The following is a 113698-nucleotide window of genomic DNA, read 5'->3' as shown; positions in this document are numbered from 1 at the left end:
CCAATTTTTCCAGCAGGTGCACCGAACGGGTATTTTCGGACGAGACGACGGCCCGGAGGTCTGGCTGGGCCGGCCTCAAATAGTCCAGCATTCCGCCTGCCGCCTCCGCCGCGTATCCTTTACCCTCATGAGCGGGCAGAAAGGCATAGCCGAGGTCGGGCACGGGGAGGTAGGTCCGCTGGAACAACCCGCAAATGCCGATGGGCTCCCCGCTTTCCTTCAGCGTCACCACGGCCGCGCCAAAACCGTTGTCCCGGTAGCTTTTCAGGTAGACGTCCGTGATATAGTCCCTGGCGGCTTCCACGGTCCGTACATGCCGGTCCGGCAAAAATTGCAGCCAATTGGGGGCATTGAAAAGCTGAAGGACAAAAGGGGCGTCTTCCGGGGTCATCATCCGGACGCGAAGACGGGCGGTATCAAAAAGAAAGGACATGACGGTCATCCAAATCTATTGTATATTTCGTTCCTATGAACATTCTGACCCTCCTACTCACTGCATTTTGCCTGACGGCGCCACTCCAGGAAAATGGTTACTTACTGCAGACCGACCACTACTCCATTCTTTTTCCTCAAAAACCAACGCCCCAGGACCAAACGGTCGATTCAAAGATTGGCCCCCTGCACATACACATGCAGATCTACGACGCCTCCAATGCGGTGGGCGACGGCAATGTCGCTTATTCCGTCGCCGAGACCCAATACCCCGACACCTCGATCAGTTCGGATAGAACGGACAAGCTGGACAAGTTTTTTGAAGCTACGGTCAATGGCGCTGTCAACAACGTAAAAGGGAAGCTGCTCTCGGTGGCTCCGATTCAACTAAACGGATACCCAGGCAGATTTTTGCGGATAGACTACCAGGACGGGGTTGCCGTGATCACGATGCGCGCCTTTCTTGTCAAAAGCACCCTGTACATGATGCAAACCATTGCCTATACGAAGAACGATCATAACGCGGCCAGCGAAGCGTTTATGAAGTCGTTCCGGCTGAAAACCGGCAAATGAGTACATTTAAGGCATGAAACTGATCCGGCTTTTCTGGCCGCTCCTCTTCGCCTGCGGGGCCTGCGCCGGCAAGAACAAGGTCGCAGATATGCTCCCCCGCGGAAAGGTGATCGACACCGTCCTCTGTACGGCAGATACGAGCCAGTCTTATGCTTTGTACGTCCCCGTGCGCGACGGGCGGTTGCCGGTGGTTTATCTTTTTGATTCGCACGGCAAGGGCGTCTTCCCCATATCGAAATACAAGGCGCTGGCCGACACGTTTGGGTTTATCCTGGTCGGCAGCAACAATTCCAAAAACGGCAACGACTACGATCAGAGCGACCGGATCTGGGGAACACTCACACAGGATACAAGAGACCGGCTGCCCATCGACAGCAACCGGGTGTATGCGTGTGGTTTTTCCGGCGGCGCCAAGGTCGCCAGCTATTTATCCATCATGCACCCGGGGATCAAAGGGGTGATCCTGAACGGAGCGGGGTTCCCCGACGGTGTCAACGCCAGCAATGTCGACTTCACAGTGACCCTCATCGCCGGAGAGGGCGATATGAATATGACCGACCTCGCCGCCTTCGACAAGGACCTGGAAGGCACCACGACGCGGCACCGCCTCCTTTTTTTCGACGGCAAACACGAGTGGGCGCCGGCACAGACCATGGCGCTGGCTTTTGCGGGCTGGCAGTTTGACGCCATGCTGCAACAATGGATCCCCACGGACACACCGTTTATCCAACGGTATATCGCTTCCAGCCATACCCGGTTAACCGGTTTTCTGAAAGCCGGGCACGTAATCGCAGCGGAACGGGAATGCAACCTCACGACGGCTTTCCTGGGCAAGCTCTACCCCGGTGCGGGTGTCTTCCAACAGGTGGGCGACTCCCTGGCCCGCAGCCCGGCCTACCGCAAAGAGGAGGAGGCCCAATCGGCGCTTTTTGCCCGCGAACAGGCCGCCAAACAGGTGTTTGCGGATCACTTCGAACAAGCCGCCAAACCCTATTGGACACACGTCATCGATTCTTTGCAACGGGATCCCTCCGCCATGTCCCAGCGGCTCCAGGCTTTTCTCTCCCTTGAATTCTATATGTACAGCACCCGCCTGCTCGGCACCGCGGAGAACCAGTGGGCCCGTTATTTTATCAACCTCTACCAGCAGGTCGACCCGACCAACAGCGAAGCCTGGTACCTGTCTGCGGTTTGCGATGTCCGCGAAGGCCAGGCGGCCCAGGTGGCACCAGATCTTCGAAAGGCGGTGGCGTTAGGGTTTACCGATGTAGAGCGGTTTAAGAAACAAACGGAGTTTCAGGGGATGTCCTTTAGCGAGTTTCAGCACTAGCGCCGCGACGACAGATACAAATGCCAAAGCAACATGGTAGCCACCGTCCTATAAGGCTGCCAGGCAGCGGCAATGTGTAAAAGGTGCTCTTTTGTCGTATCCTTTGGCAGCTTCTTTATCCTTTTCAGCGCGTTCATGGCGGCCAGGTCACCGGTGGGAAAGACGTCGGTGCGTTGCAGGACGAACATCAGGTAGACGTCGATGGTCCAGTGACCGATCCCCTTCAGAAGAATCAGCCGTGCCCTTACTTCATCGTCCGGGAGCGACTCCAGCGCTTCCAGGTCCAGTTGACCTTCGAGCAAGGCCGTCGCCAGGCCACGGGTATACATGGCTTTCTGGCGGCTGACGTAGCACGCCTTCATTTCCTCGTCGGTCAGGACCAACAGCCCGGCCGGGGTGAGTTCGCCGAGTTTGCCCCTCAGTTTGTGGAGCGCGGCCAGGGCCGAGGCCAGCGACACCTGTTGCTCCAGGATGATATGGACCAGGGTGTCGAAGGTATTCGGCCGGGTCCACATCGGCGGATAACGGTGCGTGTCGATGATGGCTCCTAAGTCAGGGTCAGCTGTTGCAAGCTGGTCGCAGATCTTGTGGAAGTTCCGCTTGTTGAATCTCCGGATCATGGGGGATAAAGGTAAATTTGATCATGAAAAATGCGAAAAAAGCGGCGCCGCATGGCGCGGCAGCGCCTGGGCGGCGAAGCGCCTCAGCGCCCAAGGAGCGGCTCATCGCCGTAAAACCCTCCGGTCAAAAAGACGAATCCCTGTCCGGCCTCATCCACGACCTCGTCCGGCAAATCCCACCGGGACGGGTCACCTCCTACGGAGCCATTGCGGCGGTACTCAGTCTCCCCAACCCGCGGATGGTGGGCAGGGCCATGCGCACAGCCGGTAAAGACGTGCCTGCCCAACGCGTCGTCAACAGTGCCGGGCGTCTGACGGGTGAGCATACTCAACCACGTAAACTTTTACTTGAAAAGGAAGGGGTCACCGTAAAAGGGGACAAGGTCGTCAACTTCAAGGTGGTTTTCTGGGATCCATGTAAAGAATTATAAATATGATATAAATCATGTTTTCAATAATAATTTTATGCCTATATTGCCATAAATTATTATATAGATGAATAAACTAATCTTCACCATTTCGCTGCTCCTGAGTACATTATGCCTTTTTGCCCAAACCGATTCGACTACAAAACCTGAGGTCCCTCAGTACCACCTGACCAAAGCCTACCTCAGCTTTATCATCCCCTGGGTAACCATCAACAACAAAACCACCACCACCGAATTCCAGTCCAATACAACGATCGGCTTCCCCGTAGGCATAAACGTCTACTATAGCAAACACTTTGGCTTTAGCTACGAAATCACGCCATCGGTTGTCTGGCAAAAAAGTGACGGCAAACAGGGAACCAGCAAGACGAGCAACGTGCTGTTCGACCCGGGCCCCATTTTCCGGTTTGGTCATGGCTTCAACATCATTACCCGGCTTGCCTTCGAAACCCAGGGACGCTACGGTGTTACCCCCGTCTTTAACAAAGTATACCTGCGCACCAAGGACCTGGACTACTGGTTTTCAGTATCGCTTCCCGCCCGTTTTGGGAACAGCCTGCCCGCATCGATCGGCGCCAATTTGCAGATTGGTTTTACCTTCAACTAATCCAACAGGGGGCACCCTAAAGGTGCCCCCTACTTCAGAATATCAACAAAATTGGTGGGTACCTTTACCCCAGTTGTGTTGAAAAAGCTCCAGCCATATTTGCCCCCGCTCATTGCCCTGGGTTGCGCGTTGTTCTTTTTGGTATACCGCGTCATCCGCCAGGTCCTCCTGCCCACCTTTGTGCGGAAGGGGAATTTGTTGTCGAGCCTTTTTCTCTTGTTCACCGGTCTGACCGAACACCTGATCGGTTTTGGGGAAGCCGTTGGCCGTGTCCCCCGGACCATCCGGAAACCTTTCGCCGGCCAGGAAACGTTGCTAAAAGCCTGGACGTTTAGCCGGAAGTACCTTCGCCAGGGGTTGCTGATCGCGACTTGGGCGCTGTTTGTGTTGTCTTCGCTTGAATGGAGTGGACGCACGACGACCGTTGACACGGCCGCATCGACCAGCAGCGGCACGGTCGCCGCGACCGGAACAGCCGCTTCCGGGCAGCAAGCCATCCGGCAAACCGAAACACGGGTCGTTGCGGATACGCATGCCCGGCCTGAACGGGTAACACCATCCCGGTGTGCCCTACCCTCTCTTCACGCAGACGCTACGCCACTCTGGTTGCGGTGGTGCACCCTTCGTCTTTGATGCCGCCCTGTCTTCTCTTGTAGCGGTCATCAAATTTTTTTCAAAAAATCAAATTCATGAAACAGTTCTTAGGACTGCTGCTGCTCCTGTGCAGCAAACCGGTCCTGGCCCAGCATCATACGACCTTGCATTTTATCAATGACGATACGCATCAATCCATACCGGGGGTCACCGTTCAGGTGCGGCCGACAGGCACGTCTGCAGCCGCCGATTCCAACGGTGTAGCCGTCCTGCCCGGGCTAAAACCCGGGAAGTATGCCTTTCAATGTACTTCCGAGGGCTTTCGGGAAAAAGAATTCTCCCTCTCCGTTGGCGAGCGGGACACCACGCTGACGGTCATCCTCGATCCGATGGTCGAGACCATGCAGGACGTGGTCATCGCCTCCACGAGGACAAACCGTCTTTTGAAGAATACCCCCACGACGATCCAGGTGGTCGACCGGGAGGACATCGAGGAAGGGACGGCGCAGTCGCCGGCCAATATCCGGGAACTGCTCACGGAGCTGTCGGGGACACAGGTGCAACAAACGTCACCGGTGTCGGGTAACGTCTCGATCCGTCTCCAGGGGCTCGACGGGCGGTACACCCAGCTCCTGAAGGACGGCTTTCCTTTGTACGGCGGTCTTTCAGGGAGCCTGAGCATCCTCCAGGTGCCGCCGCTGGACCTCCGGCAGGTGGAGGTCATCAAGGGGGCGGGCTCTGCGTTGTACGGGGGGGATGCCATCGCCGGGATAATCAACCTTATTTCGCGGACACCCGATACTACCCTGCACCTGGACGCGGTGTTGAACCAGACGGACAAGGGCGGCACCGACCTGGGGGGCTTTTTTAGCCATAGGGGAAAACACACCGGGCTGACGGTCATGGGTTCGGCCAGCCGGCAAAACCCGGTGGACGTCAACAACGACGGCTTTACCGACCTGCCCAGGGTCCGGCAGGGCACGGTGGCGCCTACCTTCTTCTGGTACCCGGATGACAGCACCACCCTTCGCCTGGGCGTCAACATCTCGACCGAGGACCGCAATGGCGGGGACCTTCAGGCGGTGGAGCATGGAGCGGATAGTCTGCATCCGTTCCTTCAGCGGAACCACAGCGACAGGGACTACTATCAGCTTTCTATGACGCGAAAGTTGCGCGGGCAGCAAAGCTTCACACTCAAGAATACCGTGGGGTACTTTTATCGCTCCATTGAGCAGACGACGGGGGGCGCGGGCGGCCTCGCGACCACCGGCTTCTCCGGCGCCGAAGTCTCGTCATTCACCGAAGCCAGCTATAACCTGACGGCGGGCGCTCACGACGTCGTCACCGGTATCGGCCTCACCACGGACCAGTTCAAGCCAGGCGGCTCGCAAGGGAACCTGGGCTATACCCACAACACCGCAGGACTCTTTGCACAGGACGACTGGACGCTGGACAAAAAGACCGTTCTCGAAGCCGGTGCCCGCGCGGATGTGGAGCATACGCTTTATTTCCTGCCCCGTCTCGCGTTGTTGTACCGGCCGGTGCGCCCGTTGTCCATCCGTCTCGGCGGCGGGCTGGCCTATAAGCTGCCGACGATCTTTAACGCCACGGACGAAGAGGAGGGTTATCAGCAGGTCTACCCTATCGCGTCCAGTGTGCAGGCGGAACGTTCGGAGAGCGCCAACCTTTCTGTGAACTACCAGGGGCATATCGGCGATGACATCGGGTTTACGATCGACCAGAATTTGTATTATACCCGGCTCATGCACGCGCTTATACCGCAGGAGGACAGCCTGCAACGGGGCTGGCTGTATTACCTCAACGCGCCGGGGCCGGTCCTTAGCCGCGGATCGGAGACCGACGCGCGGTTTACGCTGGAGCGCTTTTCCCTTTACATAGGGTACACCTATACAGATGCGCGGCGGGTATACCTCTCCGGCGATCCGCAGCTTCCGCTGACGCCGCACCATCGGTTTGTGAGCACCCTCACGTATGAGGCGGAACCGCATTGGAAGGCAGGCATAGAAGGGTTTTACACGGGGACGCAGGTCCTCGACGACGGGCAGACAGTTCGCGATTTCTGGACCAACGACCTGATGGTGCAACACACCTGGGGCCATTGCTCCCTGATGCTGAACGTGGAAAATTTCCTGGATACCCGCCAGAGTAAGTTCGGACCCCTGTTCACGGGCACGATGCAAAACCCGGTGTTTCAGGAAGTATATGCGCCGATCGACGGCAGGGTCATCAGCGTTGCGTTCCGGTATACCCGGTAGAACGCTACAACAGCGCCAGGACATAGCCTAAAAGGGCCCCGCCCGCTATGATCCAGGCGCTGTTGACTTTTGGGAGGCCAAACACTACGGCAGCGGCGGCGACCGCGATCACGGCCGTACGCCAGTCTGTGAGTGTGGACCGGCCAAACGTCCAGCACACCACCAGGATGATGGCGACCGACGCGACATTGACCCCGTCGAGAAAGGTGGAAAAAGAGGCGGAGCGGCGCATGCGGGGCACGAACGGGTTGAGCAGCCCCACGAACACAAAGGACGGCAGGAAGATCGCCAGTGTGGCGAGCGCTGCGCCCTTCCATCCACCCATCTGCCACCCGATAAAGGTGACCGACGAGAAGACCGGTCCGGGGGTGAACTGTCCCACGGCGATGGCGTCGATGAGCACGGGCCGGGTCAACAAGCCTTTGGCCACCAGTTCCCGGTCCAGAAAAGCAAACAACACGTAGCCGCTCCCGTAGAGGATAGCGCCGATTTTCAAAAAGATGAGAAACACCCTGAGGTTGACGGCTTGCGCCTGGAGCAATAAAGGCGCAAGGCTGTTCAACCGGCGCTTCGACAGGTATAGCCCCAGCGTCACCGCCCCCGCGCCAAACATCGCATACACCTCATCCAACCCCAGAAGACAGGCCCCCAGGACCAGCAACCCGATGACCCCCAGCGTCACGGTCCGTACGGCCCTTTTGGCCAGGGGGTGCACGGCGCCTAAGATGACGGGGATGATCGCCGGTTTGATGCCGTATACCCATGCTTCCGCGCCCGGCAAGTGACCGTACTTCTGGTACAGCCAGGCCAGGGTTGCGGTGATCAACACCGCGGGCAGGATAAAACAGGCACCCGCGACCAGCAGTCCCTTCCAACCCCCGCGTTCATACCCGATATGGATAGCCATTTCGGTACTGTTGGGTCCGGGGATCAGGTTGGTTGCCCCGATCAGGTCCAGGAAATGGCGGTGGTCCATCCAGCCTTTTTTGTCCACCACTTCTTTTTGCATCATGGCAATATGAGCAGCAGGACCGCCAAAGGCGGTTAGTCCTAACCGTCCGAATAAAGAGGCGAGTTCACGAAGGGAGGATTTGCGCATGCCTGGAAGGTAGCGCTATTTTCTTTCCAGGAAACCAAATATTCCATCCGATCCATTGGGGCCGGCGGTGAAAAAAAGTTGTGCTGTCGTAGTACCGGGAACGTCGTTTTCAAGGTCCCACAGACCGCCGATCACGATGGGCCGGTTGTGGTCCATCAGAGGGCCGAGAAAGATCCCCTGGTCGGTGTACATATTGATACGGCCGTCGCCAAAGTTGCCCACCAGGATGACGTTTACGCTGTCTGCCTGTTTGACAAAGCCCTCTTTTGCCGGGACAATGCCCCAGGGTGAGTTCAGGGGGCCGCGGGTGGCAAACCGGGACACCAGGGCGCCGCCGGGTGTAAAAATGTCGATAAACCCATTCCCGGGCCCTGCTTCGTCGTAATGGTCTGCGGGCGCCAGTTGTTTGGCATAAGTGACCCATAACCAGCCACCGATGCTCCGGATGTTGAAAGGCGCAAAGCCATGGGGGATGCCGGGGTCATGAAAGGTGGTTCCGCTGACATAGTTGAAGTCCTTGTCGAAAACGTCGATCGTCCCGGCGTGGAAATTGGTGGCGTACAAAAAATGCTGCCCGCCGGTACTGTCCAAGGCAATCCCTTTGTACACAGCGCCCCACTCTGAGCGATCCGCGACGATCGTCCCTTTGGTACCGCCCCCCCAGGCGATGATGGTGCCGTCTTCGGTAGCAAAAATAAACCTGCTCGCCACGGGTGGTTTGGCCGGGATCATGAAGTCGGCAGTGGGGTTGAACAGAACGCCCGTGGGTTTTCCTTCCTTCGCGCTATCCGGGGAGGGAATGGTGACGACCAGCGGGATCTTTTTGCCCGTATGGTCATACAGCGTGCTGAGTCCGGTCCCATTGTCAGAAATCCAGACGGGACTGGTCGGCGTAAACGCCATGCCCCAGGGGTTGACCAGTTGCGAGTCGACCAGTACGGGGCTGTAGCTCGCGTTGCTCGCCACCAGGTTGGTTTGCTGGTAGCCGTCCAGGAAAGCACGCAACACTACTTTCCGGCAATTTGTTGTCCCTAAAAGGCAAACAAAAAGGCCGCCCACGACGGACAGCCGCATAAGGTGTTTTGGAGTAGCCATTTTTTTATTGGTGTAGCCACAAAAAGTCAGCCACTCCAAAACAATTTGTACATTAAATTTACTAGTGCAGCGCCTGCAGCACCTCGTGCATCAGGCTGTCCGGATGCGGTTTTCCGCGATCCAGCGCCAGGCGGACGACCACAAGGTCACGCGAGGGGACTACTAAAACATATTGTCCCTCATACCCTTCGGCGGCATACGCGTCGGTGGGAACGTGCGGCCAGCGGCCACCGTTGAGCCACCAAAGCGCACCATAGATACCCGCTCCGGTCGTGGCCTCGTGTACCCAGCCTTCGGGTAAGATCCGCTGACCGTTCCAGACACCATCATGAAGATACAATAGCCCCAGGCGGGCCCAGTCGCGGGCAGTGGCGTAACAATAAGATGAACCGACAAAGGTTCCACCGGCGTCGGGTTCCAGCACCGTATGTATCATCCCGATCTTATAAAACAATTGTTCGTAGGGCCAGCGGTAGTAGTCATTCGAATCGACACAGCCGCGGATGATGGAAGAAAGGATGTTGGCATTTCCGCTGGAGTAGTTAAAGACCGTGCCGGAAGGGTGTCTGAGGGAGCTGCGCGCCGCCGCTTCCCCCATGTCCCGTTCTTTGAAGAGCATATCGGTGCAGGGGCAGGGGCCGATGTACCATTCCCACCAGCGAAGCCCGCTGCGCATCTGCATGAGGTCTATGGTCCGGATGGTGCGCCGGTTATCGTCTTTCCAGGCGGCGACGGGTGCGGGGGCCCGGACGTCGAGCCGTTTTTCGCGGACGAGAATACCGAGGAGTGCGCTGACGATACCTTTGGTCATGGACCAGCCGGCCAGGGGGGTGTTTTGATCAAAACCGGGGGCGTACCCCTCCCCGATGACCTTGTCTTTGTAAAGGACGATCAAGCCGCGGGTGCCGTTGCGGCCTACTTCCTTCTTTATCATCCCGGCCAGTGCGGCCGTGTCACCGTTGTCGAGCGGCAGCGTGTCTTTTGGTGGGACCGCTGTTTGGATGTTCCGCCACGATTGCCTTAGTGCCGCTTCCGTGGTCCCATTGACCAGGACGGCGCCCAGCCCGGTATGATAAATAGCCTTTTTCACCGCCATGCCCCATACGGTGGCACGCACGGAACTGTCCTTCCCATCGACCTGATAGTTGGCTAAGTTGAAAGGGAAACGACCCAGGTCGTTTGCGATGACACTATCGGGATCCCGGTGGGATATAAAGACCCCGGAGCAGCAAACCTTTGCACCATAGCCGCTGAGCAGGGGAAACGTTTCCCACAGGAAGAGGCCAAGGGAGAGGAGAAGGGTTAGGAGGAAAAAATAGGGGAATTTCTTCGGCGGATTCATGGTTGAGTGTAAAATTACAAAGCTATATTTGGAATCAATGAAAAGTGTTTTCCTTCTCTCCTTTTTCACTTTATCTGTAACCCTCTCGTACGGCCAAAAAGAAAGCGAGCCTCCCATTGCAGAACTGGGCGCGGCCATCAACAAAGGTCTGAAAGACGGCTCCTTTTCTTATGGACCCAACCTGGGCATAGAATTCACGCCCATCGATGAATGGCTGGAAATCGAAATGGATCTGACTCCACTGACCGACGGCCACTCCACCGAATGGACGTTTGACGTACTATTCAAAAAGCCGTTCACCCTGTCGGAGAAATTTGAATTTATGGCGGGTATCGGCCCGGAGTTTTCTTACTCAAAAGCGGACAACACCACCATCGGGTTGGAAATAGCGGGAGATTTTATGTACTGGCCATTCAAAACAAAAAAATGGGGGCTTTACCTCGAACCCGACTATGACATTGATTTTGCGAAAGGGAACAATCAGTCCATCGGGTTAAGCGGCGGGGTACTGATTCCCTTCAGATAAAGATCACCCGTTTTCCTGTTCAAACTCACCCCTACCCCTAATCACCGTCATGCCCGGGGCATAGGGCCCGGGATACTTTTGTGTAAAACCACGCATCATGTATCCCCGCCTATCCCTTTTCCTTGTGCTCCTGCTCCCGGGCATCTTTGCCAGTGCGCAAAGCCGGTACACCGGCACGGCAACGGAGCTGGTCATCAGCGGCACCTCGACCCTGCATGACTGGACCATGAAGTCCATACAGTCGAGCTGTTTTGCCACGCTCAACGTGGATCCGGCCGGCCAGGTGTCCGCCCTGAACACCCTTAGTTTTTCCACGCCGGCCACCGCGCTCAAAAGCGACCACAGCGGTATGGACAACAATGCCTACAAAGCCCTGAAGACGGACCAGAACCCCACGATTACCTATACCCTCAGTTCGGTCAGCGTGGCCGGGGGAAAAGGTGGCAGCACCGTCACCTGCAAAGGGAAGCTGACGATCGCCGGTTCCACCCGGGATGAGGACGTCGTTGCTTTTTGCAAGACCAACCCCGACAATACCATTACGGTGACCGGGACCAAAAAAATCAGCATGCGGGACTTCCAGATCGACCCGCCCACTTTCGCCTTCGGTACCGTCAGGACCGGAAACGACATCGTCTTAACCTTTCACCTAACACTAAAAAAAGCTTAACATGAAACGCTATTTCTTCTGCTCATGCCTGCTGGCTTTGCTGGGAACCTCCGCGTCAGCACAGTTGCTTCAGGGGCAAATCCCGAACATGCGCCCTTATGACCAGCACGGGATCAACCAGTTCGAAACCAGGAAAGATACCCTGGCGTACACCGGTCCGACCTTACGCATCGGTGCCGGGTTCACCCAGGAATTCCAAAACCTGAAAGACCAGAACAGCTCCGGAGAGAACGGGAAATTCCCCCTGTATAAGATAAGCCCCGGTTTTAACCAGGCCGAAGCCAACCTGTACACGGACTTCCTCCTGGCCGACGGGATCCACCTAAACGTGAGTCTTTATCTTTCCACACGCCACCACAATGAAACCTGGGTGCGCGGCGGCTACCTGCAGTTCGACAAACTGCCGTTCAAGGGGCAGATCTGGTCGGATATCATGAAGTACACGACGATCAAGCTGGGGCAAATGGAGATCAACTACGGCGACCAGCACTTCCGCCGCACGGACGGGGGACACGCTATGTACAACCCCTTTATCGAAAACTACATCGTGGACGCGTTTGCCACCGAAATCGGGGGTGAGGTCATGGTCCAGAAGAACGGCCTCTTTGGCATGGTCGGCCTGACCAACGGGATGCTCAAAGCCAGCATCGACTCCGTGGCCGTCACCACCCAAAACGGCAACATCCGGAAAAACCCGGCCGTCTATGGAAAGATCGGGTATGATCCCACGCTTCCCGGCCGCGTCCGGCTGCGGGTGAGCGCCTCTTACTACCATGATGGAAGCTCGTCCAGCAATGACCTGTATTTCGGGGACCGTGCGGGCTCGTCCTATTGGATGGTCATGGAGCAACCCTATACCGTCCCCCCCAGCGGTACCAGCGCCTACGAAGCCGACGCCTTCTCGGGCCGGCTGAACCCGGGTTTTAGCTATAAGGTCGACGCGATGATGCTGAACGGCTTTGCCAAAGTAGCCGGGTTCGAATTCTTCGGCACCTACGAACACGGCCAGGGACGCACCGGCACCGAAGTGTCCAACCGCCAGTTCAACCAGTATGCCGTGGACGGCATCTACCGTTTCGGTCCCAAAGAGAACCTGTTTGTCGGGGTCCGCTACAACGGGGTGACCGCAGAGCTGAAAGGCCTGCCCTCTCCCGTGACCATCAACCGTTTTGCAGCGGCGGGCGGCTGGTTCCTGACAAAGAACATCTTGCTGAAGGGCGAATACGTCACCCAGAACTACCTGGACTTCCCTGCGTCCGATTACCGGAGCGGTGGTAAGTTCAATGGGTACGTCATCGCCGCCACCGTAGGATTCTAAAACGCATTGTATGCAACTCCTCATTCTTCTGATGATCCTCCTGGGCAGCCGGTGGGTCGTCCAGAAAAGCAGCAGCCTTTGCATCGCAGGCCATACCAACATCAACCATTTCACCTGCGGTGTTCCGCAGTGCGCCGAGCCGGATACGTTGTATTTCCTGCCGGAGGGAAGCCGGGGATCCGTCCCCGGCATTCCCCTCTGCGGGACCGTCCGGCTCAACATCGACGACTTCGATTGTCACAACAAGGTGATGACGGACGATTTCAAAACAACGGTCCGGGCCAACCGCTTTCCCCAGTTGAAAATCAGTTTTATCAACCTGGAAAGAATGCCCTCCGCCCGCTGCTGTCCTGAGGCCGTAAAAGGTTGGGTGGAGATCGAGCTGGCGGGTACCTGCCGGCTTTTCGAGATCGACTATACCATCCTCCGGTCGGAGCCGGGCGTCCTGGAACTCGACGGCAAACGGACACTGGCCTTTCACGACTTTGCCCTGGACCCTCCACGGAAAATGGGTGGGTTGATCAAGGTCAACGACACGCTGGATGTCCATTTTTCCCTTTATCTAAAACAAATCAATTGATATGAAAACCATGAAGGCGGCTGTCGTCCGTGATTTCGGCCAGCCCTTGCACATAGAAGAACGCCCCATTCCCGTTCCCGGTCTCCACCAGGCGCTCGTTAAAGTGATCGCCAGCGGTGTCTGTCATACCGACCTCCACGCCGTTTCCGGCGACTGGCCGGTAAAACCCAAAATGCCGCTGGTTCCCGGGCACGAAGCTATTGGTTTCGTGGTGGCCGTGGGCCCGGAAGCAGGCAATGTCAAGGAGGGCGATATCGTCGGCGTCCCCTGGCTGTACAGCGCCTGCGGCTGTTGCGAATACTGTATCACCGGCTGGGAAACGCTTTGCGAACACCAGCAGAACGGCGGCTACAGCGTGGATGGCGGATACGCAGAATACGTCCTGGCTGATGCGCGATACGTGGGGCATTTCCCCGCGGGCATCGACTTCGTCCAGATGGCGCCGATCATCTGCGCCGGCGTGACGGTCTACAAGGGTCTCAAGGAAACCGATACCCGTCCCGGCCAATGGGTAGCCATCTCCGGGATAGGTGGGTTGGGTCACCTGGCCGTGCAATACGCCAAGGCGATGGGCCTCCAGGTGGCCGCCATTGACGTGTCCGACGACAAACTCGAACTGGCCAAAAAATTAGGCGCCAGCCTCGTCGTCAATGCCAAGAAACAGGACCCCGGGGCCTTCCTGAAAAAGGAAGTGGGCGGCATGCACGGTGTCCTCGTGACTGCCGTGTCCCCCATCGCCTTTAAACAAGGACTGTCCGCTCTGAGGCGTAAGGGGACAATTTCGCTCAACGGTCTGCCCCCCGGCGGTTTTGACCTTCCCATTTTCGACACCGTGCTCAACCGGTATACCGTCCGCGGGTCCATCGTAGGGACCCGGCAGGACCTCCAGGAGGCCATCGATTTCGCGGTCGACGGACGGGTAAAGGCCACCGTGCATACCGCCCGGCTCGAAGACATCAACGATGTCTTTGACACGATGCGTAAAGGGGAGATCGAGGGGCGGATCGTTTTGAAAATTGCATAAAACCTCGTGACCATGGATACGATACGGCAGCGCCTTTTTGCCGAAATACAACGCCAGTTCAACGAAGCTTATCCTTACCTGTGCATCCAGTGGGTAAAGCGGGCCGGCGTTGTGGTCGTCAGCGGGTCGGACACCACCGGGCGGCAACAAGCGGCGGATCTCCTGATCCGGGTTATCGGCATGAGCGACGACATGACAGTCGCCGACCTGGAAGTAGCGCTCGAACAATGGTTCGGGTACCCCATCCAGGTGTTGAGACGGGCGGGTAATTCCTGGATGGAAACCCGGATGACCCGGAATTGGACACTCTATCAACAAAATCAAATCGGTTATGAAACAGGTACTTTTTGTCAGCGCCAGCCATGAGCTTCCGCAAGGGGCTTTCCACCTTCTTCGCGCGCTTCAGCTTCAGGAGCGGGTTCACGCCCGTGGGCTGTTTTTCCGGCCGACCGGCTGCGACGCCCCGGCGGTCGCAGGACAAAAAGCGCTGTTCGCCAGCGAGTGCGCGCAACACTACATTCGATATGATATTGCAGACAACGACCAGCCGTGGAACAAGGACTTGCTGGCCCGGGAAAGCCGTTTTGCGGACGTAATGCTCGCCAGCGCGGAGTTGTTTTGCGAGGGGAACAATGAAGCCCTGCGCGCCGCTGAATGTCCTGTCATGATCATACCCGAGGGCTTCAAAAAGATCGGGCATGTCTATATTGCCTACGACGGCAGCAAGGAAAGTATGTTCGCCCTCCGGCAATTCTGCTATCTTTTCCCCGACCTGGCCGACCTGCCCACGGAGATCATGTACGCCAGGGACGAAGGCAACTTGGACATGCCCGACCAGGAGCAACTCAAGCGGTTCGCCCAGCTCAAGTTCGATAATATGAGCTACAGCAAATTACACTTCAAGGCCGCCGATTTCTTCTCCACCTGGATCAGCGGGAAAAAGGACGCCCTCCTGGTGAGCGGGTCGTTCGGCCGTTCGGGGCTTTCCTACGTGGGGAAACCCAGTTTTATCGAAGATGTTATCCGAAGACACACGCTGCCCATATTCATTGCGCATGCGTGATGTCAACGATGGGCCACGAATACCGGGATCCTGTGCTCCCGTATGACCTCCGAAGAAAAACTTTTGGACAGCATTTCCGACAGGAAGGAACGCCCGTAGCTGCCGGTGATCAACCAGGGGTGGGTCATCATGCCGATCCAGGTATGGTAGAATTCGACCGGTTTCATGGTCAACCTTAACATCCGGAAGCGCTTGTAATGCGTCACGCAAAACTCCCGGACGCCTGCCGCGTGAGGGATCTGTGCCTCGGGGTTGTTGCTGATAAAGACGAGCGTGGCGTGAACGCCCATCAATTCCGGGAACAGGTAGGCAAACTGCCGGATCGCGTACATCGAATCCGCCGACCCGTCATAGGCCAGGATCAGTTCCCCCGGCAGTGGAGCGTTATCCGGCAGCAACAGCACCGGGCATTCTGCGTCCCGGAGCATCTCCCGCATCCAGGCATTCGGCTGTTCGGAAGCCTGCGTCTCAAAAAAATGGCGGGCACTCAGCAACATCAGGTCGGCATATCTGGACTCGCTTTGCAGGCAAGGCAATTCGAAGTCGTGATAATCCGAATGTATGCCCAGCCGGATACCCCGGTCGGTGCAAAAATCACCCAACTTTTGTCTGTGGTGAGGCAGGTCCGGTGTTGCCGCCGCCACCCCGGCGTAGTCCGATTCCGGTAGGAAAGCCGCTGTCAGGGCAATGTGGCCCAACGGGTCCATCTTGCCGACGAAATCCAGCAATTCCTGCGGATAATGTCCCTTTTCAATGTGAACGAGCACCTTTTTCATACGAACCTTTTTTGACCCAAAGGAACAATACAGTTGCTTTCCCGTCAATGACAGGGTGTCGGACAGGTCATGAGTAAAGTCAACCCGGCCCCTGACGCTGCTCAGGGAACACCGGGCCCGGTCCGCGTATTTTACCGGATGTTTAAAGAGCGAGCCCAGCACATCCTACTGAGCTGTACCGTGGTCACCCTTGGTTCGGCGCTGCTTCAATATCTCTACCCCTCTTACACCCTGTTCGACGGCGGTCTCATCGTCGCCATCCTGCTGACGGTTTTCCTGAAAAGCGACCACTATACACGGGTTTTCGGCTGGACAGGCGTCGCCCTTGTCATCCTGGCTTCTTTTTACAGCACGGAGAACGCCGACCGGAAACAGCTTATATTCCAGCACCTTTTTTCCCTGATCATCATCATCCTGACAACGGTTTTTATTCTCTATGTAAAAAAACTGTACCGCTCGATCGAAGCCGATCAACACCAGTTCCGGGCCCTCTTCGAGCACGCCACCGAAGGCATCATCCTGACCGACGACCGGGGGGTCATCGTGTTGTTGAATCCCGCCGGGGCGGCCATGTTTGGCTACGCCAGCAAAGAATTGACCGGGGCGAACATCGACAAGCTGGTCCCGGATCGTTTTCACCCAGCTCATGCCGGGCATCGCGACCGGTACTACCAACAACCCGGGAACCGGGCCATGGGCCACGGACGGGATCTTTTTGCACGGGCGAAGGACGGTACCGAATTCCCGGTGGAAGTCAGTCTAAGCCACTACCGGCAATACGGCCGGATGTTCGTCATCGCTTTTATCGTCGACATCAGCCAGCGCAAACAATCCGAAAGGGAGCTGCTGCAGTTAAATACCGGTCTGGAGGTCAAGGTCGAACAACGCACCGCCATCCTGCGCGAGGCGCTCCAGGAACTGGAACGGTCCCAGGAGGAATTGAACGCCGCCCTGAGCAAGGAGAAAGAACTGGGGGAGATCAAGTCCCGTTTCGTGTCGATGGCGTCTCATGAATTCCGGACACCTCTAAGCACCATCCTGTCTTCCGCCAATTTACTGGCCCGGTACACACAAACCGAAGACCAGGACAAACGGGATAAACACATCAAGCGCACCCGGGACGCCGTCAAGCACCTCAATAACCTGTTGGATGACTTCCTGTCCCTCGGCCGGCTCGAAGAGGGTAAGGTCAGGGCCGAACCGGCGTGGATGTCCCTTGCCCCCCTGCTGGAGGAGGTCACCGAAGAAATGCAGGCGCTCGCCAAACCCGGTCAGGTCATCCACTGCAACTGCCCGGACGACCAGCTCCTCTATTCCGACAAACGGCTTTTGAAAAACATCCTGGTGAACCTCCTGAACAATGCCTCAAAATTCAGCCCGGAAGGGGCACCCATCCACCTGGAGGGACGCCGCCACCCGGATCGGCACATCACGGTCACCGTCCGGGACAACGGCATCGGCATTTCCACGGAAGACAAACAACACTTGTTCACCAGCTTTTTCCGGGGCGGAAACGCGCTCAACATCGAAGGAACCGGGCTGGGGTTGCACATTGTCCGCCGGTACCTGGACCTGCTCGATGGGGATATATGGCTTGACAGCAAAGAAGGAGAAGGAACAAGTGTCACGATCGAGCTGCCGGAGCGCATCGGCTAATGGCACCGGATCGCCTGGGGCGGTCTTCCCGCCAGTACCGGGCTTACAAACGGTATACCCAGATTCAGCCCTCGCAGGATCAATAAAACGGCCATGAGTGCCGTCAGGTAAGGCAAGGCCCTTCTCAAATTTTGCCGGGTGGTCATGCCCACCATCCTGCCTGTGACCTGTAGCCCTAACAGCATGGGCAGGGTGCCCAGGCCGAAAAATGCCATAAAGGCCGTGGCCTTTACGGGGCCGTCGCTGGTAAGGGCGGCGGCAATGGCGATATAGACCATCCCGCAGGGTAAGAGGCCGTTGGCGGCGCCCATCCAGAAGTATTTGCCGCGGGAGGGGGAAGTCCATAGCCATGTGATGGTTTTTTGGAGGTGCAGCCCGCCCGGCTTGAACCGTGGCCCCCGGAGGACGAGCTTGCACAAAAGTCCCGCGCCCAGCGCGATCGACAACCCCTGCTGCCACCCGGCCAACACGAACTGGTGCCCTACCAATCCAAAAAGAAGCCCGCCCAATGCGTACACCCCGATCCGGCCGGCATGGTACAAGCCGGATGCGCGCCATCGCGCTGCCTCCGGCAGGTGCCGCACAGGCATGGATAAGACGAGCGGCCCACACATACCCACACAATGGGCGCTACCCGCGAACCCCAGGAGGAAGGCTGCAAAAAGAGAAGCGACCATAAGAATCAATGTATATAGACCGGCTGTTCCGCGTAGTACAGTTTCCCACCTGAACGCCAGCTCACCTTTGCAGTATAGTTGCCGGCAGGGAGTAACTGTATCCATTGCCGGCCATCCGCATCCGGCTGCAACGATACCCGCCTGTCCCTTTCCATGTCCGAAGGGCAGTAGAATACAATCGACCCTTCCAGAGACCGGCCGCGCATCTCCGAGGGCATACAAAGCTCGATACGTTCCCCGTTTTCCGACAGGCGGGGCAAAGCAGACAGGGCGTTGGCGGCCTTCGTGCCGTCGATCACCTCCTGGTAGGCCAGCTCCTCTTTATAATAATCCGCCGTGACCAGGTCGACGGGCATTTTCATACAACGGTATACCATGTAGGAGATCATGGCCCCGAACAAAATAAATACCACCGTTAATTTGTTACCCCAACTCATAATAAAGATGTTTTAGTCCCCGTCACCGGGGATGGGTCCAAGAAAATTTGTTCCGATCTCGCCAATTTTATGATCGCCTTCATACAAGGCAAGCCGGATGCGCGTCTTCCGTTCTTTTACGGCATGCTTCGGCAACACGACGAAAAAGGTGCCGCTACCCTCTTCCTCCGCTTTTAAAGGAATGACGCTTCCCCCGATGACCTGTACCCTGCCGTCCAGGTCTACCAGCCGCACGTCCAGGGGCACTTTCCGGATCGTTTTGTTGGCAACCTTGATCGTATACAAATTGGATACGCTGTCGGCGCCCCGTTCCTGGAAGAGCATGCCGGGGGTGCGCATGACCGTTGCATCGACGTCTTTACGGCTGAGCAACAAACCCGCAAGAATCAGCAACAGGAAAGACAGCAAGGCCGTATACAGCTTCATCCGCAGGGTGTACCGGAGCGGCTCATGTCCGGATATGCCGTTTTCGGAGGCGTAGCGGATGAGGTTGGGTGTCCGGCCGGCCTTCTCCATCATGTGGTTGCAGGCGTCGATGCAGGCGGTACACCCGACACACTCCATTTGGGTGCCGTTGCGGATATCGATACCCGTCGGGCACACTTTTACACACTGGAAGCAATCGATGCAATCGCCCAAACCGGTATCCGTTTTTTTGCTGAATTTCCCCCGGGGTTCTCCCCGTTTATAATCGTAGGCGACGATCATCGAATTCCGGTCCAGCAATACCCCTTGCAGACGGCCATAGGGACAGACCACCGTACAGGCTTGTTCCCGGAAAAAGGCATACACCGCATAAAACACGCCGGAGAACACCAGCATCGCGAACAGACCGGGGATGTGTTCGGTGACCGGTCCCGTGATGATTGCCCATAGTCCTTTGGCACTGATGATATAGGCCAGGAAGGTATTGGCGATGATAAAGGAGAGCAGGTAGAAAACCACGTGTTTCGCGGACTTCCGGAGGATTTTCTCCGTGGTCCAGGGAGACTTCTGCAAAATTTTTTGCCGGGCGGCGTCCCCCTCGATCAGGTACTCCAATTTCCGGAAAAGCATTTCCATAAAGATTGTCTGGGGGCAAACCCAGCCGCAAAACAACCGTCCGAAGGCCGCGGTGAACAGGATCACGAAGATGATAAAGGTCACCGTCGCCAGCCCGAAGATGAAAAAATCCTGCGGCCAGAAGATCTTCCCGAAGATGATGAACCGGGCTTCGGGGATATTGAATTGTAAAAAGGGCTGGCCGTGGACGTATACAAAGGGCAGGGCAAAAAAAAGGACAAAAAAGAACCAGCTGATATAGGTTCGTGCGCTATACCATTTGCCGTGCGGTTTTTGCGCAAATATCCATTTGCGATGCCCTTTGGCGTCCACGGTCGCCAGTTGGTCCCGGAAGGAGTTGTCCATACGATTTATTTCATGAGTGTTCCTTGTGGCGCTTTTGCATTCGGTGGGTTTGTCCCCGCCAGGGACTTCACATAAGAGGCAATCTGCGCAATCTGGCCGGGCGAAAAATCATCCTTCCAGCTTTTCATCCCCTTGTCCGGCCAGCCGTACTTGATCGTCTTGAAAACGTCCTGTATGGTCCCCCCGTGCAGCCAATACGCATCGGTCAGGTTGGGCCCGACGCCCCCTTCCCCGTTTTTCCCGTGGCAGGCAAAACAAGTGCCTTGAAAGATGGCCTTCCCGGCCTCCAGGTCGGCGGGTGATGTCAAGAGTTTGACCGTATTCTCATCCACGCTGTTGGCGGCATTCTTCAGGTATTCCTGCTTTTTGATCTCGGCCTGCTCGACCGCGATCCGGTATTCTTCCGCGGGCAGGGGCGCCGAATGCGCGACGTGGTAGCGCCAGAGGTATACGCAGGCGAAAATGATGGTGGCATAAAATCCATACAGCCACCAGGGTGGTAATTTATTGTCCAGTTCCCGGATGCCGTCATAGTCGTGACCGACGTCTATGGCTGACTCCTCTGTGGCTGGGCGGAATCGGTTCATTTTCGTCCAAATGGCCCGGTAGTCAATAGACTTCCGCTCTTTGGGAGCGCTGTGCTCTGTCAACAGCACGCGAAGGTTGTATAACAGGTACAGGATCACCAACACCTCCAGGGCCACAATCGACACCAGCATATAAAAGGTAGTGTCTGAAATCCCGCTGATCATCGGTGCGGCGGCCAGTACCCCGGCCCTGGCCCTCTGCTCTTCCTTCCAGGAGCGTTTGGCCGCCGCCAACAGGAGCGAGGCCAGCGATTTGATCACCAGGAGGAGCACCACCATGATGCCGGTCATCACCAGTACAAAAGGATTTTCCAAAGTAGACATATCAATCATTTTATTTTTCTTCCAATGGCATCTTCCTGATTTCCTCGATCATCCCCTTGTCCGCCCTGAGCGCCCACACCAGCATGATCGTGAAGATGGTACCGAACAACAGCAGGGAGGTCATGCCGTAGATGCTTACCCCGCTGATTTTTTCCAGGTAGTTGATAAATTTCATTGTGCGTGTTTTAATTGCCCATCACGTTACTGCCGTCCGCTGAGGCCTCCTCTTTCGGCGCGGCCTTGATATCTTTCCCCAGGCGTTGCAGGTAGGCGATCAAGGCGACGATTTCCTTGTTCTGGCCCGTACTGATCTTGTCGGCTTTTAGTGACGCCTTGATCGACGCCTCCTGTTTCACCAGGTCTTCGTTGGCTTTTTCGGCATAACCCTCCGGATAAGGGACGCCCAGCGTTTGCATGGCGCGGATCTTTTTATAGGTATCGACGGTATCGATTTCGTGGTCGAAGAGCCATACGTAGGAAGGCATGATCGAGCCCGGCGACATCGACGACGGGTCCAGCAGGTGATTGTAGTGCCAGCTGTCCGGGTATTTGCCACCGACGCGGGCGAGGTCCGGACCGGTTCTTTTGGAGCCCCATTGGAAGGGATGGTCGTATACGAATTCCCCGGCCTTGGAATACTCACCATATCGCGCGACTTCGTCCCGGAAGGGCCGGACCATTTGCGAGTGGCACAGGTAGCAACCCTCGCGCACATAAATGTCGCGCCCCTGTAGCTCCAGCGGCGTGTAGGGTTTTACGCTGCTGATGGTCGGTATGTTCGATTTCACCAGGAAGGTCGGGACCAGCTCGATCAATCCCCCGATCGCCACGGCAATAAGGCTGAATACCAGCATTTGCATGGGGCGGCGCTCGATCCACCGGTGCCAGTAGGCCCGGCCGTGCGTGGTCGCCGTTTCGGGCAGAGCCGCGGCTTCTGCTGCTTCGTTGGCGACAAAATGTCCCTGGGCAGCGGTCTTTGCCAGGTTATAGATCATGATGAACACACCGGAGATGTATAGGGCACCACCGATACTCCTGGCGATGTACATCGGCAGGATGTGGGTGACTGTTTCCAGAAACTGGAACTTTAGCTGGCCCTCGTCTGTAAAGCTCTTCCACATCATGCTTTGGGTGAAACCGGCCCAGTAAAGGGGGACCGCATACAATACAATTCCCAGCGTGCCGATCCAAAAATGGGCACCGGCCAGTTTTTTGGAATAGAGGGTGGTGTTCCACATACGGGGTACCAGCCAGTACAACACGCCGAAGGTCAAAAAGCCGTTCCAGCCCAACGCCCCTATGTGTACGTGAGCGATCGTCCAGTCGGTGAAGTGGGAAATGGCGTTGACGTTTTTCAGGCTGAGCATCGGCCCCTCAAACGTCGCCATACCATAACAGGTGATCGCCACGACCAGGAACTTCAATACAGGGTCCTCGCGTACCTTGTCCCAGGCACCCCTCAGCGTAAACAAGCCGTTGAGCATCCCGCCCCAGCTCGGGGCGATCAGCATCACCGAGAACACCACCCCGAGCGACTGCGCCCAATCGGGAAGGGCCGTGTACAACAGGTGGTGGGGGCCCGCCCAGATATAGATAAAGATCAGGGCCCAGAAGTGTATGATGGACAGCCGGTAGGAATAGATCGGCCGGTTGGCGGCCTTTGGCAGGAAATAATACATCAGGCCCAGGTAGGGTGTCGTCAGGAAAAACGCGACCGCGTTGTGCCCGTACCACCATTGTACCAGGGCATCCTGTACGCCGGCGTACCAGCTGTAACTTTTCCAAAGGGTCACGGGCAGTTCCACGGAATTGACGATGTGGAGCATGGCCACGGTAACCCAGGTGGCGATGTAAAACCAGATGGCAACATAAATGTGTCGCTCCCTGCGTTTGAGCAACGTGCCAAACATATTGATGCCGAAAATGATCCACACCACCGCGATGGCGATGTCGATCGGCCATTCCAGTTCCGCGTATTCCTTCCCGCTGGTCTTACCCATCCAAAGCGTGATCGCCCCTGTCGCAATGATGGCCTGCCAGCCCCAGAAGTGCAGCTTGCTCAATACGTCACTAAACATCCGGGCCTTGCACAAGCGTTGCAAGGAATAATACACTCCCATAAAAATGCCGTTCCCCACAAAAGCAAAAATGACCGCGTTGGTGTGAACAGGTCGCATCCGGCCGAAGGTGGTGGCCGGCAAGCCAAGGTTCATGGCGGGATAATACAAAGAGATTGCCGCCCAGAGCCCCGCCAGCATCCCGACGACGCCCCAAAACAAAACGGCGTAGGCAAACCATTTGACCGTCCGGTTGTCGTAATAGAATTTTTCTACCTGCATATTATGTATTTGATGGTTTGGTTTCCTTCTCGTGTGGGTCCGGCAACTCGTCGTCGAACAGCATACGCAACGGGGGCGCATAACCGTCGTCGAACTGTTTCGTCCTTACGCCCCAGATAAAAGCGCCAAGAAAAAGAAGTGCCACGGAAAGACTGGCGATCAGTAACAAAATGATGACACTCATAGCGATGTTTTATAAAGTTTCAACACCTTGGCGGTAAGACTGCTGGATCCATACGTAACGAGCAGGATCGTCAGGGAACTGGAGGGCATCAGGATGGCCGCGACCATAGGAGACAGTGCCCCGCTAACGGCAAAAGACAAACCGGCCAGGTTATACAGGACGGACAGGATAAAACTCGCCAGGATGATGTGCTTCCCCGAGCGGCAAAGCCGGATAAAAGCCGGGAGTTTCTGTATCTGGTCTGACCTTAATATGGCGTCGCTGGCGGGGGTGAAGTTGTTGCAGTCGTCCGTGAGGGCGATGCCGGCGTCGCTTCGTTCCAGCGCACCCGCGTCATTGAGACCGTCACCGATCATCATGACCCGGTCGCCTTCGGCCTGTAGGCGGCGGATGTAGTTTACCTTTCCTTTCGGTGTCTGGTGGAAGTGAAGACGGGCGGCGGGGCCCAACAGGGCTGCCAGGCGTTCTTTCTCCCGATCGTTGTCTCCGGAGAGGACGGAGAGGGTGTAATTGTGTTGCAGAGTGGCCACCAGATCGTGCAGGCCTGCCCTGTAGGGGCTGGTCCACTCGAAAAAACCAGCGACGCGGCTGTTGATGGAAACATAGACACGCGAGCCCTGAGCGGAGACTGGGGCCGCGGTTGTGCCCACAAATTCTGCGGACCCAAGCAATAGGTGTTCTCCATCAACGAACCCCTTGATGCCCGCTCCCGGGTGCTCCTCGAACCCCAATACCGAACAAGCCACTCCTGCCTGTAATTCCCGGGCCAGCGCCCGGCTCAACGGGTGGGCAGACTGGGCCGCCAGGGTAGCTACCCGGCGCCGGTCGTCCTCGCTCAACGCCTCGCCGGTCCAGGTCATGGCCTGGCCACCCGGCGCTGTCAGCGTTCCCGTTTTGTCGAAAACGATATGGTCGACGCCCGCTATGCGCTCGATCACTTCGGCATTTCGGAGGTAAAAGTGGTTCCGTCCCAGGATGCGCAACAGGTTCCCGTTTGTAAAAGTGCTGGAGAGCAGGAGCGCACAGGGACAGGCGACGATCAGCACCGCCGTCACGGTGTTCCAGATCCGTGACGGGTCGTGTCCCATCCAGTACAACGCTGCCCCGGCGGCAATTGACAGGACGATATAGGTAAAATAACGGGCCAGCGGGTGGACAAAGGACACCTTACTGCCGGCGCGCCCTTTCCGGTTCCACAACTGCGTGAGGTAGCTTTGCGCCACCTCCCGCACGACCAACAACTCGATCGCCCCACCTTCCTGGCGGCCACCGGCGTATAACAATTCGCCCACGCTTTTGTCGACCGGCGTGGATTCTCCCGTCACAAAACTATAGTCAATCGACGCCCGGCCCCGGGTGAGGATACCGTCGGCCGGGATCAATTCTCCGCTGTGGATCTTTAGGGTATCCCCCGCCCGGATAGCGGGCATGGTTTTTACCGTGGCCGCCCCATCCACCAGGACTGTGACCGCCACGGGGAAATAGGATGTATAGTCCCGGTCAAAGGAAAGCTGGCGGTAGGTCTTGTCCTGCAACACCCTCCCCAGCAACATAAAAAAGACGATGCCCGTCAGGCTGTCGAAATAGCCGGAACCATGGCCCGTCCACACTTCCCAAAGGCTCCGGCCGAAGGTCACGGCAATCGCGAGCACGATGGGGGCGTCGATGTTGAGAAAACGATGCCGGAGTCCTTTCCACGCGGATATATAAAACGGTTGTGCGGCGTACAACACCACCGGCAGCGAAACCAGCAGGTTAAGAAAACGGAAAACCGACCGGATGGCCGGTTCTGTATGGTCCAGCCCCAGGTATTCCGGGAAACTGATGAGCATGATGTTGGCAAAACAAAAACCGGCGACACCCAATTGATAGATCAGGCCCTTCGACACCGGTGCCTTTTTCCCACCCCAATCCTTCAGGCTGATATAGGGCTCGTACCCTAAGGAAGTCAGCAATTCTGCCAGTTTCCTCAGGGACATCCGTTTTGGATCGAACACCACCGACACCTCCCTGGCGGCAAAATCCACCCGGGAAAGGCTGATCCCCTCCTCCAGCTTATGCAGGTGTTCCAGCAGGTAAAGACAGCTGCTGCAATGGATGGCCGGCAGGTAAAACCGGACATGCGTTTCGGTGTCGCTGGAAAAATCGACCAATCCGCCGGCAACTCCGGCGTCGTCGAGAAAGGCGAATTTATCCTCCCGTACCGGTATCCGCCGGTTGACCCCAGGCCGCTCGTTTAAATTATAATAGGTACAAAGCCCGTTTCGATCCAGCAACTGGTACACCATCCGGCAACCTTCGCAACAAAAGGCGAGGTCCCCCACCCTCACGGGTTCGGGGGGACAATCTTCGCCGCAGTGCATGCAGCTTATTAAAGTAGTCTTCATCCGAACCGTTTTGCAAATGCCTTGTCCAGCCACTCCCGGTGATCCGGGTGCGCCAGCTCTATGAGGGAAAGCGCCCTTTGCTTCAGGTTTTTTCCAAAAAGGTCTACTTTCCCGTATTCCGTGACGATCCAATGCACGTGGCCCCGGGTCGTGACCACACCGGCGCCTTGCTGAAGAAAGGGCACGATCCTTGAAATCCCCTTTGAGGTTACGGAGGGTAGCGCGATGATCGGCAGTCCCCCTTCGGACAAGGAAGCGCCACGGATAAAGTCCATCTGGCCGCCGATGCCCGAGTATTGGTAGGTACCCATACTGTCCGCGCACACCTGTCCGGTGAGGTCGATCTCTATGGCGCTGTTGATCGCGGTCACTTTCGGGTTTTGCCGGATCACGCTCGTATCGTTCACATACCCGATGTCCATGACCCGTATCTCGGGGTTGTCGTCGACAAAATCGAACAAGGCCCGGGTACCGTTCATAAAGGCCGTCACGTTCCGCCCGGGGTTGAGCTTTTTCCGGCGGTTGTTGATGACGCCCGACCGGATCAGCGGAATGACCCCGTCCGACATCATTTCGGTATGTAAACCCAGGTCTTTGTGACCTGTGAGGTTCTTCAACACCTGGTCGGGGATATTCCCGATCCCCAACTGAAGGGTAGCCCCGTCCTCGATCAACCCGGCAATGTGGGCGCCGATCTTCTCGACGATCTCCCCTCCCCCGTCGTATCTCATTTCCGGTAGTTCCTCCTCGTGGGTGACCAGGGCGTCGATATCCCGGACGTGGACAAAACCATCGCCGTGCGTTCTGGGCATCCGCGGGTTGACCTGCGCGATCACGCAAGAGGCGTGATCGACCGCGGAGCGCGCGATGTCCACTGAGGTGCCCAGGCTGCAGAAGCCATGGGCGTCCGGGGGGGACACCTGTATTAAGGCAACGTCCAGGGGCAGTATCCCGCGTTTGAACAACTGGGGGATCTCGCTCAGGAACACTGGGACGTAGTCCCCGCCCAGGCTGTTGGCTACTTTCCTGGTGCTGGCGGAAACAAACAGCGAATTGAAGAAAAAGCTTTCTCTATAAAGCGGATTGTCGAAGTCCAGGTCACCCATCGTGGTGATGCTGACCAATTCGACTTCCCGGAGTTCCTGGTATCTATCCAACAAGGCTTTTACCAGGTGCGTGGGGGTCGCGGCGCTGCCGTGTATAAACACCCGGTCACCGCTTTGCACTATCGCCAGCGCATCTTTCGCCGGCATATATGTACCCTTTTCCATATTATATAGCGTTGCTAAAGGTTTTTCCATACTGCGCCGCTTTTCCGCAAGCCAGGATCCCCCGGAACTTCTCGTCGTATAAAAGGTGAAGGTCGAAGGCCTTGCAGGCGTGCCGGAGGAAGGGGCGCCCTTTTTCCGTAAGACAGACTTCGTTGTCACTCAGCGTTATCAACCCGTCGGTCTCCATCCCGCGTAAAATCGGGATCGTCCATTCTTCATAGACGGCTGCCCATGCGGGGTCGAAGACCGTCCTTCCCTTACAGGCCATATCCAGGATGTGCCTCCGGAAAACCCGGTCTCCTTCGCTAAGGAAATAGCCCTTGCGCACCGCGGAACTTTTGGCGCGCACCGACCGGTAGTAGCCCTCCAGGGCTTTGTCGTTTTGCGCAAAGGCGGTACCCGTATCGCTGATCGCCGAAACGCCCAGCCCCAGCAGCATGCCTGTGGCCTGGGTGGTATACCCCATAAAATTCCGGTGAAGGCGCCCGGCCTTCCAGGCAAGAAAAAGCGCATCGGATGCTTTGGCGAAATGGTCCATCCCGATATTGGTGTACCCCAGGGCTTCCAGCCAGTGCGTGCCCTGTTCATACAAAGCCAGCTTGTCGGCGGGAGTGGGGAGTTCCTTCTCGTCGATCAACCGTTGCGAACAATTCAGCCAGGGCGTGTGGGCATAGCTGTACAATGCGAGCCGGTCCGGCGACAATGCCACGGACCATTCGATCGTGTGTGCCAGGCGCTGGAGCGTCTGGAGCGGCAACCCGTAGATCAGGTCGAAATTGACCGCGTCAAAACCTGCGCAACGCGCATCTCCGTTGGCGCGCACCAGGTTTTCGAAGGGTTGCAGGCGGTGGATGCGCTCCTGGACTTCACGGTTCAGGTCTTGCACGCCAAAACTGATCCGGCGGAAACCCAAACCATACAGACGGTCCAGGTGTGCCCTGGTGGTATTGTTCGGGTGGCCTTCCAGGCTAAAGCTATGGTCGGGGTGCACGACGGCCCTCGACAGTATCCCATTGATCAGCCGTTCCAGGTTGTCCGGGCTGAAAAAGGTCGGCGTTCCCCCGCCCAAATGGAGTTCCCGGATCACCGGGACCTTCCCGGACAGGTCCAGGTATTGCGCCCATTCGGCCAGGACCGCGTCGATGTATTCCTCCTCGACTTTGTGATTGGTCGTGATCTTTTTGTTGCACCCGCAATAGATGCATAAAGATTCACAGAAGGGCAGGTGTATGTACAAACTGATCCCCTTAGATGCACCCAACCCCTCCGCGACATTAGCCCTCCAGGCGTCCGTATCCAGGCCTTCTTTCCAGAAAGGAACGGTGGGATAACTTGTATACCGGGGCACCGGGAGGTTGTACTTTTCGGCCAGGGACAGGTCCATATCGGAAATTTTCATCAAAACTATTCGGGAAGCCGGCTGTACACCCTGACGACAGTCAACCCATCCTATGATTCCCGTCATTGCCCCCGTTTTTTTAAGGATGTTATTTCGAGGTATAAAATTGCCCGTCATGAAAAAGTTCGATATAACGAAATTGCTTCTGATCGCAGGCACCTTCTGGCTTGCCCTGGGCATCTTCGCCTCGATCAGCCCCTCGGTCACCTATGTGGTGATCGTCCAATATTCCGGGATCGCCCTCTTCCTGGACGGCATCCTGTGGCTCTCCCTCTGTTTCGCGTCCGACAGCAGCCGGAGGGAAAGGAACTGGCGGATGGCGGAAAGCGTGGTGGATAAATGATCGCCTCGCTGGCGCTGGCCAAAAACATCCGGGGGTTAAGCGGGGATTTCATCGCGGGGTTGTTGCTGCTCGCCTTCGCCATTTTCTTACCCAATGACCCGATTGGAAAACCGCTGGGAATCAGCGGATTTATAAGCGTCGTTGGTTGGACCCTCGGGTTGCTTTACTTCTATGATTTCTTCCGGACCCCGGCCCATCGTCACCTTCCTTATTAATATCATGATATATGAAGACCCTCAGTCAACCGGCACCTTGCCTGGGCATCCCGGAACGTGCCCCCTCTGTTGTTGTCGTCCTTCCGTTCGAACCGGCCATGACCCCCAAAAGCCTCTTGGAAGCCTCCGTCAAGGCAGCCCTTGCACAGGCCGAAAAGCAGGTCCTGGCCACCCACTCCGGTCAAACGGCGTTACCCGTCCTCCAGCAACTGCGCCGGCTGGCAGGCGACCTCAACTACGCCACCCATAGGAAAAGCCTGGCGCTGTTTGCCTCCGCCGACTTTGGCAAGGCCTTATACCTGGACATGGACACAGACACCAGGGTTCTCGTGGATAGCGGGTTCCGTATGCGGGACCTGGCGGAAACACGGAATACGAAAGTCCCTTACCTGGTCTTGTTGCTGAGTGGGCGGCTTTCCAAAATGTTTCATTGCGACGGCACCCGGTGGACACTGATCAAGGACAATATTTGCCATTCCTTACCACACGAAGCCCTGGACAATGAGTGTCCCCCTGTCCCCAAGGACCAACTGCTCGACAAATTCCTCCGGCAGATGGACCAGGGGCTTTCCATGATGCTGGACGCATGGCCGTTACCCGTTTTTGTCATCGGTACGGATAAAGTGGTGGGGCACTTTGCTGCGCTCACCCGCAACAACAGGCAGATCGCCGCCTGCATCCATAAAAACGGTATCGGGTTAACAGCAACCGAACTGGCCGGTCTCCTTCAACCCTACCTGGACAACTGGCAAACGGTCCGTCAGCAAATGGCCATGAAACACCTGGAACTGGCCTTGGAAATGGGCAAACTGACCACCGGCATCGAGGCTATCCGGAAGAACATAGGCGCCCGCAACGGCCGCCTGTTGATCGTTGAAAAAAATTATACCGGCGCCGGTCAGGGTCAGGGTCAGGTCGCTCGTCTCCATGGTCCTTTTTACATAGCCGATCCCATCGACGACATCATCGAAAAGGTCCTGGCCTGCGGGGGAAGGGTGGAATGGGTAGAAGACGGGCAGTTGAAGGACTTTGGGGGTGTTGCGCTCGTTCGTTATTACTAACGTCAATCGATTATATTTGCACGGTACACAAAAACGGTACCGTGGAAACCGATCAGCAACAGTTCAAAGCCGTTTTCGAGCACGCGACCGAGGGGATCATCCTGACGGATGAGCAAGGGCGGATCGTACTGCTCAACCCGGCTGCCATCAAAATGTTCGGGTATGAGCCCGAAGAACTGCCCGGGCAATCCATCGACGTGCTTATCCCCCACCGGTTCCATCCCAGGCACGCCACGGATCGTCAACACTTCTACCACCATCCCGGCAACCGGGTCATGGGCAGCGGGCGTGATCTTTACGCCATGAAAAAAGACGATACGGAATTCCCTGTGGAGGTTAGTCTTAGTTATTACAAGGAAAAAGGGGCGCTGTATGTCATTGCCTTTATCGTCGACATCACCTCCCGTAAAGCGCTGCAGGAGCTGGAAAAGTCGCAGGCCGAGTTGAAGGTCGCCCTGGACAAGGAGAAAGAAATCAACGAGATCAAATCGAGGTTTGTCTCGATGGCTTCCCACGAATTCAGGACCCCTTTGAGTACCATTCTTTCTTCGGCCAACCTCCTCTCGCGGTATACGAAAACCGAAGACCAGGATAAAAGGGACAGGCATATTAAAAAACAAACGGACGCCGTCAAACACCTCAACAACCTATTGGAGGATTTTTTGTCCCTGGGCCGTCTGGAGGAAGGCAAGGTCAAACCGGAGTCAGCCGGATTCCTGCTCCGGGACTTCCTCGAAGAGGTCACCGAGGAAATGCAGTCGTTCGCCAAACCGGGTCAGACGATCCATTGCCGCTGCAACGGTGACCTGCAGCTCTTCACGGACAAGCGTCTTTTGAAAAACATCCTGATCAACCTTTTGAGCAACGCGGTGAAGTTCAGCCCCGAAAATTCATCCATTTACCTGGACGCGGAAGACAAAGGAGCGGGGCAGCTTTGTATCGCCGTGCGCGACACCGGTATCGGTATATCCGAAGCCGACCAGCAACACCTCTTCAGCAGCTTTTTCCGTGGGGCCAACGCACTGAACATTGCAGGAACAGGTCTTGGCCTGCACATCGTACGGAGATATGCCGACCTCCTGGGCGGCAGCATCCGGATCGAAAGCACGCTGGGTAAGGGGACGTCGGTCCTGGTCCAGTTGCCCCTTGGTAAACCTATATAAATTCTGTAGTTTGACGCAAAATCAGCAACATAACATGAGGCGGCTGCTCGTTATCGATGACCACGACGACATCCGGGAAAACACGGCAGAAATCCTGATGCTGGGAGGATATCACGTCGTCACGGCGCCCAATGGCAAAAAAGGGGTGGAGCTGGCCCTGCAACAGCCGCCGGAACTGGTCATCTGCGATATCATGATGCCCGAGCTCGACGGCTATGGCGTCCTGCACCTGCTTCGCAAAAACGAAGCCACCCGGGATATTCCCTTTATTTTCCTGACGGCAAAAACCGAGCGTGCGGACTTCCGGAAGGGCATGGAAATGGGCGCCGATGATTATATCACCAAACCGTTCGACGACATCGAGCTCCTCAACGCCATCGACATCCGCCTTAAAAAGTACGACATCCTGCACGGCAAATATGCCGGGGACGAAAAAGGCGGCAGCGAGATGATCGCCGACCTCAGCGCCTCCGGTGTCATCCACCTGGACGCCTCCACCTCTGAAACCCTGGAGCTCTCCAGGAAGATGTCGCTGTACCAGGAAGGGAAGCGCCCCAAATACCTCTACCTCCTGAAAAGCGGGAAAGTAAAGGCTTTCCGCATCAATGAAGACGGGAAGGAATACATCACCAATCTATACGTTCCCGGCGACTACATCGGTTACCTGCCGCTCCTGGAGAACAAATCCTATGAGGACAACGCCATTGTCCTCGAAGACGCCGAACTGGCCCTTTTCCCCCGGGAAGAATTCCTGGAGGCCATTTACCGCGACATGCAGGTGTCGGCCCGGTTCATCCAACTCATCGCCCGGAACGTCCGGGAGAAGGAAGAAAGGTTGCTCAGCCTTGCCTACGGATCCTTGCGCAAACGCATTGCCCGGGGCCTCCTGGATATACACCACAAATTCGCGGGAGAACCCGGCAAGTCCCTCTCCATGTCGCGGGAAGACATCGCCCAATACGTCGGTACGGCCACGGAGTCCCTTATCCGTACCCTGAGCGACTTCAAGTCGGAAAAACTCATCGACATCACGGATGGGAAGATCCGGATCACGGATGTATCAAAGCTCGAAAACCTGTTGTACTGACGATTGTCATCCCGCCCGCCCACTGCTGTCATAAGCAGCACGGGCGAAGCCTGGTAGCTTCGTAAAAACAACATGTTATGAAGCCCATCGTCGTCCCCGTCAACTTTTCCGGCTGTGCCGCCTGTGCCGCCCATTACGCGGCAGAACTCGCCCTGTTGACCGACGGGGAAATCCACCTGATCCACGTGGTCACCCCGCCCTTTACCACACCGGAAATGACGCAGTATGCCTACGATATGATGGTGGACTCCGCCAACACCTTTATCAAGGCCATACAAATCGATCTTATCCGGCGCACCCATAACAAAATTCCGATCCATACACACGTCGAGACCGGTACCGTATACGGACAGGTCGAAACGCTCTGCAACCGGTTATGTCCTTATGCCGTTATCCTCGGGGCATCGGGCCCCTCGTTCGAAAAGGCCATCGGCGGCAGCCCGGTGGGCTCCTTATTACACTTGCCGTTTCCCGTCCTCGTGGTGCCCGAGCAGGTGCCCTTCCACCGTTTCCAGGACATCGTGCTGGCGTGCGATACCGGCGACCTAACCTCCGGCCTCCCCCACTCCCTGCCGCTGCTGAAAGAATGGCAAAAGCGTTTTGACGCCCATATCCATATCGTTACCATAGAGAACGGCGGGACCGCGCCCGTGGAACTGAACAAGGCACTGCAAGCACTCCACCCGGAACTGCACCTCGTCCATCACACCCGCGTGGAAGAAGGGCTTTTCGAATACTTAGGCAATCACCCCGCCGACCTGGTTATCGTTTTTCCCAAAAAACACCGTTTTATCGAATTCCACAGCAGCCAGTCGCGGAAACTGGCCAGGCACAGTCCTGTCCCCATATTGAGCCTGCACGAGGCATAAAAAAACCCCGGGGGCTCCCCAGGGTTTCTATTATGCTTAGTCGTCACCGCGGTCGTGCTTATAATGACCCCAGGCGTGTCCATGCGGGTGATCGTCTCCTTCCCAATGGTGATCGTATTCATCCTCTCGTCCTTCTTCATGATGATGGTCGCGGATGACGACCTGCTGGCCGTAACAACCCCGGTAACGCCGGTACCGCTCGCGGTATTCGTCACAGTGCCGGTAAGGTTCGGGATCGTTGATGACTACCTTGTATCCCCTGTATACGTCATAGCCACCAAAACGGCGGGGCAAAGCGGGCGCAAATACCCATTGTCCCCCATCCATGTACACATACTGGTGTCTTGGGACGCAATAGTAGGCATCGATGTCCGGCATGTAATAATATTCCACGTGGCTATACCCCACGGGCCCCCAGGAGGGCTGAAGACCGATATTGACCGAAAACTGCACCTGGGCGTGTGCGGTGAAGAAGCCCCCTGTAAGCAAGGCGGCGACAAAAATTCCCTTCATAGTAGTGAGTGTTTACACCCTCGCTTTAGCAACATCCATGCCACTAATGGATTTTCTGCATACTCCTCGCTACGATCCACGCCCCGTCTACAATAGCGCCGGCCGCACAGCCGTAGGCGATCAATGCACTGCCGCCCTCATCGGGTAGGTAGCCTGTGACTTCGAGCACGTACACGGCCACGGCCAGCACACAGATCCAGGCACCCAATAAATAGTAACTGTTCAACCGGATGACCCGCGCGAGCGGAAAGAAGTGCAACCCGGCCACCAGTGCAAACCCCGGTACCAGCCAATCACGGCGCCCCAAATGGACAACGACCATCCAGGTAATCATAATCGCTATGCCCTCCGCGATGAGCAGAAGGGCATAAAGACGGGTGCGTCTTTTCTGCTTTCGCTCCAAGGGGTCCACCCCCACTTCGGCATCCGGGAGCCTGTCTTCAAGGGTATACAACCGGATCGAGTGCAGGGCCAGGATCACCACGGCGACGATGACCAGCACGGCGGCGGCCGCATAGTCCTTAAAATCCAGGGCGTATTCCCCGATCATCACCCAGGCCATGGCGAACAGGATCATGTGGAAGATTTCGCCCCTGGCCGCCTCGACGTCGAGCCTCGTGGGTTGGTTGGTTGTCATATCCCCCTGAAATTAAGAAGACATCGGCAACCACAGACGGGGGCGGGATTAAAAACGGATTAAAATACACCTCTTATTTCAGGAAATTCGTTTTTACAGTATCCACCACTTCCCCGATATTCCCGTCGAGGATCTGCCGGTACATATAGAGACTGAATCCTTTTGCCTGCTCCAACTTAACGGTGGGGGGCATGCTCAATTCCGAAGGGTTTACATATACGTCCAGCAAAACCGGTCCGGGATGGGCAAGCGCCTCTGCAATGGCCGGTGTCACGCGGTCCGGTGTTTTTACTGACATCCCTCTGATTCCGATGGCTTCCGCCATGGCCGCGAAATCCGGATTATCCAGGTCTGTGCCAAAGGGCGGATAGCCCTGCACTTTCATCTCCAGCGCGACAAAACCCAACTGGCCATTATTGAACACGACGATCTTTACCGGGAGCTGGTATTGCCGGATCGTGAGCAGGTCTCCCATCAGCATGCTAAACCCTCCGTCACCGGACAGGGAAATCACCTGTCTTTCCGGATAACAGAACTGGGCACCGATGGCCTGGGGCATAGCACCGGCCATACTTCCATGGTTGAAGGACCCCAACAGGTTCCGGCCTTTCTTCATCTGCAGGTAGCGTGCCGCCCATACAGTGGGTGTACCTACGTCACAGGTGAAAATGGCGTTATCCGCCGCCGTGCGGCTCAGCTCGGCCACGAGGTATTCGGGATAGACGATCGTATCGCTCCGCCCGGGATCGGCTTTTTTATCAAGCTGCCCGCGTATCCGGCTGTACTCTTTTGTGCAATGCTCCAGGTGCGCAGTGTCCTTTTTATCCTCTACCAACGGCAGCAATGCGCTCAGTGTTTCCCGTATATCCCCGACCAGGCCGGTCCGGATCGCCGCGCGCCTCCCTAAGTTCTCCGCCCGGCAGTCGATCTGGACGATGGCCGCATCGGACGGATAAAAATCCTTATAGGGGAAATCCGTTCCCAGCATCAGCAGTACTTCGCACCTTTCCATTGCCTCATAACCGCTGCGATAACCGATCAGGCCTGTAAGACCTACGTCATAGGGATTATCGTATTCTACATATTGCTTGCCCCTCAACGCAGTGACCACCGGAGATTGGAGCTTCCCGCAAAGGGCCAGCACTTCGTCGTGCGCATCCCGGCAACCCGCGCCGCACAAAAGCGTGACCCGGTCATGTCCGTTCAGCAATCCGGCAAGCGCCGACAATTCCCGGTCGGAAGGACGGATCACGGGTTGTTGCAGGAGCAACGGATGGCGCAGCTTCGGAAATTCCACCTCTTCAAGCGCGACATCACCCGAGAGAACGATGACCGCTACGCCTCCGCGCCCGACTGCATGCTGCATCGCCGTTTGCAAAATGCGGGGCATTTGTGCGCCAGAGGACACCAGCTCGCAATAGTGACTGCAACCATTAAAGAGGGCCTTGGGATCGGTTTCCTGGAAATAGCCGGTGCCGATTTCCGTGCTGGGAATGTGGGTGGCGATCGCCAGCACCGGGGCATAGCTGCGGTGTGCGTCATAAAGACCGTTGATCAGGTGCATATTTCCGGGACCGCAGCTGCCGATGCACACCGCCAGCCGGCCGGTCAGCTGCGCTTCCGCCCCGGCGGCGAAGGCCGCGGCTTCCTCGTGACGGTAGTGCAGCCAGCGGAGGCGCTTGCTTTCCCTGATCTCGTTGGCGATGGCGTTGGCGGAGTCGCCGACCAGCCCGTGCAACCGGGTCACCCCCGCGTCTGCCAGGGTGTCCACGATCATTTTTGCGATCTTCATGGTTAGTGGTGTTTGGTCCGCCTAATTTACGGCTAATCCGGACATCCGCAGCGGCCGCACACCGGCCTTTGCCAGCAACGCCACCACATACGCGGCGAGGGCTTTGCCTTCCACCTGCCCGTTGACAATGGAGTCCAGGTAGTGGATGCCCCCATAAAACCGGGATATGGCGGCTTCCGCGGCGGCATCCCGGAAGGAATGAAAACGGCGGGGTTGAATGTCGAAAAGCCGCTCCGCGTCATCGGTGTAGTCGAGTTGCTGTCCCAACAGATAGGTGAGTACTTCCGCCGCTGCCGTGGAAACGACGCTGTGACCGCTGGTATATTCCGGGAAAGGCGGGGTTTGCAAAAGGGGGTGCCATTGGACGTCGATGTACCGGTTGATGTATGTCTCCGGCCGGATCCGGTTGGTCCGGTATTTCTCATCCCAGCAACTGATGAAAGCATCCATCATCGTGGCCGCTACCAGGGTTTGTACCTGTATGGTATGATCGAAATCCAATCCGGCGGCGCTGGACGCGATACCGGCGATCTCCATCCAGTGTCCGCCGGGGCTTATTTTTTTGAGCCCGATCATCATGTGCCCGGAGGTCGCTATGGCGAAGGGATTGCAGTCCCAGAAGCTGGCGATCGTCCGCTCCCGGAGCGACAACGCGCCGGTGTCCTTGCTGACGTCGTATACTGCCCTTGCCAAATGGTAGAACGTACTGGCGCTGTCCTTGCTAAACGAAACGGGAGGAGGCGGAATAAATTGATCCGCCGAATCGATAAACACCGGCCGGATGATGCGCCAATTGGGTTCCACGGCCTCCATGTATGCCGGGGGGGTCGGATACCACGTCGAATCCGTCCGCTTCGGTGTGTACCGCAATTTCGCACTCAACAGATTGTAGTGATCGCCCTTGGACCAGGCAACGACCCTGGCGCTGGCCTTACGGCCGGCTTCCAGCGACCGGTCGATGATGTCCTGCGGCCATTTTTGTTTCTTCAGCAGTTCTACGAACTTCTGCTCTTCGTCTTCCAACCGGTAGCCGGAGGGCAGCATCAGGCGTCCGGTTTCCAGGATGGAAAAGGCCGCGGCGACTTTATAATCGTACCCCGCATCCGGCTCCCCTTTGGGGAAACCCTGGATAAACCCGGACGGACGGGCGATGGCCGTATCGTGGGCCGACACCAGGTCGTAGGCACCCAGCATGGCGTAGGTATAGTACCTGCAGGCAGCCGGTGGATTGACAACATCGTGCACCATCACCATCGTCAGGGAGAAAACGGCCGGGCGGAGATAATCCGTCAATACTTTTTCCTTCCCATTCTGCGCCTGGCAAAGATGCCCCACCGCCAGGAACAACAACCCTATATTTTTCCTCATCATAATATCGTATAAAATTGTAACGCACCGTCGGCGATCCCGATCAGCAGCAGGTTCTTCCCGCCGATCATCATCTGCTCCGCCGACTTTACATCTCCCTTGACCGAAAGCCCCGAGGCGGGCTGTGGCACATACCGGAAACCGCCCCGGCCGTCGCCTTCCAGCAGGATACCGTAGTTGGCATCGATGCTGCCCAATTTCAGACGGTTGTCGGAATGATTGCCCAGCAGCAAGAGGTCGGTGTGCCCGTCGCCGTTGAAGTCTCCCTGGATGATCCGGGTGACCGGTGCGAACTGTGCCTGGACCGGTAATGCCACCGGCGTAAAATGATCCCCCTTGTTCAGCCAGCATAGGGTCCGGTTCTCGGTCGCCGTCCATTTTCCAGCCTTGGCAAGTTCTTCGGGGCTGAAAATATCCTTCATTGTGGCGTTGGAATAGTCTTTATAGGACGCAAACTTTTTGCGCATGGGATAGATCTGTTCATTGAGTTCATCCCGGCTGACGAAAGGGTAACTGACACCCTGGATATAGAAATTGAAAAAAGGATCGATCGATCCGTTGTGGTCGAAGTCTGCATAATATAACTCGGCCGGTTCCTGGGGGGAGATCTTGATACAGCTGTTCAGACCGAGGTTGCCCGCGATGAGGTCGGGTTTGCCGTCCCCATCGACATCGGCTAAGGTGAGGGTGTTCCAAAACCCGGGCTGCGGTTTCCCGAAGTAATCGGCCGTTTTGTCGACAAACCCGGAGGGTGTATTCATAAAAACCATGACCGGCATGAATTCGCCACAGAGGATCAGGTCCTTTCGTCCGTCTCCGTCCAGATCGATCCATTGCGCGTCGGTGACCATGCCGACGTGATCGAACGGGGTTGGGGTCACGGTAAAATGGCCCTTGCCGTCGTTGGTCAGCAGGTAACTGGTGGGACACAACGGGTATTGCCCGGGAATAACCCGGCCACCGACAAAGAGGTCCATATCCCCATCCCCGTCATAGTCGCAGGGACGGACGCAGGACTTGCTACAGGCACTAAGGTCGGGCAAAGCGCCGTCCGCGCTATAAAAACCACCCTTGCCGTCGTTCAGCCATAACACGTCCTGGAGAGCGGGTGTGTGGGGGTCCCAAAGAGAATAGCCGCCCATACCAACATACAGATCCGGCCACCCATCGCCGTTGGCGTCGAAAAATGCCGCCGCGGACACGGTGGAAGAATCCTCATACGAGATGGGCTGTCCGGCCTTGAACTTTCCGCCCGGTTGTTGCAGGTAGAGCATGCCGGGGCGGTCTTTGCCCCCGCTGATAAAAAGGTCTTCCAGTCCATCCTTATTGACATCCGCTTTGGCGAGCACGGGGCCCGTGCGGGAGTACATGAACAGCATCAGGAGCTGTCGCTTGAAGTCGTTGTCGCCGAAACCTGATTGGGTATAGTCGATCGGCGCGGGGACGGCAGTAAACACGGGCTTCCCCTTTGCCGGGACCGGCGTTGCCGTGGCGACTGCAACCGCTGGCGGCTCCTCCTTAAGGCTGAGGCTCCGGTCCAACGCCACCTGCGTCAACGTCTGCCGGTTCCCATCCGGCCAGACGATGACCACGGAATCGGCAGTCGTCACCTTCCCAAATCCGAAATGCGCCTCCGCAGGCACACAACCCAGATAGCCCCGCGCGGGATTCACTTCGACATATTGTACCGTGCCACCTGCATAGGCGAAGACCTTGGCGCCGATCGCGGCGGTATTCCCACCCGTCCCGTTCAGCCGCACCCCCAGCCAGTGACCGCGCCCCTGCTCGCTGGCCAGGTTCTTATACACGAACGCGTCGTTGTTCACATTATTGACAACGAGGTCCAGGTCGCCGTCGCCGTCGAGGTCGGCATACACCGCGCCCGAAGATACCGCGGCCTGGGTGATCCCCCAGGGTCCTTGCATATTCGTAAAGGTGAGGTCGCCGTTGTTCCGGAAAATGTATTTCTTCAGGGTCGAGGAGGGCATGGCTTGTATAAGGTCCATCAGCTTTTCCGGCTCCCGGTCGATCGCCTTCCGGATCTTGTAGTCCCCCCAGTACCGGAGAAAGTCCTTATTGGTATAGTCCCGCAGATACCCGTTGGTGATAAAAATATCCTTGAAGCCGTCGTTGTCGAAATCCGCGATCAGGGGACACCAGCTCCAGTCGGTGGCCGCGATCCCGGCGAGTTGACCGATTTCGCTAAAGGTGCCGTCGCCGTTGTTGAGTTGCAGCATGTTCCGCATATATTGCGGTTGCAGCCCCTGGTTGATCATCAGTTGAAAGGACTCGTAGTTCTCTTGCAGCTGTAAAAGTTTCTGCCGCCGGTTATCTTCCGGCAACATGTCGAGGTTGAGCACGTCCGGAAGGGCATCGTTATTGATGTCGGCCACGTCCACGCCCATCGAAAACTGCGCCAGGTGGCGGAAGGAAGAAGCCGCGGCATCGGTGAAGGTACCGTCGTGGTTGTTCAGGTAGAGATAGTCGGGTTCATTGTAATCGTTGGTGACATAGACATCCGGCCATCCGTCCATATTGACGTCGGCGATTGCGATCCCCAGGCCATACGTGAGCGGGCTTTGACGCAAACCGGCCTTTTGCGACACGTCCACAAAATGTCCACCCCTGTTCTCATACAGCTTGTCCCCCGCGAGCGGATCGATTTCGCCCCGGTGGGTGGCCAGCTCCATATTGTCGATCTTCTTTACGCTATGCCGCAACAGGAAGAGGTCAAGGTAGCCGTCGTGGTTATAGTCAAAAAAAGCCGCCTGGGTGCAGTACCCCGAATCATTCAACCCATAGGCCGCGGCCTGTTCGGTAAAATGAAGGTTACCCTGGTTGATGAAAAGCTGGTTGCCCCTTTTGCTCGAATCTTTACCCGAATAACATATATAGATGTCCAGCAACCCGTCTCCGTTGACGTCCGCCATGGTCACACCCGTTTTCCAACCGCCCGGCCGGCCCTCCACGCCCGCTTCGCGGGTGATGTCCTTGAATTTCATCCCGCCCAGGTTGAGGAACAGCTTGCAGGGTTTGCTGTTGGCCGTAAAAAACAGGTCCGGCAGCCCGTCGTTGTTGATGTCACCTACGGCTACCCCGCCTCCATTATAGAAGTACTCGTAAGACAACACATTCAGGTCTTCGGTTTCCTTGATGTCGTTGCTGAAATGAATGCCGGTTTCTTTGGGCGGGAGCAGTTGGAATAAAGGTGCCTGCGCCCTGGCGTGGACGGTAATCAGCAGCCATAAATAGATCGTTCGTTTCATCATAGCAGAGGCGACAAGGCTATCCATGATAGCCCTGTCGCCTAAAGTTATCCAGAAATCTTCAATATAATAACCTATTTATCCCACCATACGCGGCTGGTAAATACATCCCCGCCTGTCAGGTTGGTAACGGCTGTTTTGTAATTATTTGGATTGGTAGCGGCCTCCGTCGTCGGATATTCTTGTCTTCTTGGGATGGTGCCGTTCGAAAAGTTACCGGTATAGTTGACTGGCGTCAAGGTGGGTACACCGCTCCGCCTCCAATTGATCCAGGTTTCGTAAAAATCAAACAGCGTGCCTTCCAATATCCAGTACTGCATGTTGATCTGGGTAAGGGCGGTTGCGGATGTCGCGCTGAGCGGATTGGCGGTGGCATACGCGGTGGCGGTAGCGGCGCTGATCGGCGTCGTTCCGTTAAATGTACCATACGTTTGGAGCGCGGCCGCCAGCGCATTGGCGTAGTGGGTCGAAGCGCTGCCCACATTCCAGCCCCGGACACCTGCTTCTGCCAGCAACAGTTCGGATTGAGCGTAGGTCAGGACAAAACCGGGGGTATTGAGCGCGAGATACACGCCGATAGCCGGACGGGAATACTTCCCGGTCGGGTTGACGTCGCTGCCGGTACCGGAAGAACCCGGATAACCCGTTGCCGTGCTTATATCGGTCGAACCACCGTTCTGGTCGTACCCATTGGGCATCCCCTGTTGGTTGGCTGCGGTATTGTCGCCGGCCAGGCTTTCGTTGGCGGCGTTCTTCAGACCGGCCTGCGGGACTTCCGCGATGACGCTAAGACGGGGATCGGCCGTCGTCTTCAGGTAGTCGATCAGCACTTTACCCCATTTTACCTCGTTGAAGTCTTCGGGCACCTGGTAGGCACTGGAATTGTTGTTTGAATAGCCGTCGGCGTGGTCGAAGTTCATATAGGCGTTGTCGGCATTGCTCGCCAGCGTTCCTCCCGCGTAGGCCATTTCCGCATACTTTTGGGCCGTGGTGGCGTCCGCCTTGGTCAGCCGCATAGCCATCCGCAACATCAGCGTATACCCAAACTTCTTCCACTGGGTCACACTCCCCGCATAGGAGAAGGCGTCGTTGGTGGGTGCGGGTTGGGAGGCGTCCAGGGTACCCAATACCGAATCCAGCTTGGCCAGCATGGAGGTATAGATCGACTGCTGGCTGTCGTATACCGGCAGGTTGACCCCGGAACTGGCTTGCAGGGCCTGCGAAAAGGGCACATCCCCGTACGTGTCCGTAATCACCTGAATGTTCAGGAGTTCGAGAATAAGGGCGATACCCCTCAGGTTTACCTTGGTGGCGTCTCCCTTTGTCAGGGTTTGTATCTGGTAACAATCGCTGGCCGAGGTGTAGCCGGTATTCCAAAGCCGCTGGTCATAGTCGAGCAGGTTACCCGAGGCCACATACTTGTCCCCATTGCTGTAATAGCTGGGATACGCCGCAGAAGCGAACGTCTGGGCCCACATGCTCTCGAAAAGGATGGCCCCGTTGTAGCCCTGGGTGGCACTGAAATAATTGATTTCAGCGGTCGGCAGGAGCAGGTTGGCGTCGAACTGAGCCGAACTGGCCTGGGTGGGGTCCGTGTTAAGCGTATTGAAGTTCTTCGTGCAACTCACTGCGAGCAGCGCGATGAGCAATATATTGATACGTGCTTTCATTCTTTAAGATTTTATTTGAACCTACAGTTGATATTGAAACCAAAAGTCCTCGTCGCGGGAAGGCTGGTGCCTTCGATACCGGCGTACCTGACGCTGGTGGCGAAGTTGGATTCGGGATCGATATTGTCCGAGTGCTTCATGATGGTCCACAGGTTGCGACCGACCAGCGACAACTGGATCTGGCTGAACAGCGGAATATTGCCCAGCACCTTCCGCGACAACGTATAGCCGACGGTTACCTGGCGCAGCTTGATAAAGTCGCCGTTAAGGACGTCCACCCTGGAGATGCTCGCCAGCCGCTGGTAATAATCCTGTGCGGTTGCGGTGACGGTATTCGAAGACCCGCCGGAGGTAACCCCGGTGGTGATCCCGGTTTCGCGTCCTGCGAGTGTCATTTTGTTCAGCCCGCGGTAGATCGTGTAGTATTGCGTTGCGGAGAGGATCTTGTTCCCATAGTTGTAATCAACCAGGAAATCCAGGCTCCAGCTTTTGTAGGTGAAATTGTTCCTTACCCCGCCGTAATCGGTGGGCAGCACGCTCCCGAAAGGAATCTGTTTGCCGTTAGAGACGGGTAAACCGCTGCCGTCCACGATGATATTCCCCTTGGCGTCGCGGGAGTAATCGTAGGCCATCACCTGCGGTCCTGCTTTGCCGACCACAAAAGCCGTGGTGGCGTTCAAGGGACGATACGTTCCCTGGGTCACATTGTTGTTTAATTCATCCGTGTGCAGGATCTTGTTCATCACGTGTGTGTAGTTCACCGTGATATTCCAGGCAAAGTCATTCGTCTCGAAGGGCCTGGCGGTCAACAGGACCTCTACACCATCGTTCTGAATCGACCCGGAACCGACCACCGAACTGGAGTACCCAGTGGCGTTGCTGACCGTGGCGTTCATGATCTCATGGTGGGTAACCTGGTGATAGTAGGCAAGGTCCGCCCCCAGCCGGTTGTTCAGGAATTTCAATTCGGTGCCGATTTCCGTCTCCGTCTTCGTGAATGGCTTCAGGAGAAGGTTGGGCAGCGTGGAACTGAAGTTGCCCGTGGAAACACCGTTGATCCCGTTTCCGACGCTGTAGTAGATCGAGGTCTGATAGGCGCCATAGTTAAAGTTGCCGCCGAAGGGCTCGCCGCTGGTCTGGGCATAAGACGCACGCAGCTTTCCGTAGCTGAGGGTCTTGCTGTGTAGCAGGCTGGAGAACAGGAAGCTACCCGACACCGAAGGCGTAAAGATCGTCCGGTTGTTGCTCGGTAGCGTCGAATAAGCGTCATACCGGCCGGTCGTTCCCAGGGAGAGGAAATCCTTGTAGGAGAAGTCCAGGCTGTAAAAACCGGAGTGGACTTCCTTTTTGGCAAACTCGTAGCTCCGGCCAAAGCTCACGACGTTGGAAGGGGTGTACAGAAAAGGAATGACAAACTGGCTGCCGCTGATCCCTACCTGCTCGCCCTGGTTGGTGCGGAAGTTGGCCCCCAGGGTTGCGTCAAAATTGAGGCCGTCGACGATCTTGTGGTTGACACCCAAGAGTGCGTCTTCGTTCAGCTCATAGATCGTGGCGGTATTCAGGTTGTTGAACTGACCCGACTGACCAGCACTATTAAAAGAATAGTTCGTGCCGGTAGGCGTGACCGTAAAATACCTGTCGTTTTCCAGGTCATAGCCGATCCGGCCCATCAGGTACAACCAGCTCGTGAAACTGTATTTGGCCGAGACTGCGGAAATGAGCCTCCGGCGGCCTACGTCGTTGATCCATTTGCTGACCACGAACCAGGGGTTGGTGACGTAGTTGTCGTCGCTAAACACCACCTCGTATCCCCTGGAGTCATAGCCCGGCTCGAAGATCCGTTCGTCCACGTTGGCCGCGAGGAACTGGAAGTTGTTCGGGTTCCCGGGCCCATCGCTCAGGTTCGGCCGGTTACGGTCTTGCTGGTCGATATAGTTGGCCATTAGCGATACGCTCAGTTTATCCGATACTTTCCCATCCAGGTTCAGGTTGACCGTCTTCCGGTTGACCCCGCTGTTGCGGACGATACCGGCGTTGTCCATGTTGGACAGCGACACGCGATAGGTCACCTTATCGCTCCCTCCGCTGACCGACAACGAATTGGTCAGGGTCGGCCCGGTGCGGTAAAAATCCTTCAGGTTGTTTTTGAAGGGGGAATAGGCGTACGTCTTCCCGTTGTATTGGGTAATGGACGACCCATCCATCTTTGCCCCCCAGCTGAACCGGTTGCTGTTTTGGGCACCGGTAGCGGTCGTGGGCTTGGCGCCTTCCAGACCCTGTCCATATTCATACTGGTAGTCCGTATTGTTGATGGCCTTGTCCCAAACGCTGTTGACGTTGTATTCCACGGTGGCTTCACCCTTTCTGCCTTTTTTGGTGGTGATCAGGATGACACCGTTTGAGGCACGGGCACCGTACAGTGCGGAAGCAGCCTGCCCCTTCAGTACCGTCATGGACTCGACGTCGTCGGGATTGACGTTGCTGATGCCGTCCCCGTTATCGCTGCCGCCCCATTCGCCGGCGGCGCCGCGCTGGCTGTTGTCGATCGGAACACCATTGATGACGAACAGGGGAGAACCGCCGGAGTTCATGCTGGGCATACCCCTCAAAAGGATACGGGCGGAACTGGCGGGACCGCCGTTGGCGCCGTGGACGTTTAACCCCGCTACCTGGCCGGCGAGCGACAAGGCCACGTTTGTCTCGCGCGCCTTGGTCATCTGGTCCCCGGAAACCGTCGATACGGAATAACCGACTTTGCTGGCCTCCTTCGAAATGCCCAGGGCCGTCACCACGATTTCATTCACGGTTGCCGATTTTGATTTCAGGCGGATGGTGAAGGAGGTCCGTCCCGAGACCTTATACTCCACCCGCTCATAGCCGACAGAGCTGATCACCAGGGTGGTCCCGGCGTCGATGCCTTCGAGCTCGAACTCGCCGTTGTCGTTGGTTACAGTACCCTTATTGCTACCCTTTATCATGATGGAGACCCCCGGTATTGGATCTCCGGTATCCGTGGTAATCTTTCCTTTGATCTTGACCGGCGGAGGCAGAGAGGCTACCTGCTGGGTTTCGGCCGTTTTCTTTGGCTCGATGATGATCGTCTTGTCCACGATCTCATAGCTCAGCGGCTGGTCCTTCAGGCACGCCGTCATCACTTCCTGTATCGAGGCATCCCGTACATCAAGGTTCACCCGCCTGGCTTCCTTGATCAGGCTGTAATCGCAAAAGACGAAATACCCCGACTGTTTGTGAATGATGGAAAATACTTTTTCCAGGGTCACATTTCTCCCGGAAAAAGAAATGTTCTGCGAAAAGACGCCGGCGCTCGCCTGTAAGCCGGTGCCCAGAACAATGATCCCGATTAGTTTTACGATTCTCATAGCAGCTGACGATAGCTTCCGCCCCTGGGGCAGCAGTCTACGAATGGCAATTGGACGCATGTTTAGAAGGTTTGTTATAAATCGACGACGACCTTCCGGCCGTCGATGGTGAACTTGACGCCGCTCCGCTCCAGAATGCTGAATACGGAGGAAAGGGGCAGGTTCCTTTGTATCCCGCCAAAGAAAATCTTATCGCTCATGGCATCGCCCCTGAAGCTGACCTCCACGTCGTACCAACGGGACAGTTGCCGCATGACGGTTTGTATGTCGGCTTTATTAAAGTTGAAATAGCCGTTCTTCCAGGCGACGGCGGCTTCCACGTCCGCGTCCGTGACCACTTGTACGCCACTTGCATGGCCCCATTGTGCCTGCTCGCCGGGCTTTAACAGGTGATTGTCGATGCGCACCGCGCCGTCCACCAGCGTTGTCTTCAACAAGGGCTCATCGGCATAAGCCATGACATTGAACGCCGTTCCCAGTACCTTGATATTCTGAAGCGTATCACCCTGACCCGGAACACGGGAGAAAACGCTAATGACAAAGGGTTGGTGCGGATGAGGGGCAACCTCGAAGTAGGCTTCCCCGGTCAGTTGCACAGCCCGGCTGTTCCCCGGGAATGCGGTGGGGAAACGGAGCGACGAACCGGCGTCCAGCCAGACCTTTGTGCCATCCGGCAATTCCAGCTCGTATTGTCCACCCCTGGGTGTTGAAATAGTATTGAAAACCGGGGCAGTATCAACGCCCCCGCGGGACAACCGGTAGGCAAGCCGGCCGTTGGTCAGTTTGATGACACGGGATGTGCCTTGTTGGGACAGTGTGCCATTACCGGCGCTGTCCAATATAATCGAAGAGCCGTCGGCCAGCGTCAACCGTGCTTTGTTGCCCCCGGGCTTAACGTCATTGTGTTTGACTGCTGCCTCGACAGGCTTTTTCGCGGTGGGCCGTTTTAGGATAATGGCCGCTCCTCCGAGCAGCAAGAACAAACAAACAGCAGCGGCCTGCTGGCGCCTGCGGTTCCTTATCCTTTTCCATCGCGGCAACACCTCCTGCACCCCCGTGGCTGATCCCGGCTCGCGCAAACGATCCATGAGCAGCCTGAACCGGCGGTCCAGGTCCTGGCTGGGTGTACCTTCACCCGCTTGCTCCCACTGCTTGCGGAGTTCCCGGAAAAGTTCCCGTTTGTCCTGGTGCCGGACCGTCTGGAACAGTTCTTCCATTTCGGCCCGGGTACAGGTATTTGTTCGGTACTTCTCCAGCAAATCATGCAGTGAAGAAGCCGTTGTAGATCTTCTCATGTCTATTACAATCCCTTTGAAGAAAGTTATCAAGTAATAGACGATGGAAAAGGAAGGAACAACTAGTCTCCGTTAACTTTTTTTTAAGATTTTTTTCCCCCGGCCTTAGAGGCTTTCCGCTGCGCAAATGGCAAGAAGGACGGTAATGTCCAGGTGATGGGTCAGATAGGCCCTTATAAATCTTTGAGATTCAACAACATGATTACTTACCGTGTGCTTGGAAAGCTGGAGTTGCCGGGCAATGTCCAGGTGGGAAAACCCCTTTTCCCGGCTCAATTGATACACCAGCCGGCGCTGGGGCGGGAGGAGCCCGATGGCTTCCCGCAGTTTATTCTCGTATTCCCTGGTCAGCAGTTGGTCGTCTGCCTTTGAACCGCTGGCGATCTGCACTTCCTCCCACACCATATCCCTGAACTTGAGATCCCGGGAGACCCCGCGCAAAAAATCGATGGACTTGTTATACGCCACCCGGAAGAGAAAGGCATCGAAGTTCTTGATCCGGTCCACGATGTCTTTTCCCAGCCAGATCTTCATGAATACGTCCATGACGATCTCCTCGGAGATCTCTTTCGACTTAACGATACCATATATATAATGTAGAAGCCGGTCATTATAACGATCGAACAATTGCTGGAACGCATTTTCATCGCCTTTCGAGATTTGCTCGACCAGCCGGCGGTCACTATAGATCTTTTCAGCAGACATCAAAAGCAGCCTATTAACCAGAGCGTCTACTCCAGTAATACGTAAAGAAGGTTAAGTAAATATATTGCTAAATGCTTTAAATGCAAAAAAAACGCTAGTGTGATTTTATCAACTCAATATCAAAGTTCAGGGCGATGGTATCTCCGAGGACCAATCCGCCGCCTTCCGCCAACACATTAAAGGTAAGCCCGAAGTCCTTCCGGTCTATCTTGCCCCGTACCTCGAAGCCCGCACGGGTATCGCCGAACCGCCCGATACCCACACCGGCAGGCTCCACGTCAAGGCTGACACTCCGTCCTACGTCTTTTATGGACAGTTCCCCCGTAAGCTTTTCTGCATACAATTGGCCAACGAAAACGATTTCGGGAAAGAGGACCGCATCCAGGAAGTCGGGGGATGCCAGGTGTCCGTCCCGCTGAGGATTGTTCGTATCGATGCTGGCCGCTTCGAGTGTTACATGTACCGCTGCGCCGTCAAAGCCCTCCTCCGGGCAGCGAACCTCACCCTTAAATACCCTGAACCTTCCGGTAACGTTGGCGATGGCGAGGTGTTTTACTTTGAATTGTAGTTCCGAATGTCCGGGGTCAATGATCCATGTTGTCATACTTATTTTTTTTGCAAAGTAGGCCCTTCCGGCTCCCCCGGTGGTAAAGCAGGTTAAGAAATACCCTTTTTGACATTGAACTAGATTAAGACGCCAGCCTCTTCCGGATTTTGCTGAGGAATTCCGGCGTAATGCCGAGGTAAGACGCGATATATTTCTGTGGCACGGTTTGAGCGATCGAAGGATACGCCTGTATAAAAGACTGGTACCGTTCCTCGGCCGAGGTGGAATGGCCTTCGATGTAACGCAGTTGCTGCCGCATGAATCCCTTTTGGAAAATGATCCGGAAGTACCGCTCGAACTTTGTGTAGTTGCTCAATAGCTGCTCCAGCGCCAGCTTGGGGAGCAACAACACCTCTCCCCCGCTCATGCCCCTGGAGGAATACCGGGTAGTGGTGTATTCGCTCAGGCAATGAATGTCACCGGCCCACCAGCCCTCTCCCGAAAACTGAATGACGTGATCCTCCCCGTTCGTGTCCGTGTAATAGGTCATCAGGTAGCCGGTGTCGACAAACATCAGGTGGCGGGCGGGGTCGCCGGCCCTCACGATGAGTTCACCCTGTTTGAAGGGGCGGGGTATGAGGACGGAGAGGAGGAATTCGGATTCGGCCTCATCCAAGGGGATGTGTTGGCGGATGTTGGAGAGGAGGAGATCGGGGGTCATGGGGCAAAATTAACAGATCCGTTCAATCCAGCTCGATGATGTCGGTATCTGATGATACCAGGACATTCACGGCGTCCAGAATAACGGGACGGAGGAAGTCCCATAATGTTCTGTTATCGCAGTTGCCAATTTTTACGGTAATCAATTTCGGAGGAGCACCCAAGCGGCTGATCAATTCGGGGAAGTCGGCGTCTTTGGAGAGCAGTATCACCTTCCCGTGGTCACGTGCACGCTGATAAATTGAAAGGTCTGTTTCGTAGTGAAGGGACTAGGTATAAGACGACCTGACAGTGATGCCGGTGTGTTCGCTCATCCATTTGGCGATCGCCGGCGAAATGTTGGTGTCGAGCTATATCTCCCAGTCAGGCGGCATGAATGACCAGCGTATTTTTCATTTTTAGGGAGGCATAAAGCAACGCCGCCTGTATGTCCTCTTTTTCTAGTAAGGGATGCTGTTCAAGAATCTCCACTTCGCTGAGACCGCTTGCCAGGAGCTCCAATACATCCCCGGCCGGAAACCGCAATCCGCGGATGGTGGGCTTTCCGCTCATGAGGCCAGGAACGATGGTGATACGCTCAAGCAATATTTTTTGCTGCGGTGTCATTGTCAACAAATATACAAAAATTGGCTGGAATCGGCGTCATTTCGCAAATTAGCGCATCCTTTCTGCTCATTAGTCCTGCAACCGCACATCCGCGCAATCGGTTATCCGGAAAGGCGCCCCCTTGGCCTCTCCCCGCACAACGACTTTGTTCCGCAGGAACGTCAACCCGTCTACGCTTTTGGCCGTCAGTAGCAGCCCGTCGACGGTATCGAACTCGTTGTCCTCGATGCGTATATTGTGGTGGACAAAGGACCCGGTCACGATTTTCTTGTTCTCCGGGGCGACGGAGATGACGTAGTCGTCGGGCGCATCGTTGTACCCGCAACCGATGAACCGGTTGCGACGGATCGTGACGTCCCGGACGGCGCCGGATTCGAACCAGGAGAGGGCGTCGTCCGCGATAAGGATCGCGTGCATGCCTGTCCGGTAAAACGTGTTGTCTTCGATAAGCACCTTGCGGCGGGTAGTCACCAATACGCCCCGTGTGTCCGTCCGTTCGAAGCGGCAGTGCCGGATGGTGACGTCGGGGGTCCAGGTGATGTTTTCGATACAGTCGCCCGTGCGTACGGGGGACTGAGGCTTTGTCTGAAGCCTCAATTCGATCTCGCGCCGGTTGATCAGCCGCGCGCTGCGCACGATCCCACACCCGATGGGCAACAACGTTTGGGGATCGATGTAGGCGATGCTGTCGCCGGGGTAAAAGGCCTCGAAACCCCAGGTCTGCGGGTGCATGAAGCGAACCCTTACCGTTGCCGTGTTGGCCGCGGACACGATGCGCAGGTGCGTGCCATGAACATTCACCGCGTCGTCATGAGAACCCTTGGTGCAACAACTGTCCAGCAGAATGCTGCCTTTGCAACCGGAAAAATGGAAACAGTCCGCGAAGGCGCTTACGACCCGGCCGTGGCTCGGGGTGACGTGGACGCCCTTGAAACAAAGATTCTCCGAATATTGGGAAACAATTCCCAGTCCGTGCATATAATACATATCCACGCCCGCGAGCGTCACGTTGCGGCTGCGGTCGATAAAGACGCCGGCGTTGTCCCGGTAGGGGTCTCGGACTGTCAGCACCTCACCCGCATGAAGACCGGCCTTGCTGAAATCGCCCTGGAAAAGCACGCGGGAAGACCCGGCGCTGGACGCCCGGCTTTCAAAGTCGGACGCCCGGCTTTCCCGGAAGGGCTGAAACGACGAATACCGCATCGTTTCTCCTGCCGGGTCATACACGATGGTATGGAAATCCCGGGTCTCCCAGCCGTCACCGTAAAAGTGAATCCGGCCGGCGGAGTCGATCCGGTAACGGGAATCCGGGTGGATGAGGACATCGGCCTGATCCGGGCGGATGGACTGGATCGTCATTTCCGACATGGTCGGCCGGTCATAATCTACACGAAGGTCTTTAATGGTGATGTCCGAACAGTGCAGCAGCGCAAAGGATACCATTTTGCCGTGCAGCACCAGCAGGGTATGATGCCCTTCCACCACCAGGTGATGCACATTTTCCAGGCAAAGTGCGATGTGTTTTATTTTCGGCAGGGTATCGTCTTCGGTCGCGTTGGATATATACAGCTCCTTTTGAACGGAACCTTCCGGCCAGAGGTCGATCCGGCCACCGGGTAAGGACAAGACGCGTGCTCCTTTGCAGGCTTCCGCTGCTTTCTTTAATGCCGGACTCCCGTTTTTCAACGGGTCCGTCACCACCGATACCAAGCCTACCTGGCTGACTTGCACCGAGGCTTGCTGCCCGGCGTCCAGTGGCACGTCCACGTAGGATATGTCCCTGCCCCACTTATCCGTAAACCGCTGCGCGGGGAGCATTTTAGCGCCCACCCTCGCGCTCGTGTACAAGCCGGAGAACTGGGCCCGCCAGATCACTCGCTTTTTGCCCGTGTTGGTGACACTGCTTTCCCGGGGCGATAGATGCCGAATGGTCAGGGTGGTACCTAAGACGGGAAGATCTTCCAGCCAGGCGCTGCCGGGGCCGCGGTGACGGTACAATGTCGTTACGGTGCGGGTGCCCGGTATGGGAGACACGCCCATCAGGCCCAGGACGACGGCCTGCACGACGCCGAAAGATACCTCGGGGTATTCACGGCGCGCGGTGCCGGGATCGGCAAGGTACAGGATCGTATTCCTCCCGGTATCCCAGAACCCCTCCCGGTAAAACAGGTAAGGCAGATATGAGGTGTTTTCTACATTCCAGCGCACAGAGGCCAGGTGGTCGACGGTGCGGCGGATACGTGCCGTGTCCTGTAACGCGTCAAACCACAAAAGGAAGGTTTCTCCCTCCCCTATGCCAAATTGGTTCCCGGTGCTGTACCAGGTACGGTAGCGGCCCAAGGAGTCGCTCCACCAGTCGCTTTCCAGCCGGGTGCGGTATTGCTGCGCGCGTTGTGTGAAGCCGCCGGCCGGTTCTCCCCGTTGTTTCAGGATCTCCGAATAGGTCTCCAAACCGCGGTACAGCGCGGCCACCAGGTCGACCCCCATCTTCATGTCGGGGATCCCCTCTGAATAGGAGGGTAGGCCGCGACAGCGATCGAACGCATCTTCCTCATGAAAAGGCGTGGGCGCATTCGGATGGGCGGGTCGTGTCAGCAACGAGTCCGGCTGCAAGACCCAGCTGTTAATGTAGGCATCGGCGGTCTGCTCCTGGAAGTTTCGGAAGACCGGAGCCGTGTAATAGCTGCTGTCACCGGTCCAGGCGGCCAGCCGCCACGTCGCCCACAACACGTCGAAATTGGCATCCAGGTTGTACCAGAATTCTTTGTCGCTGCGATAGTCTTCCGGGGCGGGTACGCCATGCTTATTCATTTCCCAATAGGAACACCAGTTTTTCTCCGCGGACATATTTTGGGCGAACAGCGTCAGCATATTCTTATTCGCTGCGTCCAGTCCAAGGATGGCGGCGCCGACCGACTGGTGGGAGACGTCCCGCATACAGAACGCGTCCCTCGGCGGGAGCGCGGATTCATACCAGGGGCCTACCGGATCGCCGGGCTTTCCCTTGTAGTGCAGGGCTTGGGTTTTTGCCCAGGCAAAGGCGCGCACCAGGGCGGTGTCGGAGCCGCAGAAGCGGACGCCCTGGGCGGCGGCGGTGCCGCAAACCGCGACCACACTGGCGAGCCAAAACCATTTCTTCATACGCTTAATTTATAACAATGGGCGTAACCCCATCCCAACTAACGTTTTTCACTTTCACTCCATTCCGGTACACCGTCACCTCCCTGCCGCGTACCGCAATACGCCAGTCGGCGCCAAAGGCAGCGATATGATCGAGGGACATCGACGACCAGCCGGCCGGCAACTTAGGCGTGATCGAAAAACTGCCCAGCCCCAGCGGATCTATCCCAAAAAGTCCCTCGGTGATGACCCGGCAGTACAACGCGCTTTCCGCCGAGAGCTGGCGCTGGTTTCCCTCCGGCCAGGCCTCCACGGGGTAAGGTACGTGTTCTCCAAGCAAACGGGTGCGCGAATAGTATGCAAAATAACGGTAACAGGTATCCGTAGCGCCTGCGGAGAAAAGCCCCCGGAACGCGTACAAAGTCGCCCGGTCCCAAAACGTGGTATCCCCTTCTTCGGTGAGGATACCGTTTTTCGTCCAGAGATGGGGAGACAACAAAGCCCGTACCGTTTGAGACGCCCGGTCGTCGATACCCATCACGAGCGGTAGACATATCCAGGACCGGAGCACCGTATTTCCGTCATAGTAGCGATAGGTATCAAAGCCGCTGACCCTTGCGCCAAAGTATTTACCCAGGTCTTCCCTAAGCCGGCCGGCTTCCGACCGCAGGCGGGCGGCCGTCACACCGTCTCCCAGGGAGGCCGCCAGGCGCGACGCATACAGAAACCCGCCGTAAGCCAATACGTTGGTGGATAAATTGACTTTCCCCGCGGGAAACCGACCCTCCAGTTCATCCGCGTCGCTGGCGATCACCCCCTCGGAAGTGCGCTTCCGGCGAAGGTATTCCAGACACCAGGAGATCAGCGGCCAAAGACGCCTGGCCTCCATGGTATCTCCATAGGCCAGGGCAAAACGCGCCGCGCCATACCCAATCATGGCCTGGTCACCCCGGTCACCCGCACCCGCCCAAATGGTATCTCCTTCAGCAACGATGGAACTGGGCAGGGGACGGTACCCCGTGTTCATGTAGGAGGCAAACAGCCGGAACGTATTTCCGGCCGCTTCATTCCCGGAAGCGTTGCCAAGGAACGGGAAAAACGGACTGGCATACTCTGCCTGGTCGTTCGCCCAGATCGCGGCGTAGTACTCTCCCCCACCCGGGCCGTGCATCAAACCCGCTTTTGTATCATAAATGCTTTCGGTCGTCCGCAGTTTTGCAAAATCAAAAAGCCGGTTGATCGTATCGTTGGGCGTTGTCAATACCAGTGACCCGAAAATGTCATCGACCAGGTTAACCCTTCGCTTTTGTTCATAGTCCGCTGAAAATACATACGAATACTCCGATGCCCGCCGCACGGAGACGACATAGCTGAAGGCCACGCTGGATCCGGGTCTCAGCGTCACATCCCCGCCGCCGTACGTCCTGCGCGTAAGGACAAACGGACCTTGTATTTCGCCGGCGGATGCCGTCACGCTGTCCCTGTTCACCACCGGGAGGTGCAGTGTCATCGCTTTGCTTCCCTTGTTGGTCAGAACATACCGCTCTACGTATGCCCGCTTGTCCACCGAAGGGAAAACCGTTCTTTGCAACACCAATGGCGTCTGCGTGCCGCTCACCATTTTTAGTATCCCTTTAATATAGAAGACGCGGGGGCGTTCGACGACCGGCCGGCCGTCGATCTGCAGGGAGTCCATCACCCGTTCCACAAGACGAAGCGCATAGCTGCCGCGGGTATCATTGGGGATGGTCCGGAGTCCCGGGAAAACGAGGTGTTGTGTCAATACCAAACCGCCCTCTTTGTCCACACCGTAGGTGATGATGGCTGCCATACTTTTCCCCGCCATTTCGATATGGTCGTCATGGGCGCTGCCCGGTGTCACCGTCCAGCGGATCCCTTTGTCCCGGCAAAGCTGCCACCTTGGAGACTGGGCAAACACCGCGGGTCCCCACCACATAAGTCCCCAAAACAGTAAATGTTTCATAATAACTAGTCTGGTCTAGTCTGCAAACATAAGTCTATTTCGCCAGTCCCAGGGGCGAAAACAGCATAAATATGGCGACCATCACCGCCAGCAATGCGACCGCATAATAGTACCGGTTCTTCCAGGGTGTCAGTTCGACCTTTGCATTTGCTACGGATTGATACGGTTCAGCCATCGGCCGGATACGGCCCACGATCAGCATCAACCCGGCCGTCAATACAAACAACAGGGCCAGCACGTGGAGGAAATGAAGCGGAACCGGGAAAACGGTTTGTGTAAGTCCATAGCAAAGTATAAAGAACAAGAGCCCCGCCTTTGCCGCCAGCGCCGGCACCCGCTTTGTCAGCATGCCGACGAAAATGATGGTGAAGATCGGTACGTTAAAAAAGCCATTGACCGTTTGTATATAGGTATAAAACCCGTGCCGGGCAAACACCAGGAAAGGGGCGATCGTCATTGCCAAAAAACAAACGCCCAGTTCGAAACGCTTTGCGGCGCGCACCATGGACCGCTCCTCCACATGTACCCCTTTCGACAACCGCCAGGGCCGGTAAATGTTGAGGATAAAAAGGGTGCTGCTGCTGTTCAAACCCGCATTGAACGTGCTCAACCCGGCGCCGAAGATGATCGCAGCGATGTACCCCGAGATAAAAGGGGGAGACACCAGTGCCGCCAATGCGGGAAAGACCTCGGCCGTATTGCGCAGGCGGCTGAATACATGCACGGCGATCAAACCCGGGATATTCAGCAGCAGCGGCGAAAACAGCTTCCCCAGGCAGGCCACCGCAATGCCCTGCTGGCAGGTTTTCAGGTCCCGGGAGGCCAGCACCTGCTGGACGATGTATTGCTCGGTCCCCCAGTAATACAGATTAACCAACAACATACCCGTGAACAGGGCCGGGAACGGGATCGGGTCACCGGTACGACCGATGCTGTTGAAATGTTCCCGGTGACTCCCCAGGACCGTGCGAAGACCGGCGCCCAGGTCGCCATGCCCCAGGTACCGTAGGGCGAAAAAGGGCAGCAAAATGCCTCCGGCAAAAAGGCCCATGCCCAGCAACGTATCCGACACCGCTATCGCCCGGAGGCCGCCGAGTATACTGTACAGACAACCGATGGCACCCATGAGCCAAACCAGTATCCAGACCGAGGGCCAATAACCGATGTGCAAAAGGCCGGATACATCAAACAGGGCATTGAAGGCGACAGCGCCTCCGTACAATACCGTCGGCAGCAGGTTGACGATATAACTCACCAGGAAAATAACCGATACCAACGTCCCCGTCGACCGGTCATACCGCCTGGACAGGTATTCAGGAGTTGTCGCAATGCCCGTCCGCAGGTAGATCGGCATGATAAATTCGGACACCAGCAGCATGGCAAACACCGACGTTACGCCCCAGGCGATCACCGTCATATTGTTGGTATACACCAACTCGTTTTCCCCGATAATCGTTGCGGTATTGATATTGGCAAACAGCAAACCGCCCCCTACGACCAGGAACCCGAGACTCCTTCCGGCGAGGAAGAGGCCGCTCAGGGTATTGACTTCGGTCTTCCTGGTCTGCCGCCAGGCGACAAAGGCAATGATGGACGTAAAAAGAAGAAAGCTCGCAATCATCTATAGTGTGGCTCTTCGCCATAATACCATCGGCATCGTTTCCATCACCGCCTCGCGGCGCATCACGAATTCCCCGGCTTTCTTTCCCATTAAGGAGAAATCCGCCGAATAAGTCGTGATCCCGATCAGCTCCTTGGCAGGCTCGTCGTTATGGGAAAGTATCCCCAGGTCCCGGCCCGGTTTGAGTTTTCTGGCTTTACACTCCTTCAGCATCGCAAATACGGCATAGTTATCCAGGGTGAAATAGACCTTCCCTTTTTCCAGCGTACCGGGTTTGAATTCCGGGAGCACCCGGCCCTTAATACCGGCATCCTTCAGGAACTTTTTGAAAGCGCCGACGATTTCCTTGGGGTCCAGCGAGTCGGCCGAATGGTAAAAGATGATCTCGTCGAACTTCCGGATCACCGGCGCGAGCTCCATGAATATCATGTAGGACGACAGCGCAAACTCCTGGGTGATATGATTGAACTCCCCATCGACCGGCTCATACCTGTCCACCATCAGGAAGCGGTGCCTGGGGATGGTTTCCAGCAGTGCTTTCGTCCGGGGGTGCGGGATCGGGGCAATCACGTACATGCCATACTTGCCCTTTACCTGCGTCAGGATGGTTTCAAAGACCTCTATATTGCCGTGGTGGAAAAAGACGTTCAGGTGTACGTTGGGCCCCAGCTCCGCCCTGAAGTTCCGGTAGAACTGCTCCTCGAAGGTGTCCATATTATACATCAACAGGGCCACCTGCAGCGTCTGATCCGTGTTGCCGTTCGTTACATAATAGCCCCTTCCGCGGGTAGAACCGATCAGACCGCGATTGATCAGCTCCTGATAACCCTTTACAACCGTATCCCTGGAAAACCGCAGCGTGCGGATCATTTCGTTGAGTGACGGCAGCAAGTCATCGGTCATCAGGAGCTTTTCATCGATCGCGTTGATGATCCCGTTCACCAGGCGGTCGTGCTTTGAAAACGACGGTACCGCCTCCAGCTTCTTTATTTCGTCAAAAACCGTCTTCATGCTTCAATATACGTCAAAGCTCAATTATACCCGGTGTTCTGTGTAAGATTGGGATTGGCCTGTATCTCCGACCTCGGGATCGGGTAGTAATAAAAGCTCGGCAACCACACCCTGGTTTGCACGGTATCGACCCGGTACGAGAACGTCGTATTCTGCGCATTGGTTGGTGTGATGATGATGCCAAGCGCGTCGCCGGCGCCCTGGTCGGCCATGCCCCAGCGGCGGAGGTCGAAGAAACGGTGTCCTTCAAAACAAAGCTCGATCCGGCGTTCCTGTTGGATCTTCTGGATCAGGTCGCTTCCGCCGCCGGAAGCTACATCCGGCATACCGGCCCGCTCCCGGATCTTATTCAGGTAGGTGAGCGCCGTCGCCGTCTGTCCAAGCTCCGCTTCCGCCTCCGCATAGTTGAGATAGATCTCCGACAACCGGAAAACGATCCACTGGGCCGCACTGTAGGGCTCTACATTAAAGTTATACGTGGAATCGACCATCTTCAGGATCGTATATCCCGTTTTGGAGGCATTCCAGGGGGAGAGGGAGCTGAGTTTCGAGTCCAGCCCACCCAGCCAGAACTGGGCAGCCCGTCCCTGGAACGAAGCGCCGTTGAAAAGGATATCGGCATAAAAACGGGGATCGCGGTTCTGGTAGGGGTTCGCCGCCTCCGTGGCATTGCTCCAGCTAAATGCAGAGCCATCGTTCATCTGGAATGCTTCCACCATTTGCTCCAGCACATTGTAGGCGCTGTAACCGTTGTAGCCGTTCGGGCTAAGGTCTCTATAGACCGTATTATAACGGTCCTCGTAGACGTCTCCGTACACCCGGGCAAAGATCACCTCGGGGTTGAAGAAGTCTGTAAATATTTTGCCGTAGGAAGCCGAACTGCCGTAGAGAGAATACTGGTTCAGGTTAATGACCGCCAGCGCTGCATCGGCGGCTGCCTGCCACCTGGTCATATCGTTGGTCGTGTTGAAATAAGGACTGGCCGCATACAGGAGCAATCTGGACTTCAGGGCGAGCGCGGCACCTGTGGTGGCGGTCCCTTCCTGACCCGAAGGCGCAGCGGGCTGCAACCCGGGCAGGGCCGCGCTGATATCCGACAGGATAAATGCCTCCGTTGAATCCCAGGTGGCCCGTGTTTCGGTAAACTTCGTATCGTTGGTCGTGTATACCTTGGTGATCAGGGGCACACCGCCGAAACGTTTTAACAGCTCGAAATAGCACAACGCCCGGAGAAAATGTACCTGGCCCGTCATCGACACGATTTGGGCCTGGTTGCCCACGGTGTCCAGCATGCCGATGTTCTGAAAATAGGTATTGCACTTCTGTATGGTGCTGTAGAGCGTCGGCCAGAAATTCAGCGTTCTGCTATAGTTCAGCGGGAAAGAACTGCCCTGGTTGTCCGGCGTCGCCTGGCCCTGTACATACTGGTTTTCGTTGCACCAGTTGAAGTTGCTGTATAGTTCATCGGTCTGGGAGCCCCAGCCGAATCCGCCGTCCTTGAAGGCAAAAACAGACTCCGCATAAATTTCGTTCACAAACACCTGGACCAGCGCCGGGCTCGTCCAGACGGCATCTGTCGTAAAGGAACTGGTCGGTTGTATATCCAGGACCTTTTTACAGGCACACAGGGTTGTTATTATTAGTATAATTCCAAATGACTTTTTCATGATCTGTTGCTTTTAGAAGGTGACGTTCAATCCGACATTCAGGACCCTTTGCTGGGGATAATACCGCCCGTTGGTGGACGAGCCGCTAGGCGCCTCGGGGTCGAAGGACGGTCCCCATTTGTCGATCGAAAAAAGGTTGTTCCCGCTGACGTAAAACCTGGCCGAGGCGATTTTTGCTTTCGACAGCAAACCGTTCCGGGGAAGGTTGTACCCGATCTCCACGTTTTTCATGCGCAGGAAGGCGTCATTGAGCAACCAGAACGTCGACGCGTAGGTGTTGGACCCATACGTGGCATTGGTCGGACCGTTAAACGTCCGGGGATACTTGTCGTCCCCGGGTTTCAGCCACCGCCCGTCATAAAACTGCTGTGCCATGTTCAGTCCTCCCGGTTGCAGCATGGCCTTGGCCGCCGCCTGTCCCTGGAAAAAGATGGATACGTCGAAGTTGCGGTAACGGCCCCCGAAATTAAGACCATACATGATCTCCGGTGTAGCGGAGCGGTTGGTCCGCACTTCGTCGAGCGCGTTGATCACCCCGTCGCCGTTGACGTCCTTGTACCGGATGTCCCCGGGGCCCGATCCCAGGGGATGGGGCGTATGGCTCACCGTGGCGGTGTCCTGGTAGAGCCCCATGGCCTGGTAAAGCAGGAAGGAGCCCGTCGGGTGCCCCGTCAACCGCTGGTAAGCCGGAACCGACGCGGGCTCCGCTTCGTAGACGACCTTATTGACGGCAAACGTAAAGTTCCCGTTGACGAAATAGGAAAATTCCCTGCTTTGGCTTTTGTGCCACCCGAGCTGGAATTCGATCCCATGGTTCAATACCTTACCCAGATTCTCATCCGGCAGGGTTAGCCCCGTATATTGAGGCACGGTTTCGTTCGGTGGCACCAGGATGTGTGTCCGCATGCTCCGGAATACGTCCATGTCAAAGGTCAGGTTCTTGATCAACCGCATGTCCAGTCCCAGGTCGGTCGTCGTCGCCGTTTCCCAGGTGATGTTCACATTCGGTGTGGGGCCCAGCACAAAGCCCGGGACCTGTGTAGGCGTGGCCCCATAGAAATAGCCCGCCGCCAGGTATTGAGACACCTGCCCCGCCTGCAATTGGTAGGTCTGTATGTATTGGTACGGGTTGACGGCGTCGTTCCCCGTCTGTCCCCAACTGCCCCGCACCTTTAGCTCGTCGATGACACCCGATTTAAAGAACGATTCATTGGACACCCTCCAGGCCGCCGATACCGCAGGGAAAAAACCATATTGTTTGCCCTGGGGGAAATTGGGCGACCCGTCTTCCCGCATGTTGACATCCACCAGGTACCGGTCGTCATAGTTATAGGATACACGGCCGATATAGTTTTGCCGGGCCGTCATGGTCGTCACCGAATTGTTCGTCTGACCGATGGTGCTGCCCGCAAAAAGGTCTTGTACGCTGTTGCTCAGGAAACCCGTACGATACGCATCCAGCTCCGTATAGGTCTCGCGGGACATCTCATAGGCCGCGAACGCCTCTACCGCGCTTTTCCCAAACTTCCGTTCATACCCGAGCTTGAGGTTCACCAACTGGTCCTCCGTCTTCGAATCCGTGATCGACAGGTTCGGCGGGATCGAGCTTTGTACCTCAGTGTAGGTATTGGTCGTCTCGTCATAGCTGTAGGCGGGCGGCGGCTGCGCGTTGAAGCCTTTGTAGTTATAGTAAAAAAGGTCGTAGCTATAATAACCGTCCAGGTGCAAACCGGGCGTGATCTTATCCCAGTTCCAGCCAAAGGACGTCTTGGTTTGCAAAAAATCATAATTGTTGGTCGTATTGCCCAGGTCCCCGTTCAGGACATAGACCATACTGTTTTGCGGTCCCCCACCGATGCCCACGCCAACTTTGCCATCGGGATACCGCGCGACCAGGTAAGGATAAGCGCTCCAGAGTTCCTGGAAAATATCGCCTGCCGAACCATATTGGGGGCCTTCGGTCAGCTTGTATTCGTTCCGGTACATGGCGTCCAGTCCCATCCGGAAGCTGGGCGTCGCCTGGATGTCTATGTTGGCGCGTACATTTTTATTCGTATAATAATCCGATCCGCCCTTGTACATGCTGTTCTGCCGCAGGTATTGTCCCGACAGGTAATACCGCACCTTGTCCGAACCGCCCCGCAGAGAAATCACATCGTTGTTTTGATACGCCCATGTGTTCATGACGGTTTTCCACCAGTTCGTATTCGGATACCCCAACGGATCCGAGCCATCTGCGTACTTCTGCAATTGTGCCGCTGTATAGGTTGGCTGCTGGCCGACCAGCGCATCATATTCATTCACCGATTCCGCATAGTCGTGCGAATTCAGCATTTTCGGAACCCGCGTGGGTTGCGTCCAGGCATTATTGGAGGTAAACGAGAGGATGGGCTTCCCCGAGATCCCCCGCTTGGTCGTGATCAGCACGACACCGTTGGCCGCCCTGGCGCCATAGATGGCCCCCGTCGCGTCCTTCAGCACGGTAAACGATTCGATGTCGTTTGGATCAAGCCGGTTAAAACCGCCCTGCCGGTCGGGTACGCCGTCGATCACGATCAATGGCGCCGTGTTGCCCAGCGTCCCGATACCCCGGATATAAAAGGTGGCGTCGTCTGCGCCCGGTTCGCCGCTGCGCGTGTTCACGATCAGACCCGGCATCGACCCCGCCAGTGCGTTCGAGATGTTGGCCACCGGCGATTTGGCAATCTCCCCTCCGCTGATGTCGCTCACGGCCCCCGTGAGGTTTACTTTTTTCCGGGTGCCATAGCCGATGACGACGACATCCCCCAGGTCCTTCCGGCCGCCCAGCAAGGCCACCGTGACCGAGGTCCGGCCGTTCAGCGCCACCTGCTGGTCCCGGAAACCCACCATGGAGAAGGTCAGCACCGCATTTCCTGGCGCTGACAATGTGAAATAACCCGTGGAATCGGTGGTCGCTCCCCGTTTCGATCCCTTGACGCCAACGGTGACCCCGCCCAGGGAAGTTCCCGCCGAATCCGTGACCCGGCCTGTGATCTGAGGGTTGGACTGAGCCGAATTATTGGATTGGGCCGACGCGGCGAGGGTCAGCATAAGAAAGCCCCCAACGGCAAGGCCGAGGAGGCACCTCTTTTTTAAAAGCAATTGCGCAAGCATATCTGTTAGTTTTTGGCTTCATACCACTAGTCTGGTCTAGTCTGGTAATGTGAAGATAAAATGGTTTTTAATATTTTACAATAGTTGGGGGGAAAAAAAGGAGGGTGAGTTACGAAACCGTTTGCGTAGTCCGCTGTATTTGCAAGAAACCCTTTGATTTATACAATTCGCCCTTGGGTTTATTCGAGACATTTACGGGGCTAATAGAAACCTTCCATGAATTTGCCAAATATTGGTTCCGTAAATACAACGTTGATTGATGGCCTGCTGATCCGTTATGCTTCTTCTTCCGGCCCGGAAAGCCTGCCCATCGTTCTTACAGCGCCCTGGCCGGAAAGCATCTATTCATTCTATCATCTGGCTCCGCCGCTTGCCGCCCGGCATCCGGTCCTGTTGGTTGACTTGCCCGGTTTCGGTTTGTCACAAAGCCGTCCCGACGTCATGGCGCCGGAAGCGATGGGTGTTTTTTTTATCAAACTGCTCGATCATTTTGGTCTTACCCGTGTGCACGTGATCGCCCCCGACGTCGGCACACCCGCGGTTCTTTTTGCCGCGTCAAAGCAACCTGAGCGCTTTGAGAGCCTTGTTATCGGGGGCGCTGCCATGCAGCCCAACCTTGCGGCCGGCTCCTTGAAGGACCTCATCTATTCCCCACCGGGCTCACTGACTGAGGTTGGATCCAATGGCGTCAAGTCCTACCTGGCGCACGCCGCCCTGCTGACGCCCGCTGCCGTCATTGAAGACTTCCGTGCCGCATCGGCCGGCCACCGCCTGGAGGAAGCCACCCAATTTGTACGCGGATATATAAAGGACTGCCCCATTCTGGAGCCAAGGCTGGCCGGTATAAAAACACCTTCACTGATCATAGCCGGGAAAAATGATACGATTGTACCGCCTGTAAATGGTCAGTTTCTTGCCGACAGGCTCCCCAACAACCGGTACCTGCTCCTGGATGCCGAGCACCGGGTTTGGGAAGAAGCCACCGCAACGTACAATGAGGCAATATCCTCTTGGATTTCGGGAAATTATAACTCGATAATATGAATATCAAAACTGCCTCCATTGGCAAATGGGAAAGCATTGCCCCGGAAGTACGGCCCAGCAACACAAAAAACGCGGATGGCACCCTAAAGCCGTTTTACCTGAGAAGAAGATTCACCCTTCAGGAAGACGACAGCTTCGAGCTCATCGTCACGAACCTCGCAGACCCCAACGGGAAAGTGCCCCTGGTTGCCATGTCCATCAAAGGACACATCGAATGGCGCGGGGATCATCCCATAGCACCCGGTGCGCAAAAGGTGGACTTCTCCGCCGACGAAGCCTACACGGTAACACCATTGGTGCAGGGTTTTGCAGACATCCTGAACCAGTTCACCAAGGGTTTCAATGAATGGAAGGTCGGTGACACTCAAAGCATCTTTAAAAAAGCATTTCCGCCCTTTGGTTTGACAACAGGTCAGATCTTCAAGGAATACGACCTCATTTACGTCTTTAACGGTATGATGTTCTGGGGTGCAAGAAATGTGGATGGACGTGGCTTTGATACCGAAGAAAACAGACCTACGAATTTGCAAATCCCCATGATAAAAATATGACTCTACACTATGCTGACGCCCCCACGCAATATGTCGAGGTTTCGGGTGTTCGTTACGCCTATCGTTCACTAGGTGCCTCGCAAGGCATCCCTCTTATTTGTTTTCAGCATTTCACCGGGACTTTGGACAACTGGGATCCCTCGGTGATCGATGGCCTGGCGGCTTCGCGGCCGGTGATTACCTTCGACAGCGCCGGCATTGGCAATTCCGGGGGAGAAACGCCTGATAATGTCCAGGACATGGCGGTCATTGCCGTCAGCGTTATCAAGGCCCTGGGGGTTGCAACATGCGACGTCCTCGGTTTTTCGCTGGGAGGTTTCATCGCCCAAACCATTGCGCTGACCCATCCTGACCTGTTCAGGAAGATCATACTGGTCGGCACCGCACCGCAAGGTACGCGGGCGTTGTACTCCTTCCCGGATCTGGTGGGCAGGGCCTTTAAGCTGGAGCCTGCCGAAGGTTATCTATACCTGTTTGCCACAAAGACCTCCAAAAGCCGGGACGGGATCAAGGCCAGTATGGCTCGCCAGGCGGCAAGAAAGCAAGACAGGGACAAACCAACGGGCCTGCCTGCCGTTCAGCAACAGATCAAGGCGCTGACCCGCTGGGGAACCGACCCGGTCACGCTGGACCTTGGTAACATCCATCATCCTGTCCTGATTGTACAAGGCAGCAACGACGAAATGATGGATAGCCCGACCTCGTCACCACAGCTTTTTGAGCAAATACCCAATGCCGTGCTTATCATGTATCCGGATTCCAGTCATGGGATGTTTTTTCAGTATCCGGAAATGTTTGTTAACCATGCCAATTACTTTTTGGAGGATGTCAAATAGATAGACATTTTTTGGTATATTAGGGGGGATGGCCAAGTTCCCTTTTTACCAGCAATTCGATGACATGGATTGCGGACCTGCCTGCCTCCGAATCATCACGCGGTATTATGGCAAGAGCTATTCGATGGAATATATCCGAAGCCGCTCTTTTTCCTCCAGGGTCGGGGTCAGCCTGCTGGGTCTTTCCGATGCCAGCGAAGCGCTGGGTATGCGAAGCCTGAGCATCACGGTGGGTTTCGACGTGCTAAAGAAGGAGGCTCCCCTACCCTGCATCGCCCATTGGAGGCAGCGGCATTTCATCGTTGTGTACAAGGTCACGAACAAGCACGTGTACGTCTCCGATCCCGCTTTCGGGCTGCTGAAATATTCACACGCCAAGTTCCTGGAAGGCTGGCTCTACAACCAGCCCCAGGACGGGGAAGGCGTACTGCTGTTGCTGGAGCCGGCACCGGCTTTTTATGAAGCGGATACGACGGAAAATGATAAAAAGAACGACCTCTTCTTTCTATACAATTATGTCAAACCCTACCGGCGGTTCGGGCTACAGTTGCTGGCAGGCCTCGTGGCCACCGGTATCATTCAGTTCCTCCTACCCTTCCTCACCCAATCCGTCGTGGATTACGGTATCAATACCCAAAACCTCCAGTTCATTTATATCGTGCTGCTGGGGCAATTGATGCTGTTCTTTTCCCAGACGGTCATCGGGGTGCTCCGCAGTTGGATACTCGTCCATGCAGGCTCCCGGATCAATATGGCCATCCTCTCGGACTTTTTGCTGAAATTGTTGAAACTGCCGATGACGTTTTTCGATTCCCGCTCACCCTCCGATATCATGCAGCGGATCGAAGATACCAAACGCGTGGAGAACTTCCTTTCCTCCATTACGCTCAATGCTGTCTTTTCCTTTTTTACCCTGCTGGTCTTCGGCACCATACTGGCCTTCTACAACTTCACCATTTTTCTCATATTTTTTGTCGCAACGGTCCTGTACATCGTCTGGATATTGCTGTTCGTCAAACAAAGGGCGATCCTGGACTACAAGCGGTATGACGAGGCAAGGGAAAACAAAAGCAGCATCCTCCAACTGATCAACGGCATCGCGGAGATCAAGCTGAACAACAGCGAAAAAAGGCGGCGCTGGGAATGGGAGGCCATTCAGACCAGGTTGTTCAAGATATCCCTAAAGTCGGTGAGCTACAACCAGCTCCAGGTCAGCGGCTCGGCCTTTATCAACGAACTGAAGAACATCATCATCCTGGTCATTGCAGCCACGGAGGTGATCCGGGGCCAGATTACCTTAGGTATGATGCTGGCCATTCAATACATCCTGGGGCAGCTCAATGCCCCTGTTTCGGACTTCATTACCTTTCTGCAGAATTCGCAGGATGCGCGGCTAAGTCTTTCCCGGCTGGCGGAGATTCACCGGCAGAAAGAATCCGGCACCGAGAGTTCTTCCCGTTCCGCGGGTTCGGTCGTTTCCGCCGCCGGTTCAGGCATTCGTCTGACCAATGTCAGCTTTCAATATGGGGGGCCGCAATCCCACTTTGTGCTCCGCAACATCAACCTGGACATCCCCGGTGGGAAAATAACCGCCGTGGTTGGCGCCAGCGGCAGCGGGAAAACCTCCCTGCTCAAACTGATCCTAAAGCTGTATTCCCCTACGAAGGGAAACATCCAGGTGGGAGCACAAGACCTTGACCAGTTGGATACACCCTCCTGGAGACGAGACTGCGGAACAGTCATGCAAAACGGGTACATTTTCGCGGACACCCTGGGCCGGAATATCGCGGAATCGTCGTCCGACGGTTCCATCGATCCGATCCGGCTAAAAGAAGCAACGAACCTCGCCAACCTTCGTCAGTTGGTCGATCAGTTGCCGATGGGTTACCAGACAAACCTCAGTTGGGATGGCATATCCCTGAGCGGTGGAGAGCTGCAGCGCATCCTGATCGCACGCGCGATCTATAAAAATCCCGCTTATCTTTTTTTCGATGAGGCGACCAGCTCCCTGGATGCCAACAACGAAAAAGAAATCATGGCCAAGCTGTATCCATACTACGAAGGCCGCACCGTGCTCATCATTGCACACCGGCTGAGCACGGTCAAACATGCGGATAAGATCGTGGTATTGAATAACGGCGAGATCGTCGAGGAAGGCAACCACGAAGAACTGGTCGTACGAAGGGGAAAATATTTCGAATTGGTCAGAAACCAGCTGGAGCTGGGTAATTAATAAACCTACTATGGAAAATCCGGGCGTATACGGGGGGACCGAGTCGCTCCACGACATCATCGGGAAAATGCCGGGCAGGATACTATCCTGGGGGCTTTTGTCCATTCTCCTGTTAATGGGTATCCTGCTTGTCTTTGCCTGGATCATCAAATACCCCGATATACTGACGGCGCGTGTGCAGATCACTAGTTCCAATCCCCCCGTATCCGTGGTGGCGGAATCCGATGGCCGCATCCAGTTGACGGTTCAGGATGACAATTCGATCCATAAAGGCGATGTACTGGGTATCATTGAGAATCCTGCGCGTTCTGAAGACGTTTTTTACATAAAGGCACTTCTGAACAATTTCCTGGACTCGCTGGCCCTTCCCAACCAATTCTCCCAACATCGGGTCCGCACCAACCTGCAGCTCGGAGAGATCCAAACTGACTTTGCCAATTTTCAAAAACAGTACGAAGATTATTTGTTTTACATAAGGGGGAACCTGCAGCAAAATGGAATCCTCGCTTCAAAAGCCAAAATTGGCGATTATCAACGCCTCCTGGGCAAATACGATTCCCTAAACGACTTATCCGCCCGGGATGCCGACCTCACCAGGCAAGACTACACCCGCAACAAACAGCTAAAAGACGGGAATGTGATCTCCGCCCAAGACCTCGAAAAGGACGAACGGGTGCTCATCGAATCCAGGAAAAACAAGCAACAGGAAGACATCAATGTATTGAATGCCGGCCTTCGCATCGCCGAGCTCAACAACGACGTCCGGAGTTATGAAATCGAATTCCGGCAAAACATGGAGCTCTACACCTCCAACCTGGCCGAAGTTATCAAAAAGATCAACGCCGATATTATTGCCTGGGAATACAAGTACGTGCTGCGGAGCGTGACCGACGGCAAGACCTCCTTCCTCAACATCTGGAAGAACAACCAATACGTCAAAAAGGGGGACGTCATCATGGTCCTCATCCCCGAACAATCCGACGAGCTGATCGGAAAAGCGCTCATCCCCATCCAAAATTCGGGTAAGATCCGGCCCGGGCAACGCGTACAGATCAAGCTGGACAGCCATCCTTATTATGAGTACGGGTCGATTTGGGGCGTAGTCGGCTCTATCTCCCTCGTACCCAACAGCAACAACAACTATATCGTCAACATACGGCTGCCGCAAAGGCTGACCACCACCTATCACCAGACTATTCCCTTCTCCCCCTCCCTCGAAGGGACGGCTGAGATCATTACCCAAGACCGGCGGTTGATAGGACGCCTCCTGTTCAGCCTTCGTCAACTATTTGAGAGAAAGTAAAATTTTAACGGGAAATATTAACTTAATTTATTAGATTTAGTAATCATCCCTAAATTTTAAAGCCATGAACCTGAAAAAGAAGAAGCCCGCCTTTGACAGCACTTCGCCGGCCAGGCTCTCCCTGTCCGATTTTGCCACCCGCGACAACGTCATTACCTCCAACATCCAGCTGACCAAGGTCAACGGGGGAGAAGCCGACGCCGGCCCCCGTCCTCCATTGCTCATTATCACCCGCTAAAACCAAACGTATATGAATGTGAAAAAAAAGAACCCGACGGCCGCACCAAAGCAGCCGGCCAGATTGTCTTTGTCTGATTTCGCTACACGCGACAACGTCATTACCTCCAATGTTCAGTTGAGCAAAGTCAACGGAGGGGAATCCGATTCCAATCCGCGGCCGCCGTTGATTATTATTGTTCGCTAAAAACGAGATTGTATGAAAAAGAAAAATCCTGTTGCCGCTTCGAAGCTGACCTTGTCTGATTTTGCTAAGCGCGACAACGCCATTACCTCCAGTGTTCAGTTGAGTAAGATTAACGGAGGGGGGACGGATAATAGTCCGAGGCCGCCGTTGGTGATTATGACACGGTAAGTGAAAAGCTGGCCCGCTCGGGCCAGCTTTTTTTATCCTGGTTCAGCATCCTTATATGCAGTTACACAATCCGCAATACTCCGCTATTGCAGATTTGGCCATTTCCGCCTATCTTACATCATTCGCTATCACCTGCCTAATAAATCGCAGAAAAATGGCCAAATTCCTAGATACTCGGAAATGTGCCGCGGAAATCTCCGACCTCATTAAAAACTCCGGCTCCGATTTGATTCTCATTTCCCCTTATTTACAACTATCCAAAGACTTTCGGGAACTGCTAGCTTATAGAGACAAAAAGGGTAAAAGGACTACGCTGATCTTTCGTGAACCAAATTTGAGCCCGGACGACATCGTTTACTTTCGAACCCTCCGCCACGTGACTCTGCGATTCCACGAAGACTTACATGCTAAATGTTACACCAGCGCCGATCGCATGATCATTACTTCGATGAATCTCTATCAATTCTCGATGGACCACAACAAGGAAATGGGTGTGCTTGCAGAAAAGGCTCTTCCTTCAGACTCTCAATTATTTCAAGATACTTTGAATGAGGTCCAATATATTATTGAAACAAGCCGCTTATATGTAATTCAGACTTCAGGAGATGTCATACCTTCTCCTACGAATGGGAAAGCGCTAAAAACAACCAAAAAAGGTATCGGTTTCTGCATTCGGACAGGGGTTGAAATTCCGTTCAATATAGACAAGCCTTTATCTCCGGATGCTTATAAAAAATGGAAAGAGTTTGGCAACCCCGAATATGCCGAAAGATACTGCCATTTCTCTGGTGAACTTTCTGGAGGCGAAACCAGCGTCAGCAAACCCATTTTGAAAAAGTATTGGAAAGATGCTCAGAACTTATATGGTCTCTAAAAAACCTAAACCCTCCACAAGTCCTTTGACTGATATTCCTGATAAAATTATTCAAATTCCCAATACCGAATACTTTAGTATAGGAACCAAGGAAGGGCACCAAAAAATCACTATCGGCCTGGCAGAAACGGGGAGTCATTTAACCATTACAAATAACAGCAATCGCCGTACCATCAATGCTCACATCACCTATGACAACCCCTCCAGACGGCCAGATTATCTTTGCGAATTCACCTACTACACCTGGGCAAGACTAATTGTTCAGTAGAAGCAAGCGATCTTGTCTCTACTGAAACAATTCTTCACGACCCGCACCATCAACCTGGGCCGTCTTAAGCGGCATCACACTTTCTTCGTGACCGGGAACCCAGATCCCGAGACAGAAAAGGCCATTGTCAAAGTTAATCAAAGCAAAACCTACTTGCGATCCCCCAAGAAAGTTCACTATAGCTCAGTCCAAAATTTGATAAAATCTCCCGAAGAAATTCAAACAGACAATGCTCAATTCTATTTCATATTCATATTCAAACCTTCTCAGAAGGCCTTACAAGACATCATTTTCCGAAATCCTAATAGGCCCCAAAGCAGACGATACTTCTTTATAACGAATAAAATGTACCGGCAATTCTGTAAAACTCAGAACGCACTACTCTATTCAATTCTTGCCGATCTCAATTTCACGCATAAAGAAAAGCTTTTGAGGCTATTCGAAGGAGCGCCATTTTTAAAGACAATATCAACATAAATATTATTTTTCGGCTACTCAATATCAATTCTCCTCCCTACAACAGCAAATGGTAAATTATACTTGTGATGATCACTGAGCCCATTCTGTAAAACAATATCCATAGCACTGAAAAGCGAACCGTCTTTTGAAAGCTCAGGGCTAGACCTTAGGATATAATACGATGGAATTCCATTGAGTCCAATTGGAAACGCATCTACAGTATCTACCAAAGAAGCGTCATTCTCTGCAATTGCATAATTCTTCTCGCCTCCAAAATTCATTGAGTTAGCTGCTGCAAAATTGGTGAAGAGGACAAGTTCGTTATGCGTAAGACCCTCCATTTTGTCCGTATCTGGATTGTATTTATACCATTCAACAGTATAGATTTCCCTTCTAATTATGCTATTGAACCTGAAATGACTCAATTTTGTCTTCAGTTTATACATAATATCTCGATTAAATTGGGTTTCTGCGCTTCTTTTACTCAAGCAATAATAAATCATCTATTACAGTATCGATACCCAAACAGACGATATAAATAGCATCGTGGCCGCTCCGAAATGTTTCCAAACTTATGGAAAAGTAACAAAAGCATCGGCAATATTGAATTTGGGTAAAATAAAAAACAACCGGATGGACCTTAATTACCCGGCAAATTTTTCGACTGATAATCAATAATTTAAATAAATAAAATGTTGCCCCACTTTAGTTGGACAACCCTGTCTAAGAATATTAAAAAATAACTACTTTTGCTTTTCGAACACTTGTTCGAAACACTTGTATCATGAGTGACGTATTAAACACAGAAACGGTTATCCGGAATGCTGCCAGGAAAATTTTCACTTCCAAAGGATTTGACGGCACTACGGTTCAGGATATCGCCGATGAAGCGGGAACGACCAAATCCATGGTCAACTACTACTTCAGAAGTAAGGAAAAGCTGTTCAGCAGCATTTTCCAGGAGGAGTTCCAACATTTTTTTGCCGTCATAGCCACTTATTTGAATGCCGATTTGCCGCTTAGGGATAAGATTGCTCAAATTGTTGAACTGGATACAAACAAATTTTCTGCGTTTCCCGAATTGCCTGTTTTCGTCATGAGTGAGGTAAACAGGAACCCTGGTATTGTTCTATCACTGATCGGTAAGGTGTCAACGAAAGAGTTCTTAGCCGTTCTGACAAAACAAATAGATGCCGAGTCAAAAAAGGGCGTTATAAAAAAGATTAAAGCGGAAGACCTGTTATTGAACATTCAAGCGCTGACGATTTTTCCGTTTATAAACAGACCCTTGATGATGAAGCTTTTTAATTTGACCGAGCTGCAATACGTGCACAAAATCAATGAAAGAAAAAAGCAAATCGCTGACATCATCTGGGACTCCATCAAAATCTAAAAAAATTTACCCATGAATCGAACAGATGTTTCAAACAATCGTTTTAATCTGGCGTGGCTGTATGACAATTGGAACAAATCAACCATTTTCCTTGCGGTATTTGTGTCCGCGATGTTAACCCTGTACGTTAAAAACAATAACTACGCCTTGTTTCTGCTTTGGCTGCAAACCCCTGTTTGTTTCCTACAACAATTTGAAGAGTATATATTACCTGGGGGATTTGCCGGTTTTTTCAATAAAAAGGTATTGGGCTCTGACAAGTCCGACTTCCCTTTTACAAAGGCACGGTCTTTTTGGGTCAACATCGCACTGATTTTTATTGCATTTCCCGTTTCTGCCATTTTATCGGGACAATTTGCCCTCTCCATAGGGCTTTGGACAGCCTATTTTTCGGTGATCAATTCTCTTCCTCGTGTGGTGATGGCGCTTAAATTCAAGGGGTACAACCCGGGGCTTATTGTAAGTGTGCTTTTTAAAATTCCTCTGGGGGTGTATGTTATCTATTACTTCGCGTCGAATCATATTGTTTCAACGAAAGCTCAGTTAACCGGGCTGGCTATAGGATTACTTTGTCAGGTTTTGTTAGGGTTGTGGGGGGGTAAGATTTTAAAGCCGCTTATAAAAAAAGAAAATCGGCTATAGTCTGCTACTTCAATTCCAAAATTTCACAATTTGTTGGTGTACGTTCTGCGTAGACAACATGCAGCGTGTCTCCGATTTTGTATTGATTGTATTTATCCTCTTCGCTAAATGTGGAATATTCCACGCCATTTACATAGAAACGGCACTTTAGCAGCCATTCATGCCTGTTCCGCCCGCTAGTATGCCATTTTTTATATACAATTCCCATAGTCGGTTTTCCGTGTAAAGTCAATTCCTTGTCCTTCATCTTATTCAAATAAATTCCATAAAGGGGGCCCCAAACCAATACGGACAGTGCGGCTATTCCTATAACCGTATTCTTTTTGATTTCAAATGTCCTGGCAATAAGAAAGACAAGTATTGGATTCACTACAAATAAAAGAATGAAAGGAAGCCAACGCAGGAGGTCTTGCTGTTGCCCATAAATAATTCGATCGCTTAATCCAAAGAAAATTGTGATTATCAATATTATATACAGCAGTATATAAATGACTCTTTTCATATATATTAAATATACGCTGTGGTGGGTGAAGCGCAAAATCCGGGTGGGTTATCCTGGTGCGTCGCGGACTGCGGGTAAACTCGCGTTCGCTGCACCATCAATAATAAGACCCCTTTTATAAGAGACCTGTAGCTGCTTGCGTGGCTTTCCGGCGCGGCATAAAATTATTTTCAATTGATTTTCAATGCATTAATATCTATCCTGGTAGCCTAGGGCCAACCCGAACTTATTGTATATTTGTAAAGTGAGTTATCTGTCGACCATACAGGAGAAACTTCGTCGGGCAAAACCCGAACTCTCTAAAAAGTACCATGTCAATTCCATTGGCCTGTTCGGTTCTATTGTAAGAACCGATTTCAGACCAGAAAGCGACATCGATATTGTGGTCGACTTTAGCCAGCCTATTGGTATCGAATTCGTCGATTTGGCGGACGAACTAGAGCAACTGCTCGATCGAAAAGTCGACCTTGTTTCCAAAGCGGGTATAAAGCCGCAATATTATCGGGCTATTGAGTCCGAAATACTTTATGTCTAGTAGAGATCCACAACTTTTATTGCAAGATATTATTGAGAGTTCCAATAAGATTTTGTCTTATACGGAGAGGCTTTCATATGAGGAATTCGTTGAGGATGGTAAGACTGTCGATGCGGTTATTCGGAACTTTGAAATTATTGGGGAGGCGGCTAACAGGCTGCCGGAGGAAATCCGGACTCAAAATCCTAATATAGATTGGCAGAGGATAAGGGGGTTTCGGAATAGGATTGTGCATGACTATTTTGGCATTGACAATAAAATCGTTTGGTTAGTAAAAGAGCAATTTCTTTCAACTTTAATAACAGAGATCAAGGATATTTTAGGCAAAATCAACTGAAATACTTCACTTTCTCCGCAATTAAAAACTATATGCTCATTTTAGAATGATGACGACAAATTCTCAAAAAAGAGAGCTATCTAACTTCACAAAGTCTGTACTGATCGCCGTCCTTTCGGGAGCTTTTACTTTGACTACCGTTTTCATTACATCCTATATCGGCATTCGCCAAACGCGAGAAAACGACAAGAAACTCTTGTTGGAAAGAAAAATTGACCTGCTCGATAAGACTACAAAGCTTTTCTATAAGCTTCCTGGGATTCAGGAAATGATGGCATACAAAATCCACAATAACTTCGACACCTTCATAATTAACCCGATGGATCACCAGCTTGAGGTCGTTCCGAAAAACTACTTTATTTCTAAAGACGCTGCAGAACTTAGGGCCGAATACTTTTCCATCTTAGTCCAAGATCAGTTATACTTTGGCCCAAAGACTAAGGCCTTTATCATAGATTCAATATCAAACGGGGCAATGAAGGACAAACTATCTTGGTGGGATACGCCCGACTCATTGGGCCAGAGGTTGACCGAAATCATGTCATCTGAGTTGACGAATTGATTAGAGCTTGCTGGCGCTATTTCAATCTCCATAGGAATTCGCTTAATTGCTAGGCAGCTTTTGCCGCTGCGCAGACCGCGAGCGAGCTCGCGTCCGATTCGTTGTAAATAAAAAACCGCCCCAAATAGAGCGGTTTTTGCGGAGAAGGGTGTTCTTTTCGAGGTCCCGAGCGGATTCGAACCGCTGTAAAAGGTTTTGCAGACCTCTGCCTAGCCACTCGGCCACAGGACCAAAAAAGCCCGCGTTAGCGGGGTTGCAAAAATAGGGTAAATGATTGATTTTTAGAAATATTTCCGAAATTTGGTGGATATGCAGAAGATCGCGGATTCGGAATTGATCCTCAATGAGAGAGGGGCGGTGTATCACTTGGATTTGAGGCCGGAAGAAGTGGCGCATACGGTGGTGACGGTGGGGGATCCGGACAGGGTGAAGGAGGTGAGCAAGCATTTCGACAGTATCGAAGTGAGGCGGCAGCACCGTGAGTTTGTGTCGCATACGGGACGGGTGGGGAAAAAGCGGCTGACGGTGGTGTCGACGGGGATTGGGACGGATAATATCGATATAGTATTCAACGAGTTGGATGCGCTGGTGAACATCGACCTGGAGAAGAGGATGGTGAAGGATCAGCTGACGTCGCTGAGAATCGTCCGGGTGGGTACGTCGGGGTCGTTGCAGAAAGATGTACCGGTGGACAGCTTCCTGGCGTCTACGCATGGGCTGGGGTTGGATAACCTGTTGCATTTTTACCGGGCGCAGCCGAATGATGAGGAGAAACAGCTGGTGCATGCATTTGTGACGCATACAGGGCTGAATGGGACACCGCCTTATATCAGCGGGGCGGCGTCTTCGTTGATGAAGCACTTTGTGGAGGGGTTCCACCGGGGGATTACGGTGACGTGTCCAGGTTTTTATGGGCCGCAGGGGAGAGTGCTCCGTCTGGGGCTGATGTACCCGGAATTGATCGACCGGTTGGGGGATTTCCGGTTTGGTGCACATAGGATCACTAATTTTGAGATGGAGACGGCGGGTATATATGGGTTGGGGCGGTTGCTGGGGCATGCGTGCCTGAGCTTGAATGCCATCGTGGCGAACCGGGTGGAGGGGACCTTCACAAAGGATGGGGCCAAAACAATAGAATCGCTGATCCGGAAAACATTGTCCATTTTAGAACAAACGGAGTTATGATTCCATTTTTCAAATACCAGGCTACGGGGAATGATTTTATCCTGATCGATAACCGGGAAGGGTTGTACAGCGGGCTGACGACGGAACAGGTGAAGTGGTTGTGCGACCGGCGGTTTGGGATTGGGGCGGACGGGTTGATGTTGCTGAACAAAAAGCAGGGGTATGACTTTGACATGAAGTATTTTAACGCGGACGGACGGGAAGGGAGCATGTGTGGGAACGGGGGGAGGAGCATCGTCCGGTTTGCGCATAAGCTGCGGTTGATCGGGCATAGCGCATCGTTTACCGCGGCGGACGGGGAGCATGAGGGGACATTGGGGAATGGGGATTGGGTGCGGTTGCACATGAACCCGGTGCGCGCAATTAAGAAAGAAAACGACCATTTCATCCTGGATACGGGCTCTCCGCATTATGTAAAGCACGTGGAAAAGGTGGCGGACCTGGACGTAGCAAAGGAAGGAGCGGCGATCCGGTATAGTGCCCCGTTTTCGGAAAAGGGGATCAACGTGAATTTCGTGGAGTTGAACGGAGACGGCAGCATTTATGTCCGGACGTATGAGCGGGGGGTGGAGGATGAAACGTATTCCTGTGGGACGGGGGTAACGGCTTCGGCCCTGGTGGGCGCGCGGTCGAACGGACCGGGGAAGGTGGATGTGCAGACACTGGGGGGAAGGCTCCAGGTGGAGTTTACAAAGGTGGGCGACAATGACTTTGAGGACATTTGGCTGTGTGGGCCGGCGACCTTTGTGTTCAAAGGAGAAATCGAACTACCTTTATAGCAATGATCCAGTATTTTAAGAACTCGGGGGGCCAGACCATCGAGATCGACAAGCCGGAAAACGGCATTTGGGTAAATATCCTCCCTCCGCTGAAGCAGGAGGAATTTGCTGACCTTTCCGAAACGCTTGACATCCCTATCGACTTTCTGACGGACTCGCTCGATATTGACGAGCGGAGCCGGTATGAGACCTCGGAGAATGTAAAGCTGATCGTCCTGAATACGCCCACGGAGAACAATTCCTTTAACGAAAGCGACGCCTATTATATCACGATTCCGATCTGTATCATCCTGACGCATGGGCAGATCGTGACGGTGAATTCTTTCGAGAACGGGGCCATCAAGAAATTCCTGAATACGTTCAAAAACCGGAACCCGGATAAGAAGAATATGATGGTGTTGAAGATCTTCGAGAAGGTGGTCCAGAACTTTATGGAATTCCTGAAGGAGGCGAACCAGAAGAGGAATCAGTTGGAACAACGGTTGTACCAGCACGGGCGGAATGAGGACCTTCACCAGTTGGTGCGGATCCAGAAAAGCATGGTCTATTTCGTGACAGCGCTTCGGTCGAACGAAACGCTGATGGCTAAGCTGATGCGGACGAGTTTCCTGCAACTGAATGAAGAGGAACGCGAATTTCTGGAGGATCTGATCGTGGACAATGCGCAGGCGCTGGAAATGGCGAACATCTACACCAACATCCTGGCGAGCACGATGAACGCGTTTTCGAACATCCTGGCCGGGGACCGGAACAGTAGCCTGCGTTGGCTGACGGCCACGGGCGTGGTGTTGTCGCTGCCGCTTTTGGTGGCGGTTTTGTTTTGCATGAAGATCCCTTTGCCGTTTGGCGATTCTCCGGCTACCTTTTTCATAGTGCCCTTGGTGTGCCTGGCGATCTCAGGGAGTGCCTGTGCCTTTTTTATCCGGAATAAATACTTCTGATGATCAACGTCCGCGTTTATGGTCTCCTGGTGGATGACCTGAAAAGAGTTTTGGTGAGCGATGAATATATCCGTGGCGCGTATATCACTAAATTCCCGGGCGGTGGCCTGGAGTTTGGGGAGGGAACCCGGGACTGTCTGAAACGGGAATTCAAGGAAGAAATGGACCTGGACGTCCGGGTGGACGACCACCTCTATACGACAGATTTCTACCAGATGTCTGCGTTCAATCCCAATTACCAGATTATTTCTATCTACTATTACGTAACGCCGCTGGAGCGGATCAAGGCTCCGTTGCGCGATAAGCCTTTCGACTTCGATGAGCGACAAATGGAGGTATACCAGGCGACGGGCGAGACGGAGACGTTCCGGTTTATCGAATGGGACGCCTTCGGAGAGGACATGGTCACGCTACCGATTGACAAGGTGGTGGCGGAGATCGTGAAGGGGCGCCGGAAGGCCTGACGGGGCGGGCGCCGAAGGCCTGGCGGGGCCGGCAAACGGCGGCGGAATACCTACGGCACCGCCGGCTTCGCCACCTGTACCGTATTCTTCGACAACCCAAAATTCACTCCAAGGGTCGTAAACAAATTCTCGACATTATCGAAATTCTTCCCAAAGGCGCCCACGATGATGATCTGGTTGCTGATCTTATAATTGACGGCGGCGGCCAATCGGTCATAAGACTTCTGGAGGGAGACGTCGTAGCGGTTGAGGTATTCGGCTGACAACGCGAAATGCCCTCGCCCGTAAAACACCCCCACCCCATAGTCAAAGAAGGCGGAGTCGCGGGTGGACGTGACCGCCCGTGTTCCAGCGGTGGAGTACCTGACAACCCCCACGAAATCCAGCGGCAATTGGAACGGACTGTACCGGATGTTTAACCAGGCGCCGGACCGCGCCAGGTGAGCCTGGCCGATGCTGCTGTTGGGTGCGCTAGAGGTAGTGGCGACGGAGCCACCGGCGATCTCGGTGACAAAAACCGGACGACGGATCAAAGCAGCATAGTCCCGGGAAATAGAATCGATGCGCACCGTGTCCAGCCGGACGGCAGCAGTGTCTCCCCTGGCGTAAGCGGGCCCCAGGTCTGCCAGGAGGGATTCCATGGCTTGCTGTTTCCCCCGCAACGAGCCGGTGGCGCCAAACGAATAGATCCGGACCAACTGGGTCCGAAACCCGAGCCCGATGGCATAGTTGGAATCGGTTTTAACGGTCGCAAGCGAGAAGTTGAGGGTCTCGAAAAAGGGGGTGGTATGTTTGGTGAAGTCTTCGGCTTTGAGGTTGTTGTGGTTCTTTAGCCAAAAGGGGGTAACCTGGACGGCCGCTCCTTGGGCGAGGTTCAGGATGTCGGCCTCGATCGCCTTCGTGGTGGTGGGTTTGTCGACGGAGGTGGGCGCCTTGTCCATGAGGGTAAAACCCGTGCTGGCGGGGGTATAAAGGTCGCTCACGTCGAGGCTGTCGGTTTTTTGCTGCGCGCAAAGGGCGAGCGGAATGACAGCCGTTAAAGAAAACAGCAACAGAGGTAAAAACTTCATCGAACTATTGAAATTGATATTCCGTGGTCAGTATATAATAGTCTCCGGTATTGTCCACCGTGTCATGGATAACACCGGGCTCGGTGGCCGTGCCCTGGAACGCAATCGTCACGGCGATGTTGTTGGTGACGCTGTTGGCGGTGATGACGGAGGTAATGATCTTTAGCTTCCTGCCGGCAAGAACGGCCTTTTCACCCAGTAGCAACTGGGAGATGTTGCCTTTGGCAACCGGGGCGGTCTGATCCTCGAATTGCACGAAGCTACCGCCGACATGGAAGTTGCCGATAGTGATAGTGAGGTGGACCTGGGGCTCATCGATCGTAAGCGAAACCAGCGGCTTGGATACCGGTTTTATGGCCATTGTAGTCAGTTTGGTCAACGAAATAACAACAATTCCATCAGGAGCCCTAGAGGAAAAACACGGAAATTTAGCCAAACCATTCAGCCAGGTCGACCAGTTGCAGCCTGCCCTTGGCAGCGGCGTCGAGGTCACGCACGACCTTCCCCTCCCCCATCAGGATCAGCCGGTCCCCATAGGTGTGTGCGTCCCTTAGGTTATGCGTAATAAGAATGGTGGTGAGCTGGTAGGTCCGGGCGATCTGGTCGGCGGTTTTCATGATGAGCGCGGCGGAACGGGGGTCCAGGGCGGCGGTCGGTTCGTCCAGCAGCAGGATTTCGGTATGGTCCATCACGCTCATCAACAGGGTCAGGGCCTGGCGCTGGCCGCCGGACAGTGTGCCCATGGGTTGGTCGATCTTTGCCTCCAGCCCCATCCCCAGGGTGGCTATACGGTCCCGTACCTTGGCCCGGAAAGCTTCCCCTGAGCCGATCCGGAGCCCCTTGCGCGTGGTGCGTAAAGCGGCCAATCGGAAGTTATCAAGAATGCTGAGCTCGGGTGCGGTCCCGCTGAGGGGGTTTTGAAAGACACGGGCCACCCAGCGGCTGCGCCGGTATTCGGGTATGCGGGTGACGTCGTGGTCGTCAAAACGCACGGTGCCGGAGGAGGGGGCGAGCGCGCCGGCGATGATGTTGAGCAGGGTGGTTTTGCCCGAACCGTTGGAGCCGACGAGGACGACAAAGGTGCCGGTCTCGATGGACAGGGATACATCGTTGAGGGCGGTGACCTGGGTGGGCTCGCCGGGGTTGAATACCTTTTGGATGGTCTGGAGGGTGATCATGCGGTTCGTTTGAGACGCAAGGCGGGGGCCCCTACGATGGCCAGGACAAAGAGGGCGGTCACGAGCTTCAGCAGGTTGGGGTCGACCCCGATGGAAAGGGTGAAAGCCAGGACAAACTGGAAGACCAGGGAACCGAGGATGACCACCGGCAGTTGCAGCCAGATGGGGCGGATACGGAACCAACGGATGAGGCGGTCGCTGATCAGGACCGAGCCGAGTCCTACGATCACCACGCCGATGCCCATATTGATGTCGGTAAAACCCTGGTATTGGGCTACCAAGAAGCCACCGAGGGCGGTAAGGGCATTGGCGATGCCCAGACCGATGATCTTCATAAAGTCGTTGTTGATCCCGAGGGCCCGCGTCATGGACTCGCTGTCCCCGGTGGCGCGCATGGCGACCCCGAAGTCGGTGCGGAGAAGATAGCTGAGCAGCAGGGTGAGCGCCAGCAGGAAAAGACAAACCACCAGGAGCTGGCTATAGGTACCACCGGAAGGCCAGAAAGAAAAGATGGTGGGGATATTGACCAAGGGCAGCGTTGACCTGCCGAGCAGGCTGAGGTTGACGGAATACAGGGCCGTCATCACGAGGATCCCCGCGAGCAGGGCGTCTATTTTCAGTTTGGTGTGGATGAGCCCGGTGAGACAACCGGCAAGTCCGCCCGCCACAAGGGTGATGGGGATGGCCAGGGACAGCGGGCAATGGTGGGTGAGCAGCAGTGCCGTCGTCACCGCGCCTAAGGTATAGCTGCCGTCGGTGGTGATGTCGGGTATCCTGAATATTTTCATACTGATGAAAATACCCAGGGCGACCGATGACAAACAAAGCCCCAGGATGAGGGCGGACAGGTAGAATTCCATCAGCGCAGGGGTTGAAAGGCGGCCGGGAGGCTGAGCCCGAAACGGGCGGCCGCGGCCGGGTTATACACGCGTTTGCGGACCTTGACGAGGGCCCAGTGGATGCCGGCGGCGTGGAGCGCGGTGGTGTCGAGGGCACCGGCGGATGTGGACGTAGCGGATGCGGCCGTTGCGGCCCCGGCAGACGTGGTCGCAGCAGCCCCGGACGAAGCAGCCGTCGACGTGGCAGCCCCGGACGAGGAAGCCGCCGCCGACGTGGCGGCCCCAGTGGACGTGGAGGCTGCGGAAGTTTCAGCCGTGGCCCCGGCCGCAAGGCTCGCCTTGACCCGCAGATAATGCGCCGCCTGCACCCCCGATTGATACCCCCATTGGTACATATCCGCGCCGTACGCCGCGACCGCGCCCCGGGCGACAAGCCCGGCCTCGCTGGTGAACACGGGAACGTGGGCGTTGTTGCAGGACTGTATGATGGTCTCGAAAGCCCCGAAGACGGTATTGTCGGGATTGGCGAAAAAGGCGTCGATGTTTTTCGACAAAAGGGATTGGGTGACGAGTTGCACGTCGGCGGTGGCATTGACGGGGAGGGCCACCACGGTCACCTGTAACCGCTGGGCCAGGGCCTGGATACGATGGAGGGCGTCCACGGACTGGGGTTCGGACTGGTTGTAGATCATACCTACGGTCAGCGTGGCGCCGTGGGGCTTGACCACGTCCTTGATCAGGGCGAAGGAAGTGTCGATATAGTCTTGGGTGTCGGCAACCCCGAAAAGGTTGGGGGCGTCGGTTTCTTTCATTTGTTCGGGGATGGGGCTGACCATCATGAACACAGGGATGTCGCGCGTGCTTTGGAGGGCGGCGACGGTGGCGGCGGAGGGGTTGGTGCCGATGAGGTCGACCTTCTCCGACACGAAATATTTAACGACCTGCGTGAGCGTGAGGGGGCTGCCCTGGGCGTTGCGGTATACGATGTGTACGGTCTTTTTGTCCTCGGAAAAACCGCTGTCGCTGAGGGCTGCGAAAAAACCCTGTTTGGCCTGGTCGAGGGTATTGTCGACAAAGGCGTCGGCAAAACCAACAGTGGGGATGGTGCGATCTGCGGGATGGCAGGCGGCGAAAAAGAGGACGAGCGCGAGCAAAAATGAGACGGACTTCATATAAAAAAGAAATAATATAATTGAACGACGCAAAACACACCGTTGACCCACCGCAACCAGGACGGCACCGACGAGCGCCAGCGGCGCATCATGACCACGGTAACGCACACCGCCAGATTAAACCAGATCCCGATAAACCACCCTAGGATGAGGAGCAGGGAAGACAGCACGGGGTCCTTTATAAAGGTAACGTACCGGAGCAGGACGCAGCCCGCAAAAGCGATATTCCCCAGGAGCGCCACCCGGGACGCCATTCTCAGCCAGGACATAGGATCAAAATTAAGGCACGGCCGTCACACGGGAGGCACTTTTGAATATTTACCGCAAATACTCTTATCTTGCCTCGCATCTATTCGCCCAAATATGACAAAAATCAATTGGAAAAAGCTGATCCCGCATATCGTTGCACTGGCGGTCTTTGTTCTGGTCTCCGTGGTATACTGTTCGCCCGTTCTCGATGGGAAAACGGTGGGAGGTTCGGATATGACGCACTGGCAGGCGACGGTCCACCCGATGGACGTGTATAAAAGCACCCACGGTCACTATCCTTTGTGGACAAACAATATGTTCGGGGGGATGCCGGCGTTCCTGATCGCGATGGACAAGACCAACCCGGTCCCCATGGCGTATTTCCTGCAGGTGTTCAACCTGTTTTTGCCGACGCCGATCTCTTATTTTTTCCTGATGTGCATATCCTTTTATTTCCTGGCGCTGGTGCTGCGGGTGAACCCATGGCTGGCGATCCTTGGCGGCCTGGGCTATGCGTATGCGAGCTTTAGTGCGGTCCTGGTCATCGCGGGTCACCAGACGGAGATATGGGCGATGGGGTATGTGCCCTTTTTATTGGGGGCGCTGGTGCTGCTCTTTGAGGGACGATATGGGTGGGGGACGGCACTGACGGCCTTGTTCACCTACCTGCTCGTATCGATCAACCACATCCAGATCGCGTATTATTGCGGGCTGATGGCGGCGTGTATGGGGATCGCCTATCTCGTCCAGTGGATTAGGAACAAGCAATACAAACAGATGGGCCTGTCGATCGTGCTGGCCATGGTGGCCGGCGGCCTGGGGGTCATGAGCAACGCGGGCACCCTGCTGACGAACTACGACTATTCGAAGGAAACCTTGAGGAACGGGGCATTGACCCTGGATACGGCTACGGGCAAGCTGGAGAAAAGCAAAGGGCTGGACGTGGACTATGCGTTCACCTGGAGCGAAGGGATCACGGAGACCTTTACCCTGGTATCCCCGAACGTCTACGGCGGGGGTTCGGGCGACCCCTTGCCCCAGGACGGCAAACTGGCGGATGCCATCAGCAACAACCAGGTGCCCCAGCAACTGGCGCAGCAACTCTACTATGCCTTCCCGGCATACTGGGGGAACCAGCTCAGCGTGGCGGGACCGGTGTATCTTGGGGCGGTGATGATCATGCTGGTCATCTTTAGCCTGTTTTACCTGAAGAGCAAACACAAATGGTGGCTCGTGAGCGTAACGGTGCTGGCTATCCTCCTGTCGTGGGGGAAGAATTTCGCAGCCTTCAACGACTTCATGTTCTACCACTTTCCGTTGTACGATAAATTCCGTTCACCGACGATGAGCCTGGTCATTCCCCAGCTCACCTTCCCGCTCCTGGCGGTGTTGGGACTTCAGCAACTTTTCTACGGAGAAAAGGTGGACAAGGCTTATGCCTTCCAGCAATTCAAAAAAGCAGCCATTACCGCCGGCGTTGTGCTGTTGGTCCTGGTCGGGCTGTATATGACGGCGACGTATAAGTCCAGTCATGACCTCCAGCTCCAGGAAGAGCTGACACAGATGAAGAAAGGTGATCCCTCCCTTGGCCGGGCTATTGTGGGGGGCGCAGCGGCAGACCGGCAGGCCTTGTTCGGGTCGGACCTGTTGCGTACGATCCTCTTTGTCGTCCTGGCGGCCGGGGTGCTTTTCATCTACATCAAGGGCAAGATGAAGGCCGGCATCGCCATAGCCGCCCTGACCGTTCTTTCATTTATTGACCTGATCATGGTAGACACGCGCTACCTGAACCACGATACCTATAAGGACACGGATGAGGCCGCGGCGGTATTCAATCCCAGCCCTGCCGACCAGGAGATCCTGAAGGATCCGGGCTACTTCCGGGTCATGAATACCACCACGGACGCCTTTGAGGACGCCATCACCTCCTATTACCATAATACGGTGGGTGGGTATCACGCGGCAAAGCTGGCCCTCTTCCAGGACGTGATGACACACCAGTTGACCAGGCAACCGATGAACATGGCCGTGTACGACATGTTCAACACCAAGTATTTCATCGTTGCCAACCGCCAGACCAACCAGGTCGAAGCCGTCCCCAACCCGGGTGCGCTGGGGCCCTGCTGGCTGGTGCAGTCGATCAACTATGTGGACGGGCCGGGTGCGGCGATGAAGGCGTTGGACAACTTCAACCCCAGGGACACAGCGATCGTCGACAACAGCGAGAAGGCGCTCATTCCCTTTACGCCCCAGCACGACACCACCGGCTTTGTACACCTGGTCAAAAACGACAACGACGTCATCACCTACGAGTCCAACAGCGGCGCCAATGAATTCGCGGTATTCAGCGAAATCTATTATAGCCGCGGCTGGAAGGCCTATATCGACGGCAAGGAAGCCCCCATCGTCAAAACCGACTACCTGCTCCGGGGCCTGGCCCTGCCGGCAGGGAAACACGACATCCGTTTCGAGTTCCACCCGACGGCGTACTATACAGGTTTGAAGATCGCGGGGATCGGGTCCATCCTGACACTGCTGCTTTTAATCGGGGCCATTGCCGGTGAATACCGGAAAAAGTCAAAGGCAACGGCATAGCATGGAGCAACCCGTACAGATTTCCGTGGTGATCTGTTCCTATAACCGAAGGGACTATATCATCGACGCCATGGACAGTCTGCACCGGCAAACGCTGGACAGGTCGGCATTCGAGGTGATCGTCGTGGATAACAACAGCAAGGACGATACGGAATCGCGCTGCAGGGCGTATATAAGCACGCACATGGAAACGCAATTCCTTTTCCTTACAGAAAAAAGACAAGGCGCTTCCTTTGCACGGAATACGGGCGCGGCCCTGGCCCAGGGAGAGCTCCTGGTCTTTATGGACGACGACGCGGTGGCGGCCCCGGACTTCCTTAAAAGAATTATCATATTCTTTGAGACGCACCCGGGCGCCGGGGGAATGGGCGGCAGGATCATCCCTCGCTATATACCCGCCGAGCCGAAGTGGATGTCTCACTTCGTATCCTCCCTGGTGGGGAATTTTGACTATAGTCCCCACACCGTGGAATTCGCGCCGTTGAAATATCCCCTGGAGTCGAACATGGTCGTCCGGAAGGCGGACTTCGACGCGGTGGGTGGGTTTAATACCGAACTGCCGGGCGTCAAAGGGACCCTCCGGATCGGTGGCGAGGGGAAGGAATTCTTTTTCAAACTCAAGAACCTGGGCCGGACCATCTGGTACGACCCGGAGGTAAAGGTCGAACACGTGGTGGAGGTGTCGAAGCTGACGCGGGAGTATATGTACCGCGTAGCATCCGGTATCGGCCGCGGGGAAAGCGTGCGAACCAAAGCGGTTGGAACAGGTGCGTACTATAAAAAAATCGCGGAATACCTGTATAAGCTGTGCGGTTCGATCGTCCTTGGCCTACTCTATACCGTAAAAGGCCAACCCGCCAAAGCCCTCCCGGTCATTCATTTCCGGATTGACGCCCTGCGCGGGCTGACTGACAACAAGCGTTAAAGCACTTTGTAGAAATGCGGGCGGCCGCCGATGATCCGGGGCGTCCACCACCAAAGCCGTGCAACATTGCGCGCGAACTGCGCTGGCGCTGAAAGACCCCTAAGGGTAAAAATATTCCCGAGGAAAAACACAGGGACGCCGGCCGTATACCCCAACAGCAACACCAAAAACCACCCCACGCCAAACTGTTTGCGTACCCTAAGGTGGTTGGAGAGCATGAGCTGGAAATCTTTGCGCGTCGTCAGCCCCGAATAGCCTTTGCCGTCCTGGACCGTTTCCCCCTGCAGGTGGATGATGCGTTCCTCCCCGAATATACAAAGCGGACCCACCTTGCCCAGACGGGCGCACCATTCGACCTCTTCGGCATATAGGAAAAAGTCTTCGTCCATCAGCCCCGCCTGCCTGATCGCGCTCCGCTTCACCATGAGAAAGGCACCGCTGACCCATTCCACGGGATGCACGGACCCCGCCTCCCGGACATTGGGGACCTTGGTCCCGCTCCGGTAGCCGATCCAGCGGAGCAGCGCCCCTAAGTAGGGCAAAAGCAGCAGGTGGTTGAGCCCCCCCTTCATAAAGAAGTTGCCGGATATCTGGGGCGACCCGTCCGGGTTGAGGAGCTGGACCCCGCAGGCCACGAAGTCGCTGTCGCAAAGCTGCGCATACGCCTTCTCCACCGCCCGGTCGAGGACGATGGTATCCGGGTTGAGCAACAACACATCCTTGTCCCCCGCGGCCCTGATCCCCGCGTTGTTGGCCCGGGCAAACCCCGCATTGTACCCCATGTCGATCCATTGCACCGCTGGAAAGGCGTCGAGGATACGGTCACGGCTATCGTCCCCTGAGGCATTGTCGACGACCCATACGTCCGGGGGCGTCCCGGCGGTTTCCCGGTAGAGACTCGAAAGGGCGTCCAACAAGAGTTTGGAGGACCGGTAGTTGACAAATATCACCGCGAGGGAAGGGGTCATAGATGGGTCAGGTAATGAAGAAACATCAGTGTCTTGGAGGCCGGCCCGAAACGCAGGACGGCCCGGGGAATGCGGGACTGCCAGCGAATCATCGACGGGAGCGCTTGCGGTAAGGGAGCCGTGTACCCGGCCGTCGCGATGTCCGCGGTTTCCCGTATGCCCAGGTTCCGGTACAACCGCCAGAAGTAGTCGTACACCACCAGGTTTTTCAGGTGTTCGCGACCGTTTTTTTCCAGGAGCAAGTGGTTCTCCGGTACTTGAACGGTGGTCACCCCAAAAGTATAATTTGTCACCTGTGTGGCGTTGATCCCCACATTGACCAATACCTCGTCCAGGTAGCGGTAACGCGGAAACGCATCCAGGTAACGGATATAAAACTCGAAGTCGACGACCCATTTAAACGCGGGGTCGAACAGCAGCCCTTCCTGTTTCCGGAAAAGGGTACAGCTGGGGTTCCCGATATAGTTGGCCCCCAACAGGTACCAGGGACTGCGCTCCAGCCGCCGCCGGCCTGCGGGGCCAAGCCATATTGGTTCGATCACCCCATTTTCTTCGTATACGTTTTGGTAGGCGGAAAAAAAGAAGGTGGCCTCGGGGTGAGCCACGATCGCGCGACCAAACACGCCGAGCGCGGTATCGGTGGCAAACCAGTCGTCGTCGTGCATCACCTTGATCCAGGTCCCCCGGGCCTGCCGGATGCCTTCGTTCCAATTTTCCGGGGTCCCCAGGGCCACGGGATTTTTTATATACCGCAACGGAAGCTTGTCCTGGAAACGGCCGGCCAGTTCCCGGACGCTGTCGTCGGGGCTATCGTCGGTCAACACCACCTCGAAAGGTGCATGATCCTGGCGGGCGATGCTGTGCAGCAACCGTTCCAGGTAGGCTACCCTCCGGTAGGCCGGGATACATATACTGATAAGCGGTTCAGGCATATCGGCGGCGAAAATAAACGAAATCCTTATTTTCGGCCCCTAAAACCGTCGAAACAAGTGTATTTGGTGAGAAAAAGGGCATTGGGGGACGTATTGTGGACCGAGCCTGTGATCAGGGCGCTGGCTGCCCGTCACCGGCGGCTAACGGTGGTCACCAAATTCAACGACCTTTTCCTGAACTATCCGCTGTCCAACGTCCGTTTCAGGTCTTCCCTGCCTTTTTGGAGGAAGATCCTGGTAAGGCTGGGCATCCGCTGGAGGACCGTTGTCCTGGACGACGCTTATGAACAGTCTCCCCACCGGCATTTTCTCGAAGCCTACCAGGCAAAGGCCGGCCTCCCCCTCGTCCGCGAGTATCCCCGGCTGTATTTGAGTGCATCGGAGAAAGCCCTTCACCCGCCAAAACCGTATGTGGTTTTACACCTCGAATCCTTTACAGACAAAAACTACCGGAAGGTGTACGGGATCGACTGGAACCAGGTGTCGGCCTACCTCGCCGGGGAAGGCTATGCGGTCTACCAGTTGGGGAAGAACCCCGCCCCCATCGAAGGCGTTGCCCATAAAGAGACCACACTACGGGAAATGATGGCCCTGCTGCACAACGCCGCCCTTTTTATCGGCCTGGATTCCGGCCCCAGCCATATCGCCGCGGCCCTGGGGGTCCCGTCGATCGTATTCTTCGGCGCGGTGAACCCGTTATACCGCCATTTTCCCGAGTTATGGAAAGGCCTTATCTTGCAAGGCGCCTGCCCTTATGCGGGTTGTTTCCACGAAGCCCCGGATCCCGAAACCATGGTGTGCCGGCTCGTGGGGAACGAGGGTATCCCGGTGTGCAGCCTGCACACCACTGAAGGAGTCCTCGACGCCATTGTTACACTGAGACAAAAGTATATATGCTGAACACGCTCGTAAGAAAAGTGAAAAGAAAGCTGGGTATCCCCTTGCACTATCCTTCAGAGACCTCCAAGGTGAGACACCTGGTGCTGGAGTATTGCGTGGGAGACGGCTGTGATATAGGTTTTGGAGGCGACAAAATCAAAAAAGAACGCTGTGCCGGGATCGATTTCCCGCAACCCTATGCACATACCGGGAAGGACAAAGTAGACATCGGGTGCGACGTCATCAAAGACGAAATCCCCGTTCCCGACAATACGTACGACTACGTATATACGAGCCACCTCATCGAAGACTTTGCAGACACCAGGGCAGGCCTTCGTAAATTTATCCGCATCCTCAAGTCAAACGGCACCCTTATCCTCGTTTTTCCGGACCAGGTCAAATACGAAGCCCAATGTAGAAAGACCGGCCAGCCGCTGAATATGTACCACGTCCACGCCGACATGGGTCAGGACTTTATGCTGGCGGCCCTGGACAAGATCGAGGGTATCCGGTATAGCACGCTTTTTGCCAGCAATTGTGTCATCGACTACAATGTCATCCTCGTCCTGAAAATCACTAAGTCTTGACCCACTACGACCCCGAGCTGATCCATCCGTACGCCACCACCGACCTGATGCGTTTTGGCCAGGACCAGGACGGCGGGTATGTTATCAACCGCTGCATCCTGGGGCCCACCAAGGTCCTGGTGGGGCTGGGGATCAATGCCGATTGGTCCTTCGAAGAAGATTTCGCCCGCAAGGCGGGCGATGACCTTTTGGTCCATGGATACGATTTTTCCGTTTCCAGGGATATCTTTCACAAGGAATACATCAGCCGCGTCCTCTACCTGTTTTCGATAAAGTTCCTGCTGCGTCTGCTCAAAAGCCCCGCCGAGGCGCCCGCACTTTGGAAGCTGGTCTATGGATATGCCCGGAATGCCCGTAAAACCGATCGCACCTTTCCCCAATTTTTCGACGGGGTGCGGCACCGTTTTTTTCAACTGGGGGTGTCCAACACCCGGGAAGGGGTCTTCGTGCCTTTTGACGACGTGGTGGCGCAATTGCCGGCGGGTCTGCCTGACCAATCGGTTTTCCTGAAAATCGACATAGAACTGTCCGAGTTCCGCATTATGGATGACGTCCTCCGTCATGGCCGTTTGCTGAGCGGAATGGCGATCGAATTTCACGACCTGGACATCCTTTGGGATTCGTTTGCCCGGATCATGCGCGAGGCTGGCCGCGAATTCGTCCTGACCCATGTGCACGGCAACAACTATACAGGCCTCATACCCGGCACCGGAATCCCCAAGGCACTGGAGGTGACTTTTGTGCACAAATCCCTGCTGCCTGCGAACCTTTCTCCCTTTAAAGGGGAATATCCGCTACCCGGGTTGGATCATCCCAACGAGCCGGGTAAAGCGGATATTCCGTTACGGTTCCAGTAACCTGGTTCTAGAATTTCGGGATCTTGTTGTACAGATACGAAACCTCCGTCGCGCTGATGGCCCGGGTGTAGATGCGAAGCTCATCGATTTTCCCGTTCAGCGCCGGACCATTGTCCTGTGACCACCAGTTCCCCAAATTAAACCCTGCATTCGAACAATAGGCCAGTTGGGTAATGGGCTCGGTTTGCTGGCTGACAAGCACGCCGTTGATATACATTTTCAAAACACCGGCGGAGAAAGTGGCCACCACATGATACCATGCATCCGTCTGCAGTTTGGGGCCGGTAGAATCCAATAGAATATAACTGGTAACGGACCCCACATTGGTACAGGTATTTGCCGGGGTATTTCCACTTAGTACAATCCGTATCGTATCCGGGATAGCCACAGGGTCGGTTCCGATGGCCATTGAATAACCGGTGGCGTCCGTGTAGTTGATCTTTGTGAAGAAGAACCCGATGTGGGTGGTCCTGTACATCCCCAAGAAAGATACCGACCAGCTGGGTGCAGTGAAATTACCTCCATCGGCAATCAAACCGCGAGCGGTGCCGCCCGGAAAATCCAGGGCACTTTGGGGGTTGCCCCACATGTCAATGCCCAGCGCCGCGCCGCTGAACAGGGTCAGGGCGTGGTTGTTCCCGGAGGAGTCACCCAGGTTACCATTAAGCGGGTAATAGGCCCAAAGGCTGTCGTTGATGTGGCGGTACGTCGTGTCATAAGGTACTTTCAACGTGTCGCGTACGATGGTCGTGTCTTTTACGGTAACCGTGTCCGTTACCGTTTTTGTTTTGCTACAGCCGCTATTGGGTAGGGTAAGGCTGGCTGCCACCGCGATGGCTACGAGTCCAAGCAGGATTCGGTTCATGATGTTGTGTGGTTTTAGCGAGTTTTGAAGTGATCTGCGAATATAGTAATTATATTACCTCGCCAGCAGGATTGTCCCCTTCTGCATATACGCACTACCGGTCAACGCATACCGGAAATGAAGCTCATATACATAGGTGCCGGTCGGATAGGCGCCCCCATCCCATCCCGCTTCTTTATCCCGTGATGCATAAACCGTTCTGCCCCAGCGGTCATAGATCGTCAGCGAGAACTGGTCCACGACCTCGGTGCCGAGGACCCTGAAGACGTCATTGTAGCCATCGCCGTTGGGTGTGAATGCGTTAGGAACGCGTACCACACAAACACCCGTTTGCACGTCTACCGAAGCGGTATAGGTCGTACAGGCGTCCGTGGCGGTGACGGTATAGATACCCGGGACCGTGACCGCGTGGGTGGGACCGGTGGTGCCGTCCTGCCAGGTATAGGTATACGCCGCGGTGTCCGGGTTGGCCTGCAGGACGATGGTTTCGCCGGGGCAGATGGGCTGGGGACCGCCTAAGGTAATGTAGGGGACATCCGCCGCGGAGACGTGGATGGTGGACGAGGCGCTGCAACCGTTATCCGTAACCGTTACCGTATAAGCGCCGGCCTGGGTGACGGCATACATTTGTCCCGTGCTCCCATCCTGCCACAGATAGGTGTCCCCCGGGTCACCGGCGTCGAGCACAAAAGGTTTGGAGAGACAGACGGCGGTATCGTTGCCCAGGTCCACCTGTGGCACGGGCTTGACCGTTACCTGGCTGGTCCCTGTGGCGGTACAGCCGCTGTTGTCGACGGTAAGGGTATACAATCCGGTGGTGGTGACTGTCGTTACAGCACTCGCGGAACCGGTGTTCCAGCTATACGTAACGGACAAGGGGCTGACATACCGGAGTACCCCGGGTCCGCAAAACGTGGTGTCGGCGGGTAGCACGACAACGGGGGCCTGGGCCACCGTAGCCTGTATGGTGCTGGTGTCGGCGCATCCGTTATTGTCGGCGATCAGTTTATACAATCCGCTTGCGGTGACTTCCAAACTGTCCCCCGTGGCTCCTGTATTCCAGTAATAGGTCACCGGCAAAAGCGTGGTATAGCGCAGCATCCCCGAGTCGCAGAAGGTGGTATCGGCGGGGAAGGGAATATGGGGTTTGGGGATGACCGTACACTGGATGCTGGCCGTGGCCGTACAACCGGTGTCCATGTAGGCCAGCGTGTAGGTTCCGCTGGACAGCACGGCCGTGCTGCTGGAATCCGAACCTGTGTTCCACAGGTAGGTAACCCCTACCGAATCCTGGGGATGGTAGATCAGACGACCGGGTCCGCAAAAGCTGGTATCCTTCCCAAGGGTCAGCGAATGGGTGGGGACGACCTTGCAATGGATCGAGTCCAGGGCCGTGCAGCCTCGTTCGTTGAGCTGGAGCCAATAGGTCCCACTGGTGGTGACCAAGGCGGTATCGGCAATGGACCCGGTGTTCCAGATAAAAGTCACCGGTTGGTTGGTCGTGTACTTCAGGACACCGGAGTCGCAGAAAACGGTGTCCTTGGGCAGCTGGACGGAAGGATTGGCCAATTCCGCCGCGGTGGTGGTCTGGCTGAGGGTACAGCCATAGTAGGTGGAGGTCAGGCTGTACGTCCCCGGAACGGTGATGGTTAGTTGGTTCGAGTCGGAGCCGGTGTTCCAGGTATTTTTGATACCGGGGCTGACCGGCGCGTTCAACACCGCGGTCTGACCCGCGCAGAAAAAAGTATCCGTACCAAAAACGATGGTGGGCGCCCGTTTGACGACGATGGGGTGACACGCCTGGGCGGTGGCGGCCCCAGCCGTTGCCGTGAGACAAACGGTATAGGTTCCCGGTATGGAGTAGGAAAAGGCAGGGGGGGTAGCGCCGCTGTATACTGTTAGCGCTGGATCCGGGCAGCCCGGGACGTTGTTCCCCACGGTATCCGTATAGGCGTTGCAGAAATTCCAACTGTAAGATGTCGCGCCCGTCGATTGATTGGTAAGGGTTACAGGGGCGCCTAGACAAACGGTATCAGGGTGGTTGAAGGCGGCTGATAGCTGCGCCCGGGCCACTCCTGCGCACAGCAGTAGCGCCAGGTTCAGGGTAAGCCGTCCTACGCACACGGATGTCATTACCTACAAAGGTACACAAATCCGGTGCGGAGTACTAGCCACCCTGTAACTCATTGATATACTGTAAGAAAAGGGTCAATCCCTCGCGTTTTTTCGGGGTCAGTTCATAGGAAATATTGCGGGTGTAGTACGTCTGCAGGTCGTACACCGGGTAAGGGTTTTCTGCAAGGACGCTGTTCAGCTCCCGGAAGCCCACCCCGCAGGCTTCATCGAAGATCCGGATAAAAGCCTCGTCCAGGGGACGGTTGCTGATCCAGGCCGCAAAAACAAAGGGCAAACCGGTAAAAGCCTTCCAAGCCGCCCCCAGGTCATAGATATAAGGGGATATTTTCCGCTGTTCGAGTGCCCGGTCGCCAATAACCAGCCCCGCCGTCGTACCTTTGATCCGGGAGCGGTAGTCTTCATGGGTATTGACAAACGTAGGGGTCCGTTTCCAATGGAACCTCAGCAGGACCTTGAGCAGCGCCACCGAGGTCCTGGATTGGTAATCCAAGAGGACCGTTTGTATGTCCTCCATGGGAACCTCGCTAAAAAGACAAACGGAGGCGACCTCTCCCTCCGTCCCGATGCAGTATCCCCCGTTGATGTGGTGCTCCTTCAGGCGGGGGATGATGGCGACGGGCACCAGGCCCATATCGGAATCACCCGTGACCAGGTCCTGGGCAATGATGGAGGGATAGTCTATGGTCAGCTCCAGGCGACGCATCACCTGGGGGGACCGCAAAATGCCGTACAAAAGGGGTTTGGTATTCAGATAGCTCACAGCGCCCACCTTCCAAATCTTTTCCAATGCTTGAGGGTTTTAGGTAATTTTGCGCAAAAATACGTCAATGGATCTTCAATCGCTCACTGCCATTTCGCCTATCGATGGCCGTTACCGCCGGCAGGTGGAACGCCTGGACGGCTATTTCTCCGAATTCGGTTTGATCCGCTACCGGGTCAGGATCGAGGTAGAATACCTGTTCCATCTGAGCGAGGCGGGGTTTGTGGCGCTTTCTGAACCGGCCCGCGCTGCGTTAACCGGTTTGATGGATGGATTTACCACCGCCCAGGCAGCGAAGATCAAGGACATCGAGAAAATCACCAACCACGACATAAAAGCCGTCGAATACTTTATCAAATCCGTCCTGGACGAGGCGGGCGCGGGCGCCATCAAAGAATGGGTCCACTTCGGCCTGACATCCCAGGACATCAACAATACCGCGATCCCGCTGAGTTGGAAAGACGGGCTTACCCAAGAGTGGCAACCCGCCATCTCCGGGCTTATTGCCAACCTCGCCGGTCTCGCACAGGCGTGGAAGGACATTCCGATGCTGGCCCGTACCCATGGGCAACCGGCCTCTCCTACCCGGTTGGGCAAGGAATTCATGGTCTTCGTGGAACGCCTTCGCGGACAGGCGGAGCTGTTTGGTCAAATGCCCTTTGGCGCAAAGTTCGGGGGTGCCACCGGGAACTTCAACGCCCACCACATCGCCTACCCCGCCACCGACTGGATCGCCTTCGGGAACAGCTTCGTCAACGAAAGGCTTGGGCTGGCGCGCCAGCAGTTTACCACCCAGATCGAACATTATGACGGACTGGCGGCCCAGTTCGACGCGCTGAAACGCATCAATACCACCCTCATCGACCTTTGCCGGGATATCTGGACCTATATCTCGATGGACTACTTCAAACAAAAGATCAAGGAAGGGGAAATAGGATCGAGCGCCATGCCACACAAGGTCAACCCCATCGATTTCGAAAACGCCGAGGGCAACCTCGGGCTGGCCAATGCCTTGTTCGAACACCTGTCGGCCAAGCTTCCGGTGTCCCGTCTCCAGCGCGACCTGACCGACTCCACGGTATTGCGCAACCTGGGGGTTCCCCTTGCCCATTCCCTGCTCTCCATCCGCTCGATCGAACGGGGCCTGGAAAAACTGATCCTCAACCCGGACGTCCTGCACCAGGACCTGGAAGACAACTGGGCGGTGGTGGCCGAGGCCGTGCAGACGGTCCTCCGCCGGGAGCAATATCCCAATCCTTATGAGGCGCTCAAGGCGTTAACACGCGGGGCTTCGGGGATTAACCGGGAGAGTATGCATGCGTTTATCGACGGGCTCGACGTCGATGCGAAGCTTAAAGCGGAGCTGAAAAAGATTACGCCGCAGAACTATACGGGCGTCGTCGCGGACTTCTAGGCGTACACATCCTCAATCAAAAAGTATTCCGGCGGCGCACCGGCGTGCAACCGTATGGACAGCACATCGTACTGGATACGCTTCCACTGCGGATGCTGCTGCTGATAGCGCACCCCCGCCTTCATCAGCCGGTACAGTTTCCTGTGATCGATCGACTCCTCCGGGAAGCCGTACGAACCGCCCCGGCGGGTCTTGACTTCCACGACGTGGAGCACGCCTTCGCCGGCGGCGACTAGGTCTATTTCATAATAAGAATGCCTCCAGTTCAGCTCTAGCACGTTAAAGCCCCGGGAACGGTAATAATCTGCGGCCAGGATCTCCCCTGTTTTGCCGGTATCCATAGTGTCGCTCACCGGCTAAAATTCGTATTTTTGTGTCAAACCCGGGAAGAAATGAAAAAAAGCGGACAACTCCTTTTGATCTTTGCAGTGTTGCTGCTTGTCAGTGCGTTATACAGGTTGATCCCCAGCCGTCCCTGGGGTTTTGCGCCCCAGATCGCCATGGCTTTGTTCAGCGGGTCGGTGGTCAAGGACAAAAAATTATCGTTTCTCCTTCCGCTGGGGTCAATGTTTCTTTCCGACTTATTGTTCCAACTCCTTCACAACGCCGGGATGACCGACATGCAGGGATTTTATGACGGGCAATGGGTCAATTACGTTCTTTTTACCGGCCTGACCGTGCTGGGTTGGTTCGTGGCCGAAAGGAACCTCCTTCAGATCGCGTTGGGCGCCCTGGCCGGACCCGTTCTGTATTTCTTCGCTTCCAATGCGGCCACCTGGGCTGCCGGCGGCGGATGGCACCGTCCGCATACCTGGGCCGGATTTGTACTGGCCATGGAAGACGGGTTGCCCTTCTTCCGGGGTAGCCTGTATGCCACCGTCCTTTTCTCTGCCCTACTTTTCGGGGGATACGCCCTCTGGCGCCGCCAGGCGGGAGCCGCGATCGGTGCGCACTAGGCGCGCGCCGTTTATACCTGAAACACCCCCACCCGCATGGGCTCCGTAATGGGGCTTTGATCGGCCGCGGCCAACCCCTCCGACAAAACCTTCCGTGTTTCCAGCGGATCTATGATCCCATCCACCCAAAGACGGGCAGCGGCATAATAGGGCGTCGTCTGGGATTGATACCGCCGGGTGATGGACTCCAGCAGCGTTTTTTCTTCTTCCGGGCTGATGCTTCGTCCTTGCGCCTTTAACGATGCCACCTGTATCTGCAGCAGCGTTTTGGCCGCCTGTTCACCGCCCATGACCGCGATCTTGGCATTCGGCCACGCGTAGATAAACCGGGGGTCGTAGGCTTTGCCACACATGGCGTAGTTCCCCGCACCATAAGAGTTGCCCACGACGATCGTAAACTTCGGTACGACGGAGTTGGCTACGGCATTGACCATCTTTGCCCCATCCTTGATGATCCCTTCGTGTTCGCTCCGGCTGCCGACCATAAAGCCGGTGACGTCCTGGAGAAACACCAGGGGTATTTTTTTCTGGTTGCAGTTCAGGATAAACCGGGCGGCCTTGTCGGCGCTGTCGTGGTAGATCACGCCGCCCATCTGCATTTCCCCTTTCCTGTTTTTGACCATCGTGCGTTGGTTGGCTACGATGCCCACGGCCCAGCCGTCTATGCGGGCGTAACCACAGAGCAGGGTCTTACCATAGTCCTTTTTGAATTCGTCGAAAGCCGAATCGTCCACGAGGCATTCGATGAGCGTGCGCATGTCGTAGGCTTTTGCCCCGTTTTCGGGGATCAGCCCGTACAACCCTTCCCGGGCCGGCAGTGCAGGCTGTATACGGTCAAACCCCGCACTGGCCGAGGCGCCCAGACGACTGATAATCTTCCGGACCTCGTCCAGGCAGGCCTGTTCGGTGGGGAATTTATAGTCCGCAATACCGGAACGTTCGGTATGGGTAACGGCCCCGCCCAGGGTCTCCGCGTCGACGTCTTCACCGATGGCGGCCTTGACCAGGTAGGGACCGGCCAGGAAGATGGAACCGTTGCCTTCCACCATCAGGGTTTCATCACTCATGATGGGCAGGTAGGCCCCACCCGCCACACAAGCGCCCATGACCGCGGCGATCTGGGTGATCCCCATAGCACTCATGCGGGCGTTGTTACGGAAAATGCGGCCGAAATGTTCTTTGTCCGGGAAGATCTCGTCCTGCATGGGGAGAAAAACCCCCGCACTGTCCACGAGATAGATGACCGGCAGGCGGTTCTCCATCGCGATCTCCTGGAGCCGCAGGTTTTTCTTACCGGTAATGGGAAACCAGGCGCCCGCCTTTACGGTCTGGTCATTGGCCACGATCACACACTGGCGGCCGCTGACATAACCGATACCCCCCACGGTGCCCCCGGCGGGACAACCGCCCTCTTCCTCGTACATCTCCCAACCGGCAAAGGCGCCGATCTCTATAAAGGGTTTATCCTTGTCCAGGAGGTAGGCCAGCCGTTCCCGGGGCGTAAGTTTGTTTTTTTCTTTCTGGCGCGCGATGGCTTTCGCGCCGCCGCCCAAATGGATCTGCTCTGTATACCGGCGCAGTTGATCCAGGGCCTGCCGCATAGCGTAATCGTTTTTGTCCATATATCAGGAAAGCTCCGTGCAACAATCGTATAAAGTCTTTGCAATGTTTTTACACTCGTTAAACGTGATCCCTTTGATCACATAAGAATGTGCACCCAGGCGGATGCATTCATCCCTTTCGATATTGTTGAGGGAAGTGGAATAGATGATCACCGGGATATGCCGGAAGCGTTCGTCCTCTTTCAGCCGGAGCAGGGTTTGGGTGCCATTCATCTTGGGCATGTTCAGGTCCAAAACGATGAGCTCCGGCAGCGTACCTTCCGCGGCGCATGTTTCAAGCCAAGCCAGGACATGCTCTCCATTCTCCACGAAGTGGAGGATGTCTTTCACCCCGATCTCCTCGAATGCCTCCGCAATAATGAACTGGTCCTCGCGATCGTCGTCGGCTAGCAATATGCGCTTTTTGGTCTCCATCGCCGGTTTAAAAGGATTGATGTCCGTCAAAGATAGGGGTATTCGACCAAGGGGGCCAGGTAAGGGCCTAACAGTCTGTCGATCAAATTTTTAGAACTTTTACTACATGGCTGTAGCCGATCCCTGATAGTTGTCATTCCTACATTTATTCCCGGATCCCAATGTTTAACTTTATGTACCAATGATCCGTGTAATCTTATGAAAGCGCTCTTGATAACTTGCTGCCTCTGTATGGGTTTTAGAACACTAATAGCCCAGTGTCCGGTCCCCATCCCCTTCGCCAGTGCCGCCTGCCCCATCACGTCCGGTACGGCCCTCACTGCTGCCACCACGGGCACGCTGGCCGCCGGAACGACCTATTATTATAACAGTTCCACAGCCCTTTCCCTGACGAACCTCACCCTCAAGGGAACCCTTTATGTTTGCGGCAACCTGACCATCAATACCTTGAAATTCAGCGGAACGCCGGTCATCGTCGTGGAGCCGGGAGGAACCCTGACCATTTATACCGGTGACATCAAGGGCTATGTGACCAACTATGGAACACTGAATATCCTGGACGGCAGCAGCCAGGTGACCAACGACGGACAGATCGCCAACTACGGCACCCTGACCTTCGGGGATACAGGTGCCAACAGCGGGACCGGTCTCAATGGGAACGCCGGTGCCAACGAACTGATTTATAACGCACCCGGTGCCACCTTTACAGTGGAGGGGGGATCCATCAATGACGCCCCTATTACCAATTTCGGGCAAATGTACTTCAAGAACTACCTGAACCAGCAAGATTCGAGTATTTGCGAAGGACAAGGCGCCGTCGTTACCTTGTATGAATACAACGATGACACGTCCCCCGGCATTCTCCTGGATGCGCCGGGCGATGTTGCCGGCATAGACGTCACCAATATCCTGGGGGGCAACAGCTCCAACGGTACGCTGGCCAACACGTCAAATGTCATTATTTGCGAAGCGCCGGGCATTACCATCGGTTCTCCGTATCTCCCCGGATCTGCCACCGTAGAAACCAACTGTAACTCCCTGGTCATCCCCCTGCCGGTGCTTCTTCAATCCTTTACGGCGACCCTGCAAGGGGACAATACCTGTGTCCTGAGGTGGACGACGGCCGATGAAAGCGGCATCAAGGATTTCGTGCCGGAAGCGAGCCAGGACGCCCGGACCTTTTCTCCGCTGGGTACCGTCACCGCGAACGGCACGCCGTCCTCTTACAGCTATCCGACGCCGATCGATACGACGACCTGGTTCAGGCTCAGGCTCGACAATGACAAGGGCCAGTTGGTCGGCTATTCTCCCATCCTTCAGATGGTTGCCGGCAAGCTGACGGCCAATACCATCAAGGTACAGCCCTCCCTGGTGCAGACCAACACGCTCCTGCTGACAACCACTTTGGCTTCCGCCCAGACCGGTTCGTGGGTGATCGTGGACATGACGGGGCGGATGGTGTTCAGGGAAAGGGCCGAACTCGCCCGTGGAACGGCCGGGGCCACCCTGCTGTTGCCGGAAATGGCCCCGGGCGTATATATCCTCTCTTTCCAGGGCGGCAGCATCCCGCTGGCTCCCGTCAAGTTTATGCTGATCCGTTAGTATTTCACCGATTTTTTAGCGTGCGACGTGAGGTTGAAATTCCGGGCAATATTGAATCCGAAATAGATGCCGCCGTCGCCCCAATTACCCGTCGTCTGGGAGATGAACTGGGTGGGGACCATGCTTTGTGCATTGGTGAACACCAGTTGGAAGACGTGGCCGCCGGTCTCCATTTCCCAGGCAAAGGACAACGCATTATACACCTTCGTGGAGTTCACCTGGTTGGGGAAAAGATAGTTGTACTCCCCATCGAGGCTCATCCGTCTTGTCAGCCGGACGCGCGCGCCCCCGCTGACGGCAAACAGGTCGTTTTTGTCGGCGGTGGTGGGGACCAGGTTGGACCGGATGTAGGTCGGCACCAATTCCAGGGAAAAGTACCTGAACTTCCTGGCCAGGATAAGCTGGGTCGCGTATGCTGTACGATAATTGGCGTCGAGATAGGACTCGTCGGAGAAATTTTGGGTGTAGTTGCTGATCGTCCCCATCAGGGTCACGGAAATGGGCATACCGCCGCTTTCCTTTTGCCGCCATAGCTTGAACTTGGTATACCCGTCAAAGGTCTTCAGGTATGAGCTCCGCCCTACCCCGATGGTCCACCAGTCCGTGAGGCCGTAGTCCAGCCCCAGACGCAAGGTCGCGTTGTCCAGGCCGAAAAAGTTATAGGCCCCGCTGTTGAGCTGTCCGAAACGGTGCTGGATCTCGAAGTTGAGGGCACCCCGGGCAACGGTTTCGTTGGTTTGGAGCTGGATGAAGTAGATGCCTTTGAAGGTGCCCGTAACGGGTCCGGGTTTCGACTCCGCTTGCAGGGAGTCCCCCAGTCTTCCGAGCAACGTGGTATCCTGCGCCCGGGCAACCGAACCCAGAAGCAGCAAGCAGCCTATCAGTAGTTTGTTGCGCATGATTGTTATTTAGTGGGTTGGCATTGAATGTCGACTTGTACTTCGAAGGATTTCTCGATTTTTTCCCGGACGATGGAAGGAATGCTGACGTTAAAATCTTCCGGGGAGATGTGGAAAACCGCGTGGCCGATGAGGGCCCCACCCTTCCGCTCAATGGTCGCCGGCATCTCCACGGGCTTGGTAACGCCGTGGATGGTTAAATTCCCCTTCACATTGACGTGGTACACGCCGTCCTGTCCGGGCGTGACGTCTCCCGTATAGGCGCCCGAGAAAGTGGCCTTCGGGTATTTGTCGCTTTCTATATAATTCTCGTTAAAGTGCTCCTGCATTAATTCCTTGGGAAAAGTGAAGCCCTTGATCAGGACAGCAAAAGCGAGGTTCTTTTTCCCCTCGTCAATAATGGCGTACCCCTGGTGGTTTTCCGCCTTGATGTCTTCGGCCGGGGTTTTGGAGTAGAAACCAACAAAACCGCTGCGGGTCATGTACTGTTGCCCGTATCCTTTCACGAGGGTAACCAGGAGGCAGGTGACTGCCAGGATTGTCTGCTTCATATACATCAGTTATTTAGATAGCCATTATTGACCCAGTCGATGATGGTGTTGATTTCGCAGTCGGGTAGTTTCGGAAGACCATACGGCATGGGGTTATATCCCGGCGCATGGCTGATGTTCCCCACCAGTTTGCCGTCGACCACATACGGTCTCAGGTTGGCATACCCTTCCAGCAGGATGCCCCCGCTGCCCGCCGTATTGCCGGTGCCGTGGCAGCCGTAGCAATTGTTTGTTAAAATGGGCACCACGTCGGTGGCGTATTTCATACCTACGGTATCGCAGGTCCCCCCACCCAGCACGTCCTGGCTGCCTTTGGTGCAGGAGTAAGACAGCGCCAGGATCGCCAGAAGCAATCCGGCGGCGGTACAGATCCCTTTTGTCATGTGTCGCATGTTATTGTTCGATTTGTTCGATAATGCAATCAACGAGGTTCACGTCCATCAGGTAACCGGTACACCGTCCCTTGATGGTGATAAAGGCGGAGGTGTCGGCTTTCGGCAGCGTCTGGCCAGGGGCCAGGCTGCAATTGATCCCGCCCATCGCGTTACCGCAGGTCAGTTGAAGCGACCCGGGCGTTTGGGCCGCCATCTTGCCCCTTACTTCCAGGACCTTGCCGAGGTAAAGCCCGTTGGCCCGGTTCTCGTCCGCCTGGAAGGCGTTAAACAGCGTATCTGCCTCCAGTTTGGCCGTGGTACGCACGCCATCTACCCCCTGGTGGGGTTTGTTGTACAGGTACCACCCATAGCCGCCGCATAAGATCAGGATAGCCAAAAGAATGGCCCCTGCGATAAAAATGTTCTTTTTTCGCATCGATGTAATTTTTCCTATAAAAAATTATCGGAAGGAGTGGGTAAGCCCCAAATAGAGGCCCGTGCTGGTAATCGGCAAACTGCCTATCCCCACACCTTTCAGTGGTATCTTGAAGTACGGTTCTATACGCACGTCGCCAACGCCTTTCCAGGTCAGCGAATACCCGACGCTCAGGTTCATGATGGAGAAAAAGTCATTCCCGGAATTCAGGTATTTGGCATCACCCCACCAGCTGCTGTACCCGTCTTTGGCCAGATACCCGTAAGCTTCCTTTTTCATCATATACGAAGAAAGCCCGGCGGTCGCATAAAAACTCCCGCTTTTTGTATATAAAAAATCCCAGCGAAGGTTGATCGGGATTTCAAACATGCTACAGTTGCCCTTCAATGTCATGAGCGTATCGCTTGGCGGAATGTCGGTCTTCTTTGTACTGAAGTACTGCCCGGCCGTATAGTAGACCTTGTGGGCCCAAAGCGCACTGGCTTCGACCGACAGGCTTTTATTGAACCGGTACCCTAAGAGCAGCCCCATACTATACCCTGGATTTTGCAGCTCCTGCCATTTGACGTTGCTGAGGTCGGGACCGGCGATGGCACCGGCATAGAAGCCGCTCACCTTCTTCGGGATGATGTGTTGCGGCATAAACCCCGTATCCGCCGTTTTGACGATCCGGCCGGGGGTGGGTTTCATCGGAAGGGCAAAGTCCAGGGCGCTGTACGCAAAGCTGAGGGGCGGTTCTTCCTGGGTGTTTTGAGCGGCACCGTTTTGAGCGGGGCCTTCTTGAGCGGCTCCTTCTTGGGCGATTCCTTTTTGAGCGGTAGCAACGGCCGGGTTGGTTGCGTTCTCAAGGGTACGGGTGCCTGCCTGGTCTGCTCGGGGTGCGCCGAGCGCCGCGGCGCGGGTGGGCTCGGTGGTGCGGGCGGCCCCGGGCTCGTTGCCACGGGCAGTATAGTTGGCGGTTCTTATCTGGGTATGATGCTTCCTGGAGGCAGTCGCTTGCGCACCGGTTAGGGCGTCGCCGGAGGCAGCCGGACGGCTTTGCGCGGTGGCGGCCCTTTGCGCGCCTGGGACGGGCGCGGCGCCGCCGGATGCGGCCTGCCCGCTTTGGACCGTCTGCCCGCTTTGGGCCCTCGTGCCCTGCCCGCTTTGGGCCCTCGTGCCCTGCCCGCTTTGGCCCCCCGCGCCAGCAGGCGCGGCCCCGTTTTTCCCCGCGGGCGCGTTCGCCACGACGGCTTTGGCCGCCTCGTTGGTCGAGCCCTGGTGGGTGTATCGTGTACAAATCCAAGCAAAGGGTACGATCAGCAGCATCAACCACCACCACCTCCGCGAAGAGGAGCCCTCCATCACGGGGGCGGCGCCACCGCCGTCGCCGTCGTTGGATGCCTCCTGAAGCCGGGCCATCACCTTGTCCCAGTCGGCCCCGTCCGTCTTCAGGGGATACATTTCCCCTGCCTTACGGTACAGTTCATCCATATGGTCCTCCGGTAAGTTCATGCTTCTATTTGTTCATTCTTTTTTAAAAACTTTTGCAGGAGTAACCTGGCCCTCGACAGGTTCGACTTGGACGTACCCACGGAAATGCCCAGCATATCGGCAATCTCGTAGTGCGAATATCCGTCGATAACGAATAAGTTGAACACTGCCCGGTAAGCGGGCGGCAGTTCCTTGACATGAGTGACCAGCTCTTTGTATATGACCCGCTGGTCCGAATGCTGGGAACCGTCGGCTACCTCCCACACATGATCGGGTATCCCGCCGATCTCCGGGATAAGGTTGTTTTTCCGTAGCTCGTCGATGGCCGTGTTGATCATAATCCTCCGGATCCATCCCATCAACATCCGTTCGACGTGAACAGCGTCGGCACACTTGAATTGAGCGAAATGGGAGAAAAGCTTTACAAAGCCGTCGTTGACGACGTCCACCGCTTTCTCGTACCTATAAATGTACCGGAACACCGTTTTCAGCGCATATCCGTAGAAATGCTCGTATATCATCCGCTGATACTTGTGTTCGCCTTTTTTACAGCCTTCAATTATGTGATCTATGTCTTCCAAGTTCTTATGTGGATAGCACTCCGCGAATAATATACGAGTCTGCGGACGAAAAAGTTGCGTCAGGACGATGCATTTTACTAAAACATTGGCAATCAATGGCGCAACCGATGAGATTGGGGTTACGTATGCTCATGGTATGAGGAATTTTTCCGGAAGAATGATCAAGAGGACAATGGATCTGGGCCTATCCCTTTTGCTGATCCTGGGGGTGCTGTCGTGGCTTCTGCCGTTGCTGGCGCTTGTGTTGACGATGGATTCAAGGGGTCCGGTTTTCTTTATACAAAAAAGAAGGAAAAAGGGATCCGGAAGTTTTGGATGCATAAAACTCCGGACCATGCGGGTCAACCCGGAAGCGGATACCCGGATCGCCCTTGAAGGGGATGAGCGGATCACCCGCGTGGGCCGTTGGCTGCGGGACACCCACCTCGACGAACTCCCCCAACTCTTTAACGTCCTCTGGGGGGACATGTCGCTGGTCGGCCCCCGGCCCTATATGCTGCAGGAAGACCGGTTGTACGACAAAGTCCTGAAAAACTACGCCGGAAGGGCGCTGGTCAAGCCGGGTATCACCGGCCTCGCCCAGGCTGCCGGTCTGTTCGGGGCCACCGGAAACCTGGCCGACATGGAAAGACGGCTGAACCTCGATCTTTTGTACGTGCAGGCGTGGAGCCCGGCCCTCGACCTGCAGATCCTCGCCGCCACCGTGCGGTTCCTAAAACCCAGTGTGCGGTTCCAAAAATCCAGCCCCCATGAAGTCTACGCATAAAAAAACCACGCTGCTGATCCTGACCCCCGGTTTTCCGTCCTGCGAGGACGAAAGCTCCTGTCTGCCCGCCCAACAGATCATGGTCAAAGCGCTCAAAAAGAAATCCCCTTTTGTCCAGTTTGTCATCCTGACCCTGGAGTACCCTTTTACAAAAGAGCCCTACCGGTGGGGAGGCAACCTCGTTTATCCTTTTGACAATCGCAACCGGGGCAAGGGACAGCGTCTTTTGATGTGGACCCGTGTCTGGAAGCGGATGGAGGCCTTGCACAAGGAGAACAACGTCATCGGTGTCTTTAGCTTCTGGCATGGAGAGTGTGCTTTGCTTGGCAAATACTTCGCCCGGTTGCACAGGCTGAAACACTACAACTGGGTGCTGGGCCAGGACGCCCGGGAAGGGAATAAGTACGTCGCCCTTACCCGCCCCTGCGCCGAGGAGCTTCTCGCGATCTCCGAATCGGTGGCGGATACTTTTTATATCCATCATTCCATAAGACCAAGACACATTCTGCCCAACGGAATAGACCCCACACTGTTTCCCTACCGGAATGTCTCCAAGGACATCGATGTCCTTGGCGCGGGCACGCTCAAATCCCTGAAACGGTATACGATGTGGATGGAGATCGTCTCCTCCCTGGCGGCCAAAAGACCCGGCCTGAAGGCCACGCTTATCGGCAAGGGCCCTGAGGCAGGGTATCTCAAACGAATGATCCGGGAAAAGGGATTGCAAGAACAGGTCACCCTGGCCGGAGAGCTTCCCCACCAGGACGTCCTCGGCCTGATGCAACGCTGCAAGATTTTTTTACACCCGTCCTCTTACGAGGGCTTTAGCACCGCCTGTCTGGAGGCGCTGTCTGCGGGTGCACACGTCATCAGTTTCACCTATCCCACCCACCAACCCATCGACCACTGGCACCGCGTCTACAGCGCGGAGGAAATGGAAGCAAAAGCCCTGGAGTTGTTGTCGGATCCCGGGACGGATTATAGCCCGGTGACGCCGTTCCTGATGGAGGATAATGCGGCTTCGGTGATGCAGTTGTTTGCCGGGAGCGAGCCGGCGCGGCGCTAAGGGCGCACCAGCGACAGCGCCACCTCCAGCACCTCCTCCGGCGTATGCCGCCGCAGGCAACGCACATCCCCCCATTGGCAGGTCTCCTGCAGACAGGGCGCACAATCCAAACCCGCCCCGTCCAGAAAGGCGGTGCGGGCCCCCAAGGGGCGGGCCCAGTCGCTCCGCGACCCGCCAAACAGCGCCAGGGTGGGTACGCCGGAAACCCAGGCCATGTGCATCAACCCGGAATCTTCGGAGAGGACAAACTGCGCTTTTCCTACCAGGATGAAGGCTTGGGCGGGGGTTGTCTTTTCCACAAGGTTGACGACCGAGGCGGCAAGGCCGGGGCCGAATGCCCCGATTTTCTTTTCCAGGCGCGCTGCCGCAGGCGCCATACGCGCGATACCGAGAAGCAGAAACCGGGTGCCAGGATATTCGGCGGCCCAGAGCCGCGCAAAACGTACATAATACTCTTCCGGCCAGTGCCGGGAAGCAAACGCGCCCCCCGGATTCAGGACAACCAGAGGACCCGCATTCTCGGGAAAGGGCAACAACGCCTCCGTTCCCAACAACGACTTCCACGAAAACGCGGGGCTGGGCGGATTGAAGGGCATCCCGGCCGCTTCGATTGTCAACCGGGTCCGTTCCCCGGCTGGCCGGGTGGAGCGCTTGTCGAACTCGGACCAGGCACGGGGCCGGAGCACCCGGCGGACCAGCCGGCTGATGGGACTGTTCTGGACGTCCAGGACAAGGTCATACCGGGCCGCGAGCAGACGGGGCAACAACAGGATCGAGAGTAACAATTGAAGCTTGAACCGCCGTCCACCGCCGATGACATACACGTGGTCGAAGAGGTGCAGGTTCCTGGGGAGCGCGGCAGACTCCGCACGCACCAGGAAATCCAGGCGGGTGCCGGGCGGCAGTTGTTCCCGGAGGCGTTGCAGGTAGGGCAGCGAAATCACAACGTCGCCCATGGCCTGCAGGCGGATCGCGAGGACCCGCTTGGGTGGGTGTGCGCCCGTCCAGGGGCGGGTGGGGATGAAGGGGTCGCTTTTCACGTCTCGCATAAAAAAGGAAATTCCGCCCGCTCATCAAACGCAAGGATCTGCCTGGCCAGCCCGGGCAGGTCACCCGGCACCCATTTTTCCCGGCCTTCGAGGAGGACGCGGCTCCAGCCGTCAAAGTCATGTCCCAGGTGTGTCAAAGCACGAACCCACCGGCCGTCGGCGAGCCTGACCCGGCCGCCGGCGATGACGAGTTCAATATCCGCGGGATCGAGGGCGTAAAACGCATTCCAGCCGTCTCCGCGGGGCCGGGCAATGGTCAGGTCGGCGGCGCAACCGGGGGCAAGAGCGCCCCCTCCGAGCCCCCAGATGCGTGCGGGTGTGGTCGTCAGCATGTCGTAAATATCGGGGTCTGCGGCAAGACCGGTGTCGCGGGCGCTGCGGAGGTGGTCCCAGATATTCCAGTCGCCGGTGAGGGTCGAGTCGGTGCCAAAAAGAAGGGCGGTATGCCGGCCCAGTTGGTCGATCGCGGCGGTCCGGCCCAGCAGGAAAAAATTGGACTGGGGACACCAGACCAGCGCCTTGAAATGTGCGGCCTGGTCGGTGTTCATGGCCACGCCATGCACCCCCACCAGGGGCCGGTGAAGGGTGTTCCAAAGGGTCAGCCGGTCTATTTCCCGGCTTGCCCCTTCGTCTGTTCCCTCCCCGATGTGAATGACACAGGGACGGCCCCATTGCAAGGGGTTGTTCAGGCGTTGTCTCCAGCGGGGTTCAAGCTGGACGGAGTGGATGGACTGACACTCCCGGAAGACCCGGATACAGGGGTTCTCCAGGGGGAAAGCGGGGCCGTGGTGGACAACCGTGGTCACACCCCCCAGGAGGTTTTTGTACAACCCCCATTGGACCCTCATGGCCGGGGGTATCTTCAGCACCCGGTCGATGTCCTCCCTGCAGGTGGCGTGGATGCGGCTGCCCCATTCGACGTAATTGGCGTAGTGCTCCCGTCCCAGGGCTGGGAAAGAATTGAATTCCAGGTGGTCGTGGGAGTTAATGAGGCCGGGAAAAATCATGGCGCCGTCGAGGTCGATAACCCGGTCGGGCCCAAAGGCAGGGCCGGCGCCATCCTCCCCCACAAAAGCGATCCTCCCGCCCCGGATGCCGATCCGAAGCGATGCAGGGCCCTCGATGGGGCGTAGGTTCTCCAATACCATCATCGCAGGTAATTACGGCCACAAGAGGGCCAGGGTTGCGCAACCTTTTTCCTCCCCTTTCGTACTTAGCCCTAAGCGCCCACAGTCTGATGAAGCATATTCTATTTACCCACCCCTACTTTCTGGGGCTTGATCCCAAACAAGCGGAGGCAGGTCTCCCCTATCCGCCCCTGGGTGCCTTGTACGCCGCCGCGATGGTGCGGGAGCATGGATACAACGTTTCTTTTTTCGATACGATGTTCGCCCGGAGCCCTGAAGAGATGCTGCCCTTTCTTGAAAGCAAACGCCAGGATTATTTCGTGGTCTACGCGGACGGGTTCAACTACCTGACCAAGATGTGTCTCACCAATATGCGGGATGCCACCTTCCAAATGATGCGCATCGCGCAGGATTGGGGGTGTACGGTTATCGTGTCGAGCTCGGATTCCACGGATCATCTGGATACCTACCTGGAGAAAGGGGCGGACTTCGTGATCAACGGCGAGGCGGAAAATACGCTCATGGAGCTGCTGGAGGCCCTGGAGGCGGGGCAGAAGGACCTGAGCGAAATCAAGGGCCTGGCCTACGCGGCCCCGGCGGCAAACGCCGCCGCAGCAACAAAGAAGACCCCCTCCCGCCCCCTCATGAAAGACTGGGAAACCCTTCCCTACCCCGCCTACGACCTGGTAGACATGGATCAATACCGCCACCATTGGATAAAGAACGCAGGCTACTTCTCGTTAAACGTGGCCACCACGCGGGGTTGCCCCTTCCATTGCAACTGGTGCGCCAAACCGATCTACGGCAACCGGTATACGGCCCGCTCGGCGGAGCATGTGGTGCAGCAGCTAAAAAGAATGAAGAAGGAATACAACTTCGATCACATCTGGTTTTGCGACGATATTTTCGGGCTCAAACCGGGGTGGATGAAGGCGTTTGCGGACGCGGTGGAAAGAGAGGGGTTGTCGTTCCGGTTCAAGATCCAGTCGAGGGCGGACCTGTTGCTGTCGGAGGACCAGATCCGGGACCTGGCCCGGGCGGGGTGTGACAATGTATGGATGGGGGCGGAAAGCGGGTCCCAAAAGATCCTGGATGCCATGGACAAGGGCACGACGATCGGTCAGATCGAACAGGCGACGCACCTGCTCAAGGAGTATGGTATCAAACCCAGTTTTTTTATACAGTTCGGCTACCTCGGCGAAACCAGGGAAGACATCGACCTGACCATCGGGTTGATCCGCCGGTTGCTGCCGCACGAGATCGGTATTTCGGTATCCTATCCGCTGCCGGGCACTGGGTTTTATGAAAAGGTGAAGGCTTCCCTGGGGGCCAAAGAGAACTGGTCAGACTCGGACGACCTGGCCATGATGTTCGCAGGGGCCTATCCCCCAGCCTTTTACAAACAACTTTACCGGTACGTCCACCGGATACACCGTGGGCAGCTGGCGCGTCATTATATGCTGGAGCTATGGAGGAGGCCCTACCGCCTGTCGGTGGCCCGGTTGAAAAAAATGGCATCGATCTTGTACTACCTGCCTGCCGCCCACCTGGCCAAATTAAAGTTGCAACACTTAGACCATTGAACGAAGCACTCACAGAAGCCGCCTTTTCCAAGCAATCGGCTATTTTCGATGCCCTTTATTCGGGCAATACGATCGTGCAGTATAAACGCGAGCGCGTCCGCACACACGTGTTGTCGAACCTTTTGCCAAACAGCCAGATCCTGGAGCTGAACAGTGGAACGGGCGAAGACGCGATCTTTTTTGCGGGTATGGGGCACCAGGTACATGCGACCGACCTGTCGGGTGGCATGCTGGAGCAACTGGCCAAAAAGGTAGCCGCCCGGGGTTTGAACGACCGCATCTCGTACGAGCTTTGCTCTTTTACTGCCCTGGACACGCTCCGGAATCAGGGACCTTACGACCTTATTTTTTCCAACTTCGCCGGACTCAATTGTACGGGAGACCTGTCGAAAGTTATTGCCTCGCTTCCCCCCTTATTGAAACCCGGGGGCATAGTGACGGTGGTGATCCTGCCGCCTTTTTGTCTGTGGGAGACGTTGCTCGTTGCCAAAGGGAAGCTCAAAACGGCGTTCCGCCGTTTCTTTTCCCGGGGCGGGCGAAAGGCAAAGGTGGAAGGCTTTCCTTTCCGTTGCTGGTATTACTGGCCGTCGGTGGTACAAAAGGCGTTGGGGAAGGACTTTGAAACCCTGGACCTGGAGGGGCTGTGCACCCTGGTGCCGCCTTCCTATATCGAGGGCTTTGCGGAAAAACGGCCGGGGCTGTATGCCTACCTGAAGGGCCTGGAGGAGAAAAAGCGGAGACGCTGGCCCTGGAAGTATATCGGGGACTACTACATCATCTCCTTGCGCAAATTATCGTAACCCACCTGGTATTTCCTCAATAAAAACCCACAGCGGCGCTCGTAGGCGTCAAGCAAACCCTGCTGGAAACCGGTGGGATCGGGGCGGGCCGCATGACGGCTGGCATCCATGGTCATGACGATGCCGCGGTTGTTGCGCCGGCCTTCATTTGTTTTTTTGCGCCAGCGTTTGTCGGTGACGCGCATGAGCCAGCCGTCAAGGCGGTCCCCGAAAGAGCCGGAAAAGAACCATTCAAAAGCGCGGCGAACCCATGACGGACCGCTCTCCTCGCTAAATACAAGACGGCCGTAGCTGTTGGGCAAAAAATCATCCGTCCATGCATTGGCCTTCCTGAAAGCGGTAAACACACCCGAGCCGCGCATCGGCAAAAGGGTAACGATCTCGATCGCGGTGTATATGTTCTGCTCGGGGATCTTCAGGGCGGATTCGTCTATAAAATAATTCATGCAGAACCAGTCCTGGCGCCGGACCAGAAACGACAGTTTTTTAAACAGGTGAAGGAGCGTGCGCGCCATCCAAAGACGGCCGGGGCTGGTAATGATAAAAAGGTCGATGTCCGAGGTCTCGTCGGCGTACTGTTTGGACAGCGACCCGGAAACACCCACCGCCCGCACAAAGGGGAAATGGGACAACAAGGCGGCGATACGACCGGCCGTCACGAGCATGCGGGCGGCACGCGCATTCCCCACCTTCCGCCGGTGCACCAGTTCGGGTTCGTTCCGCAGGAAATAAAAACCTTCCCAGGCAAACACGCCGCCTTCCGCCACCAGTTCTCCCAAGGCGTGTTCGAAGGCGGCGGGTGGAATAGGCCGGGGCAAAAAGAAGAAGACCTCCCGCTCCGTGAGCGGGTATTGGAAAAGGTCGAAATACCCGAGGGTGACCAGGATGGCTGCCTTATCGTCCATAGAGCGTACGTTTTGAAAAAAAGAAAAACGGGAAAAAGAAGCTCACAAAAAACAGACCCTGCTGGACGTCCAATATGTTCTCGACCAGGGATACGACGATGACCAGGAGCAGGAACCCGGTCCAAAGAAGGTCCCGCGCGCGGAACGCCGTGTAAAGGGCCGCACCTAAAAGGCCGGTATAGACCAACAACCCGAGCAACCCGGTGGTGATCCACCAATGAAGGAACTGGTTGTGGGCGTTGAGCCCGAGCAGGTAGGGCTCATACAGACCCTGGCGGAAATACGCATCCTGGAGCAACGGGCGCTCGGTTCCCCAACCATAGCCGGCCACCGGGGCGGACCGGATCAGGGACCAGGCCGCACCCCAACGGACCATCCTGGATTGATTTTCCACGTTGACAGTTTTGTTCGCGACCAGGTCCCGGCTAAAGTCGTCGATCATACGTTTGTGGAAAAAACCACTCTGCAAAAGGACGATGCCCAGTATAAGCGCGGCAACACCCGCGGCGGCAAAGGCATATATCCGCTGCCTGCTGCTCGTCAGGTAGTAGGGGAAGACAACCGCGCCCATGATCACCAGCACTACCCATACGCACTTGGCGCTGAGCTGTACCAAACCGAAGGAGAGAAGGAGGGCGCCACAAAAATACAAGAGCGGCCGCCGTGCGACAAGGCCGCGACGGATACACCAGAACAGGGAAAGCGCGCAATACATCGACAGGTAGGTCGCGTGCACCCCCAGGGGTTCGGTGAATTGCTGGTTGACAAAATGGTCGGAGAACAGTTCCCGGAGCGGCAGGTGGAAATAGTGTATCGCGTACAATGCATCCCCGTACAAATACAGCAAGACGGCCACGCAAGACAGGCACAATCCACCGAAAATACGGTCCCTGTTAGCGATCAACACCGGCTGAAGCACCGCACACAACCAGGGGCAAAGAAAAAGCGGCAACGCCTGGAAGACATCCTGGAGCGCGAGTGCTTTATACGGACTGTACAACGTCGCCAACAGGATCACCCCGAAAAGCGACTGCAGGGCCAGGACCCTCCGGTCCAGGAATTTTTCCCAGTCCTCCCTCCTCGCCAGCAACATCGTATGGCCGGTAAGGGCAATCAGGGCCACCTCGCTGTAGAAATGGTCAAGCGGGAGACAGACCAGGAACAGGAGGATGAGGTATAAGCTCACGTTCTTCAGCATAACACGCGTACATGAATTGTTCATATTCCAAGGTGATCCTCTCCCAGTTGTAGGAGGCACCGATTTTTCTGAAATTGTTCTCGATCATTTCCGACTCGGGGATAGGGGAAACGGCGCGTTCGAAGATACGGGCAACCCCCGCCGGGTCGGAGAAGTAAAACGCATCCCTGCCCAGGATTGCCTTATTGAACGGGTTTTCGTGCGCGGCGATGAGGGCCTTGGAAGCCATGGCCTCCAAGAGAGAGGGATTGGTACCGCCCACGCTGTGCCCGTGAAAGTAATACCGCGCGAAGGTCTTCAGGGAATGCAGGCTCGCCTGGTCAAACTGCGGGCCCGCGAAGATGACCCGCGGTGTCTGTCCAAAGCGCTTGACCAACATCTTGCCATACCCGTTCGAGGTATCGCCCACGACGAGGAGGCTTTGCTCCGTACGGGCCCTGCGAAAACCCTCCAGGACCATCGCCAGGTTGTTTTCCGGTTCCATACGGGCCATCAGCAGGGAATAACTTCCCGGGGTCAGCCCCCAGTCCCAGAGGTAGCCTTCGTCTTTTTTCGAAAACACTTCCGCTCCGTA

111 protein-coding genes, 1 tRNA gene and 1 pseudogene (2 of these 113 only partly in view) are annotated in these 113698 nt (G+C 55.6%); 50 read left to right on the top strand and 63 right to left on the bottom strand.

Going from position 1 to position 113698, the window contains the following annotated elements:
- A protein-coding gene (locus EDB95_RS22535) for a GNAT family N-acetyltransferase (protein ID WP_162852742.1) crosses the window boundary here: on the bottom strand, window positions 1-433 show its 5' portion. It extends 71 nt beyond the left edge of the window; the window shows 433 of its 504 coding nt (coding positions 1-433); its start codon is at window positions 431-433; the stop codon falls past the left edge of the window.
- Window positions 434-468: 35 nt separating this feature from the next.
- Between EDB95_RS22535 and EDB95_RS22530 the strand changes: the two genes are divergently transcribed.
- Together EDB95_RS22530 and EDB95_RS22525 are read left to right on the top strand one after the other, a co-directional pair.
- Window positions 469-1005 carry a hypothetical protein gene (locus EDB95_RS22530; protein WP_133997663.1) on the top strand — a complete coding sequence of 179 codons (537 nt, stop codon included), beginning with the start codon at window positions 469-471 and terminating at the stop codon, window positions 1003-1005.
- A 13-nt stretch (window positions 1006-1018) separates the two neighbouring features.
- A complete protein-coding gene (locus EDB95_RS22525) occupies window positions 1019-2335 on the top strand; it encodes a hypothetical protein (protein ID WP_133997660.1) in 1317 nt (438 codons plus the stop codon).
- Here the strand turns inward: EDB95_RS22525 and EDB95_RS22520 are convergent.
- Window positions 2332-2955 (bottom strand): DNA-3-methyladenine glycosylase family protein, encoded by a 624-nt coding sequence (locus EDB95_RS22520; protein WP_133997657.1) that lies wholly within the window; start codon window positions 2953-2955, stop codon window positions 2332-2334. The two genes, EDB95_RS22525 and EDB95_RS22520, sit on opposite strands and share 4 nt — an antisense overlap.
- Window positions 2956-2978: 23 nt before the next feature.
- On the opposite strand from EDB95_RS22520, the gene EDB95_RS22515 reads away from it, so the two are divergent.
- The 4 genes from EDB95_RS22515 to EDB95_RS22500 all read left to right on the top strand — a co-directional run bounded on the left by EDB95_RS22515 (window position 2979) and on the right by EDB95_RS22500 (window position 6860).
- On the top strand, window positions 2979-3386 hold the full coding sequence (locus EDB95_RS22515; protein ID WP_133997654.1) for an MGMT family protein: 408 nt from the start codon (window positions 2979-2981) through the stop codon (window positions 3384-3386).
- Between the two features lie 64 nt (window positions 3387-3450).
- On the top strand, window positions 3451-3990 hold the full coding sequence (locus EDB95_RS22510) for a hypothetical protein (RefSeq protein WP_133997651.1): 540 nt from the start codon (window positions 3451-3453) through the stop codon (window positions 3988-3990).
- A 75-nt stretch (window positions 3991-4065) separates the two neighbouring features.
- Window positions 4066-4623, top strand: coding sequence for a hypothetical protein (locus EDB95_RS22505; RefSeq protein ID WP_162852741.1), 558 nt, complete (start codon window positions 4066-4068; stop codon window positions 4621-4623).
- Between the two features lie 56 nt (window positions 4624-4679).
- Complete coding sequence (locus EDB95_RS22500) at window positions 4680-6860, top strand: TonB-dependent receptor (protein WP_133997646.1); 2181 nt, start codon at window positions 4680-4682, stop codon at window positions 6858-6860.
- Between the two features lie 4 nt (window positions 6861-6864).
- Here EDB95_RS22500 and chrA read toward each other — a convergent pair whose 3' ends face one another.
- From chrA to EDB95_RS22485, 3 genes are all read right to left on the bottom strand, one after another.
- Window positions 6865-7959 (bottom strand): chromate efflux transporter, encoded by a 1095-nt coding sequence (chrA, locus tag EDB95_RS22495; protein ID WP_133997643.1) that lies wholly within the window; start codon window positions 7957-7959, stop codon window positions 6865-6867.
- Window positions 7960-7974: 15 nt separating this feature from the next.
- Entirely contained in the window at window positions 7975-9054 is a 1080-nt protein-coding gene (locus tag EDB95_RS22490; RefSeq protein ID WP_133997640.1) for a TIGR03118 family protein, read from the bottom strand.
- A 61-nt stretch (window positions 9055-9115) separates the two neighbouring features.
- Window positions 9116-10396 carry a serine hydrolase domain-containing protein gene (locus EDB95_RS22485; protein WP_162852740.1) on the bottom strand — a complete coding sequence of 427 codons (1281 nt, stop codon included), beginning with the start codon at window positions 10394-10396 and terminating at the stop codon, window positions 9116-9118.
- Between the two features lie 37 nt (window positions 10397-10433).
- Between EDB95_RS22485 and EDB95_RS27395 the strand changes: the two genes are divergently transcribed.
- The 7 genes from EDB95_RS27395 to EDB95_RS22450 all read left to right on the top strand — a co-directional run bounded on the left by EDB95_RS27395 (window position 10434) and on the right by EDB95_RS22450 (window position 15577).
- Window positions 10434-10922, top strand: coding sequence for a hypothetical protein (locus EDB95_RS27395; protein WP_162852739.1), 489 nt, complete (start codon window positions 10434-10436; stop codon window positions 10920-10922).
- Window positions 10923-11019: 97 nt separating this feature from the next.
- On the top strand, window positions 11020-11592 hold the full coding sequence (locus EDB95_RS22475) for a YceI family protein (RefSeq protein ID WP_133997630.1): 573 nt from the start codon (window positions 11020-11022) through the stop codon (window positions 11590-11592).
- A gap of 1 nt (window position 11593) precedes the next feature.
- Window positions 11594-12910 carry a hypothetical protein gene (locus EDB95_RS22470; protein ID WP_133997627.1) on the top strand — a complete coding sequence of 439 codons (1317 nt, stop codon included), beginning with the start codon at window positions 11594-11596 and terminating at the stop codon, window positions 12908-12910.
- Between the two features lie 10 nt (window positions 12911-12920).
- Entirely contained in the window at window positions 12921-13490 is a 570-nt protein-coding gene (locus tag EDB95_RS22465; protein ID WP_133997624.1) for a YceI family protein, read from the top strand.
- A 1-nt stretch (window position 13491) separates the two neighbouring features.
- On the top strand, window positions 13492-14514 hold the full coding sequence (gene adhP / locus EDB95_RS22460) for an alcohol dehydrogenase AdhP (RefSeq protein ID WP_211352180.1): 1023 nt from the start codon (window positions 13492-13494) through the stop codon (window positions 14512-14514).
- Window positions 14515-14526: 12 nt separating this feature from the next.
- Window positions 14527-14880, top strand: coding sequence for a hypothetical protein (locus EDB95_RS22455; RefSeq protein WP_133997618.1), 354 nt, complete (start codon window positions 14527-14529; stop codon window positions 14878-14880).
- Window positions 14846-15577 carry a hypothetical protein gene (locus tag EDB95_RS22450; RefSeq protein WP_133997615.1) on the top strand — a complete coding sequence of 244 codons (732 nt, stop codon included), beginning with the start codon at window positions 14846-14848 and terminating at the stop codon, window positions 15575-15577. The genes EDB95_RS22455 and EDB95_RS22450 overlap by 35 nt, the downstream gene beginning before the upstream one ends.
- A 2-nt stretch (window positions 15578-15579) precedes the next feature.
- Here the strand turns inward: EDB95_RS22450 and EDB95_RS22445 are convergent, their stop codons facing one another.
- Complete coding sequence (locus EDB95_RS22445) at window positions 15580-16353, bottom strand: adenine nucleotide alpha hydrolase family protein (RefSeq protein ID WP_133997612.1); 774 nt, start codon at window positions 16351-16353, stop codon at window positions 15580-15582.
- Between the two features lie 138 nt (window positions 16354-16491).
- Here EDB95_RS22445 and EDB95_RS22440 point away from each other — a divergent pair, with 138 nt between their 5' ends.
- Window positions 16492-18009 (top strand): sensor histidine kinase, encoded by a 1518-nt coding sequence (locus EDB95_RS22440; RefSeq protein ID WP_133997609.1) that lies wholly within the window; start codon window positions 16492-16494, stop codon window positions 18007-18009.
- Here EDB95_RS22440 and EDB95_RS22435 read toward each other — a convergent pair.
- Genes EDB95_RS22435 through hemN form a run of 10 tightly spaced genes read right to left on the bottom strand, consistent with a single transcriptional unit; the run spans window position 18006 to window position 29006 of the window.
- The gene (locus tag EDB95_RS22435; protein ID WP_162852738.1) at window positions 18006-18686 is read right to left on the bottom strand and encodes a sulfite exporter TauE/SafE family protein; all 681 of its coding nucleotides are present in this window, start codon (window positions 18684-18686) and stop codon (window positions 18006-18008) included. The two genes, EDB95_RS22440 and EDB95_RS22435, sit on opposite strands and share 4 nt — an antisense overlap.
- A gap of 5 nt (window positions 18687-18691) precedes the next feature.
- Complete coding sequence (locus tag EDB95_RS22430; protein ID WP_133997602.1) at window positions 18692-19123, bottom strand: FixH family protein; 432 nt, start codon at window positions 19121-19123, stop codon at window positions 18692-18694.
- Window positions 19124-19135: 12 nt separating this feature from the next.
- On the bottom strand, window positions 19136-20530 hold the full coding sequence (ccoG, locus tag EDB95_RS22425) for a cytochrome c oxidase accessory protein CcoG (protein WP_133997599.1): 1395 nt from the start codon (window positions 20528-20530) through the stop codon (window positions 19136-19138).
- 5 nt (window positions 20531-20535) lie between these two features.
- Complete coding sequence (locus EDB95_RS22420; RefSeq protein ID WP_162852737.1) at window positions 20536-21441, bottom strand: cbb3-type cytochrome c oxidase N-terminal domain-containing protein; 906 nt, start codon at window positions 21439-21441, stop codon at window positions 20536-20538.
- 10 nt (window positions 21442-21451) lie between these two features.
- Window positions 21452-21616 carry a CcoQ/FixQ family Cbb3-type cytochrome c oxidase assembly chaperone gene (locus tag EDB95_RS22415; RefSeq protein ID WP_133997594.1) on the bottom strand — a complete coding sequence of 55 codons (165 nt, stop codon included), beginning with the start codon at window positions 21614-21616 and terminating at the stop codon, window positions 21452-21454.
- Between the two features lie 10 nt (window positions 21617-21626).
- Window positions 21627-23780: a cytochrome-c oxidase, cbb3-type subunit I gene (ccoN, locus tag EDB95_RS22410; RefSeq protein WP_133997591.1), complete on the bottom strand. Its 2154-nt coding sequence runs from the start codon at window positions 23778-23780 to the stop codon at window positions 21627-21629.
- A 1-nt stretch (window position 23781) separates the two neighbouring features.
- Window positions 23782-23964: a cbb3-type cytochrome oxidase assembly protein CcoS gene (ccoS, locus tag EDB95_RS22405; RefSeq protein WP_133997589.1), complete on the bottom strand. Its 183-nt coding sequence runs from the start codon at window positions 23962-23964 to the stop codon at window positions 23782-23784.
- On the bottom strand, window positions 23961-26351 hold the full coding sequence (locus tag EDB95_RS22400) for a heavy metal translocating P-type ATPase (protein WP_133997586.1): 2391 nt from the start codon (window positions 26349-26351) through the stop codon (window positions 23961-23963). The genes ccoS and EDB95_RS22400 overlap by 4 nt, the downstream gene beginning before the upstream one ends.
- Window positions 26348-27622: an acetyl-CoA hydrolase/transferase family protein gene (locus EDB95_RS22395; RefSeq protein WP_133997583.1), complete on the bottom strand. Its 1275-nt coding sequence runs from the start codon at window positions 27620-27622 to the stop codon at window positions 26348-26350. Before EDB95_RS22395 ends, EDB95_RS22400 begins: the two co-directional genes overlap by 4 nt.
- 1 nt (window position 27623) lies before the next feature.
- Window positions 27624-29006, bottom strand: a complete 1383-nt coding sequence (gene hemN / locus EDB95_RS22390; RefSeq protein ID WP_133997580.1) for an oxygen-independent coproporphyrinogen III oxidase — start codon at window positions 29004-29006, stop codon at window positions 27624-27626.
- Between the two features lie 130 nt (window positions 29007-29136).
- On the opposite strand from hemN, the gene EDB95_RS22385 reads away from it, so the two are divergent.
- From EDB95_RS22385 to EDB95_RS22360, 6 genes are all read left to right on the top strand, one after another.
- The gene (locus EDB95_RS22385) at window positions 29137-29364 is read left to right on the top strand and encodes a DUF308 domain-containing protein (protein WP_162852736.1); all 228 of its coding nucleotides are present in this window, start codon (window positions 29137-29139) and stop codon (window positions 29362-29364) included.
- Window positions 29361-29579 (top strand): hypothetical protein, encoded by a 219-nt coding sequence (locus tag EDB95_RS22380; protein ID WP_133997575.1) that lies wholly within the window; start codon window positions 29361-29363, stop codon window positions 29577-29579. Before EDB95_RS22385 ends, EDB95_RS22380 begins: the two co-directional genes overlap by 4 nt.
- 11 nt (window positions 29580-29590) lie before the next feature.
- Window positions 29591-30640 (top strand): baeRF3 domain-containing protein, encoded by a 1050-nt coding sequence (locus EDB95_RS22375; RefSeq protein WP_133997572.1) that lies wholly within the window; start codon window positions 29591-29593, stop codon window positions 30638-30640.
- 41 nt (window positions 30641-30681) lie between these two features.
- Window positions 30682-31803, top strand: coding sequence for a PAS domain-containing sensor histidine kinase (locus EDB95_RS22370; protein WP_246073767.1), 1122 nt, complete (start codon window positions 30682-30684; stop codon window positions 31801-31803).
- Between the two features lie 34 nt (window positions 31804-31837).
- A complete protein-coding gene (locus EDB95_RS22365; protein ID WP_133997566.1) occupies window positions 31838-32890 on the top strand; it encodes a response regulator in 1053 nt (350 codons plus the stop codon).
- Between the two features lie 77 nt (window positions 32891-32967).
- On the top strand, window positions 32968-33759 hold the full coding sequence (locus EDB95_RS22360; RefSeq protein ID WP_133997563.1) for a universal stress protein: 792 nt from the start codon (window positions 32968-32970) through the stop codon (window positions 33757-33759).
- Window positions 33760-33795: 36 nt separating this feature from the next.
- Here the strand turns inward: EDB95_RS22360 and EDB95_RS22355 are convergent, their stop codons facing one another.
- The 19 genes and pseudogenes from EDB95_RS22355 to EDB95_RS22270 form a co-directional block, all read right to left on the bottom strand.
- Entirely contained in the window at window positions 33796-34272 is a 477-nt protein-coding gene (locus tag EDB95_RS22355) for a hypothetical protein (RefSeq protein WP_133997560.1), read from the bottom strand.
- Window positions 34273-34315: 43 nt separating this feature from the next.
- Window positions 34316-34909, bottom strand: coding sequence for a DUF7010 family protein (locus tag EDB95_RS22350; RefSeq protein ID WP_133997557.1), 594 nt, complete (start codon window positions 34907-34909; stop codon window positions 34316-34318).
- A 73-nt stretch (window positions 34910-34982) separates the two neighbouring features.
- Window positions 34983-36701 carry a ubiquinone-dependent pyruvate dehydrogenase gene (poxB, locus tag EDB95_RS22345; protein ID WP_133997554.1) on the bottom strand — a complete coding sequence of 573 codons (1719 nt, stop codon included), beginning with the start codon at window positions 36699-36701 and terminating at the stop codon, window positions 34983-34985.
- A gap of 21 nt (window positions 36702-36722) precedes the next feature.
- Window positions 36723-38072, bottom strand: coding sequence for a vanadium-dependent haloperoxidase (locus EDB95_RS22340; protein ID WP_246073766.1), 1350 nt, complete (start codon window positions 38070-38072; stop codon window positions 36723-36725).
- Window positions 38069-41362, bottom strand: coding sequence for a VCBS repeat-containing protein (locus EDB95_RS22335; protein ID WP_246073765.1), 3294 nt, complete (start codon window positions 41360-41362; stop codon window positions 38069-38071). The genes EDB95_RS22340 and EDB95_RS22335 overlap by 4 nt, the downstream gene beginning before the upstream one ends.
- Before the next feature lie 47 nt (window positions 41363-41409).
- On the bottom strand, window positions 41410-43005 hold the full coding sequence (locus EDB95_RS22330) for a SusD/RagB family nutrient-binding outer membrane lipoprotein (protein ID WP_133997552.1): 1596 nt from the start codon (window positions 43003-43005) through the stop codon (window positions 41410-41412).
- An 11-nt stretch (window positions 43006-43016) separates the two neighbouring features.
- Window positions 43017-46385 (bottom strand): SusC/RagA family TonB-linked outer membrane protein, encoded by a 3369-nt coding sequence (locus tag EDB95_RS22325; RefSeq protein ID WP_211352176.1) that lies wholly within the window; start codon window positions 46383-46385, stop codon window positions 43017-43019.
- A 74-nt stretch (window positions 46386-46459) separates the two neighbouring features.
- Window positions 46460-47680 carry a FecR family protein gene (locus tag EDB95_RS22320; RefSeq protein WP_133997549.1) on the bottom strand — a complete coding sequence of 407 codons (1221 nt, stop codon included), beginning with the start codon at window positions 47678-47680 and terminating at the stop codon, window positions 46460-46462.
- Between the two features lie 105 nt (window positions 47681-47785).
- Window positions 47786-48385, bottom strand: a complete 600-nt coding sequence (locus EDB95_RS22315) for an RNA polymerase sigma-70 factor (RefSeq protein WP_133997546.1) — start codon at window positions 48383-48385, stop codon at window positions 47786-47788.
- 94 nt (window positions 48386-48479) lie between these two features.
- Window positions 48480-48989, bottom strand: coding sequence for a YceI family protein (locus EDB95_RS22310; protein ID WP_246073764.1), 510 nt, complete (start codon window positions 48987-48989; stop codon window positions 48480-48482).
- An 85-nt stretch (window positions 48990-49074) separates the two neighbouring features.
- A complete protein-coding gene (locus EDB95_RS22305; RefSeq protein WP_133997540.1) occupies window positions 49075-49653 on the bottom strand; it encodes a Crp/Fnr family transcriptional regulator in 579 nt (192 codons plus the stop codon).
- Between the two features lie 22 nt (window positions 49654-49675).
- Window positions 49676-49897: pseudogene (locus EDB95_RS28030) on the bottom strand (DUF5615 family PIN-like protein); the annotation flags it as partial.
- Between the two features lie 118 nt (window positions 49898-50015).
- Window positions 50016-50258: a DUF433 domain-containing protein gene (locus tag EDB95_RS22300; protein ID WP_133997537.1), complete on the bottom strand. Its 243-nt coding sequence runs from the start codon at window positions 50256-50258 to the stop codon at window positions 50016-50018.
- A gap of 69 nt (window positions 50259-50327) precedes the next feature.
- Entirely contained in the window at window positions 50328-53399 is a 3072-nt protein-coding gene (locus EDB95_RS22295; protein WP_133997534.1) for a right-handed parallel beta-helix repeat-containing protein, read from the bottom strand.
- 4 nt (window positions 53400-53403) lie between these two features.
- On the bottom strand, window positions 53404-55362 hold the full coding sequence (locus EDB95_RS22290) for a glucosidase family protein (RefSeq protein WP_133997531.1): 1959 nt from the start codon (window positions 55360-55362) through the stop codon (window positions 53404-53406).
- Window positions 55363-55396: 34 nt separating this feature from the next.
- Entirely contained in the window at window positions 55397-56983 is a 1587-nt protein-coding gene (locus EDB95_RS22285; RefSeq protein WP_133997528.1) for a solute:sodium symporter family transporter, read from the bottom strand.
- Window positions 56984-57994, bottom strand: a complete 1011-nt coding sequence (locus tag EDB95_RS22280; protein WP_133997525.1) for a GntR family transcriptional regulator — start codon at window positions 57992-57994, stop codon at window positions 56984-56986.
- A gap of 20 nt (window positions 57995-58014) precedes the next feature.
- Entirely contained in the window at window positions 58015-59661 is a 1647-nt protein-coding gene (locus tag EDB95_RS22275) for a RagB/SusD family nutrient uptake outer membrane protein (protein WP_133997522.1), read from the bottom strand.
- Window positions 59662-59673: 12 nt separating this feature from the next.
- Complete coding sequence (locus EDB95_RS22270) at window positions 59674-62796, bottom strand: SusC/RagA family TonB-linked outer membrane protein (protein WP_133997519.1); 3123 nt, start codon at window positions 62794-62796, stop codon at window positions 59674-59676.
- A 216-nt stretch (window positions 62797-63012) separates the two neighbouring features.
- Here EDB95_RS22270 and EDB95_RS22265 point away from each other — a divergent pair, with 216 nt between their 5' ends.
- From EDB95_RS22265 to EDB95_RS22235, 9 genes are all read left to right on the top strand, one after another.
- Window positions 63013-63840 (top strand): alpha/beta fold hydrolase, encoded by an 828-nt coding sequence (locus EDB95_RS22265; RefSeq protein WP_133997516.1) that lies wholly within the window; start codon window positions 63013-63015, stop codon window positions 63838-63840.
- Window positions 63837-64391 carry a hypothetical protein gene (locus EDB95_RS22260; protein ID WP_133997514.1) on the top strand — a complete coding sequence of 185 codons (555 nt, stop codon included), beginning with the start codon at window positions 63837-63839 and terminating at the stop codon, window positions 64389-64391. The genes EDB95_RS22265 and EDB95_RS22260 overlap by 4 nt, the downstream gene beginning before the upstream one ends.
- Complete coding sequence (locus EDB95_RS22255) at window positions 64388-65227, top strand: alpha/beta fold hydrolase (RefSeq protein ID WP_133997511.1); 840 nt, start codon at window positions 64388-64390, stop codon at window positions 65225-65227. The genes EDB95_RS22260 and EDB95_RS22255 overlap by 4 nt, the downstream gene beginning before the upstream one ends.
- 28 nt (window positions 65228-65255) lie before the next feature.
- On the top strand, window positions 65256-67460 hold the full coding sequence (locus EDB95_RS22250) for a peptidase domain-containing ABC transporter (protein ID WP_133997508.1): 2205 nt from the start codon (window positions 65256-65258) through the stop codon (window positions 67458-67460).
- A gap of 10 nt (window positions 67461-67470) precedes the next feature.
- Window positions 67471-68763: an HlyD family secretion protein gene (locus EDB95_RS22245; protein WP_133997505.1), complete on the top strand. Its 1293-nt coding sequence runs from the start codon at window positions 67471-67473 to the stop codon at window positions 68761-68763.
- A 64-nt stretch (window positions 68764-68827) separates the two neighbouring features.
- Window positions 68828-69001: a hypothetical protein gene (locus EDB95_RS27385; RefSeq protein WP_162852735.1), complete on the top strand. Its 174-nt coding sequence runs from the start codon at window positions 68828-68830 to the stop codon at window positions 68999-69001.
- Window positions 69002-69199: 198 nt separating this feature from the next.
- Entirely contained in the window at window positions 69200-69355 is a 156-nt protein-coding gene (locus EDB95_RS27380; RefSeq protein ID WP_162852734.1) for a hypothetical protein, read from the top strand.
- A 154-nt stretch (window positions 69356-69509) separates the two neighbouring features.
- Window positions 69510-70229 (top strand): phospholipase D family protein, encoded by a 720-nt coding sequence (locus tag EDB95_RS22240; RefSeq protein ID WP_162852733.1) that lies wholly within the window; start codon window positions 69510-69512, stop codon window positions 70227-70229.
- Window positions 70204-70497, top strand: coding sequence for a hypothetical protein (locus tag EDB95_RS22235; RefSeq protein ID WP_133997499.1), 294 nt, complete (start codon window positions 70204-70206; stop codon window positions 70495-70497). Before EDB95_RS22240 ends, EDB95_RS22235 begins: the two co-directional genes overlap by 26 nt.
- Before the next feature lie 491 nt (window positions 70498-70988).
- Here the strand turns inward: EDB95_RS22235 and EDB95_RS22230 are convergent, their stop codons facing one another.
- Window positions 70989-71402 (bottom strand): hypothetical protein, encoded by a 414-nt coding sequence (locus EDB95_RS22230; protein WP_133997496.1) that lies wholly within the window; start codon window positions 71400-71402, stop codon window positions 70989-70991.
- A 338-nt stretch (window positions 71403-71740) separates the two neighbouring features.
- Here EDB95_RS22230 and EDB95_RS22225 point away from each other — a divergent pair, with 338 nt between their 5' ends.
- Together EDB95_RS22225 and EDB95_RS22220 are read left to right on the top strand one after the other, a co-directional pair.
- The gene (locus EDB95_RS22225; protein ID WP_133997493.1) at window positions 71741-72349 is read left to right on the top strand and encodes a TetR/AcrR family transcriptional regulator; all 609 of its coding nucleotides are present in this window, start codon (window positions 71741-71743) and stop codon (window positions 72347-72349) included.
- A 12-nt stretch (window positions 72350-72361) separates the two neighbouring features.
- Window positions 72362-72991 (top strand): HXXEE domain-containing protein, encoded by a 630-nt coding sequence (locus tag EDB95_RS22220; protein WP_133997490.1) that lies wholly within the window; start codon window positions 72362-72364, stop codon window positions 72989-72991.
- Window positions 72992-72995: 4 nt separating this feature from the next.
- Here the strand turns inward: EDB95_RS22220 and EDB95_RS22215 are convergent, their stop codons facing one another.
- On the bottom strand, window positions 72996-73493 hold the full coding sequence (locus tag EDB95_RS22215; RefSeq protein WP_133997487.1) for a hypothetical protein: 498 nt from the start codon (window positions 73491-73493) through the stop codon (window positions 72996-72998).
- 244 nt (window positions 73494-73737) lie between these two features.
- On the opposite strand from EDB95_RS22215, the gene EDB95_RS22210 reads away from it, so the two are divergent.
- The 3 genes from EDB95_RS22210 to EDB95_RS22200 are packed head-to-tail and all read left to right on the top strand — an operon-like array spanning window position 73738 to window position 74927.
- Window positions 73738-74028, top strand: a complete 291-nt coding sequence (locus EDB95_RS22210; RefSeq protein WP_133997484.1) for a nucleotidyltransferase family protein — start codon at window positions 73738-73740, stop codon at window positions 74026-74028.
- Entirely contained in the window at window positions 74021-74365 is a 345-nt protein-coding gene (locus EDB95_RS22205; RefSeq protein ID WP_133997481.1) for a HepT-like ribonuclease domain-containing protein, read from the top strand. The genes EDB95_RS22210 and EDB95_RS22205 overlap by 8 nt, the downstream gene beginning before the upstream one ends.
- Before the next feature lie 46 nt (window positions 74366-74411).
- Window positions 74412-74927 (top strand): hypothetical protein, encoded by a 516-nt coding sequence (locus EDB95_RS22200; protein ID WP_133997478.1) that lies wholly within the window; start codon window positions 74412-74414, stop codon window positions 74925-74927.
- Window positions 74928-75087: 160 nt separating this feature from the next.
- Here the strand turns inward: EDB95_RS22200 and EDB95_RS22195 are convergent.
- Window positions 75088-75158 (bottom strand) — tRNA-Cys (locus EDB95_RS22195).
- Window positions 75159-75236: 78 nt separating this feature from the next.
- Between EDB95_RS22195 and EDB95_RS22190 the strand changes: the two genes are divergently transcribed.
- Genes EDB95_RS22190 through EDB95_RS22175 form a run of 4 tightly spaced genes read left to right on the top strand, consistent with a single transcriptional unit; the run spans window position 75237 to window position 78296 of the window.
- Window positions 75237-76112 (top strand): nucleoside phosphorylase, encoded by an 876-nt coding sequence (locus EDB95_RS22190; protein ID WP_133997476.1) that lies wholly within the window; start codon window positions 75237-75239, stop codon window positions 76110-76112.
- The gene (dapF, locus tag EDB95_RS22185) at window positions 76109-76891 is read left to right on the top strand and encodes a diaminopimelate epimerase (RefSeq protein WP_133997473.1); all 783 of its coding nucleotides are present in this window, start codon (window positions 76109-76111) and stop codon (window positions 76889-76891) included. Before EDB95_RS22190 ends, dapF begins: the two co-directional genes overlap by 4 nt.
- A gap of 2 nt (window positions 76892-76893) precedes the next feature.
- Window positions 76894-77832 (top strand): magnesium transporter CorA family protein, encoded by a 939-nt coding sequence (locus tag EDB95_RS22180; protein WP_133997470.1) that lies wholly within the window; start codon window positions 76894-76896, stop codon window positions 77830-77832.
- Window positions 77832-78296, top strand: a complete 465-nt coding sequence (locus tag EDB95_RS22175) for an NUDIX domain-containing protein (RefSeq protein WP_133997465.1) — start codon at window positions 77832-77834, stop codon at window positions 78294-78296. The genes EDB95_RS22180 and EDB95_RS22175 overlap by 1 nt, the downstream gene beginning before the upstream one ends.
- A gap of 50 nt (window positions 78297-78346) precedes the next feature.
- Here the strand turns inward: EDB95_RS22175 and EDB95_RS22170 are convergent, their stop codons facing one another.
- The 6 genes from EDB95_RS22170 to EDB95_RS27375 all read right to left on the bottom strand — a co-directional run bounded on the left by EDB95_RS22170 (window position 78347) and on the right by EDB95_RS27375 (window position 82824).
- Window positions 78347-79366, bottom strand: a complete 1020-nt coding sequence (locus tag EDB95_RS22170) for a hypothetical protein (RefSeq protein ID WP_133997462.1) — start codon at window positions 79364-79366, stop codon at window positions 78347-78349.
- Between the two features lie 4 nt (window positions 79367-79370).
- On the bottom strand, window positions 79371-79727 hold the full coding sequence (locus EDB95_RS22165) for a hypothetical protein (protein ID WP_133997458.1): 357 nt from the start codon (window positions 79725-79727) through the stop codon (window positions 79371-79373).
- A 67-nt stretch (window positions 79728-79794) separates the two neighbouring features.
- The gene (locus EDB95_RS22160; protein WP_133997455.1) at window positions 79795-80544 is read right to left on the bottom strand and encodes an ABC transporter ATP-binding protein; all 750 of its coding nucleotides are present in this window, start codon (window positions 80542-80544) and stop codon (window positions 79795-79797) included.
- On the bottom strand, window positions 80541-81404 hold the full coding sequence (locus EDB95_RS22155) for an ABC transporter permease (RefSeq protein ID WP_133997452.1): 864 nt from the start codon (window positions 81402-81404) through the stop codon (window positions 80541-80543). The genes EDB95_RS22160 and EDB95_RS22155 overlap by 4 nt, the downstream gene beginning before the upstream one ends.
- Complete coding sequence (locus EDB95_RS22150; protein ID WP_133997449.1) at window positions 81404-82555, bottom strand: ABC transporter substrate-binding protein; 1152 nt, start codon at window positions 82553-82555, stop codon at window positions 81404-81406. Before EDB95_RS22150 ends, EDB95_RS22155 begins: the two co-directional genes overlap by 1 nt.
- Window positions 82552-82824, bottom strand: coding sequence for a hypothetical protein (locus EDB95_RS27375; protein WP_162852732.1), 273 nt, complete (start codon window positions 82822-82824; stop codon window positions 82552-82554). Before EDB95_RS27375 ends, EDB95_RS22150 begins: the two co-directional genes overlap by 4 nt.
- Before the next feature lie 94 nt (window positions 82825-82918).
- Here EDB95_RS27375 and EDB95_RS22145 point away from each other — a divergent pair, with 94 nt between their 5' ends.
- On the top strand, window positions 82919-85399 hold the full coding sequence (locus EDB95_RS22145; RefSeq protein WP_162852731.1) for a YfhO family protein: 2481 nt from the start codon (window positions 82919-82921) through the stop codon (window positions 85397-85399).
- Between the two features lies 1 nt (window position 85400).
- Window positions 85401-86324, top strand: a complete 924-nt coding sequence (locus EDB95_RS22140; protein WP_133997445.1) for a glycosyltransferase family 2 protein — start codon at window positions 85401-85403, stop codon at window positions 86322-86324.
- Here the strand turns inward: EDB95_RS22140 and EDB95_RS22135 are convergent.
- Together EDB95_RS22135 and EDB95_RS22130 are read right to left on the bottom strand one after the other, a co-directional pair.
- On the bottom strand, window positions 86321-87292 hold the full coding sequence (locus EDB95_RS22135) for a glycosyltransferase family 2 protein (protein ID WP_133997442.1): 972 nt from the start codon (window positions 87290-87292) through the stop codon (window positions 86321-86323). The genes EDB95_RS22140 and EDB95_RS22135 overlap by 4 nt on opposite strands.
- On the bottom strand, window positions 87289-88224 hold the full coding sequence (locus tag EDB95_RS22130) for a glycosyltransferase family 2 protein (protein WP_133997439.1): 936 nt from the start codon (window positions 88222-88224) through the stop codon (window positions 87289-87291). The genes EDB95_RS22135 and EDB95_RS22130 overlap by 4 nt, the downstream gene beginning before the upstream one ends.
- 66 nt (window positions 88225-88290) lie before the next feature.
- On the opposite strand from EDB95_RS22130, the gene EDB95_RS22125 reads away from it, so the two are divergent.
- From EDB95_RS22125 to EDB95_RS22115, 3 genes are read left to right on the top strand one after another with little or no spacing between them, the layout of a single operon-like run.
- Window positions 88291-89124, top strand: coding sequence for a glycosyltransferase family 9 protein (locus EDB95_RS22125; protein ID WP_162852730.1), 834 nt, complete (start codon window positions 88291-88293; stop codon window positions 89122-89124).
- On the top strand, window positions 89118-89690 hold the full coding sequence (locus EDB95_RS22120; RefSeq protein WP_133997433.1) for a methyltransferase domain-containing protein: 573 nt from the start codon (window positions 89118-89120) through the stop codon (window positions 89688-89690). The genes EDB95_RS22125 and EDB95_RS22120 overlap by 7 nt, the downstream gene beginning before the upstream one ends.
- Entirely contained in the window at window positions 89687-90547 is an 861-nt protein-coding gene (locus tag EDB95_RS22115; protein WP_133997430.1) for a hypothetical protein, read from the top strand. Before EDB95_RS22120 ends, EDB95_RS22115 begins: the two co-directional genes overlap by 4 nt.
- 7 nt (window positions 90548-90554) lie before the next feature.
- Here the strand turns inward: EDB95_RS22115 and EDB95_RS22110 are convergent, their stop codons facing one another.
- Genes EDB95_RS22110 through EDB95_RS22100 form a run of 3 tightly spaced genes read right to left on the bottom strand, consistent with a single transcriptional unit; the run spans window position 90555 to window position 94335 of the window.
- Window positions 90555-91412, bottom strand: a complete 858-nt coding sequence (locus tag EDB95_RS22110; protein WP_133997428.1) for a LamG domain-containing protein — start codon at window positions 91410-91412, stop codon at window positions 90555-90557.
- 54 nt (window positions 91413-91466) lie between these two features.
- Window positions 91467-93545: a T9SS type B sorting domain-containing protein gene (locus EDB95_RS22105; protein WP_133997425.1), complete on the bottom strand. Its 2079-nt coding sequence runs from the start codon at window positions 93543-93545 to the stop codon at window positions 91467-91469.
- 34 nt (window positions 93546-93579) lie between these two features.
- Window positions 93580-94335, bottom strand: coding sequence for a menaquinone biosynthetic enzyme MqnA/MqnD family protein (locus tag EDB95_RS22100; protein WP_133997422.1), 756 nt, complete (start codon window positions 94333-94335; stop codon window positions 93580-93582).
- A 40-nt stretch (window positions 94336-94375) separates the two neighbouring features.
- On the opposite strand from EDB95_RS22100, the gene purB reads away from it, so the two are divergent.
- Window positions 94376-95722 (top strand): adenylosuccinate lyase, encoded by a 1347-nt coding sequence (gene purB / locus EDB95_RS22095; protein WP_133997420.1) that lies wholly within the window; start codon window positions 94376-94378, stop codon window positions 95720-95722.
- Here purB and EDB95_RS22090 read toward each other — a convergent pair.
- The gene (locus EDB95_RS22090; RefSeq protein ID WP_133997417.1) at window positions 95719-96075 is read right to left on the bottom strand and encodes a YraN family protein; all 357 of its coding nucleotides are present in this window, start codon (window positions 96073-96075) and stop codon (window positions 95719-95721) included. The genes purB and EDB95_RS22090 overlap by 4 nt on opposite strands.
- A 39-nt stretch (window positions 96076-96114) precedes the next feature.
- Here EDB95_RS22090 and EDB95_RS22085 point away from each other — a divergent pair, with 39 nt between their 5' ends.
- Window positions 96115-96678 (top strand): DUF6580 family putative transport protein, encoded by a 564-nt coding sequence (locus EDB95_RS22085; protein WP_133997414.1) that lies wholly within the window; start codon window positions 96115-96117, stop codon window positions 96676-96678.
- An 11-nt stretch (window positions 96679-96689) separates the two neighbouring features.
- Here EDB95_RS22085 and EDB95_RS22080 read toward each other — a convergent pair whose 3' ends face one another.
- Together EDB95_RS22080 and EDB95_RS22075 are read right to left on the bottom strand one after the other, a co-directional pair.
- Window positions 96690-98300 carry an acyl-CoA carboxylase subunit beta gene (locus EDB95_RS22080; protein WP_133997411.1) on the bottom strand — a complete coding sequence of 537 codons (1611 nt, stop codon included), beginning with the start codon at window positions 98298-98300 and terminating at the stop codon, window positions 96690-96692.
- 3 nt (window positions 98301-98303) lie between these two features.
- Entirely contained in the window at window positions 98304-98744 is a 441-nt protein-coding gene (locus tag EDB95_RS22075) for a response regulator (RefSeq protein WP_133997408.1), read from the bottom strand.
- Window positions 98745-98945: 201 nt separating this feature from the next.
- On the opposite strand from EDB95_RS22075, the gene EDB95_RS22070 reads away from it, so the two are divergent.
- Complete coding sequence (locus tag EDB95_RS22070) at window positions 98946-100316, top strand: hypothetical protein (protein WP_133997406.1); 1371 nt, start codon at window positions 98946-98948, stop codon at window positions 100314-100316.
- On the opposite strand, the gene EDB95_RS22065 is transcribed toward EDB95_RS22070, so the two are convergent.
- Genes EDB95_RS22065 through EDB95_RS22040 form a run of 6 tightly spaced genes read right to left on the bottom strand, consistent with a single transcriptional unit; the run spans window position 100313 to window position 104630 of the window.
- The gene (locus tag EDB95_RS22065) at window positions 100313-101215 is read right to left on the bottom strand and encodes a DUF5777 family beta-barrel protein (protein ID WP_133997403.1); all 903 of its coding nucleotides are present in this window, start codon (window positions 101213-101215) and stop codon (window positions 100313-100315) included. The two genes, EDB95_RS22070 and EDB95_RS22065, sit on opposite strands and share 4 nt — an antisense overlap.
- A 5-nt stretch (window positions 101216-101220) precedes the next feature.
- The gene (locus tag EDB95_RS22060) at window positions 101221-101766 is read right to left on the bottom strand and encodes a YceI family protein (protein ID WP_162852729.1); all 546 of its coding nucleotides are present in this window, start codon (window positions 101764-101766) and stop codon (window positions 101221-101223) included.
- A gap of 5 nt (window positions 101767-101771) precedes the next feature.
- Complete coding sequence (locus EDB95_RS22055) at window positions 101772-102149, bottom strand: cytochrome c family protein (protein WP_133997397.1); 378 nt, start codon at window positions 102147-102149, stop codon at window positions 101772-101774.
- Window positions 102150-102159: 10 nt separating this feature from the next.
- Window positions 102160-102576 carry an OB-fold protein gene (locus EDB95_RS22050; RefSeq protein WP_133997394.1) on the bottom strand — a complete coding sequence of 139 codons (417 nt, stop codon included), beginning with the start codon at window positions 102574-102576 and terminating at the stop codon, window positions 102160-102162.
- 24 nt (window positions 102577-102600) lie between these two features.
- On the bottom strand, window positions 102601-104070 hold the full coding sequence (locus EDB95_RS22045) for an outer membrane beta-barrel protein (protein WP_133997391.1): 1470 nt from the start codon (window positions 104068-104070) through the stop codon (window positions 102601-102603).
- On the bottom strand, window positions 104067-104630 hold the full coding sequence (locus tag EDB95_RS22040; RefSeq protein ID WP_133997388.1) for an RNA polymerase sigma factor: 564 nt from the start codon (window positions 104628-104630) through the stop codon (window positions 104067-104069). Before EDB95_RS22040 ends, EDB95_RS22045 begins: the two co-directional genes overlap by 4 nt.
- A 157-nt stretch (window positions 104631-104787) precedes the next feature.
- Here EDB95_RS22040 and EDB95_RS22035 point away from each other — a divergent pair, with 157 nt between their 5' ends.
- Together EDB95_RS22035 and EDB95_RS22030 are read left to right on the top strand one after the other, a co-directional pair.
- Window positions 104788-105396, top strand: coding sequence for a sugar transferase (locus EDB95_RS22035; RefSeq protein WP_162852728.1), 609 nt, complete (start codon window positions 104788-104790; stop codon window positions 105394-105396).
- Window positions 105380-106462, top strand: a complete 1083-nt coding sequence (locus EDB95_RS22030) for a glycosyltransferase (protein WP_133997382.1) — start codon at window positions 105380-105382, stop codon at window positions 106460-106462. The genes EDB95_RS22035 and EDB95_RS22030 overlap by 17 nt, the downstream gene beginning before the upstream one ends.
- Here the strand turns inward: EDB95_RS22030 and EDB95_RS22025 are convergent.
- Window positions 106459-107511, bottom strand: a complete 1053-nt coding sequence (locus tag EDB95_RS22025; RefSeq protein ID WP_133997379.1) for a glycosyltransferase family 9 protein — start codon at window positions 107509-107511, stop codon at window positions 106459-106461. The genes EDB95_RS22030 and EDB95_RS22025 overlap by 4 nt on opposite strands.
- A complete protein-coding gene (locus EDB95_RS22020) occupies window positions 107499-108662 on the bottom strand; it encodes an amidohydrolase family protein (RefSeq protein ID WP_133997376.1) in 1164 nt (387 codons plus the stop codon). The genes EDB95_RS22025 and EDB95_RS22020 overlap by 13 nt, the downstream gene beginning before the upstream one ends.
- Window positions 108663-108748: 86 nt before the next feature.
- On the opposite strand from EDB95_RS22020, the gene EDB95_RS22015 reads away from it, so the two are divergent.
- The gene (locus tag EDB95_RS22015) at window positions 108749-110221 is read left to right on the top strand and encodes a B12-binding domain-containing radical SAM protein (protein ID WP_133997373.1); all 1473 of its coding nucleotides are present in this window, start codon (window positions 108749-108751) and stop codon (window positions 110219-110221) included.
- Window positions 110218-111021, top strand: coding sequence for a class I SAM-dependent methyltransferase (locus tag EDB95_RS22010; RefSeq protein WP_162852727.1), 804 nt, complete (start codon window positions 110218-110220; stop codon window positions 111019-111021). Before EDB95_RS22015 ends, EDB95_RS22010 begins: the two co-directional genes overlap by 4 nt.
- Here the strand turns inward: EDB95_RS22010 and EDB95_RS22005 are convergent.
- The 3 genes in view from EDB95_RS22005 to EDB95_RS21995 are tightly spaced (each overlapping or abutting the next) and all read right to left on the bottom strand, a layout consistent with a single transcriptional unit that may run on beyond the window.
- The gene (locus EDB95_RS22005) at window positions 110991-111926 is read right to left on the bottom strand and encodes a nucleotidyltransferase domain-containing protein (protein WP_133997368.1); all 936 of its coding nucleotides are present in this window, start codon (window positions 111924-111926) and stop codon (window positions 110991-110993) included. The genes EDB95_RS22010 and EDB95_RS22005 overlap by 31 nt on opposite strands.
- A complete protein-coding gene (locus EDB95_RS22000) occupies window positions 111916-113124 on the bottom strand; it encodes an O-antigen ligase family protein (protein ID WP_162852726.1) in 1209 nt (402 codons plus the stop codon). The genes EDB95_RS22005 and EDB95_RS22000 overlap by 11 nt, the downstream gene beginning before the upstream one ends.
- Window positions 113066-113698 carry the 3' portion of a DUF1972 domain-containing protein gene (locus EDB95_RS21995; RefSeq protein WP_133997362.1) on the bottom strand. The gene runs 507 nt beyond the window's last position, so 633 of the gene's 1140 nt are visible here — the last part of the coding sequence; its start codon lies beyond the right edge, outside the window; it ends in the stop codon at window positions 113066-113068. The genes EDB95_RS22000 and EDB95_RS21995 overlap by 59 nt, the downstream gene beginning before the upstream one ends.

Source organism: Dinghuibacter silviterrae (genome assembly GCF_004366355.1).
Taxonomy (GTDB): Bacteria; Bacteroidota; Bacteroidia; order Chitinophagales; family Chitinophagaceae; genus Dinghuibacter; species Dinghuibacter silviterrae.
Note: the sequence above shows the minus strand (reverse complement) of the source record. Positions and strands in the feature narration are given on the sequence as shown.

Excerpts from the sequence above, each read along its gene's own strand:
- EDB95_RS22530 (WP_133997663.1), top strand. The coding sequence starts at position 469 with ATGAACATTCTGACCCTCCTACTCACTGCATTTTGCCTGACGGCGCCA.
- ccoG (WP_133997599.1), bottom strand. The coding sequence starts at position 20,530 with ATGGACAACTCCTTCCGGGACCAACTGGCGACCGTGGACGCCAAAGGG.
- EDB95_RS22435 (WP_162852738.1), bottom strand. The coding sequence starts at position 18,686 with ATGGTCGCTTCTCTTTTTGCAGCCTTCCTCCTGGGGTTCGCGGGTAGC.
- EDB95_RS27380 (WP_162852734.1), top strand. The coding sequence starts at position 69,200 with ATGAAAAAGAAAAATCCTGTTGCCGCTTCGAAGCTGACCTTGTCTGAT.
- EDB95_RS22060 (WP_162852729.1), bottom strand. The coding sequence starts at position 101,766 with ATGAAGCAGACAATCCTGGCAGTCACCTGCCTCCTGGTTACCCTCGTG.
- EDB95_RS22155 (WP_133997452.1), bottom strand. The coding sequence starts at position 81,404 with ATGGAATTCTACCTGTCCGCCCTCATCCTGGGGCTTTGTTTGTCATCG.
- adhP (WP_211352180.1), top strand. The coding sequence starts at position 13,492 with ATGAAAACCATGAAGGCGGCTGTCGTCCGTGATTTCGGCCAGCCCTTG.
- EDB95_RS22455 (WP_133997618.1), top strand. The coding sequence starts at position 14,527 with ATGGATACGATACGGCAGCGCCTTTTTGCCGAAATACAACGCCAGTTC.
- EDB95_RS22295 (WP_133997534.1), bottom strand. The coding sequence starts at position 53,399 with ATGAAGAAATGGTTTTGGCTCGCCAGTGTGGTCGCGGTTTGCGGCACC.
- EDB95_RS27375 (WP_162852732.1), bottom strand. The coding sequence starts at position 82,824 with ATGTCCTGGCTGAGAATGGCGTCCCGGGTGGCGCTCCTGGGGAATATC.
- EDB95_RS22230 (WP_133997496.1), bottom strand. The coding sequence starts at position 71,402 with ATGTATAAACTGAAGACAAAATTGAGTCATTTCAGGTTCAATAGCATA.
- EDB95_RS22290 (WP_133997531.1), bottom strand. The coding sequence starts at position 55,362 with ATGAAACATTTACTGTTTTGGGGACTTATGTGGTGGGGACCCGCGGTG.
- EDB95_RS22150 (WP_133997449.1), bottom strand. The coding sequence starts at position 82,555 with ATGAAGTCCGTCTCATTTTTGCTCGCGCTCGTCCTCTTTTTCGCCGCC.
- EDB95_RS22035 (WP_162852728.1), top strand. The coding sequence starts at position 104,788 with ATGATCAAGAGGACAATGGATCTGGGCCTATCCCTTTTGCTGATCCTG.
- EDB95_RS22255 (WP_133997511.1), top strand. The coding sequence starts at position 64,388 with ATGACTCTACACTATGCTGACGCCCCCACGCAATATGTCGAGGTTTCG.
- EDB95_RS22020 (WP_133997376.1), bottom strand. The coding sequence starts at position 108,662 with ATGATGGTATTGGAGAACCTACGCCCCATCGAGGGCCCTGCATCGCTT.
- EDB95_RS27395 (WP_162852739.1), top strand. The coding sequence starts at position 10,434 with ATGAAAAGTGTTTTCCTTCTCTCCTTTTTCACTTTATCTGTAACCCTC.
- poxB (WP_133997554.1), bottom strand. The coding sequence starts at position 36,701 with ATGAAGATCGCAAAAATGATCGTGGACACCCTGGCAGACGCGGGGGTG.
- EDB95_RS22045 (WP_133997391.1), bottom strand. The coding sequence starts at position 104,070 with ATGAACTTACCGGAGGACCATATGGATGAACTGTACCGTAAGGCAGGG.
- EDB95_RS22510 (WP_133997651.1), top strand. The coding sequence starts at position 3,451 with ATGAATAAACTAATCTTCACCATTTCGCTGCTCCTGAGTACATTATGC.
- EDB95_RS22130 (WP_133997439.1), bottom strand. The coding sequence starts at position 88,224 with ATGCCTGAACCGCTTATCAGTATATGTATCCCGGCCTACCGGAGGGTA.
- EDB95_RS22120 (WP_133997433.1), top strand. The coding sequence starts at position 89,118 with ATGCTGAACACGCTCGTAAGAAAAGTGAAAAGAAAGCTGGGTATCCCC.
- EDB95_RS22275 (WP_133997522.1), bottom strand. The coding sequence starts at position 59,661 with ATGAAAAAGTCATTTGGAATTATACTAATAATAACAACCCTGTGTGCC.
- purB (WP_133997420.1), top strand. The coding sequence starts at position 94,376 with ATGGATCTTCAATCGCTCACTGCCATTTCGCCTATCGATGGCCGTTAC.
- EDB95_RS22085 (WP_133997414.1), top strand. The coding sequence starts at position 96,115 with ATGAAAAAAAGCGGACAACTCCTTTTGATCTTTGCAGTGTTGCTGCTT.
- EDB95_RS22315 (WP_133997546.1), bottom strand. The coding sequence starts at position 48,385 with ATGTCTGCTGAAAAGATCTATAGTGACCGCCGGCTGGTCGAGCAAATC.
- EDB95_RS22260 (WP_133997514.1), top strand. The coding sequence starts at position 63,837 with ATGAATATCAAAACTGCCTCCATTGGCAAATGGGAAAGCATTGCCCCG.
- EDB95_RS22175 (WP_133997465.1), top strand. The coding sequence starts at position 77,832 with ATGATCAACGTCCGCGTTTATGGTCTCCTGGTGGATGACCTGAAAAGA.
- EDB95_RS22220 (WP_133997490.1), top strand. The coding sequence starts at position 72,362 with ATGAATCGAACAGATGTTTCAAACAATCGTTTTAATCTGGCGTGGCTG.
- ccoS (WP_133997589.1), bottom strand. The coding sequence starts at position 23,964 with ATGAGTGTCATCATTTTGTTACTGATCGCCAGTCTTTCCGTGGCACTT.
- EDB95_RS22205 (WP_133997481.1), top strand. The coding sequence starts at position 74,021 with ATGTCTAGTAGAGATCCACAACTTTTATTGCAAGATATTATTGAGAGT.
- EDB95_RS22170 (WP_133997462.1), bottom strand. The coding sequence starts at position 79,366 with ATGAAGTTTTTACCTCTGTTGCTGTTTTCTTTAACGGCTGTCATTCCG.
- EDB95_RS22110 (WP_133997428.1), bottom strand. The coding sequence starts at position 91,412 with ATGAACCGAATCCTGCTTGGACTCGTAGCCATCGCGGTGGCAGCCAGC.
- EDB95_RS22515 (WP_133997654.1), top strand. The coding sequence starts at position 2,979 with ATGAAAAATGCGAAAAAAGCGGCGCCGCATGGCGCGGCAGCGCCTGGG.
- EDB95_RS22140 (WP_133997445.1), top strand. The coding sequence starts at position 85,401 with ATGGAGCAACCCGTACAGATTTCCGTGGTGATCTGTTCCTATAACCGA.
- EDB95_RS22215 (WP_133997487.1), bottom strand. The coding sequence starts at position 73,493 with ATGAAAAGAGTCATTTATATACTGCTGTATATAATATTGATAATCACA.
- EDB95_RS22325 (WP_211352176.1), bottom strand. The coding sequence starts at position 46,385 with ATGAGAATCGTAAAACTAATCGGGATCATTGTTCTGGGCACCGGCTTA.
- EDB95_RS22265 (WP_133997516.1), top strand. The coding sequence starts at position 63,013 with ATGAATTTGCCAAATATTGGTTCCGTAAATACAACGTTGATTGATGGC.
- EDB95_RS22415 (WP_133997594.1), bottom strand. The coding sequence starts at position 21,616 with ATGAAATTTATCAACTACCTGGAAAAAATCAGCGGGGTAAGCATCTAC.
- EDB95_RS22080 (WP_133997411.1), bottom strand. The coding sequence starts at position 98,300 with ATGGACAAAAACGATTACGCTATGCGGCAGGCCCTGGATCAACTGCGC.
- EDB95_RS22015 (WP_133997373.1), top strand. The coding sequence starts at position 108,749 with ATGAAGCATATTCTATTTACCCACCCCTACTTTCTGGGGCTTGATCCC.
- EDB95_RS22475 (WP_133997630.1), top strand. The coding sequence starts at position 11,020 with ATGTATCCCCGCCTATCCCTTTTCCTTGTGCTCCTGCTCCCGGGCATC.
- EDB95_RS22355 (WP_133997560.1), bottom strand. The coding sequence starts at position 34,272 with ATGAAGGGAATTTTTGTCGCCGCCTTGCTTACAGGGGGCTTCTTCACC.
- EDB95_RS22500 (WP_133997646.1), top strand. The coding sequence starts at position 4,680 with ATGAAACAGTTCTTAGGACTGCTGCTGCTCCTGTGCAGCAAACCGGTC.
- EDB95_RS22395 (WP_133997583.1), bottom strand. The coding sequence starts at position 27,622 with ATGGAAAAGGGTACATATATGCCGGCGAAAGATGCGCTGGCGATAGTG.
- EDB95_RS22350 (WP_133997557.1), bottom strand. The coding sequence starts at position 34,909 with ATGACAACCAACCAACCCACGAGGCTCGACGTCGAGGCGGCCAGGGGC.
- EDB95_RS22375 (WP_133997572.1), top strand. The coding sequence starts at position 29,591 with ATGAAGACCCTCAGTCAACCGGCACCTTGCCTGGGCATCCCGGAACGT.
- EDB95_RS22450 (WP_133997615.1), top strand. The coding sequence starts at position 14,846 with ATGAAACAGGTACTTTTTGTCAGCGCCAGCCATGAGCTTCCGCAAGGG.
- hemN (WP_133997580.1), bottom strand. The coding sequence starts at position 29,006 with ATGGACCTGTCCCTGGCCGAAAAGTACAACCTCCCGGTGCCCCGGTAT.
- EDB95_RS22165 (WP_133997458.1), bottom strand. The coding sequence starts at position 79,727 with ATGGCCATAAAACCGGTATCCAAGCCGCTGGTTTCGCTTACGATCGAT.
- EDB95_RS22300 (WP_133997537.1), bottom strand. The coding sequence starts at position 50,258 with ATGACACCGCAGCAAAAAATATTGCTTGAGCGTATCACCATCGTTCCT.
- EDB95_RS22070 (WP_133997406.1), top strand. The coding sequence starts at position 98,946 with ATGGGTTTTAGAACACTAATAGCCCAGTGTCCGGTCCCCATCCCCTTC.
- EDB95_RS22005 (WP_133997368.1), bottom strand. The coding sequence starts at position 111,926 with ATGGACGATAAGGCAGCCATCCTGGTCACCCTCGGGTATTTCGACCTT.
- EDB95_RS22445 (WP_133997612.1), bottom strand. The coding sequence starts at position 16,353 with ATGAAAAAGGTGCTCGTTCACATTGAAAAGGGACATTATCCGCAGGAA.
- EDB95_RS22470 (WP_133997627.1), top strand. The coding sequence starts at position 11,594 with ATGAAACGCTATTTCTTCTGCTCATGCCTGCTGGCTTTGCTGGGAACC.
- EDB95_RS22235 (WP_133997499.1), top strand. The coding sequence starts at position 70,204 with ATGCTCAGAACTTATATGGTCTCTAAAAAACCTAAACCCTCCACAAGT.
- EDB95_RS22430 (WP_133997602.1), bottom strand. The coding sequence starts at position 19,123 with ATGAGTTGGGGTAACAAATTAACGGTGGTATTTATTTTGTTCGGGGCC.
- EDB95_RS22030 (WP_133997382.1), top strand. The coding sequence starts at position 105,380 with ATGAAGTCTACGCATAAAAAAACCACGCTGCTGATCCTGACCCCCGGT.
- EDB95_RS22160 (WP_133997455.1), bottom strand. The coding sequence starts at position 80,544 with ATGATCACCCTCCAGACCATCCAAAAGGTATTCAACCCCGGCGAGCCC.
- EDB95_RS22320 (WP_133997549.1), bottom strand. The coding sequence starts at position 47,680 with ATGAGAAGATCTACAACGGCTTCTTCACTGCATGATTTGCTGGAGAAG.
- EDB95_RS22065 (WP_133997403.1), bottom strand. The coding sequence starts at position 101,215 with ATGCGCAACAAACTACTGATAGGCTGCTTGCTGCTTCTGGGTTCGGTT.
- EDB95_RS22380 (WP_133997575.1), top strand. The coding sequence starts at position 29,361 with ATGATCGCCTCGCTGGCGCTGGCCAAAAACATCCGGGGGTTAAGCGGG.
- EDB95_RS22490 (WP_133997640.1), bottom strand. The coding sequence starts at position 9,054 with ATGGCTACTCCAAAACACCTTATGCGGCTGTCCGTCGTGGGCGGCCTT.
- EDB95_RS22105 (WP_133997425.1), bottom strand. The coding sequence starts at position 93,545 with ATGACATCCGTGTGCGTAGGACGGCTTACCCTGAACCTGGCGCTACTG.
- EDB95_RS22250 (WP_133997508.1), top strand. The coding sequence starts at position 65,256 with ATGGCCAAGTTCCCTTTTTACCAGCAATTCGATGACATGGATTGCGGA.
- EDB95_RS22225 (WP_133997493.1), top strand. The coding sequence starts at position 71,741 with ATGAGTGACGTATTAAACACAGAAACGGTTATCCGGAATGCTGCCAGG.
- EDB95_RS22135 (WP_133997442.1), bottom strand. The coding sequence starts at position 87,292 with ATGACCCCTTCCCTCGCGGTGATATTTGTCAACTACCGGTCCTCCAAA.
- EDB95_RS22360 (WP_133997563.1), top strand. The coding sequence starts at position 32,968 with ATGAAGCCCATCGTCGTCCCCGTCAACTTTTCCGGCTGTGCCGCCTGT.
- EDB95_RS22025 (WP_133997379.1), bottom strand. The coding sequence starts at position 107,511 with ATGCGAGACGTGAAAAGCGACCCCTTCATCCCCACCCGCCCCTGGACG.
- EDB95_RS22280 (WP_133997525.1), bottom strand. The coding sequence starts at position 57,994 with ATGAAGACGGTTTTTGACGAAATAAAGAAGCTGGAGGCGGTACCGTCG.
- EDB95_RS22400 (WP_133997586.1), bottom strand. The coding sequence starts at position 26,351 with ATGAAGACTACTTTAATAAGCTGCATGCACTGCGGCGAAGATTGTCCC.
- EDB95_RS22305 (WP_133997540.1), bottom strand. The coding sequence starts at position 49,653 with ATGACCCCCGATCTCCTCCTCTCCAACATCCGCCAACACATCCCCTTG.
- EDB95_RS22055 (WP_133997397.1), bottom strand. The coding sequence starts at position 102,149 with ATGACAAAAGGGATCTGTACCGCCGCCGGATTGCTTCTGGCGATCCTG.
- EDB95_RS22190 (WP_133997476.1), top strand. The coding sequence starts at position 75,237 with ATGCAGAAGATCGCGGATTCGGAATTGATCCTCAATGAGAGAGGGGCG.
- EDB95_RS22270 (WP_133997519.1), bottom strand. The coding sequence starts at position 62,796 with ATGCTTGCGCAATTGCTTTTAAAAAAGAGGTGCCTCCTCGGCCTTGCC.
- EDB95_RS22200 (WP_133997478.1), top strand. The coding sequence starts at position 74,412 with ATGATGACGACAAATTCTCAAAAAAGAGAGCTATCTAACTTCACAAAG.
- EDB95_RS22525 (WP_133997660.1), top strand. The coding sequence starts at position 1,019 with ATGAAACTGATCCGGCTTTTCTGGCCGCTCCTCTTCGCCTGCGGGGCC.
- EDB95_RS22420 (WP_162852737.1), bottom strand. The coding sequence starts at position 21,441 with ATGTCTACTTTGGAAAATCCTTTTGTACTGGTGATGACCGGCATCATG.
- EDB95_RS22050 (WP_133997394.1), bottom strand. The coding sequence starts at position 102,576 with ATGCGAAAAAAGAACATTTTTATCGCAGGGGCCATTCTTTTGGCTATC.
- EDB95_RS22285 (WP_133997528.1), bottom strand. The coding sequence starts at position 56,983 with ATGATTGCGAGCTTTCTTCTTTTTACGTCCATCATTGCCTTTGTCGCC.
- EDB95_RS22385 (WP_162852736.1), top strand. The coding sequence starts at position 29,137 with ATGAAAAAGTTCGATATAACGAAATTGCTTCTGATCGCAGGCACCTTC.
- EDB95_RS22485 (WP_162852740.1), bottom strand. The coding sequence starts at position 10,396 with ATGAATCCGCCGAAGAAATTCCCCTATTTTTTCCTCCTAACCCTTCTC.
- EDB95_RS22440 (WP_133997609.1), top strand. The coding sequence starts at position 16,492 with ATGTTTAAAGAGCGAGCCCAGCACATCCTACTGAGCTGTACCGTGGTC.
- EDB95_RS22180 (WP_133997470.1), top strand. The coding sequence starts at position 76,894 with ATGATCCAGTATTTTAAGAACTCGGGGGGCCAGACCATCGAGATCGAC.
- EDB95_RS22240 (WP_162852733.1), top strand. The coding sequence starts at position 69,510 with ATGGCCAAATTCCTAGATACTCGGAAATGTGCCGCGGAAATCTCCGAC.
- EDB95_RS22145 (WP_162852731.1), top strand. The coding sequence starts at position 82,919 with ATGACAAAAATCAATTGGAAAAAGCTGATCCCGCATATCGTTGCACTG.
- EDB95_RS22365 (WP_133997566.1), top strand. The coding sequence starts at position 31,838 with ATGAGGCGGCTGCTCGTTATCGATGACCACGACGACATCCGGGAAAAC.
- chrA (WP_133997643.1), bottom strand. The coding sequence starts at position 7,959 with ATGCGCAAATCCTCCCTTCGTGAACTCGCCTCTTTATTCGGACGGTTA.
- EDB95_RS22465 (WP_133997624.1), top strand. The coding sequence starts at position 12,921 with ATGCAACTCCTCATTCTTCTGATGATCCTCCTGGGCAGCCGGTGGGTC.
- dapF (WP_133997473.1), top strand. The coding sequence starts at position 76,109 with ATGATTCCATTTTTCAAATACCAGGCTACGGGGAATGATTTTATCCTG.
- EDB95_RS22520 (WP_133997657.1), bottom strand. The coding sequence starts at position 2,955 with ATGATCCGGAGATTCAACAAGCGGAACTTCCACAAGATCTGCGACCAG.
- EDB95_RS27385 (WP_162852735.1), top strand. The coding sequence starts at position 68,828 with ATGAACCTGAAAAAGAAGAAGCCCGCCTTTGACAGCACTTCGCCGGCC.
- EDB95_RS22245 (WP_133997505.1), top strand. The coding sequence starts at position 67,471 with ATGGAAAATCCGGGCGTATACGGGGGGACCGAGTCGCTCCACGACATC.
- ccoN (WP_133997591.1), bottom strand. The coding sequence starts at position 23,780 with ATGCAGGTAGAAAAATTCTATTACGACAACCGGACGGTCAAATGGTTT.
- EDB95_RS22000 (WP_162852726.1), bottom strand. The coding sequence starts at position 113,124 with ATGCTGAAGAACGTGAGCTTATACCTCATCCTCCTGTTCCTGGTCTGT.
- EDB95_RS22340 (WP_246073766.1), bottom strand. The coding sequence starts at position 38,072 with ATGATGAGGAAAAATATAGGGTTGTTGTTCCTGGCGGTGGGGCATCTT.
- EDB95_RS22310 (WP_246073764.1), bottom strand. The coding sequence starts at position 48,989 with ATGACAACATGGATCATTGACCCCGGACATTCGGAACTACAATTCAAA.
- EDB95_RS22335 (WP_246073765.1), bottom strand. The coding sequence starts at position 41,362 with ATGGATAGCCTTGTCGCCTCTGCTATGATGAAACGAACGATCTATTTA.
- EDB95_RS22330 (WP_133997552.1), bottom strand. The coding sequence starts at position 43,005 with ATGAAAGCACGTATCAATATATTGCTCATCGCGCTGCTCGCAGTGAGT.